The sequence below is a fragment of the Acinetobacter sp. TSRC1-2 genome (assembly GCF_049895885.1).
In the GTDB taxonomy this organism is placed as follows: Bacteria; Pseudomonadota; Gammaproteobacteria; order Pseudomonadales; family Moraxellaceae; genus Acinetobacter.
In genome coordinates, this window is sequence record NZ_JAFCTF010000011.1 from 1 (window position 1) to 115343 (window position 115343).

The window sequence follows — 115343 nt, forward strand, 5'->3', positions numbered from 1 at the left end:
AGATCATCATTGCCACCGGTGAAGGTGCCAAGGCATCCCTATCTGCTTTCGATTACATCATTCGTTCAGGGCAATAATTGCATCATCCAGCCAATTAAATTTGAATAAATAAATATAGGCTTATATCCATCCGTAAATATAAGCCTTTTTTTTCACTTGATTTTTTTCACCGAACATTACATTTAATCAACAATTTTTGAGCGATATTTAAGAGACTTTTCGATTATATTCGCTTTATCCCACTTATATGGGTAAAACAATTAGAAGGACATATGAAAATGAATAAATTACTTGTTGCTTTAGGTCTGGCTGCTACAGTTGCTTTAGTTGGTTGTAATAAAGACAAAGCGCCTGAGACTGGTGCGACAACTGGAGAACATATGCAAAATGCTGCAGATCAGGCAGGTCATGATATTTCTGATGCGACTGCTGAAGCAGCTGCAAAAACCGAAGCTGCGACTGATGAAGCTATAGCTAAAATTGATGCTGCAGGAGAGGAAGCTGCTGCAAAAACTGAAGCTGCTGCACAAGACGTGAAAGAAGCAACCAAAGAGGCGACTGCAGTAACTGCCGGTGCTGTAGAAAATGGTGCTGCTCACGTTAAAGAAAAAGCCCAACAATAATTTAATTGATTGAATAGAAAAGCTCCTTTTTAGGAGCTTTTCTATTTTTTAGCAATCTTGATTTTACCCTTCCACTTCTTATATGGTTGAAGTGCCAATATTTTTTAAGAGCATGTTTACATGTCATATTCTTTTCATCATGAAAAACATTATATTCAAAGAACCGGTTGGCTTCGCGCAGCAGTACTGGGTGCAAATGATGGGATTATTTCAGTCACCAGCCTCATTATAGGTATGGCTGCAAGTGGAGCTTCATCGCAAACCCTACTGATCACATGTATTGCAGGTTTAATTTCAGGCGCAAGCTCTATGGCCGCAGGTGAATATATTTCTGTGAAGTCACAAGTAGACATTGAAAAAGCAGATTTACATATGGAGGCTCGCGAACTTAAACGTAATCCTGAACATGAGCTTAAAGAATTGGCCCAAATCTATATTATGCGCGGTTTAAAGCCTGAACTTGCACATGAGGTTGCGCTACAACTCACGGCACATGATGCTTTGCAAGCACATGCCAGAGATGAAATTGGGATTCACGCAAATACAGCAGCCAATCCCTTACAGGCCGCTGGTTCCTCTGCCCTGGCTTTTTCACTGGGTGCATTATTTCCGATGTTCTCGATTTTGGTCAGTCCAGAACGTTATGTGGCAATGACTGTCATGATTGTTGGTATTTTATCTTTAGCTACACTGGGCGGATTATCCAGCTATTTTGCCGGCACATCCCTGCTTAAAGGCAGTTTGCGTGTTACGCTCTGGGGCATTATTGCCATGACCTTCTCTGCATGGATTGGTTCACTTTTTAATATTCAAACCATTTAGTTAATTTGTTTTACTGATATATAAAATAAGTTATTCTCAATTAAAAATCATATAATCTATCAGTTTTGATAATATTAAAGGTGAATAATCAATTAAAATATCGATATTCATTTATTTAATTTTATACTCCCATGTCTGTGATTGCTGCAAAATCCAATCGATCTAATCTATCGATCTGGGTTGCTCTTTTTCTATTGCTTATTGGTACGCTAGGTGCCTATCAAGTTGTTGGGCTGAATCAAGCCTTATTATTCCTCGTTGGCGGCGCCTTGGGCATGACGCTTTATCATGCCTCATTTGGTTTTACTTCCAGCTGGCGTGTCTTTATTAAAGAACGTCGTGGTCGTGGCTTACGTGCGCAAATGATCATGCTGGGTCTTGCTGTATTGCTATTCTTCCCGGCTTTAGGCGCAGGTGAATTATTTGGCAATCCTGTCAAGGGTAATCTCAGCCCTGTCTCCATGTCGGTGATGATTGGGGCTTTTATCTTTGGTATAGGCATGCAATTGGGTGGCGGCTGTGCTTCCGGTACACTCTACACAGTAGGTGGCGGCAGCGCGCGTATGATTGTGACCCTGATCTTCTTTTGCTTAGGCTCTTTAACTGCAACGACACATTTGGATTGGTGGTTTAATCTGCCACACCTTGCACCCATTTCCATAGTTTCAAGCCTGGGTGTTATCCCTGCGCTAATCGTCAGTTTTATCCTGTTTGCTGCTATTGCATTTGCAACCATTTATTTTGAGAAAAAACGTCATGGTTCACTTGAAGTCGAACCTGTTGCTGAAACTCAGGGATTAAAACGCTTTTTACGTGGTCCTTGGCCCTTGATCTGGGGCGGGATTATTTTGACCTTGCTCAACTTTGCCACTTTAGCTTTAGCCGGTCGCCCCTGGGGTGTCACTTCTGCCCTTGCAGTTTGGGCGGCTAAATCTGCGAGTTTAATCGGTGTAGATGTCGCTTCTTGGGCTTATTGGCAACAACCAGGTAATGCCAAAGCTTTGTCAGAATCATTATGGTTCGATATTACCTCTATGATGAACTTCGGCATTATGCTGGGAGCATTATTGGCTGCCAGTCTGGCCGGTAAATTCGCGCCTAACTTGAACATTCCAAAACGTTCACTGATTGCTGCTGTTGTTGGTGGTTTACTATTAGGCTATGGGGCACGTTTGGCGTATGGCTGTAACATTGGGGCTTACTTCAGTGGTATTGCATCCGGCAGTTTACATGGCTGGTTATGGCTGATCTGTGCTTTTATTGGTAACAGTATTGGTGTAAAGCTTCGCCCAATTTTCTTTCCCGGTGAACGGCCACAACCTGAAAAACTAACTGGTTGTTAATTCTAAAATCCTGAAATTAAAAAGCCCATCTTTTGATGGGCTTTTTAATACATTCTATTTTTTAGTATTTAGTTTAAAGCGGCTTTCAAATTACAGCCAAAGCCCATTATTTCCTGAGCCTGACGGTAGGTAGTATATCGATTTAAAATAAAATCATAAAACTGGTCGGCATCTGCAAAACTTTTTTCCAAGTCTTCAGCTTGCATATTGGGTAACTGGACTTGCCCAATTAAATTCAGGTTTTGATTGCCCAAATGATACATCTCTGCAAAATATCCATTCATCATTTCACAATAGGCCTGCTTCACCGGCTTTAATGAGGTCCGGCTCACTGCATTCTGATCTAATGTCTTGAGTTGATTAGCATCCAGTACTGACTGATCTGAAAAGGCAATATTATTGGTTTTTTTAAATGCCTGATAATTCTTAGATAACTGTTGATTTAAAGTCTCAAAGCGCTGTTGCAAACTTGCCGCATCTTGCACTTTGTATTGTTGAGGATCAATCTGTGTTTTATGCTGTTCAGAGCTTGAACAAGCTGAAAGTAATATACTTGAAATCAAAATCGTAAAAATTAACGGCTTCATCATCACTTGCCCAGTAGTCGCATTATACAACACAACATTATGCCTGAAATATCCAGTTAAATTGACTTTTCATTCATATAGCGCCAATACCGTTTCGGTACATATTGAATATGCAATTTCATATTTTGTCGTGCTTGGATATTTACACTATGAAAATAGTCTTTCCATAGCTGATCATAAAGCCATTCTTGCTCATCCAGTTCTACAGTAAAGGATTGACTAAAACCAGTAGCGAGCTTGGCATCGATCTCCTTGGCATTCATTTCAATTTGATGCACCTGCTGCAAATCGTAATAAATACCATACTTACGCTTTTCATCATAAATTAGCCAGCTCTGATCCTGATAACGCGCTTTAAAATGTCGTTCAATCAATGGCAGAACGTTAAAATCTGGTCGAACCAGACTTAAAAACAAACCATCCTGACATTTCTTAAAACGCACAAAGGCTTCCATACGATGCTTTTCACGCCCCACCTGTTTGGTCCACTGTGCTAAGGCCAAAACATCGGGATGTCCATAATTTTCATCGACCTTATATTTATGCTGAAAAATATACAGGCAATAATTAAATAAGTGCTGATAAGCAGTTTGATTTTCGGATAGAAAAGTATAGTAGAAATTGCGCTGACTCTGACTCGATGTTTTTTGCTTTAGTCCTTGCCAGACACGCTGTGCCTGCTCATCATTTGAAGCGACCTGAATAAAATTATCAAATAGTTCATTTTGGGCATGCCCATCACTGGTGACATTGACCTGAAACTCTTTAAATTGAAATGCGCGAAATACACAACTGAGTAAGCCGGTCATACTGCCATCGAAGCCATAGGTCGCCATCAGAAGCCAAAGCCTAATTGCGGGGAAAGTTGCTGAGTATATTTTGACTGTCCCGACTGTAAAATCTGATGACGAATCTGGCTGGGTAATTGTTCTTTAACAAATTTAGGCGTATCTGCACAACGAATAAAATATTGCGCCCGGTTATACGCCACCCCAATACGTTTGAGTTGATCAATATGAATTTTACCAAAGCGACGTGCTTGGACAATTTTTTTAGCAGAACGCACTCCAATACCCGGTACACGTAAAATCATTCGATACTCCGCGTGGTTCAAATCGACCGGGAATTGCTCCGGATGACGCAAGGCCCAACTCAGCTTGGGATCAACATCCAAATCCAGATTCGGATGTTTTTCATCAACCAGTTCTGTCGCATCAAAACCATAAAAACGCATTAACCAGTCACTTTGGTATAAACGGTTTTCTCTGAGTAAAGGCGGTGCGGAACCAATCGCCGGTAAGGATTTTTCCTGCTCATTAATCGGGATATAACCGGAGTAATACACACGTTTCAGATTAAATTCCTTGTAATGACGATCTGCCATTAAAATAATATCCTGATCGGTTTCACTATATGCCCCCACGACCATTTGTGTAGTTTGCCCTGCCGGTACAAACTTGGGAACGGAGCGTATGAGCTTGCGTTCATCTTTAAATTGAATTAACCGGTCGCGCACAAGAGCTAAATCTTTTTGCACTTCTGCATGGTTTTTTTCGGGCGCAAATTTTTGTAAACCTGCTTCAGTTGGCATTTCTAAATTAATACTCATCCGGTCTACATATAAACCGGCTTCGGTAATAATATCCTGTGATGCACCGGGGATAGTTTTTAGATGAATATAGCCATTAAAATTTTCTTCCAGGCGTAATTTTTTCACCACCTGCAGCATACGTTCCATAGTGTAATCTGCCGATTTAAAAATACCGGAACTTAAAAACAAGCCTTCAATATAATTACGGCGATAAAAATTCATGGTCAAATCAACCACTTCCTGTACAGTAAATGCGGCTCGTTTTACATCATTGGAGCGTCGCGATACACAATAAGAGCAGTCAAAAATACAGACATTGGAAAACAAAATTTTTAGTAAGGATACACAACGACCATCTTCGGTATAGCTGTGACAAATTCCGGAACCGGTATTGCCCAGACCTTTATCTTTGTTTTTACGATTACTGCCACTTGAAGAACACGACACATCATACTTGGCAGCATCGGCTAAAATTTGCAGTTTTTCACGGATCCGTTCAGACATGAGCAGGCAACATTTGACGATAAAAACACATTATAAATTTTAATTTTATAACGCGGTGTGTACTGATCTTGGACGCGACAAAGGATGACGTTTTGTTTTTTAATTCAGGAACTAAAAATCCTTTTTTTATTTCGCCAGGAAATAACGAATATTATTTGCTTAATTTTCAGGGCTTGGGCAAAGTAATACGGATGAGGAGGAACTAAATATGACTTTATTACAACAACTCGAGATTAAACATCCTATTTTCCTTGCCCCAATGGCGGGTGTTTCTACCCCAAAACTGGCTGCTGAAGTATCTAATCAAGGAGGTTTGGGTTCACTCGGCTTAGGAGCCAGCACAGTTGAAGCTGCACGTCACCAAGTTCTAGAGACTCAGGTACTGACCCATCAACCTTTCCAGGTGAATTTCTTTTGCCATCAAAGTTTAGAATTAGACCACGAGATTGCACAGCAATGGATTCAATATTTAGCGCCTCAATTTGAGAAGTATCATGCTGTTCCCTCAACAGAATTAAAATGTATTTATCCCAGCTTTTTAGATAATGACGACTATTTAAACTTAGTTTTGGAAACTAAGCCTAAAGCGGTCAGTTTTCATTTTGGTATTCCACACCCTCATCAAATTCAGGCTTTGAAAGCTGCTGGTATTATCACTATGGTTTCTGCCACCAATCTGGCTGAAGCCCTAGAAATTGAAGCTGCAGGTATTGATGTCATTATTGCGCAAGGGATTGAGGCAGGTGGACATCGCGGTATCTTCAACAACACATTTGACAGCGCTGTTAAAACATCTGATTTAGTTCAATTACTTAAACAATACTGTAGCCTGCCTATTGTTGCAGCAGGTGGTATTATGAATGGACAACAAGCCCAGTTATTAATGAAACTAGGTGCAGCAGCCGTTCAGCTAGGAACAGCCTTCGTACAATGTAAAAGTTCCAATGCAAATGCTGCATATCGAAAAGCCCTGTTTAGCAAACCGATTACTCAAATTAGCGCAAGTATTTCGGGCCGTCCTGCACGTGGTTTAATTAATCACTGGCATACTCAAATCGATCGTCCCGAACGACCTGCTGTAGCGACCTATCCGTACTGCTATGATCTGGGTAAACAACTGAATGCCGCAGCAACAGCACAAGGCGATCATGGTTTTGGTGCATTTTGGGCAGGGACCAATGTGGCTCAAATTCGAGAAATGGAAGCTGCTGATTTAATTAACCAACTGGTCTTAGAGATGATCCAACACTAATTCTCTGCCCTAAACCAATTAAAAAGTCATAAAAAACCTCTCAAAAAGAGAGGTTTTTTTAATTTAATAATGTATGAGCAAAAGATTAGCGATGAGCACGTAGCCACGCATCTTTAGCCGCATATTTTGCCTGCTCCCAATTCAGACGGGATTGTCCTTTGCTACCTTCCCATTGACTTTGTAGCTCCGGCTCTACCTGTTCAAAATGGGTATCGCTGTCAAAAAGAGGACGATTTTTATATCCGACCTCATATGCGCCACGATAATCCCGATCATAATCTAAATCGTGATGTGTGGTACGTGTTTCATGAAAGTAGGGTCTGGCTTGATGTTGCTCGCGCCAGTAAGTATCTTCCTCTTCAGGATTAGCCTTTTGTGCGATGTCATTACCAGCAATTCCGCCAACAATGCCACCGATAAGGCCGCCAACTACCGCGCCCGGGGGCCCACCGACCATACCTAGTGCAGCCCCTACAGCTGCGCCACCTAAAGTACCGGCACTGGTCGCAGCCAGATGATCTCCAGCTTCGGTCATATCGGGTACACGATGACTTTCAGTCGCGGGCGAATTCAGGTCAGAACGCGCACTACTATCATCCGTGGGTGGACTAGATTTTAGGGAATTGCTATTAAGTGCATCACCCCGTTCTGGAGACAGTTCTGTTGGAGCTGCAGGATTAATATCTGAAACTGGCCGATTGGTATTTACCATTTTCTTTCTCCTTATGTCTTTCTATAGATCTATAGACCAATAGCTTTATAAGTTGATAAAATATTTTAAAAGTCGGCTTATTGAGCTGATCAAAATTAGCATAGATCAAATATGAGTAAGCTATGTTTCATAACTGTCCCGATTAAGTGATGAGATGTTGTGTTCTGTAATTCTTGGATTATTATTATAAAAGTATTGTTCTAAAATAATTAGAATACTATAAAAGTCCACTACTCTCCCTGAGAAAAACTATTTTTAATAAAAAAAGTAGTGAGATATTTTCAATGATGAATCAAAACAAAAATAAAGAACTTATTTGGTTTCCAGCAAATTAACCTGCTCGACTTGCACATCACTCATAATTTCACCTTGAGCAAGAAGCTGATTAAAATAGTCTTCCACCACATTGAACTGTTCAGCCGTACTTTCAACCTTATACATATTTTGGCGAAATTCATTGCTTGAACGTAATCCCCTGGTATACCAGGCAATATGTTTACGTGAAATACGACAACCCGAATATTCCCCATAGAAGTCATACAGTTCAGATAAATGTCCTAATAGTACATCTTTCACTTCCTGAATATTCGGTGCAGCTAAATGCTTTCCAGTGGCTAAATAGTGGGAAATTTCACGGAAAATCCACGGTCGGCCTTGTGCAGCACGTCCAATCATCAAGGCATCTGCACCCGTGTAATCGAGTACATATTTGGCTTTTTCAGGACTGTCGATATCGCCATTGGCAATCACAGGAATATTCAACATCTGTTTGACTTCTTTAATCAAACTATAGCGTGCAGTATTTAAATACATATCTTCACGGGTCCGACCATGCAATGCCAATGCAGCGATACCCGCCTCTTCCGCACGTTTTGCCACCCGCATAATATTTTCATGACCATTTAAATAACCCAAACGGGTTTTTAAAGTCACCGGCACATCCACAGCAGCCACGACCGTATCTAAAATACGTGCAACCAGATCTTCATCTTTTAATAATGCAGAACCTGCCAGTTTATTACAGACTTTTTTGGCGGGACAGCCCATGTTGATATCAACAATTTGTGCGCCATTTGCGACTTGATAACGTGCTGCTTCGGCAAGATCGAATGGATCGGAACCTGCAATTTGTGCAGATATCGGCGCAAGTTCACCATCAAAATTGGCACGGTACAAACTTTTCTTACTCATGCGTAAGGTCTGGTCTGAGGTCATCATTTCACTAACGGCATGTCCTGCGCCAAAATACTTACATAACGTCCGAAATGGACGATCCGTAACACCTGCCATCGGAGCAACAATTAAATTATTTGACAGCTGATATGGACCAATATACATATAAATTCATCACTTTTTCGACCGGCATAGTATACTGCATCTGCTGTATTGGCTCATCCTTTTGGAATATGTTTTCATCATTATGAAAAAAACTCATTTTCTTTCCTCTCATGTTAAATCCTTGAGTATCCTAGCTTTGTCTCTTAGTTTAGTGGCATGTGGAGATAATTCCTGGTGGTCAAAAAATAACGAACCAACTTTAGAAGAAGATCAAATCAAGCGTCTTATTCCGACACGTGTCAATAATCGTAGTTCATGGGCCAAAGATATTTACAGTATTACAGACCAGCTCGACATTCCCCAAACCAAGGAAAATATTTGTAGTATTGTGGCTGTCGTCGATCAAGAGTCTAACTTTGTTGCCGATCCGCAAGTTCCCGGTTTAGGTCAAAAAGCGGTTAAAGAAGTTCAAGACCGTTTAGCTGAAAAATTTAAAGATAAATTAGGTGATGCGATTGGCGGAACAGTTGCAGGCTATTTCCAGGAAGTCTTAAAAAATCAGCCAAGCCCTGAAGATAACTATTTAAGTCAAATGCGTCGGGTAAAAACTGAACGGGAATTAGATGAGTTATATCGTGAAATTTTTGCCTATATGTCAAAGCATTATCATGTCAGCGCATTAACAGGCGCTGCTAAACTGGTTGGACAGGATATTGGTGAAAAATTAAATCCAATTACTACATTGGGTTCAATGCAAGTTCATATTGGTTATGCCAAAGAACATAAACGTCAAGGCGGCAATATTGCCGAATTACGTACCGACTTATATAGTCAATACGGTGGTTTGTATTACGGGATTCATCGTTTAATGATGTACCCTGCCGATTACGCTAAAGCCATTTATCGATTTGCAGATTATAACTCTGGCATGTATTCAAGTCGCAACGCCGCTTTTCAAAGCATGCTGAATGATTTAACGGCAGCTGAATTAGACTTGGATGGCGACTTATTGCTTTACACTAAAGAAGGTTCAATCCGTTCTGCTGGCAGCCAGTCTGAACGCGAACTGATTAGTGTTTTTGCAGCCAACAATATATTGGTCACACCACGACAAATTCGTTCTGACTTGAAAAAAGAGAAAGATAAAGGTTTTGAAGATACTGCTACCTATCGTGCTGTAACCAAGCTCTACCATGAAAAAACAGGCAAAGATCCTATGTATGCGATTATGCCTGAAGTGGTCATTTCTGGTCCTAAACTAAGCCGTGAATATAATACCAACTGGTTTGCCACACGCGTAAATGGAAGATATCAATCATGTATGCAACGAGCAAAAAGAATAAAAATTTAGCGCTCTTCGATTTTGATGGAACCCTGTGTAAAAAAGACAGTTTCACGGGGTTTATCTTTTATGCTTTGTCCAAACGTCATATCATTAAACAGGGCATTAAAATTCTGCCCTGGATTCAAGCCTATTATTTAAATGCTTACCCTGCGCATGCCATGCGTTCTAAATTATTTCGTGCCATGTTCAGCAATGCAGATGCTTTAGAATTACAGCAAATTGCTCAGGGCTATGCGAACAATTTAGTATCTCAGTTAAATCCGTCCTTGCTGAAACAACTTAAACAGCATCAAGCTTTAGGCGATGAAGTTGTCTTGGTTTCAGCATCAGTTGATGTCTATCTGCAACCTGTCTGTAGCTTATTGAATATTAATTTAATTTGTACCCAGACTGAACAAATAAATAATACTTATACTGGACAATACACGACTCCAGACTGTAGTTCGGAACAAAAAAGGCAGCGCATTTTAGAAAAATATTCTTTAGCTCATTATTCCGTGATTTATGCTTATGGCAACAGTCGTGAAGATAAAGAAATGCTGGCTCTTGCACATCATGCCTATATGATTGGTGTCAATAAAACACTTCCGCCATTACCAAACAATATTCAAATTGCAATTTAAAAACTATAAACTTTCCAACTCATATAGCTTATCTCGCCAGTCAATAAAATGAAGAAAATTTAATAAAAAATAAAACTAAATCAATGTTTTTGCAATATAAAAAATAGTTTAACAAAATAACAACTCTGATTTTTTTAAGGTAATTTATTCTTATAAACACATGATAATTAATAAATCAGGGTATTTATTTCATGAATTTATTTAATCCACCAAAATTATTAAATGGCCTACAGATACGCTTTGGCGAAAATCCAATGGCCTTGTTAGCCTTGTTAGCCTTGTTTACTGGACATGCCAGCAAACAGCAGTAGAGTGAGCAGGAAATTGAAAGCGTGCTAAGAACTGCAAAACAAGGCAATTACATGAATTTAATTAAAACCTTACGCGCGCATATCCATTATAAAAAAACCACTTCAATCGAAGTGGTTTTTTTATATCTGCTTTTATTTATTTCTTGAATGGAAAAGCGTATTTAGCAATACGTTTAATTACGCTGCCATACTGTTTGATGAGACTTGCATTATTGTAGTTCAAACCATACTTTTCACATACAGCTTGTACTTTTGGCGCCATTTTACGATAGCGACGTGCTGGAACATCTGGATATAAATGATGTTCAATTTGATGACTCAAATGGCCGGTTAAAATATGAAAAGCTTCTGAACCGGTTAAATTAGATGAACCACGGATCTGACGCATATACCAATGTCCGCGACTTTCATTTTGAAGTACAGATTTCGGGAAGACTTCGACATCTTTAGTGAAGTGACCACAGAAAATAATACTAAAAGTCCAAATATTACGCATACCATTCGCCACGAGGTTACCAGCTAAAACAGGTAAAGCTGCCGGACCGGCAATAAGTGGAAAGAACACATAATCTTTAAACAATTGTTTAGTGATTTTGCGCTGCATCGGACGCCATTCTTGTTTCAATTGTTCTTTTGTTTTGCGCCCTTTCAAGACTTTACCAATTTCAAGATTTTGAATCGCTACGCCCCATTGAAACAATAAGCAAAATGGAATTGCATAAATCGGTTGTAAAAGATAGCCGGATTTCCAACGTTGTTCCGGGAAAAGTCGAAGCAATCCATAACCGATATCATCATCCATCCCCTTAATATTGGTATAGGTATGATGTTTATAGTTATGGGTTTGACGCCAGTTATCCGCTGTGCCAACAATATCCCACTCATAACTTGGACCATGGAATTTTGGATCATTCATCCAGTCATATTGACCATGCATGACATTATGACCGAGTTCCATGTTTTCCATAATTTTAGAAAAACCAAGTAAAGCTGTACCTAAAAGCCAAGCTGGCGGAAACCAACCTGCAAACAAACAGGCACGACCCGCGATTGATGAATAACGAATGGTTGAATAAACACGGCGAATATATTTCGCGTCCTTTTCACCAATATCATTTAACACTTCTTGTTTAATGGCATCTAACTCACGTGCCAATCCATCTAACTGAGATTGAGTAAGTTCACCATTTTTAGGATTTTTAAAATATTCTATTTTTACGGGCATATTCATTATATTTGACTCACTTATAAATCAATAACAAGATCAGACTGTGCTGAATTGATACAAATTTTTAATACATTACCAGGTTCTGAATTTTGTCCGCCATTCACCAAGTTTTTGGTTGAACCTTCAACTTTATTGCAGACACATTTATTACAGATCCCCATTCGGCAACCATGGACGGGTTTTATATTCTGCTGTTCAAGGCTGGCTAAAATTGACTGGCCCTTTGGAATAGCAAGCACCTTTTTCGATTTCAATAAAGTCACATTCACAAAGCCGGTTTCAGAACTCTCGACAGGTGTCATGCTGAAAGCTTCACTTTTAAAACTTTGCGCATGTGCAAATAACTGTTCAGCTTGTGTTACAAATCCAGATGGACCACACGCATACACCACGCTATTTTCAATATTTTCCACTAATGCAGCATGAGCCTGATTTAGGCGCTCACCGGCATCGGCTTCTTGGGTATAAAAAACCTGAAATGCAAAGTTTGGATATTGTTCAGCAAGCTGCTCTAAACGTATTATAAAAGCAACATCTGCATATTCTCTCACCCAATACAACAACTGAATTGGTGCTTGAGTCATTCGATCTGTTTTAGAGAGTGCTTCGAGCAAACTTAACATCGGGGTAATACCGCTACCCGCAGCAAGCAATAGCATCGCTTGCGCCTGTTCAGGCAACAGCATATCGCCATAAGGCTGTCCAAATTCAAGGACATCGCCGACTTTCGACTGTTCAACCAACCAAGAGCTGACTTTACCTTGATCGACTTTTTTAACCGTCAACAAAACACGTTGTGAATCAAGTTGAGTCAAACTATAGCTGCGTTCATAGCGAATGCCATCCACCTCTACAAAGATCGGATGATGCTGCCCGGCTTGTCCAACCTCAAAATGACGATTGAACTGAATGGTTAAGCTCACCATATTTTGAGCAGAACTTTCTTTTTGAACAATTTTCCCCAGTGCCTGGTTAAATGACCAAAGCGAGTTAAATTTTTGCAGCCAAAAGTTTGCTGCATGCTGATCAATAACAGTTTCAGCAAGAGAAACCAAGGGAGATTTGGTTTTTTCTAACACATGCATAGTAAGCACCACGCGATTGAATTTTAATTATTATACACATGTATATATATTTGTATATATATTCGTATTGTTTCTATTCATTTCCCAAGCGGGCAAGCAACCGCTATAATGCCTTGGTGTCTCTAATCCTTTGAAAAATATGAATCAGTCTTCAATCAAAAAAAATATTGATGTCACAACTGCTACACAAAGTCTTGCTCATGAGCTTGTTATAGTCCGTACGGTTGGTCGAAAAGCAACAATTACCAAAGAAGAACTGTTTCAAGCTGCCCTCAATTTAATTGGTCCTCAAAAAAGTATTTCATCCTTAAGCCTGCGTGAAGTTGCCCGTGAAGCTGGAATTGCACCTAACAGTTTTTACAGACATTTCAAAGATATAGATGAACTTGCAATTGAACTGATTGATCGTTCAGGGAACGTACTACGTCAAATTTTGCATCAGGCACGCTTAAAAGCGTCCAAACAAAGCAGTATTATTCGCAGTTCAGTGGAAGTCTTCATTGAACAGTTAGATGCAGATGAAGGAAATTTAAGCTTATTACTTCGTGAAGCTTATACCGGTTCTACTTCCTATAAATTAGCGGTTGAGCGCCAGTTAAACTATTTTCAACAAGAATTACAAGATGATCTGATTCGCTTGGAACGCCTTAATCACAGCAAACTGTTTCATCCTGACATTGTGGCAAAAGCCATTACCCAATTGGTGTTCAATATGGGTGCGACTGTGATTGATATGCCAATGACTGAACGCAAAGAAATTGCAGAACAAACCATGATTATGATTCGCATGATTTTAGAAGGTGCACGTCATCTGGATGTAGCACAAATTCGCTAATGCTCAAATATTTAAGGGCTCAATTCTGATGCATTGAATCCTTAAATATTGTTTAAATACCTTTCTGCTGAGCAATAATATATTTAACCAGTTCAGCTGTTTTTTCGGGCTGTTCCAATGGGAACATATGTCCGCCTTGCATTAAACTATAATTAATCCGATAAATCTTTTGCATCGCTTGCGGAAAACCTTGCTTGTAAAAGGGGCTATTCTGCGCACTCATTAAATGTACAGGCACAGCTGGGGCTTTTCTTGGGGTACGCCACCACCATGCAGGCACCGTTCTAAAAATTTCCGCTTCAACTATTTTAGGTACAGCCAACGTCACTCCCCCACGTTTAACATCCTGTTGCAAACCACAGGCTAAAAAATCCTGAAAACACCTTTCATCAAAATGTTTAAATAATGAGTTATGCCGCATTGAAGCATAGGCTTGCTCACGATTTTCCCAGTGATCTGTACGTTTCAAGGTGATACCTGCCGGTGTAAACCGGTCGATTGACTTAAGTTTTAATTTTTTTGCAATCTCAAACATGGGTGACTTTGAACCAATCACAAAAGGTGGATCCATAATCACCAACTGTGAAAATAAATCAGGGCGCTTATAGGCACTCATAAGGGTGAGTAATGAACCAAAAGAATGCCCAAGACCTATAACCTTTTTTCCATGAAATTTCTGTTCAATATCATTAATAATTTGGTCAACCAAATAACGCCAATCATGGGTAATCGGATATTGAGGATCCATTCCGATCATTGCAATGGACTTCAAATCAAACTCATCTTCAAAGCAAGCGAAAAACTTTTGATAACTTGGCGCAGGAATTCCATTGGCATGCGTAAAATGAATCGCTGTCTTTTTGAATGCTGAATTCCTCATATAGCTATGCTCTTCCTTAATTAAACGTATGAACGTCGTCTAGCTTAAGGAAAAGTCTGCTTGATTCAAATCACTAAATCGTAGATAAGCTGACTTCAAAGTCAGTCTTTCTATCAAAAATATTTTCTAAAGCGATTAGGATTATTTCTGTGAAACAACTAGACTTTGATTGCCTAAAAAAGTTGCACCACAAGTCGTTTTATCTCCAGCAACAACAACTCCCCGTCCTTTTACAACTGTAGATTGATCGGCTGCAATTGCCGACACTACAGCTTGGCATTGAGGACAATAATGTTTCATACCATGCAAATGTAGCGCAATTCCATTGATAACAAATGTATCTTCACATTCTGAGGCAATACCGCCATGTGTGGTCGAAGACCCCAGGGTCACTAAAGATTTAGCCATAATTTTTCTAATTTTATTTGTAAAATTTATGCGCCATTTTAGCATGAGATGAGGGTCTGACGACAATTCGTCTTGGTTTGCGACTATGAGTATTTTTTAGGTGATACCAGGCTTGAAATACGAAATTTAGTCATTCTAAATGAGGAGTTAATAACGACGTAGCGTCAAAAAATACTTTAGTCACTAGCTGCGGCTTGCGCCGCAAACTAAGCAATGCTTTGTTCCTACTCAGGTTGCGGCTAAAACTATCTCAAACTTCTTCATGAAATTTAAAAATGGAATTACCATTCCTTGAATTTCATTCCTTGTCTGCTCAGTTTCAGCCTACAACGCAAGCCATTTATGAAATATCAACAGACTCTACTTCCAAGCTCTAATCTTCTATTGTTCACACAAATAAGACCGAGAGAATTTTGAGCCATAAAAAAGCACCCGAAGGTGCTTTTTAAAACAGGTTTCGAAATTACGGTTTAACCACAACCAATACTTGAATTGCTTCTGGTGTTACCGATAAACCATCAAGCAAGCTAATGCCTTCTGATTGAAATTTTTGTAGACGTGCAATTTCATCTTCACGGATACTTGGATTAAATTGCTTCAAATAAGTTAAACGGTCAATTTCATATTGCCATTTATTGCCATACACTTCTCTGGCTTGTTGTTTGAAGTTCGGCAATGCTGTTTTAGCAATATCAAGCGCCTGTGCATAACGTTGCTCAATCACATCACGGCGAGCTTTCACCACCTGACGGCAGCTATTGCTGTCTAAATGGTGTAAATACGGTTTCAAGATACTTGGATCAATCTTGGCAGATAAGTCCTGCCCCGTTTCACTGAGTAATACACGAATTAACTGTTGGGGCAAGCTTGAAGGCAGGTTCAATGCTTTCGGTGCAATCACATCCACTTTAAACCACACTTCTAACAGCAGAGAACCCTGTTTAAGTGCATTCGATTTTAAAAGTGCAACATTGGTACTACCAAAAGATTGGGTATTAATCATTTCCATCACACTTTCAGTGAATGGATGTTCAAGCGTTAAATACTGCGCATCTTCACGAACTTGTGCCTGATCACGATAGAAAGTTGCAGTCATGCCTTCTTCATCAAGAGATAAACCTTGAACCTGCATTTGATCTGTCGGCTTGATGATCACGGTACCGTTACTTTGCTCATCAAAATCGATGTTTGTCGATGCCATGAAGCGCTTCATAAACATTGGCAACGTAGTGTTGTCATCATAGTCTTCAAGTGCTTGAACAATTTCTTGCGCTACAATTGGACGACATGAATTGTATTCAAGCAAACGGTCACGACCTTCCTGCAATTCAGCTTCCAAGGCTTCACGTTGAACACTCACCTCTTCAAGCAAATCTTCAAACTGTTGCCCTAAATCCGACAATAAACAGTCTTTTAATTTAGCAATGAAGTTTTCTTGCAGGGTTTGTGCAGTGGGTGAAATATTGCTAAAGATATTTAAACCTTCGTTATACCAACGGAACATACGCTCTTGCGCTGTGCCAGCTAAATAAGGCACATGAATTTGAATGCGGTTTTCCTGACCAATACGGTCTAAACGACCAATACGTTGTTCTAAAATATCTGGGTTTGCTGGTAAATCAAACAGGATTAAGTCAGAGGCAAACTGGAAGTTACGTCCTTCTGAACCAATTTCAGAACACAGTAAAATTTGCGCACCGTAAGAATCTTCAGCGAAATAAGCCGCAGCCTGGTCACGCTCTAAAAGACTCATGCCTTCATGGAACATCGCAGTACGAATACCGGCATGTAGACGAAGTACATTTTCCAAAGCTTCGACCACTGGACCACTACGCGCGATGAGCAACACTTTTTTGTGTTTAAGCTCAGTACGCAGCATTTCCATCAGCCACATCACACGTGGATCATGCTCCATCCACGCGCCATCCAGCTGTGCTTCTTCAGGCCACATTTGTTCACGTAACTTGCCGTCTTTCGACCAGTTTGCAGGTGCAGGCAAAGCAGCAGGCTGACAGTCACGTCCCGGGAAACCTTGAATCGCTTCACGGGTATTACGGAATAAAATACGACCAGTACCATGACGGTCCAGCAATTCATGAATGGCACGGAAACGCTGTTCTGGCTCATCCTGAATGCTATGACCTAATAAACCTTCGATGGCGGTCAAATGCGCTGCTTCTAAAGGCAAATCTGACATCAACACTTCAGCAATTTTTGCGGTGTGATGATATTGCTCTTCTTCATCCAGGAAACGCTCTAGTGAGCTAAAACGCTGCGGATCAAGTAAACGTAAACGGGCAAAATGGCTTTCTACACCCAACTGTTCAGGTGTTGCTGTAAGCAATAAAACACCCGGGGTTTTTTCAGCAAGTTCTTCAACCAGATCATAACGGTCATTACCACCTTCTTCTTCACTCCACATCAAGTGATGCGCCTCATCGACGACAAGAAGATCGAAACCGGCTTCTAATGCCTGTTCACGCAAGTCATCGTGGTCGACCATCAAATCGACACTGGCAATAATACATTGCTCAGTCAAGAATGGATTTAAATCTGGATCATGTTCTTTAATCGAGGCTGTACGGGTTAAATCAAATAATGAGAACTGAAGATTGAAACGGCGGCGCATCTCAATCATCCACTGATATTGCAGTGAATCTGGAACCAAAATCAGGATACGTTCTGAACGACCAGTTTTAAGCTGCTGATGAATGATCAGGCCGGCTTCAATAGTTTTACCCAAGCCGACTTCATCGGCAAGTAAAACACGCGGTGCAAAACGCTGACCGACTTCATGGGCAATATAAAGCTGATGGGGAATCAGACCCACACGCGCTCCAATCATGCCACGTAATGGACTTGATTTCATATTGGCTTGCATCATCAAAGCTTCAATACGAAGGTCATACCATTCTTTATAGTCCACTTGACTGGCAAGCAAGCGGTCCAGCGGTTTAGACAGCTGAATTTGTGCACCAACACGGGTTTCGTTTAAAGCTTTACGTTCTTCAGTGCCATCTTCAAGGGTACGGATTACGTTATAACGCACCACGCCATGACGGTCTTCAAAAGACTCAACCAGCCACTTTGTACCTTCCTGATCCTGTAATTCATCTTTAATGTTAAAAACAATACGTGATAAAGGGGCATTGTTACGTGCGTAAACACGTGTTTCATCACTCTTCGGGAATAAGATGCTAACCGATCGTTCATCTACATCAATGAGAACCCCTAATCCAAGCTCTGTTTCTGTATCTGATAACCAACGCTGACCAATAGCAAACTGATGCAATTTTTCCACCTTTATCTAAAAATGAGGAGACTTATTTTCAAGATCAAAACCTGTTTAGTATTTGAGCAAAAAAATAGGTCTTTAAGCAATATATTTTGACATAAAGCCCACTAAAAAGTGCGCAAAATCGATGAGGATTAAAAAGTTTTTACCTTAAAAAGGAACAGGATAATAAAACTCCATCCGTTCCTCTGTTTGAGGATGGTAAAAACTCAAGTGTTCAGCATGCAAGCACAGTCGAGGAATCAACTGTTGCTGCTCTGGTGTGGCATATAACGTGTCACCCACAATCGGATAACCGAGATACTGCATATGTACACGAAGCTGATGTGAACGACCTGTAATGGGAGTAAGTTTGACACGCGTCACCACCTGCCCTTTAATTTCAAAATGTTCGATGGCTTGCCAATGTGTAAGTGCAGGCTTGTTATGATTTGGATCAGCAATATGTAAAGGCGGATGTTCAGGATCGTAAATGACCGGTACATCAACCGTACCTTCGCCTTCAAGATGTCCGGCAACCACGGCCTGATAGGTTTTTTCGGTTTGGCGTTCCTGAAACTGACGGGAAATGGTTTTTTGCCCCCATTTAGTCAGACCAAAAACCAGAATACCTGAAGTATCACGATCCAGACGATGAATCAGTAAAGTTTTCGGTTCTATTTTTAATAATCGGTTGATCACGCAATCTTGTAAATCTTCAGTTTTACCGGGAACGGTGAGTACACCTGCAGGTTTATGAATCACCATAAAATCTTCGTCACGATGTATCAGGTGTTCGGTTAGAAAATTACTCAATGTTCAATCCCAGGCTGATCGCGAAAACAAGCCGGCAATGATAGAAAGCTTGGCGCAGAATTACAATGCACAATACTGGAATTGGCGACGGATTTTCCGATTTTGCTCAAAAATTATTTCAATCTCGTGTTATGAACGCACTGATTGCAATATAAAACCCACCAAATCATGCAAAGAAGCATGCTCTACAACATCTTCATAACCTACATTTGCACCATGCGCGCGCCAAATACCGACCAAAGTGACAATAGCGATAGAATCCAGACCGTATTGTTTCAAATCGACATAAGGATCAATTTCAAGCGCATCTATGTTCAGCTGCTCTGCAACGGCAAGCATGATCCCCTTGGTTGAAAGCACATAATTTGACGGCGCACTTAAATCCCATAGCCGAGCCAAACTATAGCTATTCATGTGATGTAAACTTTGTGCAGAAATGTTATCAATCCATTGAATATGCTGCTCTTGATTCGGTAATAAAATAGCATCATCCACTACACAGATTTGCTCGGTGACACTTTGCAAATGCGGCAAAATCTGTTTCAGCATGGGTGTGATCTGCCCGGCAAAAATAAGTTGAGAATGAGTCGAGGCATATTCACCGAGTTGTTGCATCCCCTGCATCAAATCGTCACCATATAAATCAACAATTGGAATATCTAAGGCTTTGGCTTTATTGCTGATCTGAATGAGATTGGTCATCAGGTCGCTGTGTTGTATGCCTTGAAGCATCCGCAAATTTTGTAATCCAATAAGTACCAAGACAGATTGAGTTGAAGAAAGCTGCCATTTGGCTTGGGAGGGTACTAGTTGGATTTTTTTTGGCATGGGGTACAGCATGGGAGAGGATTTTTCTGAACTATGCAAATTTAAGACTATGCTAACTTAGATCGAGTTAAATGATAAGTTTTATCCGCTACACCTGCTCTCTCAAATTAATTAGGAATAATTTTTTATTACAACCATTATATTAAATAGACGCTATATTTCACCGAATATTTGAAGTGAAGAAGTACTCTCAAGAGCTAGTTTTTCCCGAAATTAAAGTAAAATGAAGTTATAAAACTTCAGAGTTAATTGCATTAAGGTTTTTATGTCGAAAAAATATTCAAGATCTGATTTTATGAAATTAGCAATAGAAGAACATCTTAAGTCCGAACAGTTTCCTCGGGTTGGGGTAGTAATAGTAAAAGAAAGTGATTTATTAGCTACAGGTTATCGAGGGGAAACTAGTAATGTTCATGCCGAGAGAGTTGCTTTAAGAAAATTACATCCAGATCAAGTACAAGGTTCAACTGTTTATACCACCTTAGAACCCTGTGTTGCATTACATGATGAACAAGAAATAGAATCATGTGCTGATTTATTAATAAATTCAGGTGTAAAAGAAGTTGTTATTGGCGTATTAGACCCAAATGCTACAATTTACTTACAAGGTTTTAGAAAGTTATTAGAAAATAATATTAGTGTTAGTTTCTTCAATAGAAGATTAAGACAAGCTGTAGAAGAAGAAACTTTTGAGTTTGGAAACATCAGTAAAATTGTTGGATGTGGTAAAAGAAGAATACCTGTTATACATAGCGGGATTGAGCTTCAAGTCCAATTTAGCGAGCAAGATAATAGAACAATAAATATTCGATGGAATACTTTACAGCCAAAGAGCGGATGTGTAGATCTGTTAAGTGATAATGGTGCTGTGAGAGTTGCTTCTGGTGCTAGAACATTTAGTGATATTACTGACCCGATGGTTTTTCGGTTCGAAAGTCATTATGCAAGAATGAGAAAAGGCATGATTGCTATTATTAAGCCTTCTACTTCTATATTTTATGTTCTTATACAACTAATCGATCTTTTTGAAAATGATATTCTTTTTAAATGGGAAGTTCGTAATGATAGATAAACTTAATATAGATTTTAATTAAACAAAGAGTACATATCTTTTAATTGTTGAATAGCCACCGATTTTATAGAGATCTTATGTTTCTTCTAAAATTAACGTAATACACGTTATAAGAAATACAATTTTTCGTATAAATCATATTTTTATAATACATGTAAAAGCCCAAATCCAACGATCTAGGCTTTTTTGATGATTTTTCATGTTCCACGCTTATTTTTTATCTAACAGCTTAGGCTATTATTAATCTCAGCTTAGGAATACCTATCGACTCCTAAGTTATCAGTCATTAATCACTTGCGCCAAAAATTTTTCAATCGCCTGCTGAGCAATCTCCGCATCTTCAAAAGACTTCACCCCCGACACACCCAATGCTCCAACCAGTTGCCCTTCATACATAATCGGCTCACCACCTTCCAACATGCCAGAAAAACTGTCCATAGTCAGAAAGCCCATTTGACCGGCTTTGATAATATCTTCAAATAACTTAGATGGAAGGCGACTCATTGCTGAGCATTTGGCTTTTTCGATTGCCAAATTTGCAGTCATTGGCGCTGCACCATCCATACGTTTCATCGCCAGCAGATTTCCAGTTTCATCTACGACAGCAATACTGACATTGAAACTGTTTTGAATAGCGTATTGATGAGCTTCATTTAATAAAAATTCAGCATCGCTTAAAGTCAAATAATGTTTAGTTTGCATTCGTCTTTTTCCATTTTCAAAATCCATATAAAAAAGCCCGAACGAATTCGGGCCTGATCTAATGTAAACTCTAAATATTAAGCTTTCATTTCTGCAAAGGTTTCTTTTGCAGCTTGAATCGTGTAAGCAATATCTTCATCACTATGCGCTGCTGAAATAAAGCCAGCTTCAAAAGCAGATGGTGCAAGGTTCACGCCACGACTTAACATACCATGAAAGAATTTACGGAACGCAGCAACATCACATTTCAACATTGAATCAAAGCTGGTAATGTCTTCTTGATCTGTGAAGTACAAACCAAACATACCGCCAACTTGTTGAGTCTTAAACAGAATACCTGCTTCATCTGCCGCAGCTTGTAAACCATTTAGAAGTTTTTCAAGTTGTGCAGTTAAATTCTCATAGAAGCCTTCAGCACGTAAATGTTTGAACATTTCAATACCAGCCCGCATCGCCAACGGATTACCAGACAATGTCCCCGCTTGGTAAACTTTACCCAATGGCGCGATGCATTCCATCACTTCGCGTTTACCACCAAAAGCACCAACCGGCAAACCTGCACCGATGATTTTACCTAACGTGGTTAAATCAGGTGTGACGCCATAGTGAGCCTGTGCGCCACCAAGAGCGACACGGAAGCCAGTCATCACTTCATCAATAATAAACACTGAACCATGTTCATCACACACATCACGAATGGCTTGCAGGAAACCATCAATCGGTTTCACCAGGTTCATGTTGCCTGCAACAGGCTCAACAATCACGCCTGCAATTTCAGAACCGAATTTTGCGAAGCATTCTTTTAAGGTCGCAATATCATTGTATGGAAGCGTGAGCGTATGCTTGGCAAAATCTGCAGGCACACCCGCAGAAGTTGCCTCACCTTCACCACTGGTCAACATACCTGAACCTGCTTTAACCAAAAGTGAGTCTGAATGACCGTGGTAGCAGCCTTCAAATTTTACAATCTTGTCACGACCGGTATAACCGCGTGCCAGACGAATCGCGGTCATGGTCGCTTCCGTACCTGAGTTGGTCATACGAACCAATTCAATTGACGGCATAATTTCACAAATAATATCTGCCAATGTGGTTTCATGTACGGTTGGTGCACCAAAGCTTAAACCATCAACCGCAGCATCTTGAACGGCCTTAATAATTGCCGGATGCGCATGTCCCAAGATCATCGGTCCCCATGAACCCACGTAATCGACATAGCGTTTACCATCAACATCGAACAAATACGCGCCTTTGGCTTTTTCAATAAATACAGGCGTACCGCCCACCCCATTAAACGCACGTACTGGTGAATTCACCCCACCTGGAATATGTTTGCTGGCTTGTTTGAACAATTGTTCTTGCTTTGGAGATAAGCTCATGAAGGCACTCGACTAAAAATTAAATCAATCAAAAATATTTTATGCTGTAGCTTGAAAAAGCGCAGACCATTCATCTAAACGTTCAGGAATGGCATGCATAGGCAGTCCCAAGATGTCGCTAATTACTGCGCAATAATCCGCCCCGGATTCAATGACTTCGCTGGAATTCTCAACCGTTAAACCGCCGATCGCACAGAGGGGTACGTTCAGTTTTTCTTTGGCAAGTTTTAAGGTTTCTAAACCAACGTTTCCTGCTTCAGGTTTAGTGTGAGTGGCATAGATCGCACCAAATGCCACATAATTTGCACCCTCTGCAATTGCCTGTTCAGCCAACTCAAGTGAGTTATTACAGCTGCGACCGATTAACACGCCTTGAGGCAAACGAGCAACTGCATCGACAATAGAACCATCATCCTGACCTAAATGCACACCCACACCGTATTTGACGGCCATTTCAAGATCATCATTAATCACGAAAGGCACACCGTATTCAGCACACATGGCTTTCATATACTCGATTTCATAAAGTTGATCTTCTTTAGCGATTTTTTTACGACGGTATTGCAAGACCGCAATGCCACCATTCGCCATTGCACCTTCTAACTTCGCCAATAAAATCTCTACAGGGTCATCATTGGTAATCAGATATAAACCGCGCATAACAAACTGCCAAAACTAAAACTGCCCTATTATAGGCATATCAAGAGCAAGATTCAGCGCATCCGGCTTATTTCGATGAAGATAAAATCAATAAATTCGCAAAAATCTAAAGATATATAACCAGCGCAATTTTTTTTCGAAATAAGTAAAAAAAATACCTATTTCAGTGATAAATCAGGTGTGCATTGAACGATTTAATCAATCTGCAGAATAACCATAAACAACAACTACAATATAAAAATAAAAACTTGGAGTGATCATCTGACTTTATCATTCTTGGTGAGAAAAACACGCTTAAGGACGCAAACAAAGGATTAGAGAGTCACTTTCTTTTTCCATTCACAATCAACTTCAATTTAAATAAATCAATAAAAAAAGCCTAGAGAAAGGTCGCTCTAGGCTTGGAAAACTTAAGATTACATATTTATTCAATCCGAGAAATTAATTGAATAACTACAGAACCATTAATAGAATATTCATTATATTTTTGCAAGCATTAGTCGGTCAAATTCTGTATTATTTTATCATAAGGTAAAATTTGGTTTTTTGATACAGCAACTTTTGTCCAAAAAAATGTTTCATTCATTAACTTGAAATTTTATCCAGTGAACGATCCCTTAGACTCAAATTTCCCCGTACCACATCAGATAACATGCGCCAGTCTGAAATAAAACTAGATAGGGGTTGTTTAAAACTGGCTGGTTTATTCTTTTCGAACATGAAATGTCCTACCCATGCACAGGCATAGCCGGACAATAAACCATAAGCCAAATACTTTGGTTTTCTTTGACGAATTGCCTGAGTAAAGAAATACACCCCGACGCTGCTTCCAAATACATGCAAACGGCGACTCGTGATATTGCGGTGCTCAGTCAAATAAAAACGATAAAATTCATGATAGTTCTGAATCGGAAGCTGAAATTCCGGTTCTAGATGATGTTCGAAGTTTAACTTTACAAGTCCATTCATTGTCATAATCCAGAGTATTTTTATTTAAGTTAGCGCAGATTTCATACAAATAAAAGCTTAGGTTGCTATTAGTTTTATGTTCATTTCAAAAGCAATTGCTTAAGAATTGCTTCGTCAAGTCTTACATGAAAAATCATTTTCGTTACAATCGGGGACTTAAAATTAAGAATACAAGTTTAGCGCTATAAAAGAATAGATTTCATAACGCATTTGTACCGTAAAGCTGACCTATTTCATTGCTGAAATAGCGTCAAAAATTAGGATGAAAGATCATGGTCGAAGTTGAATTAAAATTTCAAATTCCTGAAGCAAGACGTAATGCTTTACTAAAAGCATTAGATCCTAAAAAATCGAAAATTATTCAACTTAAAGCAAAATATTATGACACCGAAGAACGCTTACTTTCACAACATGGCGTAGCCTTAAGACAACGACTTGAAGGAACCCGCTGGATTCAAACCTTAAAAGCTGCTGGGAAAAGTCACTTACACCGCTTTGAGCATAATTATGATTTGGGTGAACTTGAACAGGCGCCACAGCTTGATTTAAGTATTTATGAACATGATGCTGAAGCGCAGCAAATCTTAAAAAATGCTCTGCAGGACTCACAAGAGCCACTTAAATTACAATTTGAGACGGATATTCAACGCACCTTTCGCGTGATTCAGTTCCAAGAGACCGACATTGAAGTGAGTCTAGATGTGGGTGAAGTCCGCACCGGAACTGCACAGCGTGAAATGCATGAAGTTGAATTTGAACTTAAATCAGGTTCTGTACAATCACTGTTGGCATTCAGCTTTGAATGGGTTAAAAAATACCAGCTCTGGCTCGATGTTCGTAGTAAAGCCGAAATCGGTAATCTTTTGGCGATGACTCAAAAAGTTAGTCCGGCAAAATTAGCCAAAGAATTTACTTTAAGCAAAAAAGATCCAGCCAATAAAAACTTACGCCTTCTTATTGCTCAACAATTACAACATTTACTGCCTAATATTGCCGCTATTTCAGCGGTGGTTTCTGAAAAAGAACATATTCAGCAAGCGCAAATTGCCTTAGATCATTTGAATTTAACGTTATCGTTATTTAAAGACTGGAATGAGTCAGTTTCAGATAAATGGGCTATGCAGATTGGAGCATTTAAACAGCAGTTTGATCATTTACAGCATTTAGAACATATGCAGACGACTTTGGGCGCTTTTTTACAGAATCCCAATACTGCATCAAATTTAACTAAAGATATTCTGTATGCCAAAGAAAAGTTGGCTAATTTAGTTCGCTCAACACAAAACGTGCATCACTATCTAGAATTATTGATGTTTAGTTTAGACACTGAGGAAAAGGCTCAATCTCACGACTTGAAATGGTTTGCGCAAAATACACTGCAAAATCAATATAAGCAATTGCAGGACAGTTTAACCAGTGCAGAGATTACTGATTTTGAGAGTCTGGATAAATTAGCCACCAAAATTCATGAATTGAAATTTAGCTTCCCTATTTTGACCTCTATTTATGATGTCAAAAATTTGCAAAAATACAGTAAAGCGTTAAATGATGCGCAACTTGCTGCAAGTGAATATCAGATTTTGGCATCTTCTGCGGATTATATTCAGCAAACTGAGCTTGAAGCCAGTGACTGGTTCGTGTTGGGCTGGTTGACTGCCAAACAAGAAGTTTATGCACAGAATCTACTTGAAGCGACAGAACAATTTTTAGTGAGTCGTAAATTCATTAAATAACAGACCAAATTAAAAAATTAAAGCGTACGACAGGATATTTCAACAATCGTTATGAAATATCTTGCAATATGCTTTATGAATTTTTAAGCAAAACTCTCCTACTCTTTTATTGAGTCTGGCTTACAATCAAATGTCATAACAACTTTGATTGTAAAGCGTCAGGAGTTTTAACATGCTCGAAGTAGAATTAAAATTTCAGATCCCGCTATCGTATCAAAAACAAATTTATCGATTATTTTTGTCCAAAAACGCCCATCCGATTTCTTTATATGCACAATACTACGACACGCCAGACCGGCACCTAGCCGAGCAAAAAATCTCATTGCGTCAGCGTCTTGAAGAAACGCACTGGATACAAACTTTAAAAGCTCCGAGTGAGCATCATTTAGAACGTTTTGAGTTAGAAACTGATTTAGGGGAGTTAGATCATCCCGCTTTAGATCTTGAGATTTATCAATCCAACCCTCAAGCAAAAAAATTACTGCAACACGTATTAGGCAAACAGGTCAAAAACTTAAGCCAGCAATTTGAAACAGAGGTAAAACGTCTGGTCTATGTGGTGCATTATAATCATGCCGAAATTGAAGTCAGTTTAGATCGCGGTGAGATCCGTCATGACAATCAAACACAAGTAATTTACGAGATTGAATTTGAGCTTAAACAAGGCCCTATACAAGACTTAATTAAATTTATTCAACCTTGGGTTAAACAATATCATTTATGGCTGGATGTAAGAAGCAAAGCGCAACGTGGAGATTTACTCGCACAAAATTTAGAGATTTTTCCTGCTCAATTTGCGATTCCCTTACAACTGAATCAACAAGGCTCAACAGATAGTGCATTAAAACAGATCGTCAATAATGCCTTGCAACATCTATTGCCGAATGCAACAGCTATTGCGGCTGAACAGTACAATAGCGAGCATGTACATCAAACACGTGTCGCAATTCGCCGTTTAAGAAGTGCCTTACGCATTTTTGCTGACTGGTCAACGGATGTCGATCCTGAATGGCAAGAACAGCTGACAACCTTGTTTCGCCAACTTGGTTCAACCCGAGACCGTGATGCTTTAAGCGAAGGGCTTTTACCTCAGCTTGAAGCAGCTGGAGCACCTTTCGTGCAACTTCCCAATGTCGCGAAAGAAAACACTGTTCCGATTGATGAGTCTTTACGTTCTTTAGACTTCGTCAACTTGATCTTAGCTTTACTGCAATTCGTGCATCAACCTTGCGCAAAGAAGCAAAAAACCAAATTAAAAAAAGATATAGCAAAAAAACTTCAGAAATTGCATCAACAAATCTGCAAGGATGCCGATCAGTTTTTAGAACTGGATATTGAATCACAACATCGTACCCGCAAACGGGTCAAACGCTTACGTTATTGCATCGAGTTTGTTGCTTCGCTTTATCCAAACAAAGATGTAAAACGTTATCTGAAAGATTTAAAACCGGCACAAGAAAGCTTGGGACAATATAATGATTTAATTGTGGCTGAAGACATGTTTCAAAATATAGTCAAACAAAAGCAAAAAGTGTGGTTTGCCTTAGGCTGGATTGCGAGTGAAAAAAAATACACCCTGCAACAAGCTCAACAGCATTTAGATACTTATTCGAAAACCCACACTTTTTGGTAAGAGAAAATAACTCTGGTGAATATCACCCACGCTTAGCGATATTTGCCAAAAATTTTCCAGGTATTGTTATCCGCCAATGGATCACTGTAACTGTCATTGCGCTGTTTACGCGGCTTGTCTCGTGCGTCCACCAGTTCAAAATGCGGTTCTGTACTTAACACAATGCCATTCACATAAAATCGGGTGCGTGTGTATTCACTTTGCCCATGCTGAAACACATAGGTACGCAAATCAATAAATTCACGGTGTGCAACCAAGGCAGCGGTGTCATCACTGTCTAACCAAAGTCTCATGGCCTGAATTTGCTCTGGCTCATATTGCCCACATTTGTCGATCAGACTTGCGATGCCACGAAAAGTTTTCGACTCTTTGGCACGGGTTTTATTAATCCGGATTCGATCCACATGAAAATAAAACAACGGTAAATTTAAATGACTGGGTAAATGAACCGCATCCAGTGTTTCATCTTCCATAAAGGGTTGAAACAGATCTTGCGCCCTTTCAATCAAGCCCGTCCATTGACGGTAATATTGTTCAACTTCTGACTGGGAGCCATAATAAATGGGCAGGCCTTCAACATTGGCTAAATTTACAGGTGGCCAAATATTCTGACGCAATAAGGCGATGTCACTTTTTAGACTTTGTACCGCAATGGCATCTTGCATTGGATTATCCTTTTTTATACTTAGGCTATTTTTAGGTTAATCCAAAGGTTTAGTTTCTGCAAGGCTTTGCCTATAATATGCCATTAGATCGTTTTTGCAGGAAAAGTTCATGGTTCAAAAGATTGAAGCAACAGATGTAACCGAAGAAGAAGCGTTAAATGCTGTTTTTTTTGAACGTGCTGATGAATTTATCAAACAAGCAAATGAATTTTGTCGTGTTGAAAAAGGTTCACAAGTGAAACCCGCTGAAATGCGCGGCCAAGTCAGTGCTGCAATGTTGTTTGGTACTGCCCGCTTTAATACCTGGGTGGCAGCCAACAACTTTAAAGATGGCAATGAAATGCGTGATGCCAAAGACCAAGTCATGTCTTATATTATGCAGCAGTTCCAGATGATGCTTGAAGACAACTATGACGAATATTGCGAACAGTTTGAAAACTATCTGCGCTTCCGTCATAACGAAGAATTTCATGCCAATAAGCATGATCATGATCATAAACACTGATCATGTGATTAAAAGCCCGAAAGGGCTTTTTTTACGCCCCTACTTTTTGGATAAAAGGTGATTCAAAGCCATACCACTTTGCAGTATGGTTATAACAAAGATCTGCTGAATTGAGGATACAAATGCAACAACTGGACTTTGCAATTATTGACTCGCACATTCACCAATGGGATCCTTATAACACGCCCCATGCATCCGCTTTGGCAGTTAAATTATTAGGCAAGCATCCTTACTTGCTCGATAAATTCATTCGTCTGGTTAATTCAGATGAGCTCATTGAAACAGTGGGACTCACCAATCACATTACAGCGCCTTATTTACCTGAAAATTATATGCAAGATATTGGGCATTATCAGGTCGACCAAGTGGTGCATGTGGAAGCCAGTTGGCATAAAAATAAAGGCAAAGGCGTTATAGGGGAAACAAAGTTTATTGAATCTCTCCCCTTCAACCTAGGAACAGTGAAACTGGGCGGTATTGTTGCAACAGCAGATCCACGAGACAGTAATTTTAAGAAAATTTTACAGCTGCACCAAAAAGCCTCACCGCGTTTTAAAGGCATTCGTAAAATGGCCGCGATACATGAAGATAAAGATATTCATGCCTGGGCCGATGAGCCGCATTTATATTGCAATAAAAAGTTTCTTAAAGGTTTCGAAGCTTTAGCGCAATACAAGTTAACTTTTGATGCCTGGGTTTATTCGACTCAACTCAGTGACGTGATTGCCCTAGCCAAACAGTTCCCTGAAACCTCGATTGTGCTGGATCATTTTGGAACGCCTGCCGGCTTATTCGGTCAAGTCGGGACACTAACAGGACTGACAAAAATCGCCCGTGAAAATATTCTTATTCGCTGGCAAGAAGATATTGCCGAACTTGCCTTATATCCAAATGTTTATACCAAAATGTCAGGCTTGTTGATGCCTGTTTTAGGTCATCAATTCCACAAGCAAGACCGGCTAGCCAGTAAACAAGAAGTATATGATTTAGCCATGCCACTGATTAGCCATGTCCTCAACTGTTTTGGAACATATCGTGTGATGTTTGCTTCCAACTTCCCGATGGATCGTGTCAGCTCGTCATTGGTGAATATTATTGATGCCTTTAGTGATGCAGTTGTAGCCTATGACCCAAATGCATTAGAGCAAGTCTTTCATCATAATGCGAAGCAGTTTTATCGGCTTTAAAAGACCTCGCCTTTACTTAAGCTGAATTCAATATAAATTTTACCTGAAATTTGATACTTGGAAGTGTCCTTCACAACTGTTCGATTCAGGATTCCATTTGCAATATACTGTTTCTGCGATGATTTTAATAACTCGGTATTTCACGAATTTTGTGAAGGACAATGGTTTTGCCCACTTTTGCCGAAACAACAGTGGACCGAACCGAAGGTTAATGCTGATCTATGAGTAAAACTCTAAGATTCCGTAGTAAGGTGTTCTTAATGAACTAAAATTTATATAATAATTTATTGAACTCACCTTAAATAGATTGGCGGCACTCATCTATAAAGAAGTGAATTTAAAATTATGACTTATTTTGTGGTTTTCCATACTGGTCAGCCATGACTTCAACCAGCTGATCCAGCTTTATGTATTTTTTGATCACTGCATCCACATCAGCTTTGGTCAATTTGGCGAGTGCCTGATCACGTTTTTCACGGAACAATAGATCACGATTACGTTCTAATTGTGGCGTTAACATTTGATGAATATTGCGCTCATCTTCCAAAGACGTAACCCGTTTTTTCAAAATATTGGCTTTTGCTGCTTCCAGTTCCTGCTCGGTCACGCCTTTAGTCAACAGGTCATTTAAAACTTTACGTACACCTTGTGAAACTTGAGCCGATTTACCTGCCGTGTAATTGGCTTCAATGGTTAGCGCACCTGAATCAATCCAATCATCCAGTTCGACATTACTGCCAAAACCATAAACCAGGGCATTTTTTTCACGTAATTCTTGCGCTAAGCGTGAAGAGAGTTGTGAGTCACCTAAAATATAGCTGAATACGATTAACGCTGTAGCATCCGCATGATTTGCACCGGCAGGGAAAGTCAAAATAGATTGATAACTTCCGAATTCACGCTGTTCAGATAAAGTATGAACTTTTTGTGCGGGATAAGCTTGATAATCTGAGCTTAGACGTTGATATGGCAATTGCGCTTTCCAACCCGAAAACTCTTTTTGCACTAATGCAAGCATGGGTTGAGCTTGATAATCACCGGTAATGGCAATTTGTGCATGATTACTGATAAAGAAATCCTGATACAACTTCTTCACTTGCTCAACCGTAGCCGCTTTAATTTGTTGCTTGGCAAGATCCGGCTCAAAATGGTAACGCAAATCCCCTGGTTGATAGGTCTCTAATAAACGGGTCATGGTGAGCGCAGCAACTGTTTCAGGCTCAGTATAAGGACGATCCAAAGCAGACAAACTTTGCGATTTAATTAAATCAAATTGTGATTGTTCAAATTTCGGCTTTTTCAACACCTGCATCATAAATTTAAAATAATCATCAAATTTTTCTTTTTTTGCCACAATTTGAATGGTAATGCTATTGGCGGATGCTGTTGCAGTGGCACCACCTCCCGCTTCAATTGATTTGTCGGCAATATCTTGCAAGCTATATTGATCTGAACCACGTAATAATAAATACGCCATTAAATCGAGCACTTCGCCTTTATTAAATAACGATTTTTCCGTACCAAAATCGATAGAAATAGTGGCGTAGGTTTTGTCATCACGTGTCGATGTTGGATACAACGCGTATTTAATACCATTCTTCAAGGTTCCGCGTTGAATTTTCTTTTCGGTATCCACTAGATACTGTTTTGAGGTTTTCACATATTCGGCAACCTCTTGTTTATAGACACTGCTATCTTTTAAAGGTTCTTCTTTGACATCAGTTTGATCTAGGGTTTTAGGCTGTTCAGCTGCCTGTTTTTGCTCTAGTGCTTTTTTCTGATCTTCTGGTGTAGGTTTAATATCCCCTGAAATACGATGTTCGGGGACTAAAAACTGGGTTAAAGTTTGATTAACTTCAGAGAGCTTTAATTTTTTCACATTCTCCAGATCGGTAAAATATTGTGACCAATTCCCTTGATAAGACACATAATAGTCACTCAAACGTCCACCCAATGCTGCAGCATTACTCTGGATATTGTCTGCCTGATTCTGAATCAGATTTTTTACCCGATTCAGCTCGATTTCATTAAATGGCTTATTTTTTTCAACCCCTGCCACCAATTCAGATTGAACTTTTTTCGCATCATGATTTGGGGCATAAATAGCACCCATGAAAACCAGATTGAAGTCTTGATCTAACCATGTGGTAGATTGAACCCCGGTACTTACACCTGTTTCCACTACACTCTGGTAAAGATGTCCACTTGGCTGCATGGTATATAGATACGGTGTTAAGGCCAGTGTAGATTTGATCTTTTCATTTTTGCCATTTAGATAAATATTGAATTTAGCCAGATCACTGCCCTTTTGTACCAGAAAGTTTCTGTTCTTAATTTTGGCTGAATCAAGGACGGGAACTTGAGTTTGTGCAGGAACTTGGCGTGCCGCAATTGGACTGAAACTTTTATCAATCTGTTTCAATACTTCAGCTTTATCAAATTTACCTGAAATCACCATGACTGCGTTATTCGGTGCATACCAGCTACGGTAGAATTTATTCAGCTCATCCATTTTAATCGACTGTAATTCGTTTAGGTCGCCAATCGGTAAACGCCCTAGATATTGATTTCCATAAGCTGACTTCCACATTTGATCCATCATGACTGAAAAAGGTTGATCCATCCGAACTTCACGTTCCCGTTTCACAATCGAAATTTCAGAAGGTACAAACTTTTCTTGCAGCACCAGTTTATCCATTCGTTCCGCTTCAAGATGAATCACTTCATTAATTGCATTCTGTTCTGGACGAATAATATTGGTATATTTAGTCGAGTAATAATCGGTGCTGGCATTGGTCATTAAGGTGTATTGATCCAGACGGCGCTGAAACTCCTCGCCCTTAATATTCTGTGTCCCTTTAAATGCCAAATGTTCTAACAAATGCGCCAAACCACCCTTACCTTGCGGATCGTTTAATGAACCTGTCAGATAAACGGTATTCATAAATACTTTATTTTCTTTATCATTTTGCGCAAGTACTACACGCAAACCATTATCTAATTTATATTCTTCAATCTTCTGTTGAGATTTTACTAAAACAGGCTGTGACCAAGCGGTTGCACTAAAGCCAACCAATAATAAAGAGATGGTAAGTTGTTTAAACCGCATTAACATAATTATTCCAATTTTATTCAACAATATGAATTTTTATCACCCCCGCCATCTTAGAAAAGGCTTTTCATTTTTAGTAGTAGTTTTTTGAAAAAAGAGCCGTTTATTTCAACGGCTATGTAGCAAATTGATTTTCACATTTTATAGATACAGTTCTGCCTGCATATATAGCTTTGCATAACCTGAAATTTCAATACGTTCATTTTCAAGCATAATACAATACAACTCCCCGCCACGTTTTGATGCCTGATAAGCCAGGATTTCACTTTTACCCAGTTTTTCAGCCCAGAGCGGTGCAATAGCGGTATGGATTGAACCCGTTACCGGGTCTTCATCAATGCCATTGGCAGGTGCAAAATAACGCGAAACACAATCATATTGATCAGCTTGCGCAGTTAAGGCTAAATCCACACATGGCCCTTGCGCTGTAATTGCCGTACGAATTCGCCCCAATTGTTTCAGCAATTCCAGATTTGGAGTTTCATCAACAACATCTTGCGGGTTTTCATATTCCACAATATAGGCCTGGCTATTCAAATAAACATTTTTAAAGGGCTTGGTTAAAGTCTGATTTAAAATTTCAGGATAACGCTCAATTTTCTCTGCACGACGAACAGGAAAATTCATTTTGATTTTTCCATCAGGCTCATAGCTAACTACGAATATGCCCAGATTTTTCACATGAAATTGAATGACTTTTGCAGAGGTAAAATCTTTAAACAGCACAAAACTGCTGGCTAAAGTGGCATGTCCACAAAAGTCCACTTCTGTGGTCGGCGTAAACCAGCGGATTTCATAATTCTCTGCATCAATGATTTTCACAAAGGCCGTTTCAGACAAATTATTTTCCAATGCAAGATTTTGCATCAATGTTTCATCTAACCATTGTTCGGTCACAATTACTGCTGCTGGATTGCCCTTAAACAGCTCGTTTGTGAACGCATCCACCTGATACATCTTCATATTGATTTACCCAATTTTATTCATGACCATTTTACTGATTGAAAACCAGAATATAGAAAAAGAATTTAAAAATAACTTCTATCGATCACTTTTTACAATATCCAGATATTTATGACTTTATTAAAAAATTAAATATCCGTATAGATTTGCGATGTTCTACTGGCAAAAAATCGACTTTAACGATAGCTTATTCATATCTATCTCATTGATCGCCTATCTCATGACTTTTCAAATTCATATGATTGATGTCAAAAATCAATTACAAAACTATATTTGGTTGTTAGAACATACACCGAGCAAGGAGGTGGTTGCGATTGATCCAACCGAAGCACATTTGGTAGAAGCTTATTGTACAGAAAACAATTTAAAGTTAAGTCAAATCTGGCTGACCCATTGGCATAAAGATCATACTGGTGGCGTACCCGAACTTTTAATCAATCGCAATATTCCTGTCTATGGTCCACGTGAAGAATTAAGTAAAGTTCCTTTTATCAGCCATCCCCTGCAACACGAAGCTCATATTACTTTCCACGATTTAGATATAGAGGTCATTGCCGTACCGGGTCATACCTTAGGACATATTGTCTATTTTATTGATGCTTTAGATGTTCTTTTCTGCGGAGACACCCTTTTTGCGATGGGCTGTGGTCGAGTCTTTGAAGGCACATATGAGCAAATGTATCACTCACTTAATCGCTTAGCCGCTTTACCTGCCCGAACCAAAGTGTATTGCACACACGAATATACTCTTTCAAATGCAAAATTTGCATTACAGGCAGAACCAGACAATCTGGCGATTCAACAGCGTTTCGAAAAAGTTGAAGCTCAACGTATGCTCGGTCAATGTACGTTACCGAGTACCATTGAGTTAGAGTTAGATACCAATCCATTTTTAAGAGTTGAAAGCGTTGAAGAATTCCAACGCCTACGAGAGTTAAAAGATAATTTTTAACAGCCAGAGCTGGAAAAAACAGGATTTATAAAATCTGATGCATTTGCGCATAAGCATCAAGTTCAATTTGAGTCACCACACGGGTCATATTCATTTCATCAACCCGAACCAAGAGCAAGCCACCTAACGCAGGTTGATAACGTCGAGCACTGCCAAAAGGGGTATAAGACACTTTTGATTGTTCCGCAAAGATCAGCCAATCTTCATGTCCCAACATGACAGCAACAGGAGTTAAATCTTGTTGCTGCATATTTTGAATTTGATTCAATACATTTTGTTCAATGGTTTCTGTCATCATTTCAATCTAATCATGTTAATAAATATTATGCACAGCGCGGAATTCAAAAAAACCTGTACAGCGCAATTTACTTTATCGTTTTTTAACCTAGCAAGTACTGTCATTTTTGGCGACTATTCAGTTATTTATAAAATAACAAGTATTTCCCGCCCCCGTTCAGTATTTCTAAACAATCCAAAGCAACAGCTCAAACATAGAAACATTTAAACCACCTTGAAAATTGTGTATAAATATTTCGACCTCAAAAAACTCAAACAATCCAATTAAAATAAATAAAAATCATATGGATACATTAAAATTTATGTCAATATACGGTTAACTCTTCTCCGTAAGTTAGTTTTTATTTATGCATTTATTGCTTATAAAAAATACAAAATATTAATTTTATAAAAAACAACACAAAGTTCCCCTTTAAAAAAGAACCTGCATCCCTATTATTATTTTAATACTGTAATGTATCTAATATACACAAGGAGTTCTCTCGTGAAGAAAGTTGTTAAAGCAAAAAATTTAATTGCGTTTCGTATTTGGTTAGAAAAATTAGGCTATTCGGTGAAATCGTTAACCGACAATCGCGGCTTTACTTTTAGCTTTAAAAAAGAATATGGTTTGGTCACCTGTGATTTGGCGGGTAATTCACTGGCTATGCAACTCGGTGAAGAGTTTGAGGATCATCTAAAAGCTTAAAAATATATTTCACGTTTGAATCGAGACAACAGAATAACTTATTCAAAATATATTTTTCATAACATCTTTTTAAAATAATCTTTAAAGCCCTCTTTAGGGCTTTTTTTATATCATCTTTCACTTTTTTCTAGGCAATAAAAAAGCAAGGTATATACCTTGCTTCAATATCTAGATGGTGGGGACGGAGAGACTCGAACTCTCACACCTTGCGGCGCTGGAACCTAAATCCAGTGCGTCTACCAATTTCGCCACGTCCCCATCAGGGTACTAACATAATGTTAGATTTTTTAAAACTTGGCAGAGGATCAAGGACTCGAACCTTGACGAACGGTTTTGGAGACCGTCATGCTACCATTACACCAATCCTCTACAGCTTTATTACCAAACAAGTTTGATAATAATTGGTGGGGACGGAGAGACTCGAACTCTCACACCTTGCGGCGCTGGAACCTAAATCCAGTGCGTCTACCAATTTCGCCACGTCCCCAATGGCTGTGTATATTATAGAGATCGATTCCTGATGACAAGACCTTTTTATGAAAAATCCACTCGTTTGTTTAAATAAAAAACAAAAGTAGTTTTTTTGTATTTTTCTTAAGCATTTTCAGTGAGTAAGCACTGTTTTACAGTGTAAATACTGGTAAATCTTCGCTCTTTTTGCTTCGCCAACATTCCAGATAGAAGCTTTTTAAAATGTGTTAAATGTTCTGGAAGTTCAATACTTAACCGTTGGCAATGTAAATATGCCCAATCTTGATAATTTTCTGCTGTTAAACGCTTCCCTGTTAGCCATTCATAAAAAATAATTCCTAATGCATAAATGTCCGTTTGTACCGTTTTTTCTGCTGCATGAAAAAGTTCAGGTGCCATATAGTGTGGAGTTGCGATCAGACTTTGCACTTTTTGGGATGAATTGATTTTTTGGACCTGTTCAAAATCAATTAAACAAACACCTTGCTGGTATAGGACAAAATGCTCGCGCTTTAAATCGGCATGCATCCAACCCAGTTGATGCAATTGATCTACTGCATCCAATACTTTTAACAGCGTCTTTTTAATCTCATTCAGCGACATGCCAGAACAATCCCAAAATAGTGATTCCGCATGACTCAAAATCAACGCAGATAATCCTACCCCTTGTTGCTGAGATACAATTTTAAAGTGAGGAATCATTTGAAAGGGTAATAAAAAATCAGGCATGGTGTTGGAAGAATTGGGTTGATCTACAAATTGCTGATAAAAAGCCAATTCATTTAAAAATCCAGCTTCACAACTTTGATTCACATTGCATGCTTGTGTTTTTAACCAGTAGTGCTGCTGCTGATGTTCAAAGGTATATAAACGACGCCCAAAAGTTAAACTTTTAGGTTTGGTCTTTTGAATCAAATTACAGCCATGAATATCTTCAACATTAAACTGCAATAAATTCTGCTTCTTTTTGCGCGGGATCATCTTGATAACTTAAAAGTTCCAAACAGTGCTGAATGGTTTTCCCTACACGGGCATGCGTTTCAATCGAGGAAATTTTAGGCCAGGTCGCCCGTTCACCCTCACGTTGTAACAATTTGAACAAATATGGTCGCGGGTTCTGAAACATATAACTATAGTGTCGCAAGCTATAATCACCGACAATATTTAAATCGCCATAATATCCTTGATCAATCACACCAAAACCATGATCGAGCAATCGTCGAACTGGAGGGATTTTTCCAACCCGACCACGGGTAAAGTCCATAATGCCTTTGGTAATCACCTTCCCCTGACGACGAATAATCCGTTCTGGCCAACTCAATAGATCTCGACGGTGACGTTCTGCATCACTTTGCATAAACGGCACAATATGAGGATTAACCTGACTGGCGATGGTGTAATTTAAATTATACAGTCTTGCCATTTTCTCTTGAGGGAAATCACTGCGTACACTGCCGTCTACCCAACGTGTGTCTGCCATATAGGGTGTTAATTGACCATTTTGACGTTTACTGGTGAGTTTAACCGGTGGAAATAAAATAGGAACTGCGCAGGAGGCCAATACTGCACTCCAAACCAGCAAATCTGGTGAAGTATAGGCATTCATAATACGGGCTTCTTGTGAAGCATCATATGGGGCAACAGCTACATTAATATGCAAACCAGAGCTTTTAAAGGCTTCTTCAAAGGTCACATCCCCCAAATTTTCAACCAAGAATTTCTTTAGGTACATTACATCGGCAAAACCACCGTTGCCCTTTAAAATTTCGCTAAATTTACGGAAATGAAAAGCTTCACTAAAAAAGTTTTCACCATTTAAAAGACCGGAAATATCTGACGGTTTTGAAGTTCCTAACATTGCCGTCATAATTGCACCCGCGCTCGAACCCGATATCACCTTAGGCATTAAATCTTGTTCAAGTAGCGCTTTACACACTCCTGTATGAAACAGCCCCAATGTTGCACCACCTGAAAACATGATGGCAGGTTGACCATATGCTTTTTTACAATGCTGAAAAAATTTAATTTTTTCAGTTAAACACAAGCAAGAACAAGCCTCTGAAGCAATGTAGGCAAGACTTGCACTGACTTCTTCCACATAGTCTTCTATGATTTTTTTTGTTCCCACATATGTGGCGGTAAACAACATCGGATTAGCAATATTGGCAATATCATAGCTTAAACCTTCACGTAATATGTACATGAGATCTTCAGTACGTTTTTGAAAACGGTAGCGTTTTAAACGGTTTAATCGCTCGGAAATAATTTCAGCATCAAAATAAGGTGAGCAGTTATCATATTTCCATTCTTGAGCACCTGTTTCTTCATCTATTTCCAGTGCGATGCTTTTCCATTCTTCATATGTTTCAGCTGTTTCAAGTTGGCGCTTTAATTTTTTTATGCGATACGCTTGATGTGGATTAATATCTTGGGTGAAATCTTTAAATAACATATCTATCCCTCAAACACTTTCATTTTTATTCACTATTCATGATAAGACATCACGCATAACATTGACAGAAAACTCAGCGGATTATCACTGCAAAAATGCCTATTCCCTTGGCAAATCACGACTAATTGATATACAGTTCTTGAATAAAACCATCCTTTTACTTTTACATGTATAAGCTGAACCATCATGGCAACAATTGATTTACCTGAGCATATCTTACAAGCACTTTCTACTGTACTCCAACAACTACAGCAAAATTTACCAGAACTGAAACAAGCGACCGACTTTTCAGCCTCTGCTTATAAATGGCAAGACAAACAATTAATCGCCATTCAACAGCCCAAAAAGATGTATTTGAATGATTTAAAAGGTATTGAAAGACAAAAAGAAAAACTCATCCAAAACACGCTGCAATTTTTGAAAGGCTTACCTGCTAATGATGTTTTACTTACCGGCTCACGTGGTACCGGTAAATCTTCTATTGTTCGCGCCCTGCTCACCCAATATGAGTCGGAAGGTTTACGTTTAATTGAAATTGAACGTGATGAGTTATCCGACCTCCCTCTCATTCAGAAGCTGATTGAAAACCGTCCGGAAAAGTTTATTGTCTATTGTGATGATTTAGCCTTCAATGCAGAAGATGAAAATTATCGTAGCCTAAAAAGTGTTCTAGATGGTTCATTACAATCTGGTTCGAGTAATTTTATTATTTATGCAACCAGTAACCGCCGTCATTTGCTGCCAGAGTTTATGCATGAAAATACGCCGGTAACGCGCGTGGATGTTCCGCAATATACAGAGCTTCACCCTCAAGAAGCGATTGAAGAAAAAATTTCATTGTCAGACCGTTTCGGAATGTGGCTATCTTTTTACCCAATGGATCAGAACTTGTATTTAGAAATTGTTGAGCATTATTTAGCAAAAGCCGATATGCCCATGGAGGAATTTACACGTGCTGAAGCATTGCGCTGGTGTCAGGCTCGTGGGCAGCGTTCAGGGCGTGCGGCGTATCAATTTTCTAAACACTGGATTGGTTCGCAGCAATTAAAATCATTATAAGCTTTTATCATTTAGAAATTTTCAATCCTTTGTTAAATACCGAACCAAAATAATGATCTAAACTCTACTTCAAGATGACTTTAGATTTTTATTGCGGTTATTACAGTTTTTAAAAAACTCTGGATTATTTACTTGCAGACTTTCCTCTAAAAAGCTTTGAATCATTTTATTTGGACGATATAAACAACTGTTGTCGTGTCCATTGCAATTTTGACATATCAAAGCCCATCAAAATGCTTCAAACTCTGCAAAACCTCTTGAGAGTCATGAATATTGCTCATTATTCATAGGACTCACACACTTTAAGGAATCTCCCAATGACCGATAACGAACAAGATTCATTAACGCCTAAGCCTGATGCCAAACCCTTTTCACGCAGCTTTAACTTTTCACTCGACTTTGAAAAGATTAATTTCAGAAAGCGTCCAGAGTTATATCGCATTGGTCGTGGTGAAGAAGGTGTTTTATTGGTTGAACCCTATAAATCTGAAATTTCACCGTTTTGGCAATTTGAAGATGAAGCTCAAGCCACTGAAAGTAGTACCAAGATTTTTGCATTATTTTTAGATTATTTAGAGAAAAATGATTTTGTTGGCGCAGACATGGCAAGAAAGTTTTTGCTAATGGGCTATACCCGTGCGCGTCGTTATGCAAATCATAAAAAAGGTACCCACAAAACCGGCCGAAAAAATAAAGGCGTTATCCCTAAAGTTAAAGTAGCACTCAATGATGCGGTTATAACTGAAAAACAGCCACGTAGCACTGAAGATCAGGTCAAAGCCGCTGTCGCGAAAATCTTTAAAGATAAAAGCGATCAAGCAAAATTAAATCCAAAATACATTGAGCTTAAAGAACAATTCAACGAGTTGATCCGTCAGGATTAATTGAATACTGTAATTGCACTCTCAATGAGAGTTAACTCTTAAAAGAGCAATTTCAAATTTAGAGATTGCTCTTTTTCATTGTCTAAAAGCATTTTTCAACCTATCTAGTTTCATGGATTTGTTTTACAAATTCAGGTTACAGGCTGATTTAACTTTTATGATTTAATCAATTTTGCAGATGAAGCTAAAGTTGTCGCTACCCCAATTTTTAAGAAAAATGGGGTGTAGTAAAATTAAATAAAGAGAATTCTAAATTAAAAGATCAATTTAAGTTTTGGTGGAGAATAAATACTCAAAAGTAATATTTCTCTAGACTTTATGATATTCAGACTTTATTTGACGTTTATGCTCAAACATCTTTTTATCCGCCTCTATCGCTGCTTTAAACAACCCCTGTCTAGGATGACGCATAGCAACTCCAATCGCTGCGCATATTTTTGCTTGTGCCAACGCCTCTATAATGCGATTTAAAAGTAAATTCACACCAATTTCATCATTTTCTACACTTAGAATTACAAACTCATCACCACCTAAGCGCGCCACAATATCGCTGCTGCGTGCAGTGTTTCGCAATACATGGGCAGCCTGCTGAAGCAAGTCATCACCCTTATTATGGCCTAAGTTATCGTTCACTTTTTTTAGATCATTCAGGTCTATAAAGAAAACGGCCGCCGGATGCCCATAACGTTTACACCGTTCTTCTTCTGCATTCACCAACTGCTCCCAAGCTCGACGGTTGTAGAGTCCGGTTAATCCATCTCTTAAAGCTTCCGCTTCTAAGCGCTCACGCTGACGAATTTGTTCATTTTGACGCAGTTCAGCTTGCAGAATATTACTTAATAGGTTACCGAATAATTCAATTAATTCAACCTCCTGAATAATGGCTTCGGATTTTGTTTGCGGATCAATGGCACAAAGCGTCCCAAACAGACTTCCATCTTCATTAAAGAGCGGTTGACCAATATAGGACTTGATACTGACCTGTTGATTGATGGGCGCAGTTGCATATAAAGGAATATCTTCTGAACGAGGCGCAATTTTAGGAGCTTTGCCGGCAACCATATGGCAACAAAAAGAATCAGCCCACTGGAATACCTGTCCCGGTTGAACATCATAGCCGTGATCTTCACTCTGAAGCACAATCCAGTCTTTTGCTTCTACTCGGGTAATCATCCATAAATTAAATCCGAAACGTTTATATAGAAACTTGAGAACAACTTGACCAGCGTCTTGAAAGCTTCCGAAATTTATATTATCCATCCGAATAAACCTATGCTTATGATCCCAAAAAAATTATTTGTCTGTTTTAATTCAGAATATTTTTCTGAATTTATTAGAACTTATCATGAGTATAAAATCTAGTTATATAAACTCATATCAACCTATTCTTTACTAAAATATTTAAAAAGTAAAAAGAGGCTGAACCGCCTCTTGTTAATTAACTATATTTAAGCTTGTGCAGGATTGGTCAATTCCGTCATCGGCCAACGTGGTGTCGTTGTCACCGACAATCCATCATGCTGTCCTGCTTTTAAACGCTGATAACCTGCAAATGCAATCATTGCACCGTTATCGGTACATAGCGCAGGTTCAGCATAATATACCTGAGCTTGGATTTTAGCTAAATCCGCTTCCAAACGTTCACGTAACCGTGTGTTGGCACTGACCCCACCTGCAATCACCAAACGTTTTAAACCTGATTGTTTGAGTGCTTTAACCGATTTTTTTACCAAGGTATCAACCAATGCTTCCTGGAAGGATGCCGCAATATCAGCTTCACGGTTTTGCCCTTCAACTTTTTTCAATTGAATTGAAACAGCTGTTTTTAAACCACTAAATGAAAAGTCCAGACCCTGATGCAACATTGGACGCGGAAAATCAAACGCTGTTGCGCTGCCTTGCAATGCGAGTTTTGAAATATTTGGTCCACCCGGATAGGCCAAGCCCATCATTTTCGCGACTTTATCAAAGGCCTCACCCGCTGCATCATCAATTGATTCACCAAGCAATTCATATTGACCAATACTGTGTGCGGCCATGAGCTGTGTATGACCGCCAGAGACCAATAAAGCGACAAACGGAAATTCTGGTGGTGTTGCAGATAATAAAGGCGCAAGCATATGACCTTCCATATGATGCACACCAATGGCCGGTTTATTCAAGGCAAATGCCAAGGTACGGCCAAACAATGCACCCGTCATTAATGCGCCCATCAAGCCTGGTCCACGCGTATAGGCAATCGCATCAATGTCCGATTTTTTGATATCACTTTGTTCAAGCAACTGATTAATTAAAGGAATTAATTTTCTTACATGGTCACGTGAAGCCAGTTCCGGAACAACACCACCATATTCTGCATGCAGTTTAATCTGACTATATAACACCTGTCCTATCAAGCCGACTTCACTGTCATAAAGTGCTAACCCAGTTTCATCACAAGAAGTTTCTAAGCCAAGAACGATCATTAAACTGCCTTTTACCCGTATCTAAATATTGCTAAAGCTATTATAGACTTGTGATATGAGATGTAAATGAGTAAAATACTGTCCTTCACTTGTGATCCAAGGCAATACAGCCTAGATCTTATCCATAACTTAATGAGGATTCTTCATGCCACAAGTTAAATTGAAAGAAGGCGAACCAGTAGACGTAGCTATCCGTCGTTTCAAGCGTTCATGCGAAAAAGCGGGTGTTTTAGCTGATGTTCGTAAACGTGAATTCTATGAAAAACCAACTCAAGAACGTAAACGTAAAAAAGCTGCTGCTGTTAAACGCTACCAAAAGAAATTGGCGCGTGAATCAGTACGTACTACTCGCCTTTACTAAGATTAATTTGTGATTGACTGCCTGGACTAAGTAAATGACTACTTTAAAAAACCAAATAACCGATGTTTTGAAAGCAACTATGCGTGCTAAAGAAATGTCTAAGTTAACGGTAATTCGTGGTCTACAGGCGGCAATTAAGCAAATCGAAGTTGATGAACGCATAGAGCTTGATGATACTCAGGTTCTTGCGGTCATTGAAAAGCAAATTAAACAACGTAAAGAATCGGGTAAAGCCTTTGAAGGCGCTAATCGACAAGACTTAGCTAGTAAAGAACAAGCCGAACTTGAGATTTTGTCTCAATTTCTACCAGAAGCTATGACTGAGGAAGAGCTTGATTCTATCATTGCGCAGACGATTACTGCTCAAGAAGCTACTAGCATGAAAGATATGGGTAAGGTGATGAATTCTCTGCGTCCGCTCATAGCCGGGCGCGCCGATCCTGCACAAGTTTCAGCTAAAATTAAAGCTAAACTTGCATAATCCCACTTTTATATAATTCTTTCTTTAACGTTGAACTGCCTTTATTCAAAGACAGTTCAGGCGTACTCTCTTCTTATTTCAGATCACACTGAACATTATATTTTTTCAAAATCAGCATTTCCTTTGATAACATCACTTGATGAATCACGTCCTGCTTGGTCATCTGTCTAAATTGACGGTCTAAAGCATCCCTGTTTCGATCTGCCGCTTGATACAACTGCTCCACATAATTACCCACGATTCCACAGAATTGAATTTGCTGTTGGGGTGTAAAACTGGTCTGCTGAGCATCTAGGCTGCTAAAAAAATTTCTGGTGTCCTGCTTATATTGTTCAGAAATTTTTTCCACTGATGTTACGTATTTCTCAACACTTGCCAAGGCAACATTTGATGCCGTACACCCCATTAGAAAACAAGAAAATAATATTTTTTTCATCATTTAATCAATACTGTTAATCGTTAGAAATATAAATACAACCTAATATTATCATATACTTAGCTCTTATAACGGCAGATTTTATTCATCAATATGCAAAAAACAAGGTTTGTATTGGATATAAGCCTGTTCTGTAGGTGCGGGTATTTCACCTGAAATTACCGACCCTAAACGTAAACGAATAATGTCTGGCAAATCTACCCGATAAGAATAAATTGGACTACCGCATTCTTGGCAAAAAACACGTGCCTTATTTGAACTATGAAAATATTCTTTTAGAAATTTAATTCCACTGCTAATTTCAAATTTGGATTTCTGTAAAGGACTGTTCCAACCAAAGATTGCACCTTGCGCCATTTGACAGTCTTTGCAGTAACATATGATGCTTTGTTCAACTTCACCATGATAACGATACTTCACTGCCCCACATAAGCATTGTCCCTCTACCATCTTCAACTCCTTATTTTTTATTATCACTGCAAAATCATCTGTGATTAAATTCTTAGCTGTCGCTCTTTTTGCATTTCATTAATTCGTATTTTGAGTTTTGCCGATAACAGCTCATTATTCTTAACCAAGCGCTGCGCATGTAAGAGAGACTTAATTGCATTTTCTTCCCAGCCGGACCAGTATTCCACTTCTGCACGATAACGCAATACATTTACCGTTCTAAATGGAGATTGCTGGTCAATATTTGCTGCTTGCTGCATAAGTCGCCAAGCGTTGATATCACGAGGGTTCTTATTAATAAAACGCTGGATTAAGCTCTGTGCTTGAATAGCTTGTTTTTGACGAATAAACACTTCAGCCAATTTAAAAGCCAAAGCCCGATTTTCAGGCATAATTCGTGCAGCGGACTGAATCGCTTTATACGCTTCATCGGTTTTGTTTTGCCCCAAATAAATATCGGTTTGAATGAGCACCAATAGATTATTTAAGCGCTGCTGCGCCTTTGCCTGATCTAAAACTTGCTGGGCTAAAACATAGTCACCTTGTTTGAGATAAAAAGCAGATAAAGCCAACTGCCCGGCAAAATTTTTACGGTTGGCTAAAATCTGTAATTGTTGTTCCGTGGCTTGATTTGAAATTACCCGGCCGTACCATTTCAGAATTTTAAAATCTTCATCATGCAAACTTGATTTCATTCTGGGGAATTGATTGGCACGTAAACGTGCTTCACTCATCCGTTCTGTACTAAGCGGATGCGTTAACCAAAAATCAGGCAAAAAACTGACTTTACTGGATGAACGATCCATCACTTCAAAAAAGTCAGCCATACTTTGCGGGTTATAACCTGCGGTATACATATATTGCATACCAATCCGGTCAGCTTCACGCTCTTGGTTACGACTGTAATTCAGTTGCTTATCCATTAATGCGGCCTGCGACCCCAGCATCACTGCGGTACCCACATCACCATCCGCTTGCGAGGCCACCAGTGCCCCCACAAGAAGTCCGGCGAGCGTCAGCAAGCCTTGCCCCTTAAAAGCTTCTTGTGAGCGGCTGTAATGACGTTGTGATACATGTGCAACTTCATGCGCCATTACCCCAGCCACCTCATCCATATTTCGCGCAGAAGTCACCATTCCTGTATTAATGGCAAATAATCCCCCAGGAACAGCAAAAGCGTTGATTTGAGGATCATTGATAATGACTAAACCAATAGGCTGTCCAAGCTGGGTTTGACTTAAAATATGGGAAAACACACTGGCCAATTGATCTTCTAACCATGGATTTTGCAGCACAGGCATTTGCTTTTGAACTTCACGGAATACTTTTTCGCCAATCGCTTTTTCTTTTTGTTGGTCAATTAAACCGACTCCGCCGCCGATTTCAGGAACATTAAACTGGGACATTGAATTCAGATTAGCACTATGCGTTGCCCCCATAATTGAGACCAAACCAATACTGCAAGCTAATAAAAACCGTTTCAATGTTATACTCTCAAACTGCTTTTTTTCAATTTATCCGACTATAACATTGAAAATTGGAGTGATTTGCAATGAAGTGTTATCAATTTTTAAGAAAATGAAGTATTCACCACATAAGGGGGTGTTCGTCCTTCTAGCGCATCGACCAAATTACGATAAGCCAATTCAGCCATTTTTTTACGTGTCTCTTCAGTCGCAGAACCCACATGTGGCAAAGTTACAACATTATCTAAATTAAAAAGCTCTGATTCCTGTAAAGGCTCTTTCAAATACACATCTAGACCCGCAGCAAAAATCTTGCCCGCTTTTAAGGTACTAATTAAAGCCTGTTCATCCACCACAGAACCACGTGCAATATTCACAAATACAGCATGTGGCTGCATTTGTTCAAACTCATGCTGACCGATCAATGCTTTAGATTCTGTATTTAAATCGACAGCAACCACCACAAAATCTGATTGTTGTAATAATTCATCTAAACCGCAATATTGTGCATTTAAAGGCTGCGCCAATTCCAGCTTTTCACGGCGATTATGATAAACAATATTCATATTAAAGCCATAAAAACCACGACGCGCGATAGCAGCACCAATATTACCTAGACCAATAATACCCAAGGTTTTACCAAAAATATCGTGTCCAAATTGAGCTTCACCTACGGTACGTCTCCATTGTCCCTGCTTGGTCCATTGATCCAAATAAGGCACTTTACGCGCAGCACTCATTAACAAGGTAAAAGCCAAATCAGCTGTAGTTTCTGTAAGCACATGAGGAGTGTTAGATAACCAGATTTTTTTCTGATTTAGATAATCAAGATCGTAGTTGTCATATCCCACACTGACACTTGAAACAATTTTAAGCTGTTGTGCGGTTGCCAAATTACTTTCATTAAGTAGCCGCCCTGCACCAATCATGGCATCCGCATCTTTGACCTGTTCGCGAATCTGCTGGTTAACATCGCCCAATTTCGGATTAATGACTTCAACCTGATATTGAGCTTGTAAACGTTGAAGTATGTCTTGGTCTAACTGGCTAAAAACAACAACTTTCTTCTTCATGTAGCATCCGTTTTTTGGTTACTTTTTTGCATAAATTGCCATAAGCGTTTTTTTAATAGAGGTTGCTCTAACATCTCTTGCAAGCCCGCTAAATGAATACTTTTTGCATGATTAAAATAAGGGAATTTCCCTAAAAAAATAATATTTTTATCTGCACTAATGGCATCTATAAAGCCCTGCACATAACTTTCAGCACCGCGACCATCCTGGAAATTGATTAAAGGAAATGGCCACTGCAATTCATAATATTCAGCGTGAAGTGCTTGCTGAATATTATTCCATAATTGTTGCTGTTCAGCAGTCAATTCCGTAGCATCAATCACGATAATACAATGCGGTAAACCAAAAGTTTGCAATTGAAAAGCCGCGATGGGTAGTGCAGGTCGTTCTTCAACAATTCGAGGCACAACTTCAGCTTGAACTTCTTTGACAGCTATCGCGGGCATTGATAACTGTTCTATTCGATCAAGCGTTTTGAGCTGTTCAGCCTTTGGCGCTAACTCTATAGATGATTGAGTTTTCGCTACCATAATTTCGGTCAGATATTCAGGTGCAGCCTCCTGATCTCGCCAAATGGATGAGGACGGCATATTTTGACACGCAGCACCCTTAGGAACCCAGATATCGATTCCTAATGTTGCCAGTATGTCACGCTGATGCCCTATCATCTTTTTTCATCACCCATTGAATGCTTGGTATTCTAACGAGATTACTTGTCTTTTGCTGATCTTTTATCAAAGATTAGTTTAATCATCACTCATCTATAATTTTATCAAACTTTGTTTATATAATTATTAAACTATTTTTTTTCTGCATTTGCTCAACCATTTCACTCGTTTCAAAACCAAAACGCCAATACAGCAATTGCAAAACATCCAGTTCATCTTGGGTAATAATACGATCATTCCACAAGCACAGTTCGGCAATACCCAAAATACTTAAACGATCACGTAGTAATAATCCCGCAATATCATTTAAGATTTCTGCCAAATCAATCGGCTCATCTGAAATCTCGGTATACATTTCCAATTCTTTTGCTGTCAACACACGCTTAAGAATCTTTTCACGTACATCCAGTTGATTCACACTATTGATTTGCTGCACATGCAATAAGGCATCAATCAGTCGCACAATATGGGGTTTCACCTCTTCCAATGAAGTGGGTGTATGTAATGGAAGAAGATTCAATTCGAATTTCACGTATTCAAGCAATAAGGCATCTAGCAGACCGATTTCACCATCTTCTTGAATAATACGCGCCAATTTCATTAAGAACTGTCTAGCAATGGTGGCAGGCATTGCTCCAATATTTTTACAAGCTTCATAAAAAATAGAGATATGTACTCGACCATCTAAATTTAACAATGAATCAACAATTGCCCGACTGACTTCAGCATCTGCAGGAATAAATTCACGATACTGTCGAATCATTAAAATCGACACCATCACTTCTCGCGAACCTGTTGCTGTCTGCAATGCCCGCTGTATTAACTCAGGGCGTCGCATATTCTTTCGGATTCCAGAATTTAAAGGTTTAATCGCGTCATTGATTGCAAAACTAATCGGTGATAAACGTAACAGTGGAAGCGGTTGTGGGGAACTCCACGGTGAGTATATTTCACTATTCATTTCATCCAGTGACCGGAACAAACTAAACAGTGGCTGATTACGTATTTTTTTTAAATTTTCGAGTTGTAAGTCTTGTACCAAACCTGGGTTCAGCTCATAAATACGTTGCTCAATACTCGGATGAATATTCATCCAGTTTTGCGGACTTAGAGAGTTAGCGAAACACATATGTGAAATCGATTCAGCATATTCACTATGAATTTGTGATCCTGAATGATGCACATAAATTCTCAATAAAGTCTGTACATTGGCATCATTTTGAATTAAACGCTTGGTTTTTTGATCATTTTTAAATGTCCGCCCGCCCAATGAAATATATTTAATAAAACGGGTAATCAAAACACCAAGACTTCCAATTAGCCAAATCACACCACCCATCGCGACAAAGAAAGTCGCAAATTTATGCGTATGCGCCTGTCCATGCTTGGTAAAACCCAGTTTTGCAATTTTACTGCCCCACTGACTCAAAGTGGTTAAACTACTGTAAAGAATTTTCAGACGAGTATTTTCTGCTGTTTCACCGGATAAAATTTTATTAAACTCATGGCTTAACAAACCATAAAGCTCTAATTCATCTAAATTTTGTAGTGCACCCCAAGTCAAAATAATCACAATATCACGCGGATAAAAACCTGCGGTGAGTGCATTTACGCCCACTTCACCGGAAAGCACATATACTGCTGGAGTCTCAATTAAAAAGGTATCTGCCAACTGTTCAGTGATTTTAAGAGCAACACTTTCCTCAGGAATACTTTCGATTAGGCTTAAGCGACGCGCGCCTAACTGTTTTGCCAACGAATGCCCGCCAGCACGAAACACATAAAACTCGTACAGGACAGAAATCGTCATCACACTAAGCAGCAGCCCGATTAAATAAGGACTCAAAACATGCCAGAAAATGGACTGGGTATGATCAAGATAAAATACCAACAACCCCATGATCGTATTTAAAATGAATAGTGTGAGCAATACCGCAAGCATACATACACTTGCAGACCACACCATATTTTTATTTTGAATAAAAGAATAACCCGCACTCTTCAATCTGAAGATCCTTTATTACATTGTATTTGTTCACTCATCATAAATTAAAAAAGCGGGAAATTCCCGCTTTTCATAGAATTAAGAAGAATTTTATTCTTCTTTGACTCCAGTAAGATCCACTGATGCAGCATCAATGTTCACATCAATGTAGCCACCGACGGCTTTTTTTGCAGAGTCGTTACGTTTACGCTCAAGCTCATCCAAATAAGCTGCATCAATTCCGCCTGCCACATACACACCATCAAAAACCGAACAATCAAATTCTTGCAGTGCAGGTACTTTACTGGTACGAACAGCGCCTTTTAAGTCTTCCAAGTCTTGGAAAATCAAACGGTCAGCACCAATAATTTCACGGATTTCTTCAACACTACGACCAGAGGCAATCAGCTCATCTTTCGCAGGCATATCAATTCCGTACACATTTGGATATTTCACCATGGGTGCAGCTGAAGCAAAGAAAACCTTCTTCGCGCCAGCATCACGTGCCATCTGAATAATCTCGTTACAGGTTGTGCCACGAACAATCGAGTCATCAACCAGTAAAACGTTTTTGTCTTTAAACTCAAGTTCAACTGGGTTCAATTTTTGACGAACTGATTTTTCCCGCTGTTTCTGACCCGGCATAATGAAGGTACGTCCGATATAACGGTTCTTCATGAAGCCTTCACGGAATTTAACACCCAAGATATTGGCAAGTTCTAAAGCTGAAGTGCGTGATGTATCTGGAATTGGAATCACCACATCAATATCGTGTTCTTCGCCCCACTCACGCGAAATTTTATAGGCAAGTTTTTCACCCATTTTTAAACGTGCTTTATAAACTGAAATGCCATCTATAATTGCGTCTGGACGTGCAAAATACACATATTCGAAAATACAAGGGCGGTATTCAGGATTTTCCGCACATTGTTTAGTGAATATTTCACCTTCTGAAGTAATAAAGATTGCTTCACCTGGTTCAATATCACGTTCAACTTTAAAGCCTAAAGCAGTAATTGCCACCGATTCCGAAGCAATAATATATTCCATGCCTTTTTCAGTTTCACGCGAACCATAAATCAGTGGACGAATACCGTTTGGATCACGGAAGCCAACCAAACCATGTCCAGTGATCATTGCCACAACGCCATAAGCACCTTTACAACGCTCATGTACCCGTGAAACCACCTGGAAAATATCTTCTGAAGTTGGATTGAGCTTGCGACTTTTTTGCATTTCATGTGCAAAAACGTTTAATAACACTTCAGAATCTGAATCGGTATTCATATGACGAAGATCTGTTTTAAACAAATCATCATGAATTTCTTCAGCGTTGGTCAAGTTACCGTTATGTGCCAAGGTAATACCATAAGGCGAATTCACATAAAATGGCTGTGCTTCTGCACTACTTGAAGAACCTGCTGTTGGATAACGCACATGACCAATACCGTAATTACCTAGCAGTGCACGCATGTGACGCGTATGAAAGACGTCTCGTACCATACCGTTGTCTTTACGCAGGAACAAACGCCCTTCATGACAGGTTACTATTCCGGCTGCATCCTGACCACGATGCTGTAACATCGTTAATGCATCAAACAACATTTGGTTAACAGGTGACTTACCAGCTATACCAACTACTCCACACATAGCAACCTCGCAAACAAGCTAGGATTAATAAAAAGGATTATTTGTTGATTCATCTGTACGCGCTGCATGCTTCTGCGTTTTATCAGACGATGAGTCGGAAGATGTCGGCGCACCTTCGTCGGACTTGATATGAGTTAGCGCTCCATGTGCGGCTTCTTTAGAAAGCTCGGCTGCCCATGGTGCATAAGGAATTAGGAGTTGTACGAATTTAGACTGCTTCCAGTGCGGAGAACTTTCGACCCAAGGGCCGATGCCTTGCATGGTAATGAGTACAATCATTAAGCCTTTTAAAGAGCCAAAAGCACCACCTGCCAATCTGTTGAGTGGACCAAGCTTTAGACTCTTTAATATCTTGTTGAGGAATGCAGTAATAATCCAGGTTAAAACCACCATGACCAATACAATAAATGCAAAAGCTGCAATTTTTTGTACCACAGGATCGCCACTGAGTGAGACCATCGAAGGTGCCAGAATGGTTGCGTATTTTGCACCGATGATGAGTGCAAAAATCCATCCTACCAAGTTCGCAAAGGCTGAAACCAATCCTTTTCGCAAACCGTTAAGTCCTCCAATGAGCAAAATAATCAGTATGAAGATATCCAGTGTATTCATGGAGTATTTAGCGCATCAACACAATCTTTAACCAGTGTTGGACCTATATATATGAGGCCACTATAAATTTGTACAAGGCTTGCACCGGCAGCTTGTTTTGCAACTGCCTGCTCACCCGACAAAATACCGCCTACACCAATTAATGGAATCTGCCCTTTTAATGCTTTTGAAAATGCTGCAAGACAAGCGGTACTTTTTTCAAAGACTGGCGCACCAGACAAGCCCCCCACTTCATTACCATGCTTGAGATTTTCTACGCCTTCACGTGACAAAGTGGTATTGGTCACAATCAAACCATCAATTTTAAACTGGATCAATTGCTTTGCAATAAATTCGATATCTTCAGCCGTTAAATCTGGGGCAACTTTAAGCACCAAGGGTACATAATGCTGATGTTCTTCAGCCAGTTCAAGCTGACGTTTCCTTAACATTTCCAACAATTCTGTCAGCGCATCACCGCTTTGCAAGCTACGCAAATTTTTGGTATTCGGTGATGAAATATTAACCGTCACATAAGAAGCATAGTTATAGACTTTTTCAAGACAGATCAGATAATCATCGACTGCGTTTTCAACCGGAGTATCGGCATTTTTACCAATATTAATCCCCAAGATGCCTTTGAATTTTGCAGCTTTGACATTTTCAATCAGTTTATCTACACCATCATTATTAAACCCCATCCGGTTAATAATGGCTTTGGCTTCAGGTAAACGGAATAAACGAGGATGCGGGTTGCCCGCTTGTGGACGCGGTGTAATGGTTCCAATTTCAATAAAACCAAAGCCCAGTCCAGCCAGGGCATCAATATAAGCGCCATTTTTGTCTAAGCCGGCAGCCAAACCTACCGGATTGGGAAATTGAATCCCCATACAAGTCACGGGTTTAGAGGCAATGCTTTGACGCATCATGCCCATGCGATGAGCTGATTTCAATAACGATAGTGTCAGCTCATGTGCACGCTCTGGTGCTAAAGAAAACAACAAAGGGCGGGCAAGAGAATACAACATATCTGTAAAAGTCTACTGCTTTTTAAGTCGCCATATTATAGGCATAGCCCATGGAAAACGCCATGCTTAGCGGATCTTTATTTTTATCCATTATTGCACTGTCGCTGTTAATTTAATCTGACCGGCATCGGAAATTAATTCTATTTTCTCGAGACTTAAACCGATTTGCGCCAATTGGGTTAAAAAATTTGCCAAAATGGCGTAATTTTCATGTGATGCCACAATTTGAATTTGTTCACCTGCTTGTTGTGATGCAACCGATAAGCCTTGCTGCTGGGCAACACGTTGTACTTTATCTGCCGCAGTTAACTGCAAATCATCTGCAGGTTTCATAGTCACTGCATTGCTTTGCATCCACACCATCATGTCTTTTAAATCATTGACCCGGTTTTGTTGTTTGTTCGCTGCTGCATGCATAAACCAAAGTGTTGAACCAATAGCGATAACCACAACCAAAATAGTGGTAAAAATCACCATATAGCGTTCACGTACAGACAACCGGTCTAAATAATCGGTGATTTTCTCGATAGATTGATCAATCGAGCTTTGCAGTTTTTCTGAGGTATTCATTATTGTATTTTCACCAATCCAATTGCACCGGTACCATTCGGCTGAATATTACCTAATTCAACTTTAAACCCTTGCTGATTCAGTTGTTGCGTTAACGTTTGCAATGCCGTAGCAGAATTGGCTTTTAGTTCCATATTTAGAACTGAAGCATCGTAGGTGATACGATTCGCCACAATTTGATTCTGCATTAAAACCGGCCCCACCCGACTGAGTAATTGCAAGGCTTGAGTATTGGCACTTTTATTTAAACGCACATGACTTTCAAACTGGCTTTTTAAATTCTGTTCCGTGACACGGCTGCTCTGACCAAACCAGTATTTATATTGATCGATCGCTTGTATTGCAGTCTGGTCTGCAACCTTTTTATATTTATACCAGCGCATTGCATCATAGCTAAATTGAACCATTAAAGCTGCGACCAACACAGCAGCACATGCTTTCCAATACCCCCCTATAGCATTATTGCTTTTCGCTTTCGGCAGGATATTAAAAGGATGAGCTTTGGCTTTTTTTAAGACCGGTAATTCATAATGAAACGGTTCAATCTGCTCATGCGTGACCATCGCTTCAAGGCTTTGCATTTGTTCAGCAGTAAAACTGCTAATTTTATAACGCTGCCCTGGCGGCTGATAATCCAGAAACAAAGCTAAGTCATCAATCGAATTTCCCATAAATTCATTTTCACGCACCAGCAACTGTCCTGACACATGCGCAATGACGGTTTGCCCTACTTCTGGGATAGGTAAAATCAGAAAATCTGGCAACAGGGAAATGACTTTAACTGGAATCAAGCTCAAGGCATGGTTTAGCATTTCTACTGTGTTATTTGCCACACCCAAAATGACCAACTGATCTGGATTTTGAAAATGATGCAATACCTTCATTGAATCAATGGGCAAAACTACAAATTCTTCTAATAGATATTTAATCCCTTCCACACCCAATTTTTTATATTGTGATTTGGCTAACGTCTGTTGCACCATTTGCACATCACGGCTTGGAAAAAACACAACGGCTTCTTCACCATGATAGGTTTGAGCTTCTTGAATCAAATGTTCGAGACTAGAGGCCTGATACCAGCTCTCTCCAGTCGACCATTGCCAAACCCCATTGGCTTCAGGCATCCATAAATACAACATTAATGTTTTTCTGCCGTTTTAATTAATATTTTATGTGTTTGGAATAAAACTTTTTAACTGGGTTGATAAGCCAGCTGCAATGACTGCTTGCTCGTAAATACGCGCTTCAGCCAGAGCATATGGATTGAACGACTCTAATGTCAATAACGATGAAATATGAGCCACCACATTCATATGACACACTACCACAATGGACTCATAAGGCAACTGAGACAACCATTCCACCGCTGATTTCGCATCGTCTTCAGGTTTAATCTTATTACACACCAGCACAGGCACATTATTAAAATAATGCTGAAGATGCGCCAAGGTTTCTTGAGCGCGCACCAAAGGACTCACCACAAATACATCGGGTTTAATCATGTCCTTTAAATATGCTGCGGTTTGTTGCGCCTGCTTGTGCCCTCGCTTGGTTAATGGACGTTTGTCATCATTTCCATTGACCGCTGGAGAGGCTTCACCATGACGGACTAAAGTGAGTTGCATAAAATTTCCTTATTCTCAATATGCAGTAATTATAACCCAGCTTTATGACAGAGCTCATTCATTCCAATATTTAAAATTAAACTTCATGGTGTGGCAAAACAAATTCCACATCACTACGATGCCCATTTTTCATCAGTGAAAGCGCAATACTTAAAGGCGGTGCACCTTCAAAAATCACATCATACAAAGCACTGGTAATCGGCATATACACATCCAATTCCTCTGAACGGCTGCGTACCTGAATAATCGTATTGATCCCTTCTGCCGTTTGACCCAATTCTTTGGTTGCCTGCTCTAAGCTTTTACCAGAACCTAAAGCAAAACCGACCTGATAGTTACGACTCAGTGGACTGCTACAGGTCGCAAATAAATCACCAACACCAGATAAGCCAAGGAACGTCAGCGGATTAGCACCCAACTTCACCGCAAAACGGCTCATTTCGGCCAATGCACGGGTTAAAATCATACTCTTGGTATTTTCACCGACTTTATAAGCCGCGGCCATTCCCATTGCAACCGCATAGATATTTTTTAATGCGCCGCCAAGCTCAACACCATGCACATCATCACTTGCAAACACACGGAATAATGCACTGTGTAAGGCTTGTTGTACTGCATAACGCACCAGTTCCGACTGACTTGCAATCACCGTCCCTGCGGGCTGGCCCGCCATAATCTCTTTGGCTAGGTTCGGCCCTGAAAGTACACCATACGGCACTTCAGGTAATTCTTCACGAATAATATCGCTCATAAAACTAAAGGTTTTTGCTTCAATGCCTTTGGTTAAGGATATGACCGCTTGTGAAGTAATAAAGGGCTTAATTTGTTTTAACACATCACGAAAAGAATGGCTGGGAATCGCCACCAAAATAATGTCACGATTACAAATAGCCGTTTCCAAATCCGTTACTGCCTTTAATCCAGATTCTAAATTAAAATCTGGCAAATAACGTTTATTGATATGGGTTTGATTGATTTCATTGGCAGCTACTTCATCACGAATCCAGATCATAGTATCGCAACCATTTCTTACAGCTGTATTCGCCATGGCAGTACCAAAACTGCCACCCCCTAAAACGGTTACCCGTAACGCTGTTTTTTGATCTACCGATACTGGTTCAACAAGATCTGAAAATTTCAACTCTGACATTATTTTTATATCTCAATTCATGATTCGATAAAGTTATTTATTCCAATAACTCACATAATTTTGGCTATCTATTTCTGCACGCGCGGGAATCGCTTTTACGGCTGTTCCAATATAAATAATTCCAGAAATTAAATCTTCTGCTGCAAGACCTAAAGCCTGCTTAAATAACTTCGACTCGATCACCGCGCCGCTTCGCCACATGGTTGAAAAACCTTGAACCTGCAAGGATAATAAAAAGTTTTGTATCGCTGCACCAGTACTTAAGGTTTGCTCAAAATCAGGAACTTTCGGATGCGGCTTAAATTCCGTTAATGCTAAAACCAAAAGTGGCGCACGAAAAGGATGGTTTTTAACGCGGTCTAACTGAGACTGATCTGTTTCACCTAAATCTGCGATTGCTTGAGATAACAATTCACCAAAGGCTTCACGCTGATCATCCGGAATGACCACAAAACGGGTCGGCTTTAGACGGTGATGATCTGGTGCTGTCAATGCAGCCTGAAAGGCTTTTTCCAACTGCGCTGCATTCGGTGCAGGCTCAGCCAAATGACCAATTGACTGACGCTGATGAATATTAAGATGAACCGTATCTACCGCTGAATCCGTCATTAACTTCTATATCTATGTACTAAAATATTTAATCAAGATTAGCATATTCTTACTCAGATACTCTAGAGTATGCAGCCAATGTCTCCCTTTTCATTTCAGTCTTAAAATTAGAACAATCACAGAATAACCATATAAAACTGCATATTTTATACAAGTCTTTCAAAAATCATCCAAAAAGTTATGCTCAAATGCTTTTTATTCTTTTTTAAAACGAATTAGGGGAAAAAGATGAAAAAAATTTTTGTACTCTCTTCTACGGTTGCCATTGCTCTTGCCTTAACGGCATGTGCATCCAATCCAACCACATCATTGGCCATTCAAAAGCAAAATAACCAATATGAAGTGACTGGTGTAGGTAAATCCAATCTAATTTCTAAAAATAATGCCATCACTGCCGCCAATAATACCTGCGGTAAAAAAGCCACTGCAATCGTGATTGATGAAAAAACTGAATACAACGGTGCTTTAAAAGGAGTTGTGGATGAAAAAACAGGACAAATGATTCAAGCTGCAACCAGTGTTTTGGGTACTTTAGCTGGTAAAAGTGGTAGCCTAGCTCGTGATGACGACTACCAAACCGTTCTCACCTTTAGCTGCCGAGCAAACTAAATATCTACATGATAATTTTATGATATTACATCAATAAGATATGATGTTTTGAACATACAAAGAAAAGCCGCTTATTTTAAGCGGCTTTTGATTTTACATTTTATTTAATGGCAAATTAACAATAACCTTCCATACGGGTTAAAGGTAATTTTTGACCAATAGCTTTTTCAATCTCTGGAAGATAGAACGCATCATCTTCCGATAAGAAACTAATACTTACACCACGCGCACCCGCGCGACCTGTCCGACCAATACGGTGCACATAATCATCCGACTGTTCAGGCAAAGTAAAATTCACCACATGTGAAACACCATCCACATGAATACCACGACCCGCAACATCAGTTGCAATCATAATATTATGTTGACCATTTTTAAATTGATCCAGCATTTTGGTACGCTTATCTTGTGCAATTTCACCAGACAGCATTACTACTTTATAGCCATCTCTTTTTAAATGATCATAAAGTTTACGCACCTGGTCACGACGATTCGCAAAAATCATGACTTTTTCAATCGGTTCATCACGTAAAATTTCTTCCAATAATTTATATTTATCTGTTTTCGCAACCATATAAACGCGTTGTTCAACATCTGCATTGGTTTTCTTTTCTGGCTCAATTTCAACAGTGATTGGTTCAAACAGCCATTGTTGTGCCAAGTTTAAAACATCATAACTAAAGGTTGCAGAGAACATGAGCGTTTGACGTTGTTCTTTACGCGGTGAATAACGCACAATCCGTTTAACTGAAGGAATAAATCCCATATCAAGCATACGGTCTGCTTCATCAATGACTAAAAATTCGATTTGATCTAACCAGACTTCTTTTTGTTCAACAAAATCAATCAAACGACCGGGTGTTGCCACAATAATATCGACAAATTGTTTATTCAATTGTGCTTTTTGCTTATCAAAATCCACCCCACCCAATAAGGTAACCACATGCAAATCGGTAAATTTGGTTAACTCTTTAGCATCACTTTCAATTTGTAAAGCCAACTCACGTGTTGGTGCAAGAATGAGTGCGCGTGCTTCGCCACGATAGCGTTGTTCTTTGATCGGATTATTGAGCAAGTCATTAATTACACTGACCAAGAAAGCCGCTGTTTTCCCGGTACCTGTTTGCGCACGCCCAATGGCATCATGCCCAGCCAAAGTAAATTTCAAAACCTTTTCCTGAATAGGTGTCATTTCTTTGAAACCTAAAGCATCAATAGCCTGTTTCAGTTTCGGATGTAAATTTAAGGTTTCAAAACCAGATGACATATAAATGTGCTCTAACTTAATAATCAGGAAAATTATAGCCTATTATAAACAAAAACGCCCCAAATTACATTGGGGCGTTCTCATGAATAATCAGGCGATTAGTCTAAAGGTTGTACTTCTTCAGCTTGGAAGCCTTTTTGACCTTTAACTACGCTGAATTCAACACGTTGGCCGTCACGAAGTGAACGGTGACCGTCACCTTGGATAGCGCGGAAATGAACGAATACGTCGTCGCCGCCGTTACGTTGAATAAAGCCGAAGCCTTTAGTGTCGTTGAACCATTTAACTACGCCTTGTTCACGAGCTGTCATAAGTTAATCCTCATTGTATTTAATAGAAGGACCACCCGGTGTTGCAAACAGCAGAGTAAACAAGGTTTAAAAATATTTATTATTTCTAAGCTTGTAATCATTCTGTATTACTATTAACAAAATCCCGGTTATATCCATTACTATATTCAACTTTAAGACAAAATTAAGTATGTCATTAATTTGAATACGCAACGAGCTTACCATGGGTTTATAACAATTCATACTGTTTTTTTTGAATAATTTTCTTTTTGATTGAGTTTTATTTTACTAATTATTTCTCTATTTTATATAGGTACTTTTTATGTTGAGATTATATAATTTCATTTAGTTTTGGCACCAAATTTGCTAACATTTCAGAACGTGTTATTAGAAATTAAATGAGATGAATGATCTAGCCAATACAGCGATTATCATAGATGCGATGGGTAAACCCTGCCCCATGCCATTGTTGATGCTTAAGCGAGCGATCAAGAATAAATCAGAGCATCTGTTTTTATTAAAATCTTCAGATCCACATAGTCAGCAAGATGTAATGCGTTATTGCCAAATACATCAATTAAAATGCAATATGACAAAAATAACTGATTCTGAATATCACTACTTAATTGAATCTTAATTATTTTCAATTAAAATAGAACTTTTCAAATTTGCATAAAAAATTACATTTCTCTACCCAATATTCCTTATTTCAGGAAAATATTGGATTAAGATAAAATTTAAGTGGTTATGTCATCCATTCTGAAGGAGAACACATGAGTGACAGCAGCAATCAATTGATGCCCCTGTCATTATCGGCGCCAGGGGTAAATCTCGGTGCTTATATAAGTACTGTCAATCAGATTCCTATTTTAACGGCTGATCAAGAAAAAGAGTTAGCCGAACGCTATTATTACGACCAAGATTTAGACGCTGCAAAAATGCTGGTCATGTCTCATTTGCGTTTTGTCGTTCATATTGCCCGTAGTTATGCAGGCTATGGTCTACCACAGGGCGACCTGATTCAAGAAGGCAACTTGGGTCTAATGAAGGCGGTTAAACGTTTTGATCCGAACATGGGTGTGCGTTTGGTCTCTTTTGCCGTGCATTGGATTAAAGCTGAAATTCATGAATATGTGATTCGTAACTGGCGTATTGTTAAAATTGCGACCACTAAAGCGCAACGTAAACTGTTCTTTAACTTACGTAGCTTAAAAAAATCGAGTAAGAAGCTAACCCTCGAAGAAGCAAAATCTATTGCCAACGACTTAAATGTGACACCAGAACAAGTCTTGGAAATGGAAGGTCGTTTAACAGCCTATGATGCAGCATTTGAAGCTCAGGGTGATGACGATGATGAAGGCTCAACTCATGTCGCACCGGCTTTATATTTAGAAGATAATCGTTACGATCCCGCACGTTTAGCGGAAGAAGAAGACTATGAGCAACAAAGTACGTCTGCCCTGCATAGCGCAATGGATCAGCTTGATGACCGTTCGCGTAACATTTTGCAGCGTCGCTGGTTAGATGATGAAAAATCGACGCTACATGAGTTAGCGGCTGAATATAATGTCTCTGCTGAACGTATTCGTCAGTTAGAAAAAAATGCCATGGAAAAAATTAAAGTCGCCATGTCTTCTAACTAAGATATCGGGCTGATTTTATTCTGTGATAAAGAAAGGGCTGTGTGCCCTTTTTTATACTTAAACATTTGTATTGTCGCATTTGGGCTTTTGTGTAAACACTAAAATATGCTAAGTTAGGCGCAAATTTACTCAGGTGATAATTGCTTATGTGGATTGCAATTTCAGCCCTTAATTTGGCACTTGCGGTCATGCTGGGCGCATTTGGCGCGCATGGGCTAAAAGCGCATGCAAGCGAAGCTCAATTGGCTTGGTGGCATACCGCAACTGATTATTTTTTCTATCATGCCCTTGGACTTTTGGCGCTCGCCATTCTAAGCAAAGTTATTCCCCAACTGCCTATTAAAGCCAGTTTTATCCTGATTCAAGTCGGTATTTTCTTTTTCTGTGGCTCTCTGTACGTAATGGCCTTAGGTTTACCTCGTGTATTAGGGGCTATCACACCAATTGGTGGCGCTTTAATGGTTGCTGGCTGGCTAGTACTGGCGTGGAATGCATTAAAATACGCAAAATAAAGTAAGGGCAAAGGAAAAATAAGCATGCATATTTATTTAAATGGCGAATCAAAAAATACTTCATGTACTAATTTATTAGAATTGATTCAAGAATTGGCCTTGGAAGGCAAACGCTTTGCTGTAGAACAGAATGAAATGATCATTTCCAAAAGCAAATTGGCACAAACCCCTATTTGCGCTGAAGATCAGATTGAAATTATTCATGCCGTCGGTGGCGGCTAATTCGGAGCTCCCATGGAAGATACCCCGCTTATAATCGGTTCGCGTACATTTAATTCACGTCTATTGGTCGGTACAGGTAAATATAAAGATTTAACTGAAACCGATTTAGCCATTCAAGCCAGCGGCGCAGAAATTGTGACGGTGGCAATCCGCCGTGTAAATATTGGACAGCACCCTGACCAGCCGAATTTACTTTCTGTTGTGCCACCAGAAAAATATACCATTCTGCCCAACACTGCCGGCTGTTTTGATGCCAATAGTGCAATCCGTACCTGTATGCTGGCACGTGAACTACTGGATGGTCACAATCTGGTTAAACTGGAAGTTCTCGGTGATGAAAAAACATTGTATCCGAATATCACCGAAACTTTAAAAGCTGCTCGCACCTTAATTGACGATGGCTTTGAGATCATGGTCTACACCTCGGATGACCCGATTGTGGCGCAAGAATTAGAGAGCATGGGCTGTGTTGCGATTATGCCTTTAGGCAGCCTGATTGGTTCAGGTTTAGGCATCTTGAATCCGCATACTATTTCTATTATTAAAGAAAATGCCAAAGTTCCGGTGTTGGTTGATGCCGGTGTGGGTACAGCGAGTGATGCTGCTATTGCCATGGAATTGGGTTGCGACGGCGTACTGATGAATACTGCAATTGCGGCTGCGCAAAACCCTATCTTAATGGCATCTGCGATGAAAAAAGCGGTTGAAGCGGGTCGCGAAGCATTTTTAGCGGGTCGCATGCCACGTAAACGTATGGCAAATGCAAGCTCGCCTGAAACAGGTTATTTCTTTAAATAAAGTTAAAGAGCTTAAAAACGGCTCAAAAGAGTAATGCTGATCAGTTAAGGGGTTTGACCATAAACTCCTTAACTTTTGAGTTATTCACAGCGGAGCCCTATCTTTTTAAATCAAATATTTGGAGTTCGTCAGTTCCTGGCGAAGCTTCGCAAGAAAAGCACCTTACAAAGACTTTAAATAATTTATTTAAAGTCTTTTCATCGCAAAACTCGTCTACTACCACCGAGTAGCAAGTCTATCGCAGAAACAGTAACTTTTAATCTTGCGGTGCAATGCACCTCATGCCTCAAACAGTTGAGAATGACGTTTCCGCGTATCAAATAACATGATGAATTTAAAATGAAAAATGTCAGTCAATTTCTTAACTGACTAACATTACTCAAAAGAGTCCTTTTTTATATTTCAAGAATGTAGTTAACTACTTAAACCCTTTTGCATAATCCGGATTTTAACATCAAGCACATAATCTTGGACTTGTTGCTGATACGCTTTCATATGGGGGGTTTGTAAATGCTTATTCAAATGTTCAACACTTTCCCAATGTTCCAACATGGTAATTGAATCAGGCACTTTAGTCTGATAATTAGCATCCGATTCATGATCTACCAGTAACTCATAGCCGTAACACCCATCTTCTTGCAAAACAGCAAGTGTTATTGTTCTAAATGCATTTAACATATTTTCACGATGTTGAGCACCTGATCGAATCAGAATATCTGCAATAACAACCAACATAGTTCACTCCTCAAACAACTCATCTATTAGGCAAAAACATCCATCAGATGCTGACGATATTTGTGTTCATATTGAGCTACATCGGGCATTTTTATCACATCATTCACGATGAAGGTGTTTAAACTTTTCATACCTAAGAATTGATTGGCTTTATGAAATGGCAGATATACACCGTCAACGCCGACGCCATGAAAAAATTGATCAGCATCATTAAAAGCTTCCATCGGTGCATTCCAAGTTAACGATAACATATACTTTTTATCGTGAATGAGACCACCTGAACCGTATTTTTTCGATGCATCCGAACGGGATCGACCATCACTGGCATATAAAGTTCCATGCCCTTCTGTAAAAATATCATCAATATATTTTTTTACTGTCCAAGGTGCACCCATCCACCAGCCTGGCATTTGATAAATAATCACATCTGCCCATACATATTTCTGAATTTCTTCCTGAATTTGATAGTCACTATCTGCACGAGTAATTTTAACGGTATGCCCCAGTCCACCAAGCACAGTATTCGCCAATTCAGTTAAAGTGTCATTTAACTCGCCATTCGAGTGTGCAAATTGCTTGGCACCATTCACAATCAGGATATTACTCATTCATTCGCCTTTGAGGATTTATTTTCAGTGGCCAATATACTTAAATATTTTATTGATAAAAATTCATGAATTTGCAAAATACTATTGATAAAAAATCAACAATAAAATTCTCTAGTCATTTAACATTCCTTAATCTTAAAATCAAAGAAAAAAAGCACCATCAGGTGCTTTTTCAAATCAAGACAGAAAAATTAAGGAATTAAACCTTCGTCACGCATCGCTATTTGTACAGACTGGCGTTCTGCCACTTTATTACGCAAGGCAATAATATTGTTATAAGGGGTTAGATCATGCCCAATCCCATTCGACCAGTTTGTTAACACAAATAAATAGGCATCTGCCGGACCAAAATTATCATCCACTAAATAGTCGTTATCTGACTCGCCAATGGCTTTTTCAATATAGGCAAGCAAACGGTCAATTTCTGCATACGCTTTTTCTTTCGCTTCATCCGCCAATGGCGCACCGAAAAATACCGCATAAGCATCATGTAATTCAGAGTTTAAGTAACCCAGCCATTCAAGAACTTTGGCACGCCCTAAACCTGATGGCGGAATTAAATCCTGTTTGGGGTCATGCTGTGCAAGGAACGGTAAAATTGCCACATTTTCAGTCAGAATCAAGCCTGGATTAATTTCTAAAGCTGGAACATAGCCCTTAGGATTAATTGCGTAATAGTCAGCACCTTTTTCTGTCTTATGGGTTTTTAAATTTACACGCTCTAAATCAAAATCAACATTAATTTCATTTAAAATAATATGTGATGCCAGTGAACACGCGCCCGGGGCGTAATAAAGCTTCATATCTGATCCTTGTTATTTAACTATTAACTGTTTTAAATCTCTTCTAACAAACTTTCAAGTGATCGTACCTGTAAATTGCAAAAAAGCATCAATGCGTAAAAAACCTTTACCTTTTGAATATTGTCTAAAATGCTGTATTTTTCAAGTCAATATTTTTCATGTCAATCTGATGTGCTTTTTTCTACAAAACTGTTTTAACATACCCAGCTCTAAAGTTTGATGAAAGTTAACGTAGTGATTAGCCTTAAAAAAGAAGAATGGTTTTCCAATATCCGCACCGATGTATTAGCAGGTTTGGTCGTGGGTTTAGCCCTGATTCCCGAGTCAATCGCCTTTTCTGCCATTGCCGGTGTTGATCCGCAAGTCGGTCTGTATGCGTCATTTTGTATAGCCGTCACCATTGCTTTCTTTGGCGGTCGTCCTGCCATGATTTCTGCTGCTACCGGTGCACTGGCTTTGTTGATGATTACCTTGGTCAAAGAACACGGCTTGCAGTATTTACTGGCGGCAACCATTTTGACCGGTATCATTCAAGTGATTGCAGGTTATTTTAAAGTCGCCAAGCTGATGCGATTTGTATCGCAATCGGTGGTTTATGGTTTTTTAAATGCCCTGGCCATTTTGATTTTTGTAGCTCAATTTCCTGAATTAAGCAAGATGGATAGCTTAGGCTATTTATTTGTAGGTTTAGGTCTGGCAGTGGTTTATCTTTTTCCATACATTCCGAGAATTGGTAAATTGATTCCCTCTCCACTGATTTGTATTGTCCTGCTCAGTCTACTTGCCTTATTTTTAGGCGGTGATATGCGTACAGTCAGTGATTTAGGACATTTCCCAGATACGCTTCCTATTTTCCTGATTCCAGAAATTCCATTGAACTTTGAAACTTTAAAAATTATCTTTCCTTATTCAATTACCCTTGCAACAGTGGGTTTATTAGAAACCATGATGACCACGACCGTCGTGAATGAAGTCACCGAGACTGAAGGCGACCGTCATCAGGAATGCCGCGGTCAAGGTTATGCCAATATCGTCAGTGGTTTTATGGGCGGCATGGCAGGTTGTGCCATGATTGGTCAATCCATTATTAACGTATCGTCAGGTGCACGTACACGTTTATCGACCTTGGTTGCAGGTGTTTTTTTACTGTGCTTGGTGGTGTTTCTTAAAGATTGGTTGGCGTATATTCCGATGGCAGCACTAGTTGCCATTATGATTATGGTAGCTTTCACCACCTTTAACTGGGATTCAGTCCGCAATTTCCAAAAACATCCGAAGCAAAGCAATATCGTTATGCTTGCCGTTGTTATTATTGTTTTAGCCACCCATAACCTTGCGCTGGGTGTCTTTGTTGGGGTGTTACTTTCAGCTTTATTTTTAGTCAATAAACTCGAAAGCGAAGTCAAGGTTAGCTCTACTCTCTTAAACTCTAATACGCGCCAATATGTAATTTATGGACAAATATTCTTTAGCAGTTCAGACAAGTTTTTCCAGTTTTTTGACTTTAAAGAAAATATTTCCGAGGTTGAGATTGATCTTACCCATGCACATATCTGGGATATTACTTCAGTCAACATGCTGAACAATGTGGTACAGAAATTTAAAGATCAAAATACTGCAGTAAAAGTTGTCGGGTTAAATGAGGCCAGCAATACATTAATTGATCGTTATAATCCGCTGTAACTTTTGATTAAAATAAAAGTGCGATCATGATTGCTGTCGTTAATAGATCTCCAAAATGATAGCAGCCTAAAACTAAAAAATATAGGCAGCACTATGAATATAAATCAATGGTTTATGTGGGCAATATTGTCTGCCTGTTTCGCAGCCTTAACTGCTATTTTTGCTAAAGTGGGTTTGCGACAGGTAGATTCTGACCTGGCTACCTTGATTCGCACTGTGATTATTGTATTGGTATTAAGTTTAATGGTTTAGGGATTAGGAAAATGGCAGAATCCCTTGTTGCTTTCAGGCAAAACCTGGTTATTTTTAACTTTGTCGGCTTTAGCGACTGGCTCATCATGGCTGTGTTATTTTCGGGCTTTACAGCTTGGTCAAGCCTCACAAGTGGCACCGATTGATAAACTCAGTGTGATTTTAGCCACCCTGTTTGCTGTGCTTTTTTTAGGTGAACGCCCCAGCCTGCAAGAATACTTGGGCATTGTCCTGATTGCTTTTGGCGTACTGACCATTGCCTTAAAATAATGTAGATTCCGCTATCTAAATTTTCTAAGCCAATATTTTTATAAAACAATTAATACGCCCAACGTAACCCCGTTCTTTGTTAGGTCTCAACTTCCATTTCAGCAAATAATGACGCAATAACAGCATGACTCTGCTGTCTTTACCGCATCTTAAAAATGAAAAAGTTTGACTTGTTAGGCTCAGGACTTAAAATACCGCATTCGAATTTTTTACATTTGCCAAAGTTATGTCGAACGATCAATTAGACCCGCAAGTCGTCGAGCTGGACAACTTGAATGAACATCGCGAAATTGTCACTTTTATGCGTCGTTCATCTCCGCTAAATACCTCTCAACGTACTGCGCTTGAACAATATGGTCACCTAATTTTGGAATATCCGGTGGGTGATTTACGTCAACAGTTTGAACATCCAGAACGCCCTTTAACGGTTGAAATTGGTTTTGGTATGGGCCGTTCGCTTGTGCTTATGGCAAAAGCCAATCCTGAACGTAACTATGTCGGTATCGAAGTGCATGTACCCGGTATCGCGCAATGCGTATATGAAGCCGGCATGGCAGGTTTAACCAACTTGCGTTTACTCGATGCCGATGCCATTCAAGTGCTTCGTGAAATGCCAGACAACAGCATTAACGCGGTACAACTTTATTTCCCAGACCCATGGCAAAAGAAACGTCATTTCAAACGTCGTTTTGTATCACATGACCGTATGCCACTGGTTGAACAAAAACTGGAAATGGGCGGTACTTTCCACTCGGCTACAGACTGGGAAGCGTATGCTGAATGGATGCTGGATGTGTTAGATAACCGTCCGAATCTTGAAAATATGGCAGGTAAAGGTAATAGCTATCCTCGCCCTGACTGGCGCCCACAAACCAAGTTTGAACGTCGCGGGCTTGAGGAAGGTCATAAAATTAACGACTTCCTGTTCAAGAAAATCAAATAACGTTAACCAGCACCTTAAAAAATGGCTCATCAATGTATGAGCCATTTTTATACTTAGACTTTAAGCTTTTAATGCCATAAAACCTTGATAAGATAAAATTTGTGTAAAGCATTCTACAGAATCAAATCCGCTCAATTTCAATTGCTCCAATGTTTCCTGCTCCGATAACGGATAAAAATCATCTTCTATGCGATCAATCATTGCCGCAGATTGCGAAATCGTTAAACCGTTTGCCTCACAGATATGTTTCAGTATTTCCAGTTCCTGCTCTGACTTGATTCGGGTCAAATCAAAAGTAATGAACACTCCTTGAGGTTTTAAACGTGAGTAAATCGCTTTAAAGAACTTGGGCTTATCTGAATAATTCACAAAATGCGTGACTAAAATAGAAAGCACGGCGTCGTAAGCCTGAGCTGTTTTTAACTGGTCTACCTCTCCCAATACAAACTCAACCCGATGCGATGCATTTAAAGAATGAATATATTGTTTGGCTTTATCCAGCATGGTTTCCGACAACTCTGTTGCAGTAAATGTCCAGTCCGGAAATGCTCGTACTAAATGACCCAGTTCATAGCCGGTACCGCAACCTACAATGAGCACATGTGCATATTCATCAGCATAGGTTTTTAACAAGGCTTGAATTTGCTGATGGACTACTTCATAGCCAGGAATTAACTTGCGAATGTGCACATCATAACCATCTACCACATACTGACTATTAAAATCCTTTGCCATAAACCCATCCTTGTTTTATTCATTGTTACAATATATTGATTTAATTTTAGATGACTATTCCGAGCGATGCGATTGCATAATCTGCTGACTCATTAAATTGTATATACTTTTTAAATCTTCTCGTTGTGCATCCTGCAACATATGTTCATGCATCTTTAAAATATTTCGATCCCCTCGCATTGCCGGTCCAGTCTGCATCTGTTTAGGATCATGCTGTACAGCTTTATGGGCAGTTTCTAAAATTAGGGGGTAAAGCAGGGAAAAATCAACCTGCTGTGCATCTACTACCTGCTTCGCCATGTCGTAACAATAATTACTAAAATTACAGGCAAATACCGCCGCCAAATGCAAGCTTAAACGCTGTGCTGATGTGTATTGATAAACTCGACTACTCAATTGATTAGCAAGCTCGTTTAATAAAACCAAATCATTTTCAAATTTCGCTTCTACAAATAGTGGGGTATCGACCCACGTAATTTCCCGATCTAAACTAAAGGTTTGCAAAGGATAAAGTACACCTGCACGTGCATGAGTTTTTGCCAAAACCTCGATATCTGTACTGCCCGAGGTATGTACAAGCAGTGCATCAGGTAAGTGTTGATGAACATCTACAATCACTGATGCAATCGCTTGATCACTTACCGCAATAATCACCAAATCAATTTCAGGATTTATTTCGGAGATATTCGCCGCTGCAGTTGCACCGACTTGAGCAGCTAAAGTGTGTGCAGGCTCAAAACTGCGACTATAGATTTGCATGATTTGATGATGCTGGCTTAAAACACGAGCCAAATGATGTGCAACCCGCCCCGCCCCAATAAAACTAATACGCATAATATTTTCACGTTTTACAATTAAGTACAGCATGCCAATAAAAAAAGAACGAATCAATTAGCCCTTCTTTAAATACTCAGTGACATCTCTGGTTTATTTAAGAAAATTCAAATAAATCAGATACCTCCATTTTTTATTAAATATCTATAGCTTCATGTTTTAAAATATTTTTAGACACTGTTTATAAATTAAATGCTGGTTTCTATAAAAAATCTCTGCTTTGACACAGAGACTTTTTATTTTAATAATTCGTTTATTGCTGCTTTACACCCTCTTCATCTACTTCACGAACAGTGCCTGTTTCTGTATTTAACACTTCAAACTCGATACGACGGTTTTTAAACTGACCTTCCGGTGTTGCATTATCCGCCACAGGCTGTTCTGAACCATAACCGACTGCTTGCAACTGGGCAGGGTCGACACCTTGTTGCACCAAGTAATCGACAACGGCTTGTGCACGCTTTTGTGACAAGGTTTTATTTGCCTTCGCATTACCTACAGCATCGGTATGACCTTTAACCGTTAGATGCACTTGTGATGCACGTTTAATCAGCGCAGCTGCTTGATCTAAAATCGATTTATTGGCATCAGGAATATTGGCACTTGCGGTATCAAAGTTGATAATTTGCATATTCAGGGCTGTTGCAATATCTAATGCACGAATTTGATCTGGATTAATTGCAGCCAAAGCTTTTTCCGCATTGGTATTACCTTCACTAATTGCCATATTGTTATCAACAGGTGTAGAAGCAGCTGTCGTTGCTTGCGTCATTACTGTCATATTTTTAACCAATGGCTTAATTTTAGTCGCCAACTGTTCTGCATCAGTTGGATTCGCAGTCTGAATAGAAAGCTGATCTCCCATCCAGATTATTGATGCATTTGGAACACCCTTAACCAATTTCAATACACTTGGAATGGCATCTTGATCAATAAATTCTGTATGATAGCTTACGTTGCTTTCAACACCACAACCGATATTGTGATTAAAAATTTGTTTAATTTCTTTTTGCAGAATATCGATATAACTCGCATTGCCAGAATATAACTGACACGTGGTTAAGTCTCCTGTCGAACCCGTGCTGAGTTGTAATTTTGCTGGCTCACTGGTGGCAGTCTGTGCAGGCACACCGCTTACAGACTCAGTTTCTTTTCTATCTGAACAAGCTCTAAACATTAACGCAAGTAGTCCAGCTAAAACAATGAAAGCAATGAGCGGCAATAAAAAACTTGATTTCTTTTTTTCTTCTACCACAACATGCGTTTCAGGGGCTTGGTGCAAGGCATGTCCCGATGCCAGTCCTACGCCTAAAGCACTTAAAAGCGCTGGTGCCCAATGTGGCAAGGCACTCGATACAGTAGGCCAATGTGTCTCAATAAGATGTGCAATCGCACTTGGTTCAGAAGAACCGGCTTCGGTTTCTAAAAAACCCAGTGTAGGGGTAATTGAGCGATTTAAGGTAGATTCAATTGCGCCAGTCGGAACTGTGCCTGAAACCTGTTCTAAAAATTCCTGCTTTAAATCGGGATTTGTTGCAAAGAGATCAATCAATCTCGGATTTAATTGACTCTGTAAATTTCTAATAAGTTCTGGCTTAGATTTGAAAATTGCCAATAGGATAGGAAAAAAACTGCTTAATGCTTGACTCTTCTCGCTTAGATATTCCGTTTCACCTTCAAGAACAATCGCAGATACTTTCTGCTTGAGTAAATCAATCAAATTAATATTCATCTATTATTCCTCTTATTCTCATTTTATCACGTGCATTTTCAGTTTATCTGTTCGGTTTTTAGCCAGTGTAATTAATTGTATTATTTGAATACTATTATTTTTCAGCAATAAAAAAGCCAGCCAAAGCTGACTTTTCTAATATTTAAAAATAATTACTCTTCTAAATAATAAATTTTTTGACGCAACTCTGAAGTCCGTTGTGTTGTCATATTGGTTTCACAATTTATTCGATAAATTTCTGGATTATCTGAATTAGTACTTTCTAACTTACACTCTAACTCACGTTTTTTAAGCCAAAGTCTTTGTTCATCTAAAAGCTGATTACGAACTTCTTTAGTTGTCGAATTCCAAACCAAATTTAAATTTTCATTGGCTTTATCTAAATTAGTTTTCGCTTCTGAAATTAATACAGACTGATATTCCTGTGCAGTAGCCTCTTCTTCAGCTACACGTTTAATCTCTTCTTGTTTCGCAACTTCAGCTGCATTTAGACGTGCAGTTTTAACTAAAGAATCAACTGCGATATCTCGGACGAAATATGCCAAAGCATCTGGATTTTCTAAAGTGACATAAACTTTTTTACCATCATCTGTTGGCTGAACTAAATATTCAATTTCTTTTTTCAACTGGTTTGCTTCAAATGATAGATCTGACAATACGGCAGCCTGAGCAATATTATTTTCATCATAAACAGCCCGAGCTGCATCTGCATCTTTTACCATTTGATCTGGAACCTTGACTACAAATTCAGTTACGCAATACTGCTTATTACTATTTGGGTCAGAATTATTGGTGCGGACATCATTCACATTGAATGTAATTTGCTGAAGGGTACTTCTTAATTTCCCCATATCAATTGTAACGTTTTCGCTATCAATCAATTCTTTGACACGCTCTGCAGCAATATCACTTACCGTTTTACTGAAACTTTCAACAACTAACTGCTTTGCAGTTTCATTATCACATTTCACTGAACTACCTGTGATTGATTGTACTTTGTCACAACCAGACACAAGCAACATACAACCCACTAATGCTAATAATTTGAGCTTCATAATTACCCTATTTCAAATCAACTTTATTTTCAAAAAACTAATTATTAATACTCTTCGTCATAACCTTCTGCTGCAGCTGTGGCTGCCTGAGCAGCCTGTTCTGCTTCTGTTGCCGCATCAGCAGCTACGATAGCTTCATTATTTGCATCATAAGTTGCATTGTTGGCATTATTTCTTTGTATAGCGGCTTTACTCGCTTCCAAATTTTTAATTTGATTCTTTTCAATTTGTGGTTTTAAGAATGCATAAGTTAAAGTTTCTGAAACCAAGGTTTGTACGTTAGCGGTATTCTTAAGTAGAGCTAAAACTTTGTCCCCTTTGTCAGTGGGTTGCAGAACATACTCTAGGGTTAAATGAATCTTATTATTTTCATAATTTATACCTAAATTATTTGCATGTTCTTCTACACTCACTGCATCAACTTTAGCTCTCGCTTCATCAGATTTTTTGACTAAGTCTGAGGGAATAGTTGCTGTTAAATCAATTGAGCATGTGGTTTTTGGACTATTCGGATCAATAAAGTCGGTTCTACTATCAAGCAAACTAAATTGGATATTTTTTGCTGATAATTTAAGTTTTGCGGGATCTAAATCCTTAATTGAACCGTTTTTAATTAACTCTTTGAGTTCACGTTCTAAAGATTGTGCCAAATCATCCTGTAATACCTGTGTTACCAATGATGTTGCGGATTCCTCATCACATTTCAAATGTTTTGAAAAAAGATTATTACAGCCAGTTAAAGCTAAAGTTGATGCAAACACGACAAGTGTTTTATTCTTAAGTTTCATTAATATACCCTCTCTTATTTACATAATTATAAACAAAATTAGCAATTAATAACAATTAAGTCACAAAAAAGCCAGCCGAAGCTGACTTTTATAAATCATAAAAAAATATTAAATCAATTAAGCCACAAAAGTTTGAACCACTTTACCTACCACTTTTTGATTAATGAGTGGCGTATTTTTACCCTGTGAAAGAATAGAATCTTTAGAAACCATCCATTCAATTTTAGGATCAACCAACGCCCAGCCCGATTCTTCAGTCCAGCGATTAACCATATTGGCCACTTTTGCAGGTGCAAGGGTCACTTTTTCAACCCACTCTAAAGGCTTAAGTAGTCCTTCATTAATCAGTTGAATACCAAACGCAACATAAGTATCAAAAGCAGTCATACCCGGTTGTGTTTCGGCAAATGGGGCTAATTTTGCAGAGCTGCTAAGCGGTTCATGATGGGTACAAATCGCATCAATCACACCATCTTTTACGCCCTGACGTAATAGCTGTTTATCTTTTTCAGCACGTAATGGCGGGCGTACATGCGCCAAAGAATTAAAGCCGTCGGTTAAACTTTCGGTTAAATGCAATTGATGCATCGCCACATCAGCAGTAACAGGCAAGCCTTTGTCTTTTGCAATTTTGATCAATTCAACAGAAGCACCACAAGATAACAACCCAAAATGTGCACGCACTTTTGTTGCTTCAATCATGAGCAAATATTTTGCAATCGCAACAGTTTCAGCCAATGCTGGAATCGTCGGCAAGCCTTGACGTGAAGCAATAAAGCCTTCATGTGCACAACCATCTTTGGCAATTTGGTGTTCTTCTGCATAAAACACCACAGTCATGCCCAGACCTGCAGCATATTCCAGAGTACGAATCACCACATCATCATCCGCAAACGGCGCGTTGGCATTCGAAACAGCAGTACAACCGCCTTTCTTCAAGCCTGCCATGTTTGCAGGCTGTTTGCCTTGTAAACCTTGCGTTTGTGCACCAATCACTTGTAGATAAATACCACCATCAAGCATGGCTTTTTCAACCAGGCCATGAATCAGCGCACCATTGTCTTGTACGATTGGTTTTGAATCTGGCGGAGTAAAAACATGCAAAATGCCATTTTCACGCGCAGCCTTTCCTTCGGATTTTAAAGTACCGTGCTGTTGCTGACCGGGTTCACGTAAACGTGCACATAAATCGACCATGGTTGGCATCAACCATTGACCTTGGCCATCAATGCTTTCACTGACCTGATCTGTTGCAGCAACGAATTTACCATTTTCAATAAAAACCGTTTGTATGCTATCCGTTTGCTTGATTGGATCGAGGACACGGACATTTTCAATTTTTACAATACTCATGACTTTACCTTATCCCGCAATCGCTTCAATTAAACCTTTTTCCTGCAACTGACCTTGCATAGACAATGCAAGTACCGCCATACGCACAGCAATACCATTGGTCACTTGCTGCAAAATGACCGCTTGCGATCCATCAGCAATACTGGAATCAATTTCTACGCCACGGTTCATTGGTCCCGGATGCATCACGATGCAATCAGGTTTCGCCATCGCCAGACGTTCTTTGTTTAAACCGTACATTTTGTAGAATTCAGCTTGTGAAGCCAGCGCTGGAGAATCAATACGTTCATTTTGAATACGTAAAGTAATAATCACGTCGCAATCTTTAATCCCGGCTTCCATGTTATTGAACAGACGAACATCTTCGCCATATTCTTCAAAGCCATAAGGCAGCAAGGTATTCGGTGCAATCACACGAATGTCTCTACAGCCTAAAGTCTGCAATGCCGCCACATCTGAACGTGCCACACGCGAATGTTTAATATCCCCAATAATGGCCACACTTAAAGCTTCGAATGGCTTTTTGGTTTCACGGCGAATGGTCAACATATCCAGCATCGCTTGCGTCGGATGCGCATGACGGCCATCGCCTGCGTTAATAATCGCAACATGTGGGCAAACGGTTTGTGCAATAAAATGTGCCGCACCTGAAGATGAATGACGAACAACGAAAATATCGGCTGCCATCGCTTCAAGATTCCACAAGGTATCTCGTAATGTTTCACCTTTTGAGGTACTTGAACGTGCTATATCAATGTTCAGTACGTTGGCTGATAAACGTTTTGCCGCTGCTTCAAAAGTGGTACGAGTACGGGTCGAGTTTTCAAAGAACAAATTCATGACCGTACGACCTTCTAATAAAGGAGTCGTTATCAGTTGATTTTGATCATTAAAAAAGGAGTTGGCTGTATCAAGAATTTTGGTCAGGGTTTCTTTGGAAAGACCGTCAATGGTCAAGAAATGTTTGAGATTACCCTGTTGATTGAGTTGAATCTGGCTCGGAGTATGCAGTGCCGCCAAGTGCATGAGAGATTCCCGTTCAGTTAAGTTGAACTATTATACAGATATTCCCCTGTGGTTGGCAGTTGAAGTTTTCAGCATTCAGTGACTATTTACGTTTCATGTAAATTTATCAATTAAAAGTAAGCGATTAGTTTTACCAATTTCTACAGCTTATTTATAAAGTCCAATAAATCTATCATTTATTAAAATCAGGCTCTAAATCAGCAGGAGTATTTAGAGCCTAAAAAATTAACGTAATGCACCAATATAGTGATGTGACACTTGTGCTCTATAAATTTCTTCTTCGGTTACTTCGGTTTCATATATTTCTGCTATTTCTTCCTTAACCTCAATTTTATTAGGTTCAGCATCAAACACCATTAAGGAACGTAGGCGCTCAGCTTGTCGCTGCAACTCGGAATCATTCGCAGAGAAAGCAAGATCAATGACATATTTAGCGTAAGTTTGGTTTTGCACCAAATACATGACATCAATCACTCGCCCTGTTACACGTCTTAATCGAGCATAAATCAATGTCGCGATAGAAAAAGATTCAGAATTGGTCATAAACCCACTCTCCATTGTGTCTTTCATTCAATACCCCTTATCAAATCAAAAATCTCAAAACAGCGGTTATAGTCCAAATCACATGACTGATAACCCATAAGCAGGGTTATCAGCAAAATGCGTACCAGTTATGCAAGCTCAATAGATAAAAATCATATATTTCCCTATCAAGCCCAAGCTTTGCCATAATTTAAAAACTTTTGAGGACTAAAATACGTTAAAATAATAGATTGCTTAGCTGCTTTTGGAAAATTTGCATGAATTCGAAACTACGTCTTTCTACATACTGGGTCACCTGTGCAGATGGGCTTGAAACCTTACTCCAAGAAGAATTGGAAGGTTTAGGAGTTCAAAATATTGAACGCTTTCCAGGACGTTTAGTTTTCCAAGGCACGCTAGAAAATGCATATCGTATTTGTTTGTGGTCACGTTTAGCCTCTCGTGTACTCACTCCTATTCATACCCATGAATTAGAGTTCACTCATGATGCACGTGACGTGGCTGAAGAATTGTACGAAGGTGCAATGAACTTTGACTGGTCACTTATTTTTGCAACACAAAGTACATTTGCCATTCGTTTACACGTCGAACGTGACATTAAAGTAAATAGTCAATTCGCGACTTTACGTGTGAAAGATGGTGTAGTTGATTCCTTTATGGAAGCTGTAGGCAAACGCCCAAGCATCGACATTAAACAACCTGAAATTACTTTATATGTACTGGCAGGTAAAACTCAGCATACGTATTGCCTGGATTTGTCAGGTGATTCTTTACATAAACGCGGCTATCGTCATTTCATGACCGATGCCCCAATTAAAGAAAACCTTGCAGCCGCAATTCTGCAAAAAGCCAAATTAATCGAACGCAATCCTGACATTATTTTAGATCCAATGTGTGGTTCAGGGACATTCATCATTGAATCATTAATGATGTTGACCGATCGTGCACCAGGTTTAGTCCGTCGTTTTGGTTTTAATGGCTGGAGTGGTCATGACCATGATTTATGGATGTCAATTAAAAATGAAGCAGCTGAACGCCATCAAGCAGGATTAGAAAAACCACTCCCTCAGTTCTATGCTTATGATGCTGACTGGGAGGCTGTAAAAGCCACCAAGCAAAATATTATTGCAGCTGGCTTTGAATCGATACTTGATCAAATTAAAATTGAAGAACGTACCCTTGCAGACTGGCCAGATTTCCAAGCTGAAGGAAAAACTTCATTTATTGTCACCAACCCACCATATGGTGAGCGTTTAGGTGAAAAAGCTTCTAACCGTGCTTTGTATTTAGGCTTATCAGCGCTTTTACAAAAGAACTTCCCGAATCAATATGCTGCAATAATTGCTGCACAAGTTGAACAGGCGGATGTACTGGCATTCAACGATCCGCAAATTTTGCGCTTGATGAATGGTAAGCTTCCTATTTACGTACGTTTCGGTACCATCAAACCTGTAGCTGTGAGCCAGCCCTTCCTGGCGACTTGGCAGCCGCAACAGTTTGAGCCAATTGAAGGCGCCGAGGACTTTACCAACCGTTTGCAAAAGAATATGCAAGCCTTGAAAAAATGGGCTGTTAAAGAAAATATCTATTGCTTACGTTTATACGATGCAGATTTACCTGACTTTAATGTCGCGGTGGATTTGTATGGTGATCGTCTGCATGTCCAAGAATATGCACCACCAAAAACCATTGATCCTGAAAAAGCAAAAAAACGCTTTAACCTGGCTTTGGCTTCTATTCGTGCGGTGACTGGTTTAGGTCGCGACGCGATCTTTATTAAGACGCGTGCCCGTCAGGAAGGTAAAACACAGTACGAAAAACAAAGTACTGCATCTAAGCGCTTTATTGTACAAGAAGGTAAAGCCAAACTTTTAATCAACTTGACTGATTATTTAGATACCGGTTTGTTCCTCGATCATCGTCAAATGCGTTTACGCATTGCTGCTGAAGCGAAAGGCAAACACTTCTTGAACTTGTACAGCTACACCTCTACTGCCAGTGTTCATGCAGCTTTAGGTGGTGCAGCAAGTACCACAAGTGTCGATTTATCCAATACCTATTTAAATTGGTCAAAAGAAAACTTCGTACTCAATGGGTTGACGGTTGATCATGCAGATGAACAGCACCAGTTCTTCTCTAGCGACTGTTTTGAATGGTTAAAAGAAGGTCATGAACAATATGACCTGATCTTCATTGATCCGCCAACATTCTCAAATTCGAAAAAATTCTACGGTACTTTTGACGTACAGCGTGACCACAATTCATTGCTTAAACGTGCCATGAACCGTTTAACCACTGAAGGCACTTTGTATTTCTCGAATAACTATCGTGGTTTCGAAATGGATGAAGAGGTTCAAGCCATGTTCGATGTGCAAGAAATTACCAGTGAAACCATTGGCTTAGATTTCAAACGCAATACTAAAATCCATAAAGCATGGAAAATCAAACATCACCCAATCTAATGATGCTTTGTATAAAGTAATACACATTGAGATGAAACGGTTTATCGTTTCATCTCAATGGTAATACCTTCATGATAATTCATTCGCAAATTATCTGATTGATTCATTGTGTCAAATAAGCGAATGGTTGAATGAGTACTGGCTTGCTTTTCATTCAACATTAATTGTTCAGCCGCTTTTTTCTTCTGCATCTGATAATCGGATAATGCCGTTTCGTCGATAGTCTGCCTTTGAATATCTTGATTGTTCTGGTCACTTAAAACTTTACTTTCTTTTTTCTGCTTATCAACCGGTTGCTTAACACTATTTTGCACACGTTGAATACTCTCAGCATCAAGATGCTTGGAATCACTCCTTTGCTCTGACAATTTATGGTCAGTTAGAGGAACTTCTGCATAACACCATGGACAAATGATCAGCAACCCACTCATGACAGCTAACTTTTTCCGAGAAGGGGGATAAAAACTTTTTTTATTTTTCATCTTCATACTGGCCTCTCCTTTTTTATTTTTCATCATGAACGCTAGCAATTTTTATATATAACAACAATGTGCTTTCGGTACTTCCCGATATTCTGTATACAACAAAAATATACTTATTCCTTGCACTGCGAACAAAGCAGCGCTTTGTTCTTGTTCAGGCTGCACGTCTGACAAACTTTTTTAGACCAGGTCTTAATTTAAAAATTTCTTTTCGCCATATTTATATTCAACGCCTATCTTTAAGACATCACCCTCTCGCTTGGCTTGCACCGCTTGCTGCATGCTATTCAGCATTTGTTCAAGTTCTTGATCAGACAATGTTTTACTGCCTTGTTGCAAGTAATTACTCATCAGGGTCTTCATGATTTGTTTATCATATTCAAGATTCGCCTGATACTCGACTAAACTAGGTGCCATTTTAACCAGGCTGGCAAATGAAGTTTGATGACCCGGCATCACCTTGCCACTCAAGCTTGCTTTAGCATACCCTTCACCCAAACTAATCTGATTATCTTGCGATTCAAAAGTAAAACCTTCATTTATAATAGATAAAAAGCTGTCTGCCAATTCTTTCGACAACTCATCTTTAACTACACATACCTCACTATTTTTTTCCAATACATTAAAGAAAGCCTGTATTTTTTGCTTGTTCAGCGCTTTCAGATTGAAATTCATTTGTAACTTTTGGAAAGTCGGTATTTTGTGCATGACCACTTCTTTAATATTCAGTTGGGTATCAAAATTCACCTTATGTTCATCAATATCCGTATTCATCAGCAAAGCAAAATCCTTAAACTCACCGCTGCCGAATTGCTGCACATTTCGATCGGTGCGTTTAATTGAAGCAATATTCAAACGGGTTTCCCCTTCATCAAGGGTAGAATTTAAGCCTTGATTGGTTTCAAACTCTACTTCTCGTATCTGCAGATGCCCCAATTTATCGCTAACAGTCATATTCGGTATTTGAAGTTTCGCATTGAGTATCTTTAATTGATCGCCTTTTGATTTTGCGTCCATCTTAAAAGTCATTGAATCAATTCGGGCCTGTATATCTGCATTATTTTGCTTAAACACGGGTGTCGTCAACGAGGAGTGCACCACACCCAGCCAATCAATCTTGGTTTCAGCAGTTAAAGGCTGTTTGAGCATTTTTTGAAATACCTCATTGCCTTGCTGTAAATTAATTTTGGATTCAATATGATAACCATTCCAACTGCGTTTAATGTTATCCGTTCCTGTGAGCATCAAAACATCTTTAGGTTTACACGGATCAAATGTGACTTGAGCTGCCCAGTCTGCAGAACCCTGCATTGCCCCCATATTGAAATTTTTATATTGAATCGAAACTAAATTGGTTTTTTGATTCTGCTGATAATATGAAGTTAAACTTTTATCTGCATACAAATTCCCCCCTACAGCAGCCGTTGCGAATACAATCAGACCACCCAAACCCCATATTAATTTTGACATCACCTGTCTCATTTTTTGCTTATTTTGTAAACCAGTATAAATTAAAAAATGAGAATTAATATGATTTTTTCAACCAACTATTCACACCCAATCACATTGTATGCCTGAGCAAGACTAAATACCCATTAAATACGTCCCACTTCAAAATAACTAATTTTATTACGATCAAAGGTAGTACAGGGATTGCCTTCAAAACTATGAAAATAATGTTTGGCTTGACTCACATAAGATGTGGTATTGCTCATCCAATAAATACGTGGATCATTATCTGCCAAGGTAATACAAAAGGCTTGTTTACGATGCAATTTAGTCTGTTGCTTAGCATGCAAAATCAGACTGGCAAATACATCTTGTTGCTCCGGATGACATACAGCACTATGAATCATCAAATATTCAAAAGCATCATTTTTTTCGGTAAAGACAAAACACCTCGAATGCTGGCATAGACATTATAAAAAGGCTTAATGACTTTTAAAGGCAATGAATAATCGATGAGACGCGTTTGTTTAAAAGCTTTTTGATTCTACAAGCCATACCAACCGACCACCTGATTATGCTGCTCATACATGAGATAAAAATCATTGATGTTCATGCCCGCCCAAAGGGATGATTGGATTCAGCCAAACTTGAAAAATCATAATTCGGTAAAAAATTATAATGCTGTTTCATGGCTCAGATAAATGCATCGGCTGCACTTACTTGACTCGCATTCATTTGCTGAAGACGATAGTGTTTAAATTGTGCCGGTTTTTTCGCTTGTGACACCGTAAAGGTACGAATATCGTCATAATGAAACGGTGCGGGAAAGCCTTTACGCTTATTGTGCAAAAATATTGCATGCGACAATATTATCTTCTAAAACTACACCTTCAAAAATAGTATCTAATGGAATTTCATCATAGACATCGTCCATCAGTAAACGCAGCACTTTATTACCGCGGTGCATAGGAGGATGCAGGCGCAAATCCGCAACATAACGCAATAAGCCTGATTGACCATTGATAACACAATCACGCCACCCCAGATTCATCATATCGACCACTGGTTCCGGATTTTCCTCCGGTACAACGAACTTTATATCGGGACGATTTTATTGGGCATGACTGGCTCTAAGATAACTTGGATAACGCTAAAAAGTCAAAGTCATACCATTGCTCGGCATGGTTTCCGCAATCAATTGCACCAGTTGCGCGTCATCTGCTTGAGTTGCGAACCGTACCAAAAAACTCGGTTCATTTTTCGAGCGATAAATTTGGTCATCATTGCCGTTTTGTACATACAATACGTGTAAGCTCCTTATATGGATCAATATATTGAAGAAATTACAATGAAGTTAAATCATCGTCCAAGAAAAAGACTCGGATTTAGAAGTCCGAGTCAGGTATTATTTCAAGCGCATGGCGTTGCACTTCAAAGTGCTAATCTAAGCATGAAATTTAATCAGGTCATTAATTTAATTTCATTTTTTCAAACTCAAGATGACCATGTTCAGCTTTAATCAAAATTGTATCGCCAGGTAGAAAATCTCCTCTCAAGATTTTTTGAGCCAATGAATTTTCAACTTGCTGTTGAATTGCACGTTTCAACGGTCGCGCACCATATACAGGGTCAAAACCAGCTTCAATCAATTGATCAAAGGCACTATCATCGACAGAAAGATACATGTCTTTTTCAGTTAAACGTGCACGCAAACGATCTAGCTGAATATCGGCAATACCACGAATTTGGGCTTTTTTCAGTGAATGGAACACCACCAACTCATCAATACGGTTAATAAATTCTGGACGGAAGTGTTGTGATACCGCTTCCATTACAACTGCACGGACTTCCTCATCGGTTGCACTACCACCTAGTTCACGCACATCCTGCGAACCCAAGTTAGAGGTCATAACTATAACGGTGTTTTTAAAATCAACCACGCGCCCTTGAGAGTCAGTTAAGCGTCCATCATCAAGTACTTGCAGCAAGATGTTAAACACATCGGGATGCGCTTTTTCCACCTCATCAAACAACACTACACTATAAGGTTTACGACGTACCGCTTCGGTTAATACACCCCCTTCTTCATAGCCAACATATCCTGGAGGCGCACCGACTAAACGGCTGACAGAATGTTTCTCCATAAATTCACTCATGTCGATACGTACCATGGCATCATCACTGTCGAACAAGAAGTTTGCCAAGGCTTTGGTCAATTCAGTTTTACCCACCCCTGTTGGTCCAAGGAACAAGAATGAACCACTTGGACGATTCGGATCAGATAAACCTGCACGTGAACGACGTACCGCATTGGACACTGCAACCACCGCTTCATCTTGTCCAACTACACGGTTATGTAAGAAATCTTCCATTTGAAGCAGTTTTTCGCGTTCGCCTTGCAACATTTTCGCCACTGGTATACCGGTTGCAGCACTGACCACTTCTGCAATTTCGTTCTCAGTCACTTTGGTACGAATGAGTTTTGGTTCTTCATTACTTTCTTCAGCAACTTCTTCAGTTTCCAGACGTTTTTGCAATTCAGGAATTACCCCATATTGCAGACGGCTGGCTTCAGCCAAATCTCCTTCACGTTGTGCTTTTTCAAAAGCCGTACGCGCTTTATCCAATTCGACTTGCGCTTGACTTGTACCTTCAACCAATCTTTTCTCGGCAATCCACTGTTCTTCTAAATCGCTATATTCACGCTGTACTTCTTCGATTTGTTTTTCCAGATGCGACACCTCAGCTTTACTGACGGAATCTGCATCCTGTTTCACTGCTTCCAATTGCATTTTCAATTGAATGAGGCGACGGTCCAAACGGTCGAGTGGCTCAGGTTTTGAGTCAATTTCCATTTTGATCCGTGAAGCCGCTTCATCAATCAAATCAATGGCTTTGTCAGGTAATTGACGGTCGGTAATATAACGATGCGACATTTTTGCAGCAGCAATAATGGCTGAATCCAGAATCTGTACACCATGGTGCGTTGCATATTTCTCTTTCAAACCACGAAGAATCGCAATGGTATCTTCAACACTCGGTTCATCGACCAAAACTTTCTGGAAACGACGTTCTAACGCAGCATCTTTCTCAATAAATTGGCGATATTCATCCAAAGTCGTTGCGCCGACACAATGCAGCTCACCACGTGCCAATGCAGGTTTCAGCATATTTCCTGCATCCATGGCACCCTCACCTTTACCGGCACCGACAAGGGTATGCAATTCATCAATAAAGAGAATGATTTCGCCTTCATATTTGGCCAGATCTTTCAGGAGCGCTTTTAAACGCTCTTCAAACTCGCCGCGATATTTTGCCCCGGCCAATAATGAGCCCAAATCTAAAGATAAAACGCGTTTACCTTTTAAGCCTTCGGGTACTTCTCCATTGACAATTCGTTGGGCTAAACCTTCTACAATCGCAGTTTTACCAACACCCGGTTCACCAATTAGTACCGGGTTATTTTTAGTACGTCGCGACAAAACTTGAATCGTGCGACGAATTTCTTCATCACGCCCAATCACTGGATCCAATTTGCCTGACATGGCACGTTCAGTTAAATCAATGGTGTATTTATTGAGTGAATCACGTTGATCTTCGTGGGTATTACTCATGACTTTTTCACCACCTCGAATATTTTCAATTGCTTTACGTAAATCTGTCGTTGTTACGCCTACACTATTCAGTAAAGTTTTGGTTGCACCTGTTTCAGCTAAGCTGAGCAATACCCAGTCGGTCGATAAAAATTCATCCCCGGCTTTTTGTGCATAGCTGTCCGCCAGATTTAAAGCACGTACCGCTTCAGGGTTAAGATTGATATCTCCGGTCGGATTGGCAATGGTTGCTGCATCATTCAATGCTTGTTGTAGCTTGGTCTGAAGATCTCGCAGATTTGCCCCAGCCTGTTGTAACAAGCTGATATTGGCAGGCTCCTGCAATAGCACTGATAAAATATGAATACCTTCGATAGAGGTATTATCTTTACCCATTGCTAAAGATTGAGCATCTGATAAAGCTTGCTGCAAGCGATTTGTAAATTTTTCAAAACGCATTCTTATTTTCCTCACAACAAATTCTGTACTTGGATAATAGATGGGAATGGTTTGATATTTTTCAATATAATTTCTTAAAAAATATTTTAATTTTCAAAGACTAAAGAAATAAAAATAAAACATAGACTTTAATTATAATATGGGTATGTATCTGTTTTTTTTCAAGCTGAATTTAATAACTTCTGTATCAAATTCTATTTAAAAATTAGTTTTAGCTAAAACTTCCCCATCTAGCTCAATGAATCAATTCGTTTACTCAATCACTTTAAAACGTCTTATCTTTCAATGTATATATTGAGTTTAAAAACCGATAAAAATTTTGATGCGTTTAAAAACAGAGATGAAATAAAAATAGACCAATCAGTAAAGTTGAGCATTTTCTAAAATGAGGAAATAGAATGAAACTGGATCAGTTTTATAGAATGACTTTAAGTTTTATTTTTGATAAAAAAAATGACAATTCACCGATGAATTGCCATTTTTTGATTAGGCAGCTTCAATAATTTCAAAATCGTGGGTAATTTCAACGCCGCCATCGGATAACATTTTACTTGCTGAACAGTATTTTTCAGCAGAAAGTTCAACAGCCTTAGCCACTTGTTTTTCTTTTATAGCTTTACCTGTTACCACAAAGTGTAAATGAATTTTGGTAAATACGGCAGGAATCGTATCGGCACGATCTGCCTTTAGCTGACATACCACCCCTGTCACATCTTGGCGTGATTTTTTTAAAATAGTCACAATATCAAAGGAAGCACAGCCACCAAGTCCCATTAATATCAGCTCCATGGGACGTGGACCACGGTTTTCACCACCGTATGCCTCAGCACCATCCATAACAATGTGGTGACCACTTTCTGATTTTGCTTCAAAAGCAACATTCTCTAGCCAATGTACGCTTGTTTGCATTGCAACTACCTGAAAAAAGCTATAAATTTACGAAGTACCTGTACACTAACATAAATTGAGTTGATAAGGAATTTCATCTCTTCTATGTGACAAGTTCATTTTAGGTCTGTGCGATCTATTACTTATCCATATTCGGAACCGTTAGCATGACTGCAAGCTTTTCACAACTTAGTACCGATGCACTTTCTCCTGGTCAATTACCAGAGTCAGTGAAAGCATTATTAAAACGTGCATATATTAATCGCTATCCAAAACGTACTGCAATTATTGACGCAGGCACTGAATCAAAATCACTGTATTTAATTTTAAAAGGTTCAGTATCCATTATCTTACGTGAAGATAATGAACGTGAAATTGTGGTTGCGTATTTGAATGCGGGAGACTTTTTTGGGGAAATGGGTCTCTTTGAAGCAAATCCACAACGTACTGCGGAAGTCCGTACACGTGACGTTTGTGAAATTGCCGAAATTACCTATGATAACTTTCACGAGTTAAGCAAACAGTATCCAGATCTGAGCTATGCTGTATTTGCCCAACTTGTTCGTCGCTTAAAAAATACCACTCGTAAAGTGACTGACCTGGCATTTATTGATGTGTCTGGTCGTATTGCACGCTGTTTAATCGACCTTTCTTCTCAACCAGAAGCCATGATTTTACCAAATGGCCGACAAATCCGTATTACGCGTCAAGAAATTGGCCGTATTGTCGGTTGTTCTCGTGAAATGGTTGGACGCGTTTTAAAAACCCTTGAAGAACAAGGCATGATCGAAACGGATGGTAAAGCCATTCTTATTTTTGATGTTTCAACTGAAGATGCAAATGTATCTGCAAATGAGCTTGATGACGAGGAATAATTTTTTATTCTTTAAGCCTCATCATAAAAGCAAATCTTAGGGTTTGCTTTTTTATGCATTAGTTTTTACTTATATCCTTTTGTAAATTTTCTGACAACTTTAAAACTATTCATGATTTAACGCTGATCAAAAAATCAGTTAGCCTTAAGTCATTTAAAATTTCATGATAAAAATTTAAGGACCAAGCTCTATGCAACTCAAACCTTTAGCCAATACAGGAATTCTGGTTCCTGAAATCTGTTTAGGTACAATGACTTTTGGTGAGCAAAATACGCAAGCAGAGGCCTTTCAACAACTTGAATATGCTTTAGACCAAGGCTTGTTTTTTTGGGACACTGCTGAAATGTATCTCGTTCCACCAAAGCCTGAAACGCAAGGGGCAACCGAAACCATCCTGGGGAATTGGATTGCAGAGCGCGGTAATCGAGATCAGCTTTTTATTGCTTCAAAAATCGCGGGTCCTTCACAAGGCGGTAGTCACATTCGTGATGGGCAAACTCGCTTTACCTCTACAGAGATCAGCTCTGCCATAGATGGCTCCTTAAAACGCTTGCAAAGCGATTATATCGACCTATATCAATTACATTGGCCACAACGTCCAACCAATTTCTTTGGCAAGCTCGGTTATGGGAATGTTGAAGCTCATCAGGACAAAGAAATCACCGCTTTAGAAGAAACCCTAAGTGCTTTAAGTGATGAAATTAAGAAAGGACGTATTCGTTATATTGGTCTTTCCAATGAAACCCCTTGGGGAACTTTGAAATTTTTGCATTTGGCTGAAAAATTAGGCTTAGAAAAATTTGTGAGCGTGCAAAATCCATATAGTCTATTAAACCGTACTTATGAAATTGGCATGTCAGAAATTACCCATTATGAAAATGTGGGACTCCTTGCCTATTCACCTTTAGCGTTTGGTTATTTGACTGGAAAATTCCGCAATGGCGCTCGCCCTGCAAATGCACGTATCACACTTTTCTCTCGTTTTAGCCGCTATAGCAATCCAGAGAGCGAATGGGCAACAGAACAATATGCGCAGCTTGCTGAACGACATGGCTTAACCCTGACCCAACTATCATTGGCATTTATCAAACAGCAGTTCTTTGTGACCAGTACCATTATTGGAGCAACCAACCTGGATCAACTCAAAAAAAATATCCAAGCATTTGAAATCGATTTATCCGCAGAAGTTTTACAAGGTATTGAAGATATTCACCGTCAACAGCCGAATCCTGCGCCCTAATTTCATTTTAGGCACTGCTTTAAAATGAAATTAGGAAATTGAATTAAAACAATTTCCTAAAGTTAAAAAATAGAAAAGCTCTACTTTATATTGCATGAAATTTTCTAAATATTTAGCCCCACCCCATCCCCCTCCATCGAGAGAGGAAGTAAAAGCAAAAAAAAGGATGCATATCGCATCCTTTTTTTAATGAGCCAAGAACCGATTAACGTTTGTTATAAATCGCTTGTGCGGCTGGCAAGTTTTTACGCATTGCTTCAATACGCTGACTATTTGAAGGGTGAGTAGACAAGAATGAAGTACCGCCCGCACCGTCCAATTTATTCATTTTTTCCCAAAGCGTAATAGCGGCTTGTGGGTTATAACCGGCACGCGCCATCAGCATTAAACCACCTTGGTCGGCACGGCTTTCCAGACTACGTGAATAAGGCAATCCTACGCCCACTTGTGCACCCAACTGAGCAGCGGCACTGCCCAACTGACCTACATTACTTCCCGCAGCGCTTAGGCCAATGCTTAAAGCCAAGTCAGTTAATGCTTGTTGACCAATTTTATTTTTAGAGTGTTCCTCTAAAGCATGCACCATTTCGTGGCCCATGACTGCCGCAATTTCTGCATCAGTCAGGTTTAATTTATTCACGATACCGGTATAGAACACCACTTTACCACCCGGTGCTACATAAGCATTCACCTGATCCGACTTTAGCACCGCCAGTTTCCAGTCAAACTTTTGACCTGTTTGATTGATCTGATCGCCATAAGGTTTTAAACGTAAAAATACAGAATTAATGCGTTTATAAGTCGCTGAAGATGTATCTAAGGTTTTATTGGCACTCGCTTCCTGAACTGTTTTATTAAAGCCTTGTGCTGCAGCTACATTTAATGTCGATGAATCCGCCCCTGCCATTTCCGCTACAGTGGTGCAACCTGAAATAGTAATCACACTAGCTGCACACAAACTTAAAACGAGTTTGCTATTCATTATAATAATCTCCACCTTGAAAACAGATATCAGTTTTAAGCAGATTATAGGGTAATAATGGATAAGCTTTAAATTATTATTCCATCCATATTCATATCATTTATGTAACTGTACTTATTTAAGAAACTGAAAACTAAGCCAATAAACAAGACATAAAACATTCAAGACCAAATACACTTGGCATAATGGTCTAATTTTCTGTTCAAGCTGCTCATTTTTTCTTTTAAAAAATAAAATAGCATTTTGTATGAGAATTAATGGAACTAAAATACAGGCAAGAATTACACTTAAACCAATAAATGCATTATAGATAATATTGGGATCTTGCGTTTGTGCTTGAATAATCAGCATCGCAATAGTTGGTGCTCCGCCCATAGCAAATAGTAAGGAATAAAATATTGTTCCTGAAATATTCTTATGCATCCAGCACAACCTTTCATTTATCTTATGCCGGGTATTCTAACAAGTGCCAGTTATTTAAACAGTATTCTCTGATGCAACTTTAGTCTTGGCAAAATTTTCCCTCATACATTCACTTATCGCCCTTTAAAAGTAACAACATGAAAAAGCCCCGCAAATTGCGAGGCTTTTTTATCATCGTCGTATCAGCTTAAATTAAGCATCAAACGGATGACGCAGTACAATTGTTTCTGCACGGTCAGGACCTGTTGAAATGATGTCGATTGGACATTCAATCAACTGTTCAATACGTTTTACATAAGCAATCGCATTTGCAGGTAATTGAGCAACATCAGTTGCACCCACTGTAGACTCAGACCAACCTGGCATAGATTCATAAATTGGTTTTAAGGCTTCAAATGCAAGTGCATCAGAAGAACCAACACAACCTGAATCTGCCGCTTCGTAACCCACACAGATTTTTACTTCTTCTAAACCATCAAGAACGTCAAGTTTAGTTAAGCAAATACCTGAAAGTGAGTTTACATCTACAGAACGACGTAAAATTTCAGCATCGAACCAACCACAACGGCGTTGACGACCAGTTGACGCACCAAACTCATGACCAATCGTACCTAAATGTTTACCGATTTGGTCGCCTGTGTCATTTGCAGCATCGTAAACCAATTCCGTTGGGAATGGACCCGCACCTACACGCGTCGTGTAAGCTTTGGTAATGCCTAGTACATAATCAAGGTGCAATGGGCCGAGACCTGAACCTGAGCTTACGCCACCAGCAGTTGTGTTTGAAGATGTTACATACGGGTATGTACCGTGGTCTACGTCAAGGAGTGAACCTTGCGCGCCTTCGAACATAATGTTGTCACCGTTTTTACGGTAATTGTGCAATTCCGTAGTTACGTCCACAACCAGTGGAGTAACGACTTCACGCCATTGGTCACAGAGTGCAAGCACATCTTCTAATTTAACCGCTTCAACACCGTAGTATTGAGTTAATTGGAAGTTATGATAATCCAGAAGCTCAGTAAGCTGGGCTTTAAGATGCTCACCACCACGAACAAGGTCAGCAACGCGGATTGCACGGCGTGCAACTTTGTCTTCATATGCTGGACCAATACCACGACCCGTAGTGCCGATTTTCGCATTACCACGTTTCTTCTCACGCGCTTGGTCAAGTGCAATGTGGTTCGGCAAAATTAACGGACAGTTTGGAGAGATGCGTAGACGTTCTTTAACCGGAACACCTTCTTTTTCAAGAATATCCATCTCTTTGATGAGCGCTTCAGGAGAAAGAACCACTCCGTTACCAATTAAGCACAATACGTTTTCACGTAAAATACCAGATGGAATGAGGTGTAATACAGTTTTCTTACCACCAACCACAAGTGTATGACCTGCGTTGTGTCCGCCTTGGTAACGAACTACCGCAGCCGCTTGATCTGTGAGCAGGTCAACGATTTTACCTTTACCTTCGTCGCCCCATTGGGTACCAAGTACCACAACATTCTTGCCCATAATAGCCTCATTGCATCATGCTGTTAAAATTGAAAACTTGAATTAGTTAATGAAACCAATTCACATCATTAAATCTTTTCGACTGTCCACTCACCTACCACATTCACCAATTGATGCGTTGCATGCGGTACCGAGTTTAAACTGTCCTTGCCGAGTAATTGGATTACGCCAAAGCCTTGTGTACGTGCATTTGAAATTGCCTTAAGCAAATCAGCGTCAGTACCCTTCGGTGCAACAACTACATTTAAATCTTTAAATTGACCTGCACTTAATGCATATAAGTCGCACGAAAAACCTGTTGCAGGACGCGCACGACCAAAATGTTCGCCAATGCCGTCATAGCGACCGCCTTGAGCCAACGGCGCCGCACGGTTTGGTGCATACACTGCATACATTAAACCAGTGTGATAATGGTATGAACGCAACTCTACAACATCTATACCAATATGCAGATTTGGCCAACGTGACTGAATTTCAGTTTGCGTTGTTTTCAAAGCGTCAAATGCTTGCTTGAAGGCTTCATCAGCAAAAATTTCAGCACTTAAATTGGCTTGTAATGCATCTAGGTCACTTGAATAACGACCTAGCGTATAAAAATCTGCACCAAATTTTAATTCTTGGGTAAATTCTGCAAGTTCAGGTAATGCTTTACGTTGATAAAGGTCTGAAAGATGACTTTCAACAGCTTTAGTCAAACCCGCATGTTTCACCAAACTACGGAATAGACCGACATGACCCAAATCTAGATGGATTCCGTCTGCCAAGCCCGCCGTTTCGATCAGACTCAGCATCACGTCAACCATTTCAACGTCTGCATCAATACTGTCTGAACCGAAAAGCTCCGCACCTAACTGGAGGGGTGCACGTGTGGTATTAAACCCTTGAGGTTTGGTGTGTAAAACCGTGCCAGCGTAGCAATAACGCGCCACCCCTTCGACTGGATGTACATGCGCATCAATACGAGCCACTTGTGGTGTCATATCGGCACGCACACCAAGTAAACGACCCGATAACTGGTCGATGACTTTAAAAGTGGCTAAGTCTAAATCTTGATTCGATTCTGAAAGAGAAGATAGAGATTCGATGTATTCGATAAATGGCGTGTACACCAATTGATAACCTCGAGATGCGAGGAAATCTAGTGCATCACGACGCAAAGTTTCAATCACTTGCGCCTGTTCTGGTAATACATCAGCTACACCATCAGGTAATAACCATGTCTCTGAAATGGGCATGTTGTAAACCTAAATTCTGTCAGAGCGGAAGTTATCCGCATAAAAAAATCGGGAGCACACCCGATTTCTCCTAGTCTAGCACGATAGTTTTAGCTGTGCACCTGACTTTTTCACAAAAAATAGCGGAATACTTATTGTTTAATCAGACAAAAATCGCCCGATTCGATTAAAGCGCCCCTACAGTTTAAATATCATACTGAATCAATCCATTATCAGGTTAATGGCAACTCTGTAGTCTGCTTAATCTTCTGTAATAGAATTTCAGTTTTCAAATTTTGCAGACCTGAAATTTTATTTAAATGATAAATCTGAAACTTACGGCATGCCTCTAAATCAGCCACCACAATCCGTAAAAAGAAGTCACAATCCCCTGCCATCAACTGACATTTTAAGACTTCAGGCATATCCTGAATCGCATCGACAAACTGGTCGACTGTTATTTAACTTCAAAGAATGAAATTATATGGAAGATCGATCTGAGGAATTAACTGCCTTTGCCAATAAACCGACCAATTCGGCATTTTGCAACTCTACCTGACTCAGCTTGGTTGTGGTTTTATCAATCACTTCTTGCTGAATATGCATTTTCTTGGCCAGGTCCTGCATAATTTCCAAAGTTTTTTTGAGATTTTCTTCCAGATGAATCACTTTTTTTTCGAGTTGTTGATTCAGCTGGATTTCACTGAGTGCAGCACCTTGATTGGTAAATTGCGCCCAAATCAAAAAGATCACTGCTATAGCTAAAAGGAGAATAAAACCCCAGATAAATATCAACATAATATGCATTTCTCTTATCTTATTTAGTTTTTATTCACTATCATAACGAATTAATCATCTAAATTTTCAAAAATTCGTTTAAGTTCAGCAACTATTTCGTTTAAGTTCAGCAACTATTTTGATCTATCGACCTAATTTCTAAGTCACCAATGACACAGCCAACACATTCATTCAAAAAACACTTCCCAAATAGCCACAATACATTGTATTTTATTCACCAATAACGCAAATATTCAGTTGTCATTTACAACCGTTAAAAACAATCATTATTTATCAGCATTTTATGCTTTCAGCATCTCGGGGTCTGCACTCACCATGGAACTTCACAGCAACTTATATTTTAAACATCCTAACCCAGAAATCATGAGTAAATTAGATCGCCTCTTTCAAGAACATCAGGGCAATGCTGAAATATTCAAACAAATTGCGGTCACCATCAATCCAACCGAAGGTGAAGAACTTGCTCAAGATATCATTGACCAGGTAGATCAGGTTGAATATGACTTAGGGCCAGAATCACTGTACCGTTTTGAAGGATATTCGATTGCTCACTTTGTGCATGGTTCATCGGGTGATGAATTCATGGAAGCCATTTTAAACTTCTTAAAAAGCTTAGTTCCTGACATCCATACACAAGCTTGGGGTTGTGGTGATGATGACCCGTGGGAATTTTGGTTTAAATTTGAAGGTGATGAACTTATTCGTGAAGATGATGAACCCTTCAATGACCCTGATGAAGATCAACAAATTCAATCTTCCATATATGCATGGTGGCACAAAGACATGCCGAAAGAAATCCAAGAGGGCTTCTTAAACGATCCAAATTACATCAGTGAAGAAGAATAGTCTTTTTCTCCAACAGAGGCTGATTAAGCGTTTAATCAGCCTCTGTTTTTATATGGATTTTGATGTAAAGGATTCACACAAATCAAGCAAGCGATTGGCATAACCCCATTCGTTGTCATACCAGGCAAATACTTTCGCTTGATGTCCAACCACCATGGTTTGGCTTAAATCTACAATTAAAGAATAGGGTGAATGATTAAAATCAGACGATACCAAAGGTTCATCTGTCACATCCATAATTTCCGCATAGTCATGACGTGCCGACTTGACCAAAACTTCATTAATTTTGTGCACTGTGACATGCGATTGAGCAACAAAAGTCAAATCAATGGCAGCGACATTAATGGTGGGTACACGAATGGAATAACCATCAATCCGGTCTTCCATTTTTGGCATCACACGTTTTAATGCACCTAATGCTGAAGATGTGGTTGGAATAATATTTTGCCCCGAAGCTCGTGCACGACGCAGGTCACGATGTGCACGATCCAGTACCGATTGATCTGCCGTTACTGCATGGATTTCTGTCATTAAAGCGGTATCAATCCCAAAGGCATCATCAATGATTTTAACCAAAGGAACCAAGGCTTGCGTGGTACAGGAGACGCTGGAAATAATCTGATCGGTGGCTTTGACTTCATGATGGTTTACACCATAGACGATGGCAGCATCGACACTGTCAAAAGGCGCCGCACCAATAATGACCCGCTTTGCCCCTGCTGTAACATGTTTGGTTGCCGCTTCACGTGAACGGAATAAACCGGTACATTCAAGTACGATATCAATATTTAAATCATTCCACGGCAAGCGTTCAGGTTGTTCCTGACAAAATACTTGTACTTTTAATTGCGCCAAACCCGCTGAAATATGTAAAAAAATCTGTTCATTGTCCAGCAATACTTCGACTTTGCCTTTAAAACGTCCATGAGTAGTATCGTACTTAAACAAATGAACTAAAGTCTCTACATCTGCAACATCATTAATCGCAACAATATCAAAATGGAAATCCTTGGGGTTTTCAAACCAAGCACGTAATACATTGCGACCAATTCGCCCGAAACCATTAATGGCTACTCGTTGCATCAGATATCCTTAATTCTTGGGTAGATGTAAACACTTGTATATGTTAATGGATTTCAACTGAAAACCGATACCATTTCTTCGCGTCTATTTATTAAATATAATGCGTTAATAACACCGTATTACCCTGCTGAAGAGGGTTTTACCACAAATCCGCCTCAGAAAAAGCAAGCTAAAAATATTCACTCAAGCATTCGTTAAACTTTAATGGCAGTTTGATGATATAAATTAACGCTTGGATTACCTCAAGATGCCTATACCGCGAATACATACAATTGTCATTAATTCGCCTTAAAGTGATTGGTGCATGCGGCTTTTTCCGTTATAATTTGGCGTTTTAAAATTTTAAGCCCGGTGTATTGGGGCAGTTCATCTTCTATGAAAATGCTCGGTATACTTCTAGCCAATACGAAATATGGAGTGACTTGGTTGTGAGTACTCGTTTTATGACATCAGCTGAAATTCGTGAAGCATTTTTGCGTTACTTTGAATCGCAAGGGCATACACGTGTCGCGTCGAGTTCACTTGTACCCGCCAATGACCCGACTTTATTGTTCACCAATGCCGGGATGAACCAGTTTAAAGACTGCTTCCTGGGCTTGGAAAAACGTGATTATGTTCGCGCAACATCTTCACAAAAATGTGTACGTGCCGGTGGTAAACACAACGACTTAGACAACGTCGGTTATACCGCACGTCACCATACTTTCTTTGAAATGTTAGGTAACTTCTCGTTTGGTGATTATTTCAAACGTGATGCAATCAAATTTGCCTGGGACTTTTTGACAGGCGATGAATGGCTAGCCCTTCCTAAAGACAAACTCTATGCCACGGTTTATCACACCGATGACGAAGCTTTTGATATCTGGAACAAAGAAATTGGTCTAGATGCCAGCCGCATTATCCGTATTGGTGATAACAAAGGCGGTCAATACGCATCAGACAACTTCTGGGCGATGGGCGATACTGGTCCTTGCGGTCCATGTTCTGAAATTTTCTTTGACCATGGTGATCATATTTGGGGTGGCCTACCGGGTACGCCTGAAGAAGATGGAGACCGTTTCATTGAAATCTGGAACAACGTCTTCATGCAGTTCAACCGTACTGCTGATGGTGTATTGCACCCTCTTCCAGCGCCTTCTGTAGATACAGGTATGGGCTTGGAACGTATTTCTGCAGTTTTACAACATGTAAACTCAAACTACGAAATCGACTTATTCCAACACCTACTCAAATCAGCTGCAGAAATCATTGGCATGGATACCACTGCCATTGAAGCCGAAGCTGCTGCAAATAACAACCCTGTTGATTACCCTGCATCTTTAAAAGTTGTAGCGGATCACGCACGTTCATGCTGCTTCCTGATTGCTGACGGTGTAAACCCTTCAAATGAAGGTCGTGGTTATGTACTTCGTCGTATCATTCGTCGTGCCGTTCGTCACGGTAACAAATTGGGTGCGACTGGTTCATTCTTCCACAAAATGTTGCAACCTTTAATCGCAGTGATGGGTGAAGCTTATCCTGAACTTGCAGCCAACCAAGCACGTATCGAAGCGTTATTGCTCAAAGAAGAAGAACAATTCGCAAAAACTTTAGAGCAAGGTTTAAAGATTTTAAATGCCGAGTTAATTGAGACAGCTGCTTACGATTATCTAGAAAAGCAAGGCTATCGAGTAGAGCAGTTAGATAAGGGTGTTGATGCTATTTTGGTTGACAAGAATGGCAATAAACAACTTCTTGAGATTACAAGCTGGAAAGGCTCAACGCACAAAACTTTTGATTTTGCTATTCAGAGAGCTGAAAAAACATTTGCAAATCATATTGAATACAAAAATTTGAAAAAGTATTTGGTATTAATTTCAGGTGAATCTAAAGATAAATGTTTAGAGTATGTTGAAAAATTAAACTCGCATGCGCTAAATCTAATATCAAATTATGAGCTTAAGTTTGCACCTTTCACATCTACAACATTAAAAGGTGAAATCGCATTTAAACTTTATGATACATATGGTTTCCCTGCCGATCTTACAGCAGATGTGGCACGTGAATATAATATCCATGTAGATGAAGCTGGCTTTGAAGTTGAAATGGCTGCACAGCGTCAACGTGCACGTGATGCAGGTAAATTCGCAGTTGACTACAACAGCATTGTAAAAGTTGAAGGCGAAACTCAATTTGAAGGCTATGACGCAACTCAAGGTCAAGGTCAAATTGTTGCAATCTATAAAGATGGCGAACAAGTTGATGAAGTTTTTGAGGGTGACGAAGCGCTCATCGTATTGAACCAAACGCCTTTCTATGCAGAAAGCGGTGGTCAAATCGGTGATACAGGGATCTTCAAAAACGATACCGGTATTTTCGAAGTTCAAGATACCAAAAAATCTGGTGGTGCATTTGTACACCAAGGTATCGTGACCATGGGTAGCCTAAAAGCTTCTCAAAGCGTTGAAGCAACGGTTAAAGCTGACATTCGTGCTGCAACTGCGCGTAACCACTCTGCAACGCATTTGTTACATGCTGCCCTACGTCAAGTTTTGGGTTCACATGTTCAACAAAAAGGTTCACTGGTTGCAAGCGACATCCTGCGTTTTGACTTTGCCAACGACCAACCGGTTACTTTTGAACAGCTTCAGCAAGTAGAACGCTTAGTAAATGCGGAAGTGATTGCTAATACTGCTGTGTCTACCGAGCTTCTGGATATCGAGTCAGCCAAAGCCAAGGGCGCAATGATGCTGTTCGGTGAAAAATACGGTGACGAAGTACGCGTATTGTCTATGGGTTCAATTATTGAGGAGAAAAACTTTTCAATCGAACTTTGTGGTGGTATTCATGTAAAACGTACCGGTGACATCGGTCTGTTCAAGATCACTTCTGAAGGTGGTGTTGCAGCAGGTGTGCGTCGTATTGAAGCGGTGACTGGTACTAAAGCGGTTGATGTGGTGCAAAAAACTGAGCGCAATGTTCAATACATCAATGCTTTGCTCAAAGCACAAAACCATCAGACTGTTGAAAAAGTTGAAGCTATGGTTGAAACTGCACATCAATTGCAAAAACAAATTGAACAATTGAACCAGAAACTTGCGAACTTCCAGGCAGCTGAACTTTTAAGCCAAGTTCAAACTGTTGCCGGTCGTTCGACATTGATTACCACTGTACCAAACATGGATGCGAAATCACTTCGTAACCTGCATGACGGTGTGAAATCTAAATTAGACAACGCAGTCATTGTACTTGCAGCAGTAGAAAGCGATAAGGTCAGCCTGCTGGCCTCTGTTGCAAAAGAATTTACTGCGTCTATTAAGGCGGGTGACATCATCAAACATCTTGCAACCGAGCTAGGTGGTAAAGGTGGTGGTAAACCTGACTTGGCACAAGGTGGCGCGCCACTAAACGAGAAGTTTGCTCCAGTGATGGCAGGTTTAGCTGCCTGGCTTGAGGCAAAATAAGGACTTCACTTTTTGTGTAACGGACCCTGATAGCTATATCAGGGTCATGGCTTTTATGGAACAACTATGGCATTAATCGTTCAAAAATATGGCGGTACCTCTATGGGTACTCCCGAGCGCATTTTAAATGTTGCTCGTCGTGTAAAGCGCTGGCATGACCACGGCCACAAAGTTGTGGTGGTGGTTTCAGCAATGAGTGGCGAAACCAATCGTCTACTCGCTTTAGCGAAGGCCATTACCGAAACCCCTGATCCACGTGAACTCGACCAAATGGTCTCTACTGGTGAACAGGTTACGATTTCTATGTTAGCGATGGCACTTAACTCTATCGGTGTTGAAGCAAAATCACTAACTGGTCGCCAGGTTGGCATTAAAACTGACAGTGCATTCACTAAGGCACGTATCGAAGCGATTGATACTGATGTTTTGACTGAAAATTTAGACGCAGGTAGTGTGCTGGTTGTTGCTGGCTTCCAAGGCTTTGATGAAAAAGGCAATACCACCACTTTAGGTCGCGGTGGTTCAGACACTTCCGGTGTTGCACTTGCTGCTGCATTAAAAGCAGATGAATGCCAAATTTATACAGACGTGGATGGTGTTTATACCACTGACCCTCGTGTTGCACCTAAAGCAAAAAAAGTTGATCGTATTTCTTTTGAAGAAATGCTTGAAATGGCATCTTTAGGTTCTAAAGTTCTTCAAATTCGTTCAGTTGAATTTGCTGGTAAATACCAAGTGCCTTTACGCGTATTATCAAGTTTTGATAATGACAATGATGGCGCATTTGACGAAGACTTTAAACAAAACGTCGGCACTCTTATTACTACTGAATTGGAAGACAACATGGAACAGCCAATTATCTCTGGTATCGCATTTAACCGTGACGAAGCAAAATTAACGATTCTAGGCGTGCCTGATGAACCAGGTATTGCAGCTAAAATCTTATGTCCAATTGGCGATGCTAACGTTGAAGTGGATATGATTATCCAAAACGTTGAAGAAGATGGAACAACTGATTTCACTTTTACGGTGAACCGTAGTGAATTAAGCAAAGCCACAACAATTCTTGAAGATACCGCGAAAAAAATTGGTGCACGTGAAGTTGCAACTCGCTCAGACATCGTAAAAGTATCGATTGTAGGTGTAGGCATGCGTTCGCATGCTGGCGTGGCAAGTAAAATGTTTACTGCTCTAGCGGAGGAAGGTATCAATATTCTGATGATCTCTACCTCAGAAATTAAAATTTCTGTGATCATTGAAGAAAACTATTTAGAGCTTGCTGTGCGTACCCTTCACACTGCTTTCGGTTTAGACCGTGAACATGGCGAATCAAGCGTACGCGTATAATATCGAAAAATATGTCAAAAATTGTCATTGTTAGACACTTTTTAAAAAAGTAGAAAAAAACAGAGCCACTATAGTTTTTCTTATAGTGGCTCTGTTATATTAGCCGTGTGCTTTTGAGAAAATTTTAACAAAAAGGTATAGAGGACGAAGTTTGTCACATTGCTTTGTTAAAATTTTCTTTGATATTTAAGGGTTGTGGTTTTTACATTTTAGATCAATTGCAGGTTTAGCATTTTGCAAGGAGATAAACATGCTGATTCTGACTAGACGTGTCGGAGAAACATTAATGATTGGGGACCAAGTCAGTGTAACTGTGCTTGGTGTTAAAGGAAATCAAGTTCGTATTGGCGTAAATGCTCCAAAAGAAGTATCCGTTCATCGTGAAGAAATTTACCAACGAATTCAACATGAACGCGCTATGCATGAACATCTTCAACATCTCGATCAAGATTATCAACCTTCTTTTGAAGAAGATAATTTCCCACAGAATACCCAGAATGACTTTAATCGTTAAAGATTAAATGTTTTTCTCCTAAAGCGGCTTACATAAGCCGCTTTAAATTTATCTGGCTATTCGTTTTTACTTTTGTTCAAGTAAAGCCAAGGCTTTTTTCACTGGCGCATAACTGCGACGATGCTGATCAATGACACCATGTTGCGCAATTGCCTCGAAATGGGCTTTGGTTGGATAACCTTTGTGTTTAGCAAAACCAAAGTGCGGATACTGCTGATCAAGTTCTACCATTTGATGATCGCGCGTTACTTTTGCCAAAATGCTGGCAGCTGAAATTTCTGCATGCAGGGCATCACCTCCTACTATTGCATCACAGCTCATCATTAAGCCCTGTGGAACTTTATTACCATCCACCAATACATGTTCAGGTTGGATGCTTAAAGCCTCTACAGCGCGACGCATAGCCAACAATGATGCCTGAAGAATATTAATCTCATCAATTTTTTCATGACTCGCTTCAGCAATAGCCCAAGCCAAAGCTTTTTCCTGTATTTCTACAAATAACTTTTCACGTTTTTTTTCAGTGAGTTTTTTTGAATCATTTAAACCCTCAATGGGATTATTGGGATCTAAAATAACCGCAGCTGCAACAACTGAACCTACGAGTGGACCACGCCCTGCTTCATCTGCACCAGCAATTTTCATAACTTATCTGCCTACCTAAAAAAAGAGGCTGAACAAGTCAGCCTATTTATTACTTTATTAACGATTATTGCACTGCTTCCGCGACACAGGCATTAATTGTTTTAGTCACTGCATTTGAAACAATTGTAGTACGTGCAGCTGGGTCAATTGCAGCAGTGGCCAAATCTACCGCTGTTACGCTTTGTGGCGCTTTCTCACTTACACAACCGCAAATTTCAGACTGAATATTTTGTTTTTGAGTTGCAGTCATCAATTTAGTGGCCGTTTGCCATGCAGCAATATTATTCAACTCAGTTGTACATTTTGCATTGATGGCAATTTTAAGTGCAGCATTACCGAGTTGCTGAGTTGCTGATTGCGTGCCTGTTGCACCCGTTGTACCTGTCGTTGTGCCAGTTGACACACATGCACTAAGAGCTAAAGTTAAAGGTGCGAGCACAGCAATTAATTTTTTCACAGTTAAATCCTTTGTTATAAAATCTGTTGAGCATATTCTGCCGAAACTTCCCCCTAGAAGAAATCTATATTTCAAATGAATTTTCCATATGCGGCTTGTCTGTCTAAAAACCATGCAGCTTTCAGCGTTGCAAGAATTATACGCTTCGTTCCATATTCCCTATTTTTTAAAATATGCTATTTGATTAGGATACGCACACTTATAAATTACATGTTGGTATAACATGACAAACACTTCACCATACTATACGCGTACAGCCCAAATGCTTCATTGGCTGATGGCTGTTATTTTTATTGCCGCATGGTTAATTGGTTTTTATAGCGGAAATTTTTTAAGCTATGATGTGGATGGTAGTTTTAAAGGTCAAGTCATCACCTTACATAAGAACATCGCGACAACAATTATATTTCTGGTATTGATTCGTCTGTTTTGGCGCTATACCCATCCTGTTCCAGCACTGCCTGATTCCATGTCTCCTTTCATGAAAGTCATGGCACATCTTGGGCATTTGGCTTTATATTTAATGTTGCTCGCATTACCGATTACCGGCTGTCTGTTTAGCTGGAGTGCTGGACATCCTGCACCTGTTTTATATTTATTTGAAATCCCGCGACTGGTTCAAGACAATCCCGAACTTTTAGCCATTGTTAAGCCTGTACATATTTATTTGTCGTGGTTTGCCGGTTTTCTGGTGATAGGACATATTGCTGCTGCGTTAAAACATCATTTTATAGATAAAGACCATATTTTACGCAGTATGACGCGACAAGAAAAATAGCCAACCTATTTCAGGACTAGACACGTTTAATAAAAAAGCCGCATTCTTTTCACAGATGCGGCTTTTTCTTGTGTTCAAGCTTATTTCAGAGCTTCTTGAGCACACCCCTTAACACTATTTAAGACTGCTTGTTTAATCAGACTATCTTTTGCAGCTTCGCTGACGGATGCCATCGCCAAATCTTTCGCAGACACATCATTCAGCGCATTGTCACTGACACAACCGCAGATCTGTTTTTGCACAGAACTTTGACGTTCCACACTCATAAACAAGGCAGCTGATTGCCAGATTTTTGAATCATTCAATTCACTTTTACATGCCTGCTCTACCACTGGCTTTAACATTTTCTGGATTAAAGTAGCGTTTTTATCCATTGCAAAAACTGCTACGCAACCAATCAACAAAGCAATAACAGCTATCCAGCAAAGACTCTTTTTCAAAATACAACCTAACGCTTTACACGCAATATTCTTTACACAATAATTAAGCAGATTAATGAATAAATCTGCTCAATCCAAAAGTATTTCTTAAAAGAAAAGATTATGCCAAAGCATCAATCTGTTGTGACCATTTTTGTTTTTCTACATCAGAAATAAATGAGGCTGCAAACGAATTTTTAGCCAATTGCTTCAGTTCATCATTGGATAAATCTAAAGCTTCAGCAATCGCAATAAAGTTGTCGTTCATATATCCACCAAAATATGATGGGTCATCTGAATTTACAGTTACATGCACACCTTGCTGCAATAAACGACGGATATTGTGCTGTGCCATATCATCGACAACGCAAAGCTTTAAGTTACTTAAAGGACACACCGTTAAAGGCATTTTTTCCGCAATTAAACGCTGCATCAGTTTCGGATCTTCTTCTGAACGTACGCCGTGATCCACTCGATTTACTTTAAGCAAATCTAAAGCCTCCCAAACGTATTCAGCTGGACCTTCTTCACCGGCATGCGCTACCACTAAAAAGCCTTCTTCACGTGCTTTGGCAAATACCCGTTCAAATTTAGCAGGTGGATGCCCCACTTCGCTTGAATCCAGACCTACCGCAATAATCTGATCTTTAAATGGCAAAGCCTGTTCTAAAGTTTTAAATGCCGCTTCTTCACTTAAATGACGCAAGAAACACATGATCAAATGCGATGTAATGCCGAAGTTTTCTTTTGCATCATCGCAGGCACGTTGTAAACCATTGATGACCACTTCAAATGCAATTCCACGATCGGTATGTGTTTGTGGATCGAAGAACATTTCGGTATGCACAACTTTATCTGCAGCGCATTTTTCAAAATATGCCATCGCCAAATCATAAAAGTCTTGTTCGACCACCAAAACATTTGCACCTGCATAATAAATGTCGAGGAACGATTGCAGGTTATGGAAATTATAGGCCTGCTTCACTTCATCTACAGATTTATATGGAATATCAATATGGTTACGTTGAGCAATAGCGAACATCAGTTCAGGCTCAAAAGTCCCTTCAATATGTACGTGTAACTCCGCCTTTGGCAGCGCTTGAATAAGCTCAAGTTGATTCATATCTTATCCTTATAAAACTTTTTTCAAAAAATAAAAAAGGGTGCAAACTGAGTTTACACCCTATTGTGAATTTGGTGAATTAGCCACCAAATGCAGCAAATTTTAATGCCCAAAGTGCAGCAATAATCCACACCATATATGGAACAGTTTTTGCCTTACCTGTGAATAGCTTGATCAGCGCATAGCTGATGAAACCCATCGCAATACCATCTGCAATTGAATAAGCAAATGGCATAAATACAATGGTCAAAAACGCAGGTACCGCTTCAGTGATATCATCCCATTCAATATGGACGATCCCCTGAATCATCAGCACACCGACAAATAGCAATGCAGGTGCTGTAGCAAAACTTGGCACAGACTGCGCAAGTGGCGCTAAAAACAGGCATAACAAGAACATGATGCCTACTACAACGGCGGTTAAACCTGTACGACCACCCGCCGCAACACCAGCAGATGACTCAATATAAGGCGTTGTTGAAGATGTACCGAGTGCTGCACCAGCAACAATTGCTGTTGAGTCTGCAAAAAGTGCTTTTTTCAAACGCGGCAATTTGCCATCTTTCAGTAAACCTGCACGGTGCGATACACCCACCAATGTACCTGTAGAGTCAAATAAATCAACCAGGAAGAATACAAAAATCACGCCGATCAAGCTTGCAGTAAACAGCCCCTCAAAGTCCATTTGCATAAAGGTTGGTGCAATGGATGGAATCTGTCCCACCACACCTTGAAATTGGTTATAACCCAATGCTGTAGCAATAGCAGTAATGACTAAAATACTGATAATAATTGCGCCACGCACCTTAAACTGGTGCATTACCACAACCATCAAGAAGCCAAGTAAAGCCAGAAGTACTGAAGGTTGTTTTAAATCACCCAAACCGACTAAGGTTGCAGGGTTGTCGACAATAATACCGGCATTTTTTAAAGCAACCAGCGCAAGGAACATACCAATACCGCCACCAATCGCCAGTTTTAATGACATTGGAATCGCATTGACAATGGCTTCACGAATTTTAAACATGCTAATTGCGATGAATACCAAACCTGAAACAAATACTGCAGCCAGTGCAGTTTGCCACGGCACACCCATCCCCATACACACTGAATAGGTAAAGTAAGCATTCAGGCCCATACCAGGCGCAAGTGCAATCGGATAATTCGCAACAAGCCCCATCACCAAACAACCGATTGCGGCTGCGAGACAGGTTGCTACAAAGACAGCCCCATGATCCATGCCTGTTTCGGACAAAATCATTGGATTGACAATAATGATGTAACACATCGTTAAGAAAGTGGTTACACCTGCAAGAACTTCTGTACGAAAACTGGTTTTGTTTTCGCTTAACTTAAATAAGCGTTCAAGCATATTCTCTGAAGATGGATTAGGAGTCGTCATGACTTTACCCCGGTAAGTAAACTTTATGCCGTCAGCACGCTATAAAATTAATGATCCACTAAATCGAATCATCATTAATTTTATAGAGGTCAAAGCAACGGATATGCCAATTGTCCCATTTAAAACAAGTAGATTGAACAATTTTTCATTGCAACTAAAACAGTCAAATGACAAAAATTGTAAACAAAAAAGCTGCATAAAAGTTATGCAGCTCTACGTAGCTTAAATAAATCAAATACTTATTAAATAAATATGATGACTCAATTAGGGTCGTGGCAAATTATAGCACAATGATTTTTTATTGTTTCTAAAATTTATTATTCTATAAATTTCAACAAGATATCTATATTTTTAAATTCATTAATCAGCACTTAACAACTAAAGTTAACTGGATTTAGCAATAAAGTGAGATGAAAAATGAACTGAAACGACTTCACTGTCATTATTAAGAATAAAATTATGAGGATGGGAATCTACAATATTGAAGGACTGATGGGTATCCTGCATCAGCTGATTAACTTCTTTCTTTTTTTTCATTTCTGAATCCTGATATACCCAATATCCGAGCACTATCACGGCAAAAATGATGATTGGAATCAATAACTTATTCATAACGAAATTTTATTATTCAGGAAGCTTTTTATCATCATAACAAATAACCCTAATAAAGTGTGATGAAAATCACACTTTTTAAAATCATTTTCTGTATTTAAATATACATGTTTAATAATTATAAAAGTTATTTATAAACCAAAAAATCCTGATCAATTTCGGGATTTTTATGGCCTACATAAAAAATTAAGCTGCCTGTTGCTCATCGCGCTTAAACACCAATTCACCTTTGAGTGAACTTTCAGCATCAAAATAATAACCTTCGCTATTAAATGATTTTAAGTCTTCCGCCTGATTTAACTGGTTTTCGATAATATATCGCGCCATCAAACCGCGTGCCTTTTTCGCATAAAAGCTAATGACTTTATATTTCCCATTTTTTTGATCTAAAAACACAGGCTTAATAATTTCAGCTTTAACTCTGCGTTCAATAATGGATTTATAATATTCATCAGACGCAATATTCACCAATAATTCCGAATTTGCCTGCTCTAGATCATCATTGATTAAGCGGGTAATACGATCGCCCCAGAATTGATACAAGTTATGACCACGTAGATTGTTCAATTTGGTGCCCATTTCTAAACGATACGGCATCATCAAGTCTAAAGGACGCAATAAACCATAAAGCCCAGACAACATCCGCAAATGATTTTGTGCAAATTCAATATGTCGATCATTCAGATTATAGGCATCTAAACCGGTATACACATCCCCTTTAAAGGCAAATAAAGCCTGACGCGAATTGGAAAAATTTAACTCAGATTGCCAGTCATTGAAGCGCTCAACATTCAGTTTGGCAATTTTTTCGCTCACGCCCATTAAACTGGATAGATCTGCAGCAGTCAGTTTACGACTTACGTCTATAAGTTCTTGTGAATGTTCCAGCAATCTTGGTAAGGTATGCACATCAGTGGGTAATGCAGATTCATAATCTAAAGTCTTGGCAGGAGAAACTAGGGCGAGCATAAACAACCTGATCAAAAAATAATTAAACAAACTATAACAGTAGACTTATTTTATTTCCAATCTGTGTTTTTACTGAACATTATCGGTAAAATACCTCATTCTCCTGTTATTCATCGGTTGTTATATGTCCGAGCAAATTTTCATTCAAGGTCCTGCTGGTCAACTTGAAATTTTTGTTGATTATCCTCAGGGCGAAGTGAAAGGATTCGCGATTGTATGCCATCCGCATCCCTTGCAAGGCGGAACGCCGCAGCATAAAGTGCCGACACTTTTGGCTCAGATGTTTCTTGAGCGCGGTTGTATTGTGTATCGTCCCAGTTTCCGTGGTTCAGGTCAAAGTGAAGGCTTGCATGATGAAGGTTTTGGCGAAACAGAGGATGTTCTAGCAGTCATTAAACAAATTCGCAGCAAGCATATCAGCCTGCCTTTTTATGCCGGTGGCTTTAGTTTTGGGGCACATGTCATGGCGAAAAGCTATCATTCCCTGCCGGATGAAATAAAACCTAAACAATTGATTTTATGTGGGTTGCCGACAGCAACTGTGGCAGGTTTACGTCATTATGTTACTCCAGCCATCAAAGGTGACATTCTGTTTATTCATGGTGAAGCTGATGAAGTTACTTTATTGTCAGATTTGATTGAATGGTCAAAACCACAGCGTCATTTGTTGACGGTTTTGCCGGGTGCAAACCACTTCTTTACCGGATACTTAAAGCAATTGCGTATTGCGATTTCACGCTATCTGGTGTCTTAACAGCATCTTAATAAACAACTCAGCAGTGCCATTGCATGCCAAATCAATTTTGGCATATGCTGATATTTATTTATTGGAAAAGACTCAGAATATTTCTGAGTCTTTTTCTTAGTGTCTAAAAGCAAAATCTTTATACCGAACTTCCTCCCCACTGCATACACACATCACAAATTTCTTAAAAAAGCTATTACTCCCCTTATTTTCAGTAAATTACTTCCTTTATTTCAATAATATAATAAAATGCTAAACAGCTTAATATTTAAGCTTTATTGCAATTCATAACACAATCCATGAATAATATAATCACTGTATGAGTCGGATGCGACTCCTGTTTAGCCGTAAATTTCATTGCTGTTTTAAAGGGATATTATGAAAACTATTTTTGGGATTATTGCGCTTAGCTTGTTCTGTTCTTCAGCTATGGCACAAAATATTGAAGGCATTTGGCGCTATATGGATGATAAAACGGGTGAAGCCAAGGGTTTGGTTAAAATTGAGCAGCAAGCCGATGGCACATACGCAGGTAAAGTACTCAAAGCCACTCCTCGCCAGGGCTATACACCAAAAGAATTTTGTACCAACTGCCCTGCACCGTATACCAACCAGCCTATTATTGGTATGCAAGTCATTAGCAACTTAAAGTCTGTCGACCAAGTTAACTATACAGATGGAAAAATTCTCGATCCTGTGTCAGGGAAAATTTATAGACTCAAAGGAAAACTGAATGCTTCCGGGAAAAAATTATTTCTCCGCGGCTATATGGGGGTTTCTGCCGTTGGACGCAGCCAAACTTGGCTCCGTGTGGAATAAAATGCCAATAAAAATATAATATTAATGATCAATCCTACGAAAAATTATTGATTTTTATATTATTAATTTATTTTATACTGCTTATCTCAAATGAAAAAAATGGCAGATATCACACATGAGCTATATCTGCCACATTTAAGTTTTGAACTGAAATTTCAGGTCAAATCAACTTTTCCATTCAAAGCCACTAAAAGATTCATCTTCTTTTAGAGTGTTTTCAACCGCTTGCGCCAACTGGTTCAATAAACTTTGTTCAGTAATTCGATCTAGCCAATCCTGCTCTTCAGCTGGGTACGAGGTAATTTCACAGACTAAATGCCCTTCTGCATCATGACTTTGACAAGTGACCGATAAAGGCAAAGATTGATTGTCTACACTGACAGCAACCTGATCACCACTTTGTGACAAAGTTTGAAAACCATATTGCCCCAATTCTTTAGACAAAAGATCTGCTACATATTGCTGAGTCACATGACAATCATTGGACTGCTGCGACAGATGATTATGCTTTTCACAGTTTGCAGTAAATTGTAATTTTCTCATCTCTAGATCCAAAGGCATTCTTGTTGTACGGTTTTAGAATAAGCAATAAAAACAAAACAGCCAAGCAAAAGCTTGGCTGTTTTTTAACAAATATACAAAATTAGACTAATTATTCACTGACTTGAATCTCTAATCCGGCTTGATTGGTCAATTCAGTGAAGGTCGGGAAACTGGTGGCTACCGTTTCTGTACCGACAATTTTGATTTCACCTGAAGTACGCAAGCCCGCCATACTAAAACTCATAGCAATACGATGGTCATGATGTGATTCAATTTCACCACCCGTGAAAATTGCAGACCAGTCACCTGATTTACCCTTGCCTTCAATGATAATGCCATCATCGGTTGGTGTGCAGTCAATACCCATGGTTTGCAAACCATCAGCCATCACCTGAATACGGTCTGACTCTTTCACCCGAAGTTCAGCTGCACCCGTCAAAATGGTTTGACCTTCTGCACAAGCAGCTGCAATAAACAATGCCGGGAATTCATCAATCGCCAATGGCACCTGATCTTCCGGCATGTGAATACCTTTTAAAGTACGCGTACCGCGAATACGAATGTCGGCAATTGGCTCACCACCTGCAATACGTTCGTTTTCGACAGTTAAGTCAGCACCCATTTGTTTCAGGATTTCAATTACACCGGTACGCGTCGGGTTAATCCCGACCGCCTCTAAAGTGACATCAGAACCTTCCGTAATGGCTGCGCCGACCATAAAGAACGCCGCAGATGAAATATCGGATGGCACCTGAATATCGGTACCCACCAACTTGCCGCCACCTTGCAATGAAATACGATTGCCTTCCGTTTTTACGTCATAACCGAATGCACGAAGCATACGCTCAGAGTGATCACGGGTCGGTTCTGGCTCTGTCACTGAAGTTTCACCATTTGCCCAAAGACCTGCCAGTAAAATACCTGATTTCACCTGAGCCGATGCCATAGGTAAGTCGTAGTGAATACCTTGAAGGTTTTGGCTGCCAGTGATTGAAACTGGCGGTGTACCGCGTTCACCTGTGGTTTGAATCTGTGCACCCATTTCACGTAACGGTTTGGCAATACGTTCCATTGGACGTTTCGACAGTGATGCATCACCCGTCATCACAGAATCAAATTTCTGTGCACACAACATCCCTGCAAGCAAACGCATAGAAGTACCCGAGTTACCCATGTACAAAGCACTTGCAGGTGCTTTTAAACCATTGATACCTACCCCATGAATGGTCACTTCACCATTTTTAGGTCCTTCAATGCTAACACCCATATCACGGAATGCCTGAAGCGTCGCTAAAGCATCTTCACCTTCCAAGAAACCTGTGACATGCGTGGTGCCTTCAGCAATTGCACCAAACATGATGGAACGGTGTGACACAGATTTGTCACCTGGCACGGTAAATTTACCTTGGAATTTTTTAGCACCCGGCAAAATGGTAAATTGTTGTGTCACTTTATCGTTCTCCATTAAAGGTTTCTTAGAAAGCATGTGATTGAAATGCTGACGTGCCGCTTGGGCATGTTCAAGCAATCCTATCAATGCCTTGGAATCTTCATTTTCAATCAGTTTACGGATTTGAGTCAGTTGTAGCTCAAAGCCATCGACCGCATTTAAAATCGCTTTCTTATTGGCAAAAAAGATGTCATGCCACATCTGTGGATCACTGGCGGCAATGCGCGAAAAATCGCGAAAACCACCCGCAGCATAACGGAAAATATCGAGATTATCTTCCCGGTTGGCCAGTTGCTCCACCAGGTTGAAGGCCATTAAATGCGGAAGATGGCTAGTATGGGCCAGCACTTCATCATGCTTGTCCACATCCATGCAAATCACTTCTGCTTTTGCAGCTTGCCACAGTTGAATCAGTTTATCCACGGCCCAGTCGCCACTGTTTGGAAGCGGTGTCAAAATCACTTTATGGTTGGCAAATAAATCAACTTTACCCGCATGCACACCGGTATGTTCCGCACCTGCAATCGGATGACCCGGTACAAAACCTTCTGGCAGGTTTTCACCATAAACCGCTTTTGCAGCGTCAACTACATTACCTTTGGTACTACCAACATCGGTAATGATGGTTTTCTCTGACAGATACGGCTTGATAATTTCCAGTACTTTTTGCGTTGCGCGAACCGGCAAAGCCAAAACCACCAGATCGGCACCTTGCACGGCATCGACAGGATTGCTATAGCCTTCCTGAATCAAGCCAAGTGCTTTTGCATCATCCAGCGTTTTTTGCGAACGTGTAGAGGCAACAATTTGCTTTGCCAGTTTTTCAGCAATCATCACACGAGCCAGACTTGAGCCAATCAGCCCAAGTCCAATGAATGCAACTTTTTCAAACAGTGGCTGAGACATGGCTTAAGCTTTTTCCTCTACCGCACTGCTGGTCAAATCCAATACTTTAGCAAGTGCTGTCAGGAACTTGGCATTTTCAGCTTCAGTACCAATCGATACACGAAGATGATTTGGAATTCCAACAGGACGCACAATGACACCTTCTTTTAATAATGCATTAAAAGTCTGTGCAGGGTCAGCCTGTACATTGACCAAAATAAAGTTGGCACGTGAAGGCACATAATTTAAACCCAGTGCATCAAAGCCTTGCTCTAATTGCTTCATACCTGCTTTATTGACAATACGTGATTGCTCAATAAAGTCTTCATCTTTGAGTGCCGCAACAGCAGCCACCATTGCCAGATGATTGACGTTAAACGGCTGACGAATACGGTTCAGGTAATCAGTCACTTCTGTCGATGCCAAGGCAAAACCAACACGCAGTGCAGCCAAGCCATAACATTTAGACAAGGTACGGCTGACAATAATATTTGGATATTGTTCTAAGAATTTTAAGCTGTTGAAATTTTCCGGGAAATATTCCACATAAGCTTCATCCAGAACCACAATTACATTTTCCGGAACTTTTTGCATGAAAGCGTCAAATTCAGCTTCTTCAAACCAGGTTCCAGTCGGGTTGTTTGGATTGGCAATAAAGACCAGTTTGGTATTGTTTTTAATCGCCGCTGCCATGGCATCTAAGTCATGGGCAAAGCGTTTTGCAGGTACTTCAATCGCTTCTGCATTAATCGCTTGAGTCACCAAGGCATATACGGCAAAGGCATGTTGGCTATATACCACAGAATCGCTTGAAGAAACGAATGCACGGGCAAACATTTCAAGCAAGTCGTTTGAACCATTACCCAAAGTAATCCGGTCAGCAGTCACGCCAAATTGTGCCTGAATCTGGTCTTTCAAAATAAAACCACCACCGTCCGGATATCGTCCGATTTGTGCCAATTCAGCAGCCACAGCCTGTTTGACTTTATCAGAACAGCCCAATGGATTTTCGTTTGAGGCCAATTTTACGATATCAGTAATCCCTAACTCACGCTCAAGTTCACTAATGGGTTTACCTGGTTGATAAGGCTTTAACTTTGAGATGCCTTCATTGGCAGGGACAAACGACATGTTACTCTTCCAGTTATTTCAAGTGATAAACGTGGTCAACCTCACTTTAAAATTGACCACTGCTTTAATGGATAAGATTTACAACACTGCAATCGGGTAAGAGCCCAAGACTCGAACTTCTTTCACCAAAGGACGAATTTCTTCAATTGCCGCTTTGACGTTTTCTTGTTCCACATGACCCTCAAGATCAATGAAGAATACATAAGCCCATTTTTCTGGCAATGCAGGACGAGTTTCAATACTGGTCAAGCTAATATTGTGTTTGGCAAATGGCGCCAAAATTTCCAGCAAGGCACCGGCACGGTCATGTGCAGAAATCAGTAATGAAGTTTTGTCATTACCACTTGGCGGTACTTTTTCACGCCCAATCACCAAGAAACGCGTGGTATTTTCGGGATTATCTTCAATGTTACCGTGCAAAATTTCCAGGTCATAAATACTTGCAGCGACATCAGAGGCGATTGCTGCTGAATGCCATTCATTACGGATACGGCGTGCCGCTTCGGCATTTGAACTTAAGGCAACACGTTCAACGCCCGGATAGTGTGCATCTAACCAGCCACGGCATTGCGCCAATGTTTGCTGATGTGCATAAATCTGTTTAATGCTGTCTTTACGGGTATTAGATGACACTAAGAATTGGTGATGAATACGCAATTCAACTTCACCAATCACATTCAAATGTGAGGATTTGAAACAGTCCAGAGTATGGTTGACCACACCTTCAGATGAATTTTCAACTGGGACTAAACCATAATGCGCACTACCCGCTTCGACTTCACGGAACACTTCATCAATGGTGGGCAATGGACGGACAATGGCATCTTGCCCAAAATGTTTAAGGACTGCTGAATGAGTAAAGGTTCCAACCGGACCCAGGAATGCAATACTTTGCGGAGCTTCAAGCGCCAAGCAGGCTGACATGATTTCACGGAACAAACGCGCCATGGTGACATCAGACAATGGCCCTTCATTACGCTGCATAACATTGCGCAAAACTTGCGCTTCACGTTCAGGACGGTAAAACATCGGATTCTCTTCAGAAGCAAATTTTGCTTTTGCTACTGATTCTGCCAATTTCGCTCGACGATTGATAAGTTGTTGAATCTGCTGATCTACAGAGTCAATATCCTCACGAATTTGAGCAAGGTCAAGAGAAGTCTTTGTGTTTTGATCGTCGTTGATCATTGTTATGTCGCCCTTCGAAAACATTATGCAAACAGTATAACAATAGTTAGCTTTCAATTGTTACGCAATAAGACTTTGATTGATTCAGCCTTAAAAACATACAGTTGATTTAATCAACAATTTTATTCTTCATCATTTTGAAATGAATTAGTAAAATTGATGACTTTTTGCCAATTTAATAAAAATTAAGCGACAAACGTACATTTTTAAATATAGAACGGTCATGCAGATTTTATGCCATTTAGTTAAATGAATTTATCGGTATTTGCCAATAAGCTCATATTTTAAAGCGCTTAATCAGAATTCTTTTTCTTTGGTTTTTTTCAATTTTAGTTACATTAATTGGCAGATTTGATCATTGCGAAAAAGACCGGTTTACTCGATGTTAAAAGATCAATGTCAGGACTGACATAAAAATCAAAACACAGTTAAAAATAAATTTAAGGATAATCCATGAGTCATTACGCACAGCGCCCTTGGGAAAAACATTTACCCGCATCATTACATGGTTACCACCTTCAGCCTGAACAAGTACGATCTAACCTCGTAGAGTTACTGTCCCATACCACAGCGCAATTTTCTCAATCACCGGCATTTAGTGTGGTATTACCTGTTGGCTTAAGCAAGACGTTAACGTTTCAAGAAATTGATGATTTATCGACGGCATTTGCCAACTATTTACAACATCATCTACATCTTAAAAAAGGCGATGTAGTTGGCCTGCAAATGCCAAATTCTTTGCACTACCCGATTGCGGTGTTTGCATGCTGGAAAGCCGGACTCATTATCACCAACATCAATCCGCTTTATACACCACGTGAGCTTGAGTACCAATTGACAGACAGCGGCGCAAAAGCGCTGATCGTTTCGGAGTTATTTTTAGCGACTTTTGAACGGGTGATTCAAAATAATCCTCAACTTAAATCGCTCGCATTGGTCACAGCAAGTTTAAGTGAATTTTTTGATGAGCCTTATAAAGGAATGATTGCACAAAAAATGCAGGCAGATGCCGAAACTCAAAATCGTTCACTACAACCTTCCATTAACTATTGCACATTTTCGGATGCTTTGGAGATAGGCAAAACCTTAGCCCCCTATACTCCAATTCAACATGATATTGCTTTGTATCAATATACCGGTGGTACCACTGGACGCAGCAAAGGCGCGGTGATCAGTCATCAAAATGTAGCTTCATTGGTAAAAATCACTGGTGATTATTTACGTGCGCATCAATCTGGATTTAATAATCAGGACTGCATTTTAACGGCTATTCCGCTGTACCATATTTTTGCCTTTAGCGTAAATTTTCTGATGTTCTTTGAAGGTGGATCTCATAACTTACTGATTCCATCGCCACGCCCTGTCAGTAATTTAAAACCCGCTTTTGAGAACTTTAATGTCACTTGGCTAACAGGTGTAGATACTTTATATGCAGGTCTTTTGGCAGAGGACTGGTTTGTACAAAATCCACCAAAACTCACCTGTGCTATTTCAGGCGGAACAGCACTGCGTCCTGCTACTGCTGAAAACT

113 protein-coding genes, 3 tRNA genes and 4 pseudogenes (1 of these 120 running past the window's edge) are annotated in these 115343 nt (G+C 39.6%); 40 read left to right on the plus strand and 80 right to left on the minus strand.

Annotated elements, in window-relative coordinates; translation table 11 throughout:
- The 4 genes and pseudogenes from ACP69Y_RS11745 to ACP69Y_RS11760 all read left to right on the plus strand — a co-directional run.
- Window positions 1-77: pseudogene (locus tag ACP69Y_RS11745) on the plus strand (FAD-dependent oxidoreductase); the annotation flags it as partial.
- Window positions 78-278: 201 nt separating this feature from the next.
- Entirely contained in the window at window positions 279-623 is a 345-nt protein-coding gene (locus ACP69Y_RS11750; protein WP_425918563.1) for a hypothetical protein, read from the plus strand.
- Between the two features lie 120 nt (window positions 624-743).
- Window positions 744-1445 carry a VIT1/CCC1 transporter family protein gene (locus ACP69Y_RS11755; RefSeq protein ID WP_425918564.1) on the plus strand — a complete coding sequence of 234 codons (702 nt, stop codon included), beginning with the start codon at window positions 744-746 and terminating at the stop codon, window positions 1443-1445.
- 131 nt (window positions 1446-1576) lie between these two features.
- Window positions 1577-2788, plus strand: a complete 1212-nt coding sequence (locus tag ACP69Y_RS11760) for a YeeE/YedE family protein (protein ID WP_425918565.1) — start codon at window positions 1577-1579, stop codon at window positions 2786-2788.
- Between the two features lie 68 nt (window positions 2789-2856).
- Here the strand turns inward: ACP69Y_RS11760 and ACP69Y_RS11765 are convergent, their stop codons facing one another.
- The 3 genes from ACP69Y_RS11765 to ACP69Y_RS11775 are packed head-to-tail and all read right to left on the minus strand — an operon-like array spanning window position 2857 to window position 5470.
- The gene (locus tag ACP69Y_RS11765) at window positions 2857-3375 is read right to left on the minus strand and encodes a hypothetical protein (protein WP_425918680.1); all 519 of its coding nucleotides are present in this window, start codon (window positions 3373-3375) and stop codon (window positions 2857-2859) included.
- 56 nt (window positions 3376-3431) lie between these two features.
- The gene (locus tag ACP69Y_RS11770; RefSeq protein WP_425918566.1) at window positions 3432-4211 is read right to left on the minus strand and encodes a TIGR03915 family putative DNA repair protein; all 780 of its coding nucleotides are present in this window, start codon (window positions 4209-4211) and stop codon (window positions 3432-3434) included.
- Complete coding sequence (locus ACP69Y_RS11775; RefSeq protein ID WP_425918567.1) at window positions 4211-5470, minus strand: putative DNA modification/repair radical SAM protein; 1260 nt, start codon at window positions 5468-5470, stop codon at window positions 4211-4213. The genes ACP69Y_RS11770 and ACP69Y_RS11775 overlap by 1 nt, the downstream gene beginning before the upstream one ends.
- A 202-nt stretch (window positions 5471-5672) precedes the next feature.
- Here ACP69Y_RS11775 and ACP69Y_RS11780 point away from each other — a divergent pair.
- Window positions 5673-6722, plus strand: a pseudogene (locus tag ACP69Y_RS11780) (NAD(P)H-dependent flavin oxidoreductase); the annotation flags it as partial.
- Window positions 6723-6807: 85 nt separating this feature from the next.
- Here the strand turns inward: ACP69Y_RS11780 and ACP69Y_RS11785 are convergent.
- On the minus strand, window positions 6808-7434 hold the full coding sequence (locus tag ACP69Y_RS11785) for a hypothetical protein (protein WP_425918568.1): 627 nt from the start codon (window positions 7432-7434) through the stop codon (window positions 6808-6810).
- Window positions 7435-7746: 312 nt separating this feature from the next.
- Window positions 7747-8772, minus strand: coding sequence for a tRNA dihydrouridine synthase DusB (dusB, locus tag ACP69Y_RS11790; RefSeq protein ID WP_425918569.1), 1026 nt, complete (start codon window positions 8770-8772; stop codon window positions 7747-7749).
- An 82-nt stretch (window positions 8773-8854) separates the two neighbouring features.
- Here dusB and ACP69Y_RS11795 point away from each other — a divergent pair, with 82 nt between their 5' ends.
- The gene (locus ACP69Y_RS11795; RefSeq protein ID WP_425918570.1) at window positions 8855-10063 is read left to right on the plus strand and encodes a DUF1615 family protein; all 1209 of its coding nucleotides are present in this window, start codon (window positions 8855-8857) and stop codon (window positions 10061-10063) included.
- Entirely contained in the window at window positions 10030-10680 is a 651-nt protein-coding gene (locus tag ACP69Y_RS11800) for an HAD-IB family hydrolase (protein ID WP_425918571.1), read from the plus strand. Before ACP69Y_RS11795 ends, ACP69Y_RS11800 begins: the two co-directional genes overlap by 34 nt.
- 447 nt (window positions 10681-11127) lie before the next feature.
- Here ACP69Y_RS11800 and ACP69Y_RS11805 read toward each other — a convergent pair whose 3' ends face one another.
- Together ACP69Y_RS11805 and ACP69Y_RS11810 are read right to left on the minus strand one after the other, a co-directional pair.
- On the minus strand, window positions 11128-12222 hold the full coding sequence (locus tag ACP69Y_RS11805) for a fatty acid desaturase family protein (protein WP_131215684.1): 1095 nt from the start codon (window positions 12220-12222) through the stop codon (window positions 11128-11130).
- Between the two features lie 14 nt (window positions 12223-12236).
- Window positions 12237-13304, minus strand: a complete 1068-nt coding sequence (locus tag ACP69Y_RS11810) for a ferredoxin reductase (protein WP_425918572.1) — start codon at window positions 13302-13304, stop codon at window positions 12237-12239.
- Between the two features lie 139 nt (window positions 13305-13443).
- On the opposite strand from ACP69Y_RS11810, the gene fabR reads away from it, so the two are divergent.
- Window positions 13444-14139, plus strand: coding sequence for an HTH-type transcriptional repressor FabR (gene fabR / locus ACP69Y_RS11815; protein ID WP_425918573.1), 696 nt, complete (start codon window positions 13444-13446; stop codon window positions 14137-14139).
- A 52-nt stretch (window positions 14140-14191) separates the two neighbouring features.
- Here the strand turns inward: fabR and ACP69Y_RS11820 are convergent, their stop codons facing one another.
- The 5 genes from ACP69Y_RS11820 to ACP69Y_RS11840 all read right to left on the minus strand — a co-directional run bounded on the left by ACP69Y_RS11820 (window position 14192) and on the right by ACP69Y_RS11840 (window position 20357).
- Window positions 14192-15019 carry an alpha/beta fold hydrolase gene (locus ACP69Y_RS11820; protein ID WP_425918574.1) on the minus strand — a complete coding sequence of 276 codons (828 nt, stop codon included), beginning with the start codon at window positions 15017-15019 and terminating at the stop codon, window positions 14192-14194.
- A gap of 141 nt (window positions 15020-15160) precedes the next feature.
- Complete coding sequence (locus tag ACP69Y_RS11825) at window positions 15161-15427, minus strand: PAAR domain-containing protein (protein WP_425918575.1); 267 nt, start codon at window positions 15425-15427, stop codon at window positions 15161-15163.
- A 463-nt stretch (window positions 15428-15890) separates the two neighbouring features.
- On the minus strand, window positions 15891-18728 hold the full coding sequence (gene rapA / locus ACP69Y_RS11830; RefSeq protein WP_425918576.1) for an RNA polymerase-associated protein RapA: 2838 nt from the start codon (window positions 18726-18728) through the stop codon (window positions 15891-15893).
- 144 nt (window positions 18729-18872) lie between these two features.
- Window positions 18873-19517, minus strand: coding sequence for an RluA family pseudouridine synthase (locus tag ACP69Y_RS11835; RefSeq protein WP_425918577.1), 645 nt, complete (start codon window positions 19515-19517; stop codon window positions 18873-18875).
- Window positions 19518-19646: 129 nt separating this feature from the next.
- Window positions 19647-20357: a phosphopantetheine-binding protein gene (locus ACP69Y_RS11840; RefSeq protein WP_425918578.1), complete on the minus strand. Its 711-nt coding sequence runs from the start codon at window positions 20355-20357 to the stop codon at window positions 19647-19649.
- A gap of 283 nt (window positions 20358-20640) precedes the next feature.
- On the opposite strand from ACP69Y_RS11840, the gene ACP69Y_RS11845 reads away from it, so the two are divergent.
- On the plus strand, window positions 20641-21417 hold the full coding sequence (locus ACP69Y_RS11845; RefSeq protein ID WP_425918579.1) for a deaminase: 777 nt from the start codon (window positions 20641-20643) through the stop codon (window positions 21415-21417).
- Window positions 21418-21696: 279 nt separating this feature from the next.
- On the opposite strand, the gene ACP69Y_RS11850 is transcribed toward ACP69Y_RS11845, so the two are convergent.
- From ACP69Y_RS11850 to ACP69Y_RS11865, 4 genes are all read right to left on the minus strand, one after another.
- Window positions 21697-22119 (minus strand): GlcG/HbpS family heme-binding protein, encoded by a 423-nt coding sequence (locus ACP69Y_RS11850; protein ID WP_425918580.1) that lies wholly within the window; start codon window positions 22117-22119, stop codon window positions 21697-21699.
- 77 nt (window positions 22120-22196) lie between these two features.
- Window positions 22197-23498 carry a glutamate-1-semialdehyde 2,1-aminomutase gene (gene hemL, locus ACP69Y_RS11855; protein WP_425918581.1) on the minus strand — a complete coding sequence of 434 codons (1302 nt, stop codon included), beginning with the start codon at window positions 23496-23498 and terminating at the stop codon, window positions 22197-22199.
- A 39-nt stretch (window positions 23499-23537) separates the two neighbouring features.
- Complete coding sequence (gene thiE, locus ACP69Y_RS11860; RefSeq protein ID WP_425918582.1) at window positions 23538-24158, minus strand: thiamine phosphate synthase; 621 nt, start codon at window positions 24156-24158, stop codon at window positions 23538-23540.
- Window positions 24159-24743: 585 nt separating this feature from the next.
- Entirely contained in the window at window positions 24744-25127 is a 384-nt protein-coding gene (locus tag ACP69Y_RS11865) for an Mpo1-like protein (RefSeq protein ID WP_425918583.1), read from the minus strand.
- 272 nt (window positions 25128-25399) lie between these two features.
- Here ACP69Y_RS11865 and ACP69Y_RS11870 point away from each other — a divergent pair, with 272 nt between their 5' ends.
- Together ACP69Y_RS11870 and ACP69Y_RS11875 are read left to right on the plus strand one after the other, a co-directional pair.
- A complete protein-coding gene (locus ACP69Y_RS11870) occupies window positions 25400-26860 on the plus strand; it encodes an inorganic triphosphatase (RefSeq protein ID WP_425918584.1) in 1461 nt (486 codons plus the stop codon).
- A gap of 172 nt (window positions 26861-27032) precedes the next feature.
- On the plus strand, window positions 27033-28493 hold the full coding sequence (locus ACP69Y_RS11875) for a CHAD domain-containing protein (RefSeq protein WP_425918585.1): 1461 nt from the start codon (window positions 27033-27035) through the stop codon (window positions 28491-28493).
- A gap of 32 nt (window positions 28494-28525) precedes the next feature.
- Here the strand turns inward: ACP69Y_RS11875 and ACP69Y_RS11880 are convergent, their stop codons facing one another.
- Window positions 28526-29158, minus strand: coding sequence for a hypothetical protein (locus tag ACP69Y_RS11880; protein ID WP_425918586.1), 633 nt, complete (start codon window positions 29156-29158; stop codon window positions 28526-28528).
- Window positions 29159-29267: 109 nt separating this feature from the next.
- Between ACP69Y_RS11880 and ACP69Y_RS11885 the strand changes: the two genes are divergently transcribed.
- Both ACP69Y_RS11885 and ACP69Y_RS11890 read left to right on the plus strand, forming a co-directional pair.
- Window positions 29268-29663 (plus strand): DUF3144 domain-containing protein, encoded by a 396-nt coding sequence (locus tag ACP69Y_RS11885; protein WP_131383413.1) that lies wholly within the window; start codon window positions 29268-29270, stop codon window positions 29661-29663.
- A 122-nt stretch (window positions 29664-29785) separates the two neighbouring features.
- The gene (locus tag ACP69Y_RS11890; protein ID WP_425918587.1) at window positions 29786-30850 is read left to right on the plus strand and encodes an amidohydrolase family protein; all 1065 of its coding nucleotides are present in this window, start codon (window positions 29786-29788) and stop codon (window positions 30848-30850) included.
- A gap of 343 nt (window positions 30851-31193) precedes the next feature.
- Here the strand turns inward: ACP69Y_RS11890 and ACP69Y_RS11895 are convergent, their stop codons facing one another.
- Together ACP69Y_RS11895 and ACP69Y_RS11900 are read right to left on the minus strand one after the other, a co-directional pair.
- Window positions 31194-33965, minus strand: a complete 2772-nt coding sequence (locus ACP69Y_RS11895) for a M16 family metallopeptidase (protein WP_425918588.1) — start codon at window positions 33963-33965, stop codon at window positions 31194-31196.
- A 138-nt stretch (window positions 33966-34103) separates the two neighbouring features.
- The gene (locus ACP69Y_RS11900; protein ID WP_425918589.1) at window positions 34104-34925 is read right to left on the minus strand and encodes a PhzF family phenazine biosynthesis protein; all 822 of its coding nucleotides are present in this window, start codon (window positions 34923-34925) and stop codon (window positions 34104-34106) included.
- 220 nt (window positions 34926-35145) lie between these two features.
- Between ACP69Y_RS11900 and gloB the strand changes: the two genes are divergently transcribed.
- Window positions 35146-35877 (plus strand): hydroxyacylglutathione hydrolase, encoded by a 732-nt coding sequence (gene gloB, locus ACP69Y_RS11905; RefSeq protein ID WP_425918590.1) that lies wholly within the window; start codon window positions 35146-35148, stop codon window positions 35875-35877.
- A 25-nt stretch (window positions 35878-35902) separates the two neighbouring features.
- Here gloB and ACP69Y_RS11910 read toward each other — a convergent pair whose 3' ends face one another.
- Window positions 35903-36172 (minus strand): hypothetical protein, encoded by a 270-nt coding sequence (locus ACP69Y_RS11910; protein WP_425918681.1) that lies wholly within the window; start codon window positions 36170-36172, stop codon window positions 35903-35905.
- Between the two features lie 486 nt (window positions 36173-36658).
- Between ACP69Y_RS11910 and ACP69Y_RS11915 the strand changes: the two genes are divergently transcribed.
- Window positions 36659-36862 carry a hypothetical protein gene (locus tag ACP69Y_RS11915; RefSeq protein WP_004648669.1) on the plus strand — a complete coding sequence of 68 codons (204 nt, stop codon included), beginning with the start codon at window positions 36659-36661 and terminating at the stop codon, window positions 36860-36862.
- Between the two features lie 173 nt (window positions 36863-37035).
- Here the strand turns inward: ACP69Y_RS11915 and ACP69Y_RS11920 are convergent.
- The 5 genes from ACP69Y_RS11920 to ACP69Y_RS11940 all read right to left on the minus strand — a co-directional run bounded on the left by ACP69Y_RS11920 (window position 37036) and on the right by ACP69Y_RS11940 (window position 39785).
- Window positions 37036-37120 (minus strand) — tRNA-Leu (locus ACP69Y_RS11920).
- 37 nt (window positions 37121-37157) lie between these two features.
- Window positions 37158-37231, minus strand: a tRNA-Trp gene (locus ACP69Y_RS11925).
- A 33-nt stretch (window positions 37232-37264) separates the two neighbouring features.
- A tRNA-Leu gene (locus tag ACP69Y_RS11930) sits at window positions 37265-37349 on the minus strand.
- A 107-nt stretch (window positions 37350-37456) separates the two neighbouring features.
- Window positions 37457-38314: a protein kinase domain-containing protein gene (locus ACP69Y_RS11935; RefSeq protein WP_425918591.1), complete on the minus strand. Its 858-nt coding sequence runs from the start codon at window positions 38312-38314 to the stop codon at window positions 37457-37459.
- Complete coding sequence (locus ACP69Y_RS11940; RefSeq protein WP_425918592.1) at window positions 38274-39785, minus strand: DUF3336 domain-containing protein; 1512 nt, start codon at window positions 39783-39785, stop codon at window positions 38274-38276. The genes ACP69Y_RS11935 and ACP69Y_RS11940 overlap by 41 nt, the downstream gene beginning before the upstream one ends.
- Before the next feature lie 186 nt (window positions 39786-39971).
- Between ACP69Y_RS11940 and ACP69Y_RS11945 the strand changes: the two genes are divergently transcribed.
- Together ACP69Y_RS11945 and ACP69Y_RS11950 are read left to right on the plus strand one after the other, a co-directional pair.
- Window positions 39972-40844, plus strand: coding sequence for an ATP-binding protein (locus ACP69Y_RS11945; protein ID WP_425918593.1), 873 nt, complete (start codon window positions 39972-39974; stop codon window positions 40842-40844).
- A 317-nt stretch (window positions 40845-41161) separates the two neighbouring features.
- Window positions 41162-41728 carry a DUF4385 domain-containing protein gene (locus ACP69Y_RS11950; RefSeq protein ID WP_425918594.1) on the plus strand — a complete coding sequence of 189 codons (567 nt, stop codon included), beginning with the start codon at window positions 41162-41164 and terminating at the stop codon, window positions 41726-41728.
- 309 nt (window positions 41729-42037) lie between these two features.
- Here the strand turns inward: ACP69Y_RS11950 and ACP69Y_RS11955 are convergent, their stop codons facing one another.
- Together ACP69Y_RS11955 and tsaD are read right to left on the minus strand one after the other, a co-directional pair.
- The gene (locus ACP69Y_RS11955; RefSeq protein WP_425918595.1) at window positions 42038-42988 is read right to left on the minus strand and encodes a sensor domain-containing diguanylate cyclase; all 951 of its coding nucleotides are present in this window, start codon (window positions 42986-42988) and stop codon (window positions 42038-42040) included.
- Window positions 42989-43176: 188 nt separating this feature from the next.
- Entirely contained in the window at window positions 43177-44193 is a 1017-nt protein-coding gene (tsaD, locus tag ACP69Y_RS11960) for a tRNA (adenosine(37)-N6)-threonylcarbamoyltransferase complex transferase subunit TsaD (protein WP_425918596.1), read from the minus strand.
- 145 nt (window positions 44194-44338) lie between these two features.
- Here tsaD and rpsU point away from each other — a divergent pair, with 145 nt between their 5' ends.
- On the plus strand, window positions 44339-44554 hold the full coding sequence (gene rpsU / locus ACP69Y_RS11965) for a 30S ribosomal protein S21 (RefSeq protein ID WP_001136722.1): 216 nt from the start codon (window positions 44339-44341) through the stop codon (window positions 44552-44554).
- Between the two features lie 34 nt (window positions 44555-44588).
- A complete protein-coding gene (locus tag ACP69Y_RS11970; RefSeq protein ID WP_425918597.1) occupies window positions 44589-45035 on the plus strand; it encodes a GatB/YqeY domain-containing protein in 447 nt (148 codons plus the stop codon).
- 73 nt (window positions 45036-45108) lie between these two features.
- Here the strand turns inward: ACP69Y_RS11970 and ACP69Y_RS11975 are convergent, their stop codons facing one another.
- The 14 genes from ACP69Y_RS11975 to ACP69Y_RS12040 all read right to left on the minus strand — a co-directional run bounded on the left by ACP69Y_RS11975 (window position 45109) and on the right by ACP69Y_RS12040 (window position 58335).
- Window positions 45109-45471, minus strand: a complete 363-nt coding sequence (locus ACP69Y_RS11975; protein ID WP_425918682.1) for a hypothetical protein — start codon at window positions 45469-45471, stop codon at window positions 45109-45111.
- A gap of 81 nt (window positions 45472-45552) precedes the next feature.
- A complete protein-coding gene (locus tag ACP69Y_RS11980) occupies window positions 45553-45921 on the minus strand; it encodes a GFA family protein (protein ID WP_425918598.1) in 369 nt (122 codons plus the stop codon).
- Window positions 45922-45965: 44 nt separating this feature from the next.
- A complete protein-coding gene (locus ACP69Y_RS11985) occupies window positions 45966-47405 on the minus strand; it encodes a M48 family metalloprotease (RefSeq protein ID WP_425918599.1) in 1440 nt (479 codons plus the stop codon).
- 86 nt (window positions 47406-47491) lie between these two features.
- Entirely contained in the window at window positions 47492-48460 is a 969-nt protein-coding gene (locus ACP69Y_RS11990; protein ID WP_425918600.1) for a 2-hydroxyacid dehydrogenase, read from the minus strand.
- Window positions 48457-49128: a hypothetical protein gene (locus ACP69Y_RS11995; RefSeq protein ID WP_425918601.1), complete on the minus strand. Its 672-nt coding sequence runs from the start codon at window positions 49126-49128 to the stop codon at window positions 48457-48459. Before ACP69Y_RS11995 ends, ACP69Y_RS11990 begins: the two co-directional genes overlap by 4 nt.
- 115 nt (window positions 49129-49243) lie before the next feature.
- Window positions 49244-51094 carry a M48 family metalloprotease gene (locus ACP69Y_RS12000; protein ID WP_425918684.1) on the minus strand — a complete coding sequence of 617 codons (1851 nt, stop codon included), beginning with the start codon at window positions 51092-51094 and terminating at the stop codon, window positions 49244-49246.
- Between the two features lie 129 nt (window positions 51095-51223).
- Complete coding sequence (purF, locus tag ACP69Y_RS12005; RefSeq protein ID WP_425918602.1) at window positions 51224-52762, minus strand: amidophosphoribosyltransferase; 1539 nt, start codon at window positions 52760-52762, stop codon at window positions 51224-51226.
- A gap of 24 nt (window positions 52763-52786) precedes the next feature.
- Window positions 52787-53374 (minus strand): CvpA family protein, encoded by a 588-nt coding sequence (locus tag ACP69Y_RS12010; RefSeq protein WP_425918603.1) that lies wholly within the window; start codon window positions 53372-53374, stop codon window positions 52787-52789.
- Window positions 53371-54381, minus strand: a complete 1011-nt coding sequence (locus tag ACP69Y_RS12015; RefSeq protein ID WP_425918604.1) for a quinone-dependent dihydroorotate dehydrogenase — start codon at window positions 54379-54381, stop codon at window positions 53371-53373. The genes ACP69Y_RS12010 and ACP69Y_RS12015 overlap by 4 nt, the downstream gene beginning before the upstream one ends.
- Before the next feature lie 90 nt (window positions 54382-54471).
- Window positions 54472-54951: a type II secretion system protein GspM gene (locus ACP69Y_RS12020; protein ID WP_425918605.1), complete on the minus strand. Its 480-nt coding sequence runs from the start codon at window positions 54949-54951 to the stop codon at window positions 54472-54474.
- A complete protein-coding gene (gene gspL / locus ACP69Y_RS12025) occupies window positions 54951-56090 on the minus strand; it encodes a type II secretion system protein GspL (RefSeq protein WP_425918606.1) in 1140 nt (379 codons plus the stop codon). Before gspL ends, ACP69Y_RS12020 begins: the two co-directional genes overlap by 1 nt.
- A 30-nt stretch (window positions 56091-56120) precedes the next feature.
- Complete coding sequence (sixA, locus tag ACP69Y_RS12030) at window positions 56121-56576, minus strand: phosphohistidine phosphatase SixA (protein WP_425918607.1); 456 nt, start codon at window positions 56574-56576, stop codon at window positions 56121-56123.
- 76 nt (window positions 56577-56652) lie between these two features.
- Window positions 56653-57726 carry an NAD(P)H-dependent glycerol-3-phosphate dehydrogenase gene (locus ACP69Y_RS12035; protein ID WP_425918608.1) on the minus strand — a complete coding sequence of 358 codons (1074 nt, stop codon included), beginning with the start codon at window positions 57724-57726 and terminating at the stop codon, window positions 56653-56655.
- A gap of 33 nt (window positions 57727-57759) precedes the next feature.
- Window positions 57760-58335 carry a nitroreductase family protein gene (locus ACP69Y_RS12040; protein ID WP_425918609.1) on the minus strand — a complete coding sequence of 192 codons (576 nt, stop codon included), beginning with the start codon at window positions 58333-58335 and terminating at the stop codon, window positions 57760-57762.
- A 228-nt stretch (window positions 58336-58563) separates the two neighbouring features.
- On the opposite strand from ACP69Y_RS12040, the gene ACP69Y_RS12045 reads away from it, so the two are divergent.
- Window positions 58564-58944, plus strand: a complete 381-nt coding sequence (locus ACP69Y_RS12045; RefSeq protein ID WP_425918610.1) for a hypothetical protein — start codon at window positions 58564-58566, stop codon at window positions 58942-58944.
- Window positions 58945-59059: 115 nt separating this feature from the next.
- On the opposite strand, the gene rhlB is transcribed toward ACP69Y_RS12045, so the two are convergent.
- Both rhlB and ACP69Y_RS12055 read right to left on the minus strand, forming a co-directional pair.
- Window positions 59060-60211, minus strand: coding sequence for an ATP-dependent RNA helicase RhlB (gene rhlB / locus ACP69Y_RS12050; protein WP_425918611.1), 1152 nt, complete (start codon window positions 60209-60211; stop codon window positions 59060-59062).
- A gap of 98 nt (window positions 60212-60309) precedes the next feature.
- Window positions 60310-60522, minus strand: coding sequence for a cold-shock protein (locus tag ACP69Y_RS12055; RefSeq protein ID WP_004648643.1), 213 nt, complete (start codon window positions 60520-60522; stop codon window positions 60310-60312).
- A 382-nt stretch (window positions 60523-60904) separates the two neighbouring features.
- On the opposite strand from ACP69Y_RS12055, the gene ACP69Y_RS12060 reads away from it, so the two are divergent.
- The 5 genes from ACP69Y_RS12060 to ACP69Y_RS12080 all read left to right on the plus strand — a co-directional run bounded on the left by ACP69Y_RS12060 (window position 60905) and on the right by ACP69Y_RS12080 (window position 63676).
- A complete protein-coding gene (locus ACP69Y_RS12060; protein ID WP_425918612.1) occupies window positions 60905-61138 on the plus strand; it encodes a sulfurtransferase TusA family protein in 234 nt (77 codons plus the stop codon).
- Between the two features lie 136 nt (window positions 61139-61274).
- Window positions 61275-62144: an RNA polymerase sigma factor RpoH gene (gene rpoH / locus ACP69Y_RS12065; RefSeq protein ID WP_131215776.1), complete on the plus strand. Its 870-nt coding sequence runs from the start codon at window positions 61275-61277 to the stop codon at window positions 62142-62144.
- Window positions 62145-62290: 146 nt separating this feature from the next.
- A complete protein-coding gene (locus ACP69Y_RS12070; protein ID WP_425918613.1) occupies window positions 62291-62656 on the plus strand; it encodes a DUF423 domain-containing protein in 366 nt (121 codons plus the stop codon).
- A 24-nt stretch (window positions 62657-62680) separates the two neighbouring features.
- Window positions 62681-62878, plus strand: coding sequence for a sulfur carrier protein ThiS (gene thiS / locus ACP69Y_RS12075; RefSeq protein ID WP_131215780.1), 198 nt, complete (start codon window positions 62681-62683; stop codon window positions 62876-62878).
- Window positions 62879-62890: 12 nt separating this feature from the next.
- The gene (locus tag ACP69Y_RS12080; RefSeq protein WP_067723319.1) at window positions 62891-63676 is read left to right on the plus strand and encodes a thiazole synthase; all 786 of its coding nucleotides are present in this window, start codon (window positions 62891-62893) and stop codon (window positions 63674-63676) included.
- 414 nt (window positions 63677-64090) lie between these two features.
- Here ACP69Y_RS12080 and ACP69Y_RS12085 read toward each other — a convergent pair whose 3' ends face one another.
- From ACP69Y_RS12085 to ACP69Y_RS12095, 3 genes are all read right to left on the minus strand, one after another.
- The gene (locus ACP69Y_RS12085) at window positions 64091-64411 is read right to left on the minus strand and encodes a putative quinol monooxygenase (protein WP_425918614.1); all 321 of its coding nucleotides are present in this window, start codon (window positions 64409-64411) and stop codon (window positions 64091-64093) included.
- A gap of 26 nt (window positions 64412-64437) precedes the next feature.
- On the minus strand, window positions 64438-65019 hold the full coding sequence (locus ACP69Y_RS12090; RefSeq protein WP_425918615.1) for an NAD(P)H-dependent oxidoreductase: 582 nt from the start codon (window positions 65017-65019) through the stop codon (window positions 64438-64440).
- 191 nt (window positions 65020-65210) lie between these two features.
- Window positions 65211-65822: a glutathione binding-like protein gene (locus ACP69Y_RS12095; protein ID WP_425918616.1), complete on the minus strand. Its 612-nt coding sequence runs from the start codon at window positions 65820-65822 to the stop codon at window positions 65211-65213.
- A 234-nt stretch (window positions 65823-66056) separates the two neighbouring features.
- On the opposite strand from ACP69Y_RS12095, the gene ACP69Y_RS12100 reads away from it, so the two are divergent.
- The 4 genes and pseudogenes from ACP69Y_RS12100 to trmB all read left to right on the plus strand — a co-directional run bounded on the left by ACP69Y_RS12100 (window position 66057) and on the right by trmB (window position 68970).
- Window positions 66057-67505 carry a SulP family inorganic anion transporter gene (locus ACP69Y_RS12100; protein WP_425918685.1) on the plus strand — a complete coding sequence of 483 codons (1449 nt, stop codon included), beginning with the start codon at window positions 66057-66059 and terminating at the stop codon, window positions 67503-67505.
- A gap of 93 nt (window positions 67506-67598) precedes the next feature.
- A complete protein-coding gene (locus ACP69Y_RS12105) occupies window positions 67599-67757 on the plus strand; it encodes a hypothetical protein (RefSeq protein ID WP_425918617.1) in 159 nt (52 codons plus the stop codon).
- 21 nt (window positions 67758-67778) lie between these two features.
- A pseudogene (locus tag ACP69Y_RS12110) lies at window positions 67779-68027 on the plus strand (EamA family transporter); the annotation flags it as partial.
- Window positions 68028-68253: 226 nt separating this feature from the next.
- Window positions 68254-68970 (plus strand): tRNA (guanosine(46)-N7)-methyltransferase TrmB, encoded by a 717-nt coding sequence (gene trmB / locus ACP69Y_RS12115; protein ID WP_425918618.1) that lies wholly within the window; start codon window positions 68254-68256, stop codon window positions 68968-68970.
- Window positions 68971-69030: 60 nt separating this feature from the next.
- Here the strand turns inward: trmB and ACP69Y_RS12120 are convergent, their stop codons facing one another.
- The 8 genes from ACP69Y_RS12120 to ACP69Y_RS12155 form a co-directional block, all read right to left on the minus strand.
- On the minus strand, window positions 69031-69705 hold the full coding sequence (locus ACP69Y_RS12120; RefSeq protein WP_425918619.1) for a class I SAM-dependent methyltransferase: 675 nt from the start codon (window positions 69703-69705) through the stop codon (window positions 69031-69033).
- A gap of 54 nt (window positions 69706-69759) precedes the next feature.
- A complete protein-coding gene (locus tag ACP69Y_RS12125; protein ID WP_425918686.1) occupies window positions 69760-70539 on the minus strand; it encodes a Rossmann-like and DUF2520 domain-containing protein in 780 nt (259 codons plus the stop codon).
- Window positions 70540-70792: 253 nt separating this feature from the next.
- A complete protein-coding gene (locus tag ACP69Y_RS12130; RefSeq protein ID WP_425918620.1) occupies window positions 70793-72271 on the minus strand; it encodes an OmpA family protein in 1479 nt (492 codons plus the stop codon).
- A 152-nt stretch (window positions 72272-72423) separates the two neighbouring features.
- A complete protein-coding gene (locus tag ACP69Y_RS12135; RefSeq protein WP_425918621.1) occupies window positions 72424-73326 on the minus strand; it encodes a lysozyme inhibitor LprI family protein in 903 nt (300 codons plus the stop codon).
- Between the two features lie 44 nt (window positions 73327-73370).
- Window positions 73371-74114 (minus strand): hypothetical protein, encoded by a 744-nt coding sequence (locus ACP69Y_RS12140; RefSeq protein WP_425918622.1) that lies wholly within the window; start codon window positions 74112-74114, stop codon window positions 73371-73373.
- A gap of 117 nt (window positions 74115-74231) precedes the next feature.
- Window positions 74232-75467: a dihydroorotase gene (locus ACP69Y_RS12145; RefSeq protein ID WP_425918623.1), complete on the minus strand. Its 1236-nt coding sequence runs from the start codon at window positions 75465-75467 to the stop codon at window positions 74232-74234.
- A 9-nt stretch (window positions 75468-75476) separates the two neighbouring features.
- Window positions 75477-76493, minus strand: coding sequence for an aspartate carbamoyltransferase catalytic subunit (locus ACP69Y_RS12150; protein ID WP_425918624.1), 1017 nt, complete (start codon window positions 76491-76493; stop codon window positions 75477-75479).
- A gap of 225 nt (window positions 76494-76718) precedes the next feature.
- A complete protein-coding gene (locus ACP69Y_RS12155; protein ID WP_425918625.1) occupies window positions 76719-77063 on the minus strand; it encodes a hypothetical protein in 345 nt (114 codons plus the stop codon).
- Between the two features lie 230 nt (window positions 77064-77293).
- On the opposite strand from ACP69Y_RS12155, the gene rlmKL reads away from it, so the two are divergent.
- The gene (gene rlmKL / locus ACP69Y_RS12160) at window positions 77294-79498 is read left to right on the plus strand and encodes a bifunctional 23S rRNA (guanine(2069)-N(7))-methyltransferase RlmK/23S rRNA (guanine(2445)-N(2))-methyltransferase RlmL (RefSeq protein ID WP_425918626.1); all 2205 of its coding nucleotides are present in this window, start codon (window positions 77294-77296) and stop codon (window positions 79496-79498) included.
- A gap of 41 nt (window positions 79499-79539) precedes the next feature.
- On the opposite strand, the gene ACP69Y_RS12165 is transcribed toward rlmKL, so the two are convergent.
- The 8 genes from ACP69Y_RS12165 to ACP69Y_RS12200 all read right to left on the minus strand — a co-directional run bounded on the left by ACP69Y_RS12165 (window position 79540) and on the right by ACP69Y_RS12200 (window position 86390).
- A complete protein-coding gene (locus tag ACP69Y_RS12165) occupies window positions 79540-80016 on the minus strand; it encodes a hypothetical protein (protein WP_425918627.1) in 477 nt (158 codons plus the stop codon).
- Between the two features lie 156 nt (window positions 80017-80172).
- Window positions 80173-81450 (minus strand): DUF945 family protein, encoded by a 1278-nt coding sequence (locus tag ACP69Y_RS12170; protein WP_425918628.1) that lies wholly within the window; start codon window positions 81448-81450, stop codon window positions 80173-80175.
- A gap of 125 nt (window positions 81451-81575) precedes the next feature.
- Window positions 81576-81836 carry a hypothetical protein gene (locus ACP69Y_RS12175; protein ID WP_425918629.1) on the minus strand — a complete coding sequence of 87 codons (261 nt, stop codon included), beginning with the start codon at window positions 81834-81836 and terminating at the stop codon, window positions 81576-81578.
- Between the two features lie 286 nt (window positions 81837-82122).
- Window positions 82123-82278: a hypothetical protein gene (locus ACP69Y_RS12180; RefSeq protein ID WP_425918630.1), complete on the minus strand. Its 156-nt coding sequence runs from the start codon at window positions 82276-82278 to the stop codon at window positions 82123-82125.
- The gene (locus ACP69Y_RS12185) at window positions 82268-82483 is read right to left on the minus strand and encodes a hypothetical protein (RefSeq protein ID WP_425918631.1); all 216 of its coding nucleotides are present in this window, start codon (window positions 82481-82483) and stop codon (window positions 82268-82270) included. Before ACP69Y_RS12185 ends, ACP69Y_RS12180 begins: the two co-directional genes overlap by 11 nt.
- A gap of 96 nt (window positions 82484-82579) precedes the next feature.
- A complete protein-coding gene (locus tag ACP69Y_RS12190) occupies window positions 82580-82732 on the minus strand; it encodes a hypothetical protein (protein ID WP_425918632.1) in 153 nt (50 codons plus the stop codon).
- Window positions 82733-82898: 166 nt separating this feature from the next.
- A complete protein-coding gene (gene clpB / locus ACP69Y_RS12195) occupies window positions 82899-85481 on the minus strand; it encodes an ATP-dependent chaperone ClpB (protein WP_425918633.1) in 2583 nt (860 codons plus the stop codon).
- A 486-nt stretch (window positions 85482-85967) separates the two neighbouring features.
- Window positions 85968-86390 (minus strand): OsmC family protein, encoded by a 423-nt coding sequence (locus ACP69Y_RS12200; RefSeq protein WP_425918634.1) that lies wholly within the window; start codon window positions 86388-86390, stop codon window positions 85968-85970.
- A 146-nt stretch (window positions 86391-86536) separates the two neighbouring features.
- On the opposite strand from ACP69Y_RS12200, the gene crp reads away from it, so the two are divergent.
- Together crp and ACP69Y_RS12210 are read left to right on the plus strand one after the other, a co-directional pair.
- On the plus strand, window positions 86537-87244 hold the full coding sequence (gene crp / locus ACP69Y_RS12205) for a cAMP-activated global transcriptional regulator CRP (RefSeq protein ID WP_425918635.1): 708 nt from the start codon (window positions 86537-86539) through the stop codon (window positions 87242-87244).
- Between the two features lie 190 nt (window positions 87245-87434).
- Window positions 87435-88484, plus strand: a complete 1050-nt coding sequence (locus tag ACP69Y_RS12210; protein ID WP_425918636.1) for an NADP(H)-dependent aldo-keto reductase — start codon at window positions 87435-87437, stop codon at window positions 88482-88484.
- A 205-nt stretch (window positions 88485-88689) separates the two neighbouring features.
- Here the strand turns inward: ACP69Y_RS12210 and ACP69Y_RS12215 are convergent, their stop codons facing one another.
- The 6 genes and pseudogenes from ACP69Y_RS12215 to ACP69Y_RS12240 all read right to left on the minus strand — a co-directional run bounded on the left by ACP69Y_RS12215 (window position 88690) and on the right by ACP69Y_RS12240 (window position 93413).
- A complete protein-coding gene (locus ACP69Y_RS12215) occupies window positions 88690-89466 on the minus strand; it encodes a M48 family metallopeptidase (protein WP_425918637.1) in 777 nt (258 codons plus the stop codon).
- Between the two features lie 114 nt (window positions 89467-89580).
- A complete protein-coding gene (locus ACP69Y_RS12220) occupies window positions 89581-89889 on the minus strand; it encodes a hypothetical protein (protein ID WP_425918638.1) in 309 nt (102 codons plus the stop codon).
- Between the two features lie 192 nt (window positions 89890-90081).
- On the minus strand, window positions 90082-91401 hold the full coding sequence (locus ACP69Y_RS12225; protein WP_425918639.1) for an adenylosuccinate synthase: 1320 nt from the start codon (window positions 91399-91401) through the stop codon (window positions 90082-90084).
- Window positions 91402-91469: 68 nt separating this feature from the next.
- A complete protein-coding gene (locus tag ACP69Y_RS12230) occupies window positions 91470-92636 on the minus strand; it encodes an ATP phosphoribosyltransferase regulatory subunit (protein ID WP_425918640.1) in 1167 nt (388 codons plus the stop codon).
- A 212-nt stretch (window positions 92637-92848) separates the two neighbouring features.
- Window positions 92849-93073 (minus strand): annotated as a pseudogene (locus ACP69Y_RS12235) (Lrp/AsnC ligand binding domain-containing protein); the annotation flags it as partial.
- Window positions 93074-93095: 22 nt separating this feature from the next.
- Complete coding sequence (locus tag ACP69Y_RS12240) at window positions 93096-93413, minus strand: hypothetical protein (protein WP_425918641.1); 318 nt, start codon at window positions 93411-93413, stop codon at window positions 93096-93098.
- Between the two features lie 315 nt (window positions 93414-93728).
- Between ACP69Y_RS12240 and ACP69Y_RS12245 the strand changes: the two genes are divergently transcribed.
- Window positions 93729-94259, plus strand: a complete 531-nt coding sequence (locus ACP69Y_RS12245; protein WP_425918642.1) for a hypothetical protein — start codon at window positions 93729-93731, stop codon at window positions 94257-94259.
- Window positions 94260-94307: 48 nt separating this feature from the next.
- On the opposite strand, the gene ACP69Y_RS12250 is transcribed toward ACP69Y_RS12245, so the two are convergent.
- Window positions 94308-95342 (minus strand): type I glyceraldehyde-3-phosphate dehydrogenase, encoded by a 1035-nt coding sequence (locus ACP69Y_RS12250; RefSeq protein ID WP_425918643.1) that lies wholly within the window; start codon window positions 95340-95342, stop codon window positions 94308-94310.
- Between the two features lie 428 nt (window positions 95343-95770).
- Here ACP69Y_RS12250 and alaS point away from each other — a divergent pair, with 428 nt between their 5' ends.
- The 3 genes from alaS to csrA all read left to right on the plus strand — a co-directional run bounded on the left by alaS (window position 95771) and on the right by csrA (window position 100646).
- Window positions 95771-98785 (plus strand): alanine--tRNA ligase, encoded by a 3015-nt coding sequence (gene alaS, locus ACP69Y_RS12255; protein WP_425918644.1) that lies wholly within the window; start codon window positions 95771-95773, stop codon window positions 98783-98785.
- A 66-nt stretch (window positions 98786-98851) separates the two neighbouring features.
- A complete protein-coding gene (locus ACP69Y_RS12260) occupies window positions 98852-100132 on the plus strand; it encodes an aspartate kinase (protein ID WP_425918645.1) in 1281 nt (426 codons plus the stop codon).
- A 250-nt stretch (window positions 100133-100382) separates the two neighbouring features.
- Window positions 100383-100646 carry a carbon storage regulator CsrA gene (gene csrA, locus ACP69Y_RS12265; RefSeq protein WP_067723263.1) on the plus strand — a complete coding sequence of 88 codons (264 nt, stop codon included), beginning with the start codon at window positions 100383-100385 and terminating at the stop codon, window positions 100644-100646.
- Window positions 100647-100712: 66 nt separating this feature from the next.
- Here csrA and rnhB read toward each other — a convergent pair whose 3' ends face one another.
- Window positions 100713-101291: a ribonuclease HII gene (gene rnhB / locus ACP69Y_RS12270; RefSeq protein WP_425918646.1), complete on the minus strand. Its 579-nt coding sequence runs from the start codon at window positions 101289-101291 to the stop codon at window positions 100713-100715.
- Between the two features lie 64 nt (window positions 101292-101355).
- Window positions 101356-101748 (minus strand): hypothetical protein, encoded by a 393-nt coding sequence (locus tag ACP69Y_RS12275; RefSeq protein ID WP_425918647.1) that lies wholly within the window; start codon window positions 101746-101748, stop codon window positions 101356-101358.
- Window positions 101749-101971: 223 nt separating this feature from the next.
- Here ACP69Y_RS12275 and ACP69Y_RS12280 point away from each other — a divergent pair, with 223 nt between their 5' ends.
- A complete protein-coding gene (locus ACP69Y_RS12280) occupies window positions 101972-102526 on the plus strand; it encodes a cytochrome b (protein ID WP_425918648.1) in 555 nt (184 codons plus the stop codon).
- An 80-nt stretch (window positions 102527-102606) separates the two neighbouring features.
- Here ACP69Y_RS12280 and ACP69Y_RS12285 read toward each other — a convergent pair whose 3' ends face one another.
- The 5 genes from ACP69Y_RS12285 to yaaA form a co-directional block, all read right to left on the minus strand.
- A complete protein-coding gene (locus ACP69Y_RS12285) occupies window positions 102607-102900 on the minus strand; it encodes a hypothetical protein (protein WP_425918649.1) in 294 nt (97 codons plus the stop codon).
- A gap of 166 nt (window positions 102901-103066) precedes the next feature.
- Window positions 103067-104068 carry an adenosine deaminase gene (locus ACP69Y_RS12290; protein WP_425918650.1) on the minus strand — a complete coding sequence of 334 codons (1002 nt, stop codon included), beginning with the start codon at window positions 104066-104068 and terminating at the stop codon, window positions 103067-103069.
- Window positions 104069-104147: 79 nt separating this feature from the next.
- Window positions 104148-105470: an NCS2 family permease gene (locus tag ACP69Y_RS12295; protein WP_425918651.1), complete on the minus strand. Its 1323-nt coding sequence runs from the start codon at window positions 105468-105470 to the stop codon at window positions 104148-104150.
- A gap of 384 nt (window positions 105471-105854) precedes the next feature.
- A complete protein-coding gene (locus ACP69Y_RS12300; protein ID WP_425918652.1) occupies window positions 105855-106007 on the minus strand; it encodes a hypothetical protein in 153 nt (50 codons plus the stop codon).
- A 261-nt stretch (window positions 106008-106268) separates the two neighbouring features.
- The gene (gene yaaA / locus ACP69Y_RS12305) at window positions 106269-107051 is read right to left on the minus strand and encodes a peroxide stress protein YaaA (RefSeq protein ID WP_425918653.1); all 783 of its coding nucleotides are present in this window, start codon (window positions 107049-107051) and stop codon (window positions 106269-106271) included.
- Between the two features lie 124 nt (window positions 107052-107175).
- On the opposite strand from yaaA, the gene ACP69Y_RS12310 reads away from it, so the two are divergent.
- Entirely contained in the window at window positions 107176-107805 is a 630-nt protein-coding gene (locus tag ACP69Y_RS12310) for an alpha/beta hydrolase (RefSeq protein ID WP_425918654.1), read from the plus strand.
- A 369-nt stretch (window positions 107806-108174) separates the two neighbouring features.
- Entirely contained in the window at window positions 108175-108615 is a 441-nt protein-coding gene (locus tag ACP69Y_RS12315) for a DUF2147 domain-containing protein (protein ID WP_425918655.1), read from the plus strand.
- Between the two features lie 165 nt (window positions 108616-108780).
- Here the strand turns inward: ACP69Y_RS12315 and ACP69Y_RS12320 are convergent, their stop codons facing one another.
- The 4 genes from ACP69Y_RS12320 to pheA all read right to left on the minus strand — a co-directional run bounded on the left by ACP69Y_RS12320 (window position 108781) and on the right by pheA (window position 113812).
- Window positions 108781-109158 (minus strand): hypothetical protein, encoded by a 378-nt coding sequence (locus tag ACP69Y_RS12320; RefSeq protein WP_425918656.1) that lies wholly within the window; start codon window positions 109156-109158, stop codon window positions 108781-108783.
- 109 nt (window positions 109159-109267) lie between these two features.
- A complete protein-coding gene (locus ACP69Y_RS12325; RefSeq protein ID WP_425918657.1) occupies window positions 109268-111514 on the minus strand; it encodes a bifunctional prephenate dehydrogenase/3-phosphoshikimate 1-carboxyvinyltransferase in 2247 nt (748 codons plus the stop codon).
- Between the two features lie 3 nt (window positions 111515-111517).
- The gene (gene hisC, locus ACP69Y_RS12330) at window positions 111518-112624 is read right to left on the minus strand and encodes a histidinol-phosphate transaminase (protein WP_425918658.1); all 1107 of its coding nucleotides are present in this window, start codon (window positions 112622-112624) and stop codon (window positions 111518-111520) included.
- Between the two features lie 78 nt (window positions 112625-112702).
- Window positions 112703-113812: a prephenate dehydratase gene (gene pheA, locus ACP69Y_RS12335; protein ID WP_425918659.1), complete on the minus strand. Its 1110-nt coding sequence runs from the start codon at window positions 113810-113812 to the stop codon at window positions 112703-112705.
- Between the two features lie 453 nt (window positions 113813-114265).
- Between pheA and ACP69Y_RS12340 the strand changes: the two genes are divergently transcribed.
- Window positions 114266-115343: the 5' portion of a long-chain-fatty-acid--CoA ligase gene (locus ACP69Y_RS12340; protein WP_425918661.1), read on the plus strand. The gene runs 644 nt beyond the window's last position; the window shows 1078 of its 1722 coding nt (coding positions 1-1078); it begins with the start codon at window positions 114266-114268; the stop codon falls past the right edge of the window.

Excerpts from the sequence above, each read along its gene's own strand:
- ACP69Y_RS11750 (WP_425918563.1), top strand. The coding sequence starts at position 279 with ATGAATAAATTACTTGTTGCTTTAGGTCTGGCTGCTACAGTTGCTTTA.
- ACP69Y_RS11755 (WP_425918564.1), top strand. The coding sequence starts at position 744 with ATGTCATATTCTTTTCATCATGAAAAACATTATATTCAAAGAACCGGT.
- ACP69Y_RS11760 (WP_425918565.1), top strand. The coding sequence starts at position 1,577 with ATGTCTGTGATTGCTGCAAAATCCAATCGATCTAATCTATCGATCTGG.
- ACP69Y_RS11765 (WP_425918680.1), bottom strand. The coding sequence starts at position 3,375 with ATGAAGCCGTTAATTTTTACGATTTTGATTTCAAGTATATTACTTTCA.
- ACP69Y_RS11770 (WP_425918566.1), bottom strand. The coding sequence starts at position 4,211 with ATGGCGACCTATGGCTTCGATGGCAGTATGACCGGCTTACTCAGTTGT.
- ACP69Y_RS11775 (WP_425918567.1), bottom strand. The coding sequence starts at position 5,470 with ATGTCTGAACGGATCCGTGAAAAACTGCAAATTTTAGCCGATGCTGCC.
- ACP69Y_RS11785 (WP_425918568.1), bottom strand. The coding sequence starts at position 7,434 with ATGGTAAATACCAATCGGCCAGTTTCAGATATTAATCCTGCAGCTCCA.
- dusB (WP_425918569.1), bottom strand. The coding sequence starts at position 8,772 with ATGTATATTGGTCCATATCAGCTGTCAAATAATTTAATTGTTGCTCCG.
- ACP69Y_RS11795 (WP_425918570.1), top strand. The coding sequence starts at position 8,855 with ATGAAAAAAACTCATTTTCTTTCCTCTCATGTTAAATCCTTGAGTATC.
- ACP69Y_RS11800 (WP_425918571.1), top strand. The coding sequence starts at position 10,030 with ATGTATGCAACGAGCAAAAAGAATAAAAATTTAGCGCTCTTCGATTTT.
- ACP69Y_RS11805 (WP_131215684.1), bottom strand. The coding sequence starts at position 12,222 with ATGAATATGCCCGTAAAAATAGAATATTTTAAAAATCCTAAAAATGGT.
- ACP69Y_RS11810 (WP_425918572.1), bottom strand. The coding sequence starts at position 13,304 with ATGCATGTGTTAGAAAAAACCAAATCTCCCTTGGTTTCTCTTGCTGAA.
- fabR (WP_425918573.1), top strand. The coding sequence starts at position 13,444 with ATGAATCAGTCTTCAATCAAAAAAAATATTGATGTCACAACTGCTACA.
- ACP69Y_RS11820 (WP_425918574.1), bottom strand. The coding sequence starts at position 15,019 with ATGAGGAATTCAGCATTCAAAAAGACAGCGATTCATTTTACGCATGCC.
- ACP69Y_RS11825 (WP_425918575.1), bottom strand. The coding sequence starts at position 15,427 with ATGGCTAAATCTTTAGTGACCCTGGGGTCTTCGACCACACATGGCGGT.
- ACP69Y_RS11840 (WP_425918578.1), bottom strand. The coding sequence starts at position 20,357 with ATGCTGTACCCCATGCCAAAAAAAATCCAACTAGTACCCTCCCAAGCC.
- ACP69Y_RS11845 (WP_425918579.1), top strand. The coding sequence starts at position 20,641 with ATGAAATTAGCAATAGAAGAACATCTTAAGTCCGAACAGTTTCCTCGG.
- ACP69Y_RS11850 (WP_425918580.1), bottom strand. The coding sequence starts at position 22,119 with ATGCAAACTAAACATTATTTGACTTTAAGCGATGCTGAATTTTTATTA.
- hemL (WP_425918581.1), bottom strand. The coding sequence starts at position 23,498 with ATGAGCTTATCTCCAAAGCAAGAACAATTGTTCAAACAAGCCAGCAAA.
- thiE (WP_425918582.1), bottom strand. The coding sequence starts at position 24,158 with ATGCGCGGTTTATATCTGATTACCAATGATGACCCTGTAGAGATTTTA.
- ACP69Y_RS11865 (WP_425918583.1), bottom strand. The coding sequence starts at position 25,127 with ATGAATGGACTTGTAAAGTTAAACTTCGAACATCATCTAGAACCGGAA.
- ACP69Y_RS11870 (WP_425918584.1), top strand. The coding sequence starts at position 25,400 with ATGGTCGAAGTTGAATTAAAATTTCAAATTCCTGAAGCAAGACGTAAT.
- ACP69Y_RS11875 (WP_425918585.1), top strand. The coding sequence starts at position 27,033 with ATGCTCGAAGTAGAATTAAAATTTCAGATCCCGCTATCGTATCAAAAA.
- ACP69Y_RS11880 (WP_425918586.1), bottom strand. The coding sequence starts at position 29,158 with ATGCAAGATGCCATTGCGGTACAAAGTCTAAAAAGTGACATCGCCTTA.
- ACP69Y_RS11885 (WP_131383413.1), top strand. The coding sequence starts at position 29,268 with ATGGTTCAAAAGATTGAAGCAACAGATGTAACCGAAGAAGAAGCGTTA.
- ACP69Y_RS11890 (WP_425918587.1), top strand. The coding sequence starts at position 29,786 with ATGCAACAACTGGACTTTGCAATTATTGACTCGCACATTCACCAATGG.
- ACP69Y_RS11895 (WP_425918588.1), bottom strand. The coding sequence starts at position 33,965 with ATGTTAATGCGGTTTAAACAACTTACCATCTCTTTATTATTGGTTGGC.
- ACP69Y_RS11900 (WP_425918589.1), bottom strand. The coding sequence starts at position 34,925 with ATGAAGATGTATCAGGTGGATGCGTTCACAAACGAGCTGTTTAAGGGC.
- gloB (WP_425918590.1), top strand. The coding sequence starts at position 35,146 with ATGACTTTTCAAATTCATATGATTGATGTCAAAAATCAATTACAAAAC.
- ACP69Y_RS11910 (WP_425918681.1), bottom strand. The coding sequence starts at position 36,172 with ATGACAGAAACCATTGAACAAAATGTATTGAATCAAATTCAAAATATG.
- ACP69Y_RS11935 (WP_425918591.1), bottom strand. The coding sequence starts at position 38,314 with ATGATCCCGCGCAAAAAGAAGCAGAATTTATTGCAGTTTAATGTTGAA.
- ACP69Y_RS11940 (WP_425918592.1), bottom strand. The coding sequence starts at position 39,785 with ATGTTATTTAAAGATTTCACCCAAGATATTAATCCACATCAAGCGTAT.
- ACP69Y_RS11945 (WP_425918593.1), top strand. The coding sequence starts at position 39,972 with ATGGCAACAATTGATTTACCTGAGCATATCTTACAAGCACTTTCTACT.
- ACP69Y_RS11950 (WP_425918594.1), top strand. The coding sequence starts at position 41,162 with ATGACCGATAACGAACAAGATTCATTAACGCCTAAGCCTGATGCCAAA.
- ACP69Y_RS11955 (WP_425918595.1), bottom strand. The coding sequence starts at position 42,988 with ATGGATAATATAAATTTCGGAAGCTTTCAAGACGCTGGTCAAGTTGTT.
- tsaD (WP_425918596.1), bottom strand. The coding sequence starts at position 44,193 with ATGATCGTTCTTGGCTTAGAAACTTCTTGTGATGAAACTGGGTTAGCA.
- rpsU (WP_001136722.1), top strand. The coding sequence starts at position 44,339 with ATGCCACAAGTTAAATTGAAAGAAGGCGAACCAGTAGACGTAGCTATC.
- ACP69Y_RS11970 (WP_425918597.1), top strand. The coding sequence starts at position 44,589 with ATGACTACTTTAAAAAACCAAATAACCGATGTTTTGAAAGCAACTATG.
- ACP69Y_RS11975 (WP_425918682.1), bottom strand. The coding sequence starts at position 45,471 with ATGAAAAAAATATTATTTTCTTGTTTTCTAATGGGGTGTACGGCATCA.
- ACP69Y_RS11980 (WP_425918598.1), bottom strand. The coding sequence starts at position 45,921 with ATGGTAGAGGGACAATGCTTATGTGGGGCAGTGAAGTATCGTTATCAT.
- ACP69Y_RS11990 (WP_425918600.1), bottom strand. The coding sequence starts at position 48,460 with ATGAAGAAGAAAGTTGTTGTTTTTAGCCAGTTAGACCAAGACATACTT.
- ACP69Y_RS11995 (WP_425918601.1), bottom strand. The coding sequence starts at position 49,128 with ATGATAGGGCATCAGCGTGACATACTGGCAACATTAGGAATCGATATC.
- ACP69Y_RS12000 (WP_425918684.1), bottom strand. The coding sequence starts at position 51,094 with ATGGTGTGGTCTGCAAGTGTATGTATGCTTGCGGTATTGCTCACACTA.
- purF (WP_425918602.1), bottom strand. The coding sequence starts at position 52,762 with ATGTGTGGAGTAGTTGGTATAGCTGGTAAGTCACCTGTTAACCAAATG.
- ACP69Y_RS12010 (WP_425918603.1), bottom strand. The coding sequence starts at position 53,374 with ATGAATACACTGGATATCTTCATACTGATTATTTTGCTCATTGGAGGA.
- ACP69Y_RS12015 (WP_425918604.1), bottom strand. The coding sequence starts at position 54,381 with ATGTTGTATTCTCTTGCCCGCCCTTTGTTGTTTTCTTTAGCACCAGAG.
- ACP69Y_RS12020 (WP_425918605.1), bottom strand. The coding sequence starts at position 54,951 with ATGAATACCTCAGAAAAACTGCAAAGCTCGATTGATCAATCTATCGAG.
- gspL (WP_425918606.1), bottom strand. The coding sequence starts at position 56,090 with ATGTTGTATTTATGGATGCCTGAAGCCAATGGGGTTTGGCAATGGTCG.
- sixA (WP_425918607.1), bottom strand. The coding sequence starts at position 56,576 with ATGCAACTCACTTTAGTCCGTCATGGTGAAGCCTCTCCAGCGGTCAAT.
- ACP69Y_RS12035 (WP_425918608.1), bottom strand. The coding sequence starts at position 57,726 with ATGTCAGAGTTGAAATTTTCAGATCTTGTTGAACCAGTATCGGTAGAT.
- ACP69Y_RS12040 (WP_425918609.1), bottom strand. The coding sequence starts at position 58,335 with ATGACGGATTCAGCGGTAGATACGGTTCATCTTAATATTCATCAGCGT.
- ACP69Y_RS12045 (WP_425918610.1), top strand. The coding sequence starts at position 58,564 with ATGAAAAAAATTTTTGTACTCTCTTCTACGGTTGCCATTGCTCTTGCC.
- rhlB (WP_425918611.1), bottom strand. The coding sequence starts at position 60,211 with ATGTCATCTGGTTTTGAAACCTTAAATTTACATCCGAAACTGAAACAG.
- ACP69Y_RS12055 (WP_004648643.1), bottom strand. The coding sequence starts at position 60,522 with ATGACAGCTCGTGAACAAGGCGTAGTTAAATGGTTCAACGACACTAAA.
- ACP69Y_RS12060 (WP_425918612.1), top strand. The coding sequence starts at position 60,905 with ATGAATGATCTAGCCAATACAGCGATTATCATAGATGCGATGGGTAAA.
- rpoH (WP_131215776.1), top strand. The coding sequence starts at position 61,275 with ATGAGTGACAGCAGCAATCAATTGATGCCCCTGTCATTATCGGCGCCA.
- ACP69Y_RS12070 (WP_425918613.1), top strand. The coding sequence starts at position 62,291 with ATGTGGATTGCAATTTCAGCCCTTAATTTGGCACTTGCGGTCATGCTG.
- thiS (WP_131215780.1), top strand. The coding sequence starts at position 62,681 with ATGCATATTTATTTAAATGGCGAATCAAAAAATACTTCATGTACTAAT.
- ACP69Y_RS12080 (WP_067723319.1), top strand. The coding sequence starts at position 62,891 with ATGGAAGATACCCCGCTTATAATCGGTTCGCGTACATTTAATTCACGT.
- ACP69Y_RS12085 (WP_425918614.1), bottom strand. The coding sequence starts at position 64,411 with ATGTTGGTTGTTATTGCAGATATTCTGATTCGATCAGGTGCTCAACAT.
- ACP69Y_RS12090 (WP_425918615.1), bottom strand. The coding sequence starts at position 65,019 with ATGAGTAATATCCTGATTGTGAATGGTGCCAAGCAATTTGCACACTCG.
- ACP69Y_RS12095 (WP_425918616.1), bottom strand. The coding sequence starts at position 65,822 with ATGAAGCTTTATTACGCCCCGGGCGCGTGTTCACTGGCATCACATATT.
- ACP69Y_RS12105 (WP_425918617.1), top strand. The coding sequence starts at position 67,599 with ATGAATATAAATCAATGGTTTATGTGGGCAATATTGTCTGCCTGTTTC.
- trmB (WP_425918618.1), top strand. The coding sequence starts at position 68,254 with ATGTCGAACGATCAATTAGACCCGCAAGTCGTCGAGCTGGACAACTTG.
- ACP69Y_RS12120 (WP_425918619.1), bottom strand. The coding sequence starts at position 69,705 with ATGGCAAAGGATTTTAATAGTCAGTATGTGGTAGATGGTTATGATGTG.
- ACP69Y_RS12125 (WP_425918686.1), bottom strand. The coding sequence starts at position 70,539 with ATGCGTATTAGTTTTATTGGGGCGGGGCGGGTTGCACATCATTTGGCT.
- ACP69Y_RS12130 (WP_425918620.1), bottom strand. The coding sequence starts at position 72,271 with ATGAATATTAATTTGATTGATTTACTCAAGCAGAAAGTATCTGCGATT.
- ACP69Y_RS12135 (WP_425918621.1), bottom strand. The coding sequence starts at position 73,326 with ATGAAGCTCAAATTATTAGCATTAGTGGGTTGTATGTTGCTTGTGTCT.
- ACP69Y_RS12140 (WP_425918622.1), bottom strand. The coding sequence starts at position 74,114 with ATGAAACTTAAGAATAAAACACTTGTCGTGTTTGCATCAACTTTAGCT.
- ACP69Y_RS12145 (WP_425918623.1), bottom strand. The coding sequence starts at position 75,467 with ATGAGTATTGTAAAAATTGAAAATGTCCGTGTCCTCGATCCAATCAAG.
- ACP69Y_RS12150 (WP_425918624.1), bottom strand. The coding sequence starts at position 76,493 with ATGCACTTGGCGGCACTGCATACTCCGAGCCAGATTCAACTCAATCAA.
- ACP69Y_RS12155 (WP_425918625.1), bottom strand. The coding sequence starts at position 77,063 with ATGAAAGACACAATGGAGAGTGGGTTTATGACCAATTCTGAATCTTTT.
- rlmKL (WP_425918626.1), top strand. The coding sequence starts at position 77,294 with ATGAATTCGAAACTACGTCTTTCTACATACTGGGTCACCTGTGCAGAT.
- ACP69Y_RS12165 (WP_425918627.1), bottom strand. The coding sequence starts at position 80,016 with ATGATGAAAAATAAAAAAGGAGAGGCCAGTATGAAGATGAAAAATAAA.
- ACP69Y_RS12170 (WP_425918628.1), bottom strand. The coding sequence starts at position 81,450 with ATGTCAAAATTAATATGGGGTTTGGGTGGTCTGATTGTATTCGCAACG.
- ACP69Y_RS12175 (WP_425918629.1), bottom strand. The coding sequence starts at position 81,836 with ATGATTCATAGTGCTGTATGTCATCCGGAGCAACAAGATGTATTTGCC.
- ACP69Y_RS12185 (WP_425918631.1), bottom strand. The coding sequence starts at position 82,483 with ATGATGAATCTGGGGTGGCGTGATTGTGTTATCAATGGTCAATCAGGC.
- clpB (WP_425918633.1), bottom strand. The coding sequence starts at position 85,481 with ATGCGTTTTGAAAAATTTACAAATCGCTTGCAGCAAGCTTTATCAGAT.
- ACP69Y_RS12200 (WP_425918634.1), bottom strand. The coding sequence starts at position 86,390 with ATGCAAACAAGCGTACATTGGCTAGAGAATGTTGCTTTTGAAGCAAAA.
- crp (WP_425918635.1), top strand. The coding sequence starts at position 86,537 with ATGACTGCAAGCTTTTCACAACTTAGTACCGATGCACTTTCTCCTGGT.
- ACP69Y_RS12210 (WP_425918636.1), top strand. The coding sequence starts at position 87,435 with ATGCAACTCAAACCTTTAGCCAATACAGGAATTCTGGTTCCTGAAATC.
- ACP69Y_RS12215 (WP_425918637.1), bottom strand. The coding sequence starts at position 89,466 with ATGAATAGCAAACTCGTTTTAAGTTTGTGTGCAGCTAGTGTGATTACT.
- ACP69Y_RS12220 (WP_425918638.1), bottom strand. The coding sequence starts at position 89,889 with ATGCATAAGAATATTTCAGGAACAATATTTTATTCCTTACTATTTGCT.
- ACP69Y_RS12225 (WP_425918639.1), bottom strand. The coding sequence starts at position 91,401 with ATGGGCAAGAATGTTGTGGTACTTGGTACCCAATGGGGCGACGAAGGT.
- ACP69Y_RS12230 (WP_425918640.1), bottom strand. The coding sequence starts at position 92,636 with ATGCCCATTTCAGAGACATGGTTATTACCTGATGGTGTAGCTGATGTA.
- ACP69Y_RS12240 (WP_425918641.1), bottom strand. The coding sequence starts at position 93,413 with ATGTTGATATTTATCTGGGGTTTTATTCTCCTTTTAGCTATAGCAGTG.
- ACP69Y_RS12245 (WP_425918642.1), top strand. The coding sequence starts at position 93,729 with ATGGAACTTCACAGCAACTTATATTTTAAACATCCTAACCCAGAAATC.
- ACP69Y_RS12250 (WP_425918643.1), bottom strand. The coding sequence starts at position 95,342 with ATGCAACGAGTAGCCATTAATGGTTTCGGGCGAATTGGTCGCAATGTA.
- ACP69Y_RS12260 (WP_425918645.1), top strand. The coding sequence starts at position 98,852 with ATGGCATTAATCGTTCAAAAATATGGCGGTACCTCTATGGGTACTCCC.
- csrA (WP_067723263.1), top strand. The coding sequence starts at position 100,383 with ATGCTGATTCTGACTAGACGTGTCGGAGAAACATTAATGATTGGGGAC.
- rnhB (WP_425918646.1), bottom strand. The coding sequence starts at position 101,291 with ATGAAAATTGCTGGTGCAGATGAAGCAGGGCGTGGTCCACTCGTAGGT.
- ACP69Y_RS12280 (WP_425918648.1), top strand. The coding sequence starts at position 101,972 with ATGACAAACACTTCACCATACTATACGCGTACAGCCCAAATGCTTCAT.
- ACP69Y_RS12285 (WP_425918649.1), bottom strand. The coding sequence starts at position 102,900 with ATGGATAAAAACGCTACTTTAATCCAGAAAATGTTAAAGCCAGTGGTA.
- ACP69Y_RS12290 (WP_425918650.1), bottom strand. The coding sequence starts at position 104,068 with ATGAATCAACTTGAGCTTATTCAAGCGCTGCCAAAGGCGGAGTTACAC.
- ACP69Y_RS12295 (WP_425918651.1), bottom strand. The coding sequence starts at position 105,470 with ATGACGACTCCTAATCCATCTTCAGAGAATATGCTTGAACGCTTATTT.
- ACP69Y_RS12300 (WP_425918652.1), bottom strand. The coding sequence starts at position 106,007 with ATGAAAAAAAAGAAAGAAGTTAATCAGCTGATGCAGGATACCCATCAG.
- yaaA (WP_425918653.1), bottom strand. The coding sequence starts at position 107,051 with ATGCTCGCCCTAGTTTCTCCTGCCAAGACTTTAGATTATGAATCTGCA.
- ACP69Y_RS12310 (WP_425918654.1), top strand. The coding sequence starts at position 107,176 with ATGTCCGAGCAAATTTTCATTCAAGGTCCTGCTGGTCAACTTGAAATT.
- ACP69Y_RS12315 (WP_425918655.1), top strand. The coding sequence starts at position 108,175 with ATGAAAACTATTTTTGGGATTATTGCGCTTAGCTTGTTCTGTTCTTCA.
- ACP69Y_RS12320 (WP_425918656.1), bottom strand. The coding sequence starts at position 109,158 with ATGAGAAAATTACAATTTACTGCAAACTGTGAAAAGCATAATCATCTG.
- ACP69Y_RS12325 (WP_425918657.1), bottom strand. The coding sequence starts at position 111,514 with ATGTCTCAGCCACTGTTTGAAAAAGTTGCATTCATTGGACTTGGGCTG.
- hisC (WP_425918658.1), bottom strand. The coding sequence starts at position 112,624 with ATGTCGTTTGTCCCTGCCAATGAAGGCATCTCAAAGTTAAAGCCTTAT.
- pheA (WP_425918659.1), bottom strand. The coding sequence starts at position 113,812 with ATGATCAACGACGATCAAAACACAAAGACTTCTCTTGACCTTGCTCAA.